The organism is Geodermatophilus aquaeductus (assembly GCF_900182545.1).
Lineage (GTDB): Bacteria > Actinomycetota > Actinomycetes > Mycobacteriales > Geodermatophilaceae > Geodermatophilus > Geodermatophilus aquaeductus.
The window spans coordinates 1-82,291 of the sequence record NZ_FXTJ01000016.1 but is presented as its reverse complement, the minus strand read 5'-3'; the positions used below and the strand labels follow the sequence as shown (position 1 = coordinate 82,291).

Below are 82,291 nucleotides of genomic sequence, written 5' to 3'. Positions count from 1 at the left end.
GTCGCGGGTCTGCAGGTGGGCGACGGCCCGTGTCCGGCCGTCGTGCTCCCCGATGTCGATGCGCACGGTCCACGTCTTCTCCGCGTCCACGTCGGCCTCCTCGTCGCAGGGATGGGCGGTACCGACGGTGCTGGTCTCCTGCGGCGGTCGACGCGGCCGGAAGGCCGGACCGCGCGGGACTTCCGGCCCGGGGTCGCACGGCCTCGCGTGCCGCGGCAGGCGCGCGGTTCGCGGGTGGCGGCCGGCGGTCAGACCCAGGTGGTCCCCCCGCGGCCGTCGGAGACGGGACGAGCGGGCGGCCGCGGCCGGCCGGCCGGCCCCTGCCCCTCCCGCTCGACGGGAGCGGCGCTGTTCTCGACGACCGTGGCCCGGGGGCGGCGCGGTGTCGGCGAGGTGGCGGGCGCGCGGCCGACGCGGAGCACCGACTGCGGGTGCGCGTCCCACGTGAGGGCCGAGCGCAGCTGCGTGCGGGTGACCGGGACCTCGACGGCCTGGGTGAGCGGCCCGGCGACCCAGCCGCGGGCGGTGAGCTCCAGGAGCACCCGCTCGAGGGCCTCGCCGCACCGCAGCCACGCCAGCGGGTCGTCGGAGGCGGTCGCCAGCACGACGATGGTCTGCTCGGTGCCCGAGTCGGTGTCCGGGGGGAGCCGGCCGGCGCCGGCGGTGTCGAAGTCGCGGACCGGCAGCGCGTCGTGCTGGTGTCCGTCGACGTGGGGGACCACGGACACCGGGATGCCGTCGCCGGTGGCGGGGTCCCGGTTGGTCCAGCGGCGCAGCTCGGCCCGGTAGGCGGGGTCGGCGTTCTGGACGGCGTCGGCCTGCTGGGTGAGCCGGGCGAGGAGCCGGAGGTGCTCCTCGCCGGTGATCGGGACCAGGGTGGTGTCCTCGGCGGCGGCCGCCGCGACCAGGACCCGCAGCACGTCCTCGGGCACCCCTTCGGCCGTGTAGCGCCGCCGGTTGGTCCGGCGCCTGCGCACGGCGGGGGCGAGCGCGGCCAGTGCCGGGTCCGCCGGGCCCTCGACCGGCCGGAGCACGGCCATCAGGCCGGGGTCGGCAGCATCGGGCAGCCGGTCGACGCGGGCGGCGTGCCCGCTGGCGGCCACCGCTACCCGGGCGTTGAACAGCGCCGCGCCGACGCTGTGTGTCAGGGCCCGACCGGCGGGGTCCAGGACGGTCAGCTGCCGGGCGTGGTCCGCGGAGAGCTCCAGCCGGTCCGGGTGCAACGCGATCCGCCACGGCTGCGAGTTGTGTACCGAGGGCGCCCGTACGGCGGCGTCGGCGGCCGCCTCCAGCGGTGGGAGGTGCCGGGTCCGGATCGGCTGCGGGTCGGGTGGGGCGGTGCGGCCGGTCATGGTGCGACTCCTCGGGACGGTGCCTGCCCCGAGCCTCGTCCGCGGAGGCGTCCTCGTCCGGGGCCCGCGGTCATCGCCGGCAGTGACGAACGTCCCCGTCCTGGTCGAGGTCGGTGCGCTCGGCGAGGTGGCCGACGGGACGAAGGTCCTGGTCGATCCGTGACGTCGGGTGGCGTCGCCGTCCGCGGGACCCCTCGATCCTGGACGGGGGCCGGACGGGAACGACGGAGGCGGAGCGACTGTGACGAGCGAGCGGGCGGGCGAACGGATCGTCGTCGGGGTCGACGGGTCACCCGGTGGCCGGGCGGCGCTCGTCTGGGCGCTGGCGGCCGGCGCCCGCGCGGGGGCGGAGGTCGAGGTCGTCAGCGCCGTCCCGGTGAATCCCTGGTCGCCCCTGGACGTGATCGACACCTCCCGTGCCGAGCACGTGCGAGCCGACACCGAGGCGCGGCTGCGGGCGAGCGTCGCCGAGGCGACGAGTGACCCCGCGGTACGGGCGGTCGCGCGGGACGGGACGCACCCGGTCGTCGTCACCGTCGTGTCCGGGAGCCCCGCCGAGGCGCTGGTGGCGCGGGCCGAGGGCGCCGGGCTGCTCGTGGTGGGCAGCCGTGGCCGGGGAGCCGTGAGGAGCGCGCTGCTCGGTTCGGTGGCCCTGCACTGCGCGGCGCACGCGCCGTGCCCGGTCGTCGTCGTCCACCCCGGGGCGGAGTCGGGGACGCGGGTGGTCGTGGGGGTCGACGACTCGCCGGTGGCGCACGCTGCGCTGACGGAGGCGGTGCGGCACGCCCGCCGGCTCGGCGCTGCCGTGGAGGCGGTCCTGGTCTGCCAGCCCGTCACCTACTGGAGCGACGCCACCGTCCCGGCGCCGCCGGTCGGCGAGACGCTCGAGGCGGCCCGGGGACGCGCCGAGCGCATCGTGGCCGCCGTCCTGGGCCCCGGACCGCATCCGGACGTCGAGGCGACCGTGGAGACCGGCGCGCCGGGGGACGTCCTCGTGCGGCGGGCCGCGGGAGCCGCCCTCCTCGTCGTCGGCAGCCGCAGCCGGAGCCGGCTGACCGGGCTGGCGCTCGGATCGGTCGCCCTGCACTGCGTCGTGCACGCGTCGTGCCCGGTGCTGGTCGTCCGGCACGGCCGGGCGCACGCGGCCGCCCCCGGCCCGCGCGCCACGTCCCCGGCACGCGGCTGACCGCCGCACCGGTGTGCGGCGGCCGGCCGGCGTGCGGGAGGCGACGCGTGTCAGGCGAGGCCGAGGCCGCGGCGGCCGGTGTCGTTGAGCCGGTCAGCTGAGAACCGGTTGCCCCAGTCGCGCTCGTAGTGCTCGGCGGGGAAGTCGGTGGGGCTGGAACCGGTGAGGAACGCGTCGCGGACGGAGGCGGCGTAGGCCTCGTTGCGCGCGCACCAGGGGGCGGCGGGGACGTACATGACGTTGCCCCAGCCCTGCTGGTCCTCGACGGGGTCGACGCCGTGGATCATGTCGCAGTGCCACCAGACGGAGTCGCCGGCCTGCACGTCGGGGATGGGGGTCACGGCGCGCAGCAGCAGTGAGTGCCACTCCCGGGTGGCCGGGAAGACGCGGTTGGTGGTCACCCCGCACATGCTGTCCTCGGGTACGTCGGCCAGCAGTGGGCGCAGCATGAGGTAGGCCATCGCCTCGGGGATGGGCACGGTGTGCAGCACGCCCTGGTCGTTGGCCATGTCCGACAGCGCGGTCCAGCCCTGGAAGGTGCGGAACGCCGAGCACATGGTGGAACCGGGGTACTGCGGGCCGGCGGTGCGGTGGGCGGCGTCCCAGGGGTCGTAGGCCTCCACGGTGCCGTCGAACAGGTGCCGGAAGGCCTTCTGGTAGGCCTCGGTCATCCACAGGTCCAGGGTGCCGGGGTCCAGGTGGGTGCCCAGGCCGCCGGAGTCCGCGCCCGGCGGCCGGCGGCGGATGCGGTCGGGGTAGAGCGAGTCGCGGTCGGGGTCGAACCACTGCACGCCGTCGGACTCGGACCTCCACAGCGCGTTCAGCAGGCCCTGCACGCGGGCCATGCGGTCGCTCTGCCGGGCCTCCATCTGCGCCGGGGACCAGTAGATCGGGTAGATCTCGGGCTTGGAGCCGACGCTGCCGAAGAAGTCGTCGCCGGGGCCGCGGTAGTCCTCGAAGAACCGGTTGCTCTCGACGTAGTCGACGATGCCGGCGTCCCAGGCCAGCGCCTGCTCGCGCGGGAAGTGCCCGCGCACGACCAGGCAGCCGCGCCGACGCAGCTGGGCCAGCTGCTCGGCGGAGACGGCGCCGGCCTCGATGTCGGCGTAGTCGACGACCGGCCAGAGCTCCTCGCCGCGCGTCTTCGCGGCCTCGATCTCGGCGACCGCGGCGGCGATGCGGGCCTCGACGACGGCGAAGACCTCCTCCACGGTGCGGCCGGAGGCGGCGATGCGCGCCCGCAGCGCCGGCTTGATCTCCCGGATCGCGGCCTTCAGGTCCTCCGGGGTGGTCTCCCAGTGCGGCAGCGGCGGCAGCGTCGCCCGGGCGGTGTCGGGTGGGGAGGTGACGGTCATGGCGCTCACTCCATTCAGGAAGGACTCCTTACTTGGAGGGGAGCCTACGGTGCACCCGCTTTCTAGGCAACACTCCTGACTAGAGTCGTCCGCATGACCCCGGCCAAGCCGTCGCTCGAGTTGCTCCGGTCGCTGACCGACGAGCACGTGCTCCGCGCGCTGATCGACGAGCGACGGCTCACCCGCGCCGAGATCGCCGCCCGCACCGGCATCTCCAAGCCCACCGTCGGGGAGAGCGTGCGGCGGCTGACCGGGGCGGGTCTGCTGCGCGACACCGGCGAGCGCACCACCGGCCGCGGCCGGATCGGCACCTACTACTCCCTCGCCGACGACCTCGGGCTCGCCCTGGTCGTCGGCATCGCCCCCGACGGCGTCGTCGCCGAGGCCGTCGACGTCCACGGGGAGGTCGTCGCCCGGGAGGTCGAGGAGGTCGGGCGCCCGGCGCACCCCGACCAGGTGGCCGGGGCGCTGCGGGCGGTGGCCGAACGGAGCCTGGCCGGCGGCCCGGGGCCGGCGCGGCTCGCCGTCGTGAGCGCCGCCGACCCGGTCGACCGGGGAACGGGCCGCCTGGTCCACCTGCCCGACGCGCCGTTCCTCGTCGGTGAGCTCTCCCCGGTCGAGGTCCTCGCCCCCCTGGTCGCGGGGCCGGTGGTCGTGGACAACGACGTCAACTGGGCCGCCCGCGCCGAGCGCGCGGCGGCGGCCCCGGGTGGGCTCGACACGTTCGCCTACCTCTACCTGGGCGAGGGGCTCGGCTGTGCCGTCGTGGCCGACGGTGAGGTGCGCCGCGGGCACGGCGGCCTCGCCGGCGAGATCGCCCACGTGCTCACCCGCGGCCCCCGTGGTCGAGCCGTCGCCTTCACCGAGGTCTTCGCCGAGCTGCAGCTGCGCCGGCCCGGCTCCACCGCCATCGACGTGCCCGCGCTGCTGCACGCCGTCGACGCCGACGGGCGGCGGGCGGACGGCGTGATCGCCGCGCTGGCCGACGCGATCTGCGGTGTGCTCGGGGCCCTGGTCGCGCTGACCGATCCGCAGCTCGTCGTCGTCGGCGGCACCTGGGGCACCCATCCGGCCGTTCTCCAGGCCGTCTCCGACGGGTCCGGTCGGCTGCCGCGGCGCGCACCGGTCCGGGCCGCGAGCGTCGCGACGGAGCCGTCGCTGGCCGGTGCCCGCCACCAGGCGCTGGACGATCTCCGGGCGGTCATCCTGACCCAGGCGTCTGCTCATCCGGTTGCCGATCCGGTGCGGTGACCGTGTCGATCGCCGCTCGCACCCGTCCTCGGCACGATCCGGTCGACGCCGATCTCCTCGGCGAGCTGTTCGCGCCGGCTCCACCCGCCCTCGTGTCCGGGATGCATACCTAGGGCCGGCCGAAGAGCAGCACGAGCTGTGCGTCGAGCGCGGCGGCCGCATCCTCCGCGGCGTACTGCTGCGACAGCACCTGCAGGCCGAGACCGTCGACGAGCGCGAGCAGCCCCGCTGCCCCCTGTTCGGGGTCGACGCCGTCCACACCGGCTGCTCGCAGCTGCTCGGCGAGGAACCCGCGCATCTGCGCAGCGGCCTCGCGCAGCCCCGACGCGAGTGAGGGCTTCACCGCGGCGTACGCGAGGAACGCGAGCACGACGTGGTTCTCCAGCCGGCGCGTCTCGTCGAGCGGCAGCACCTGGAGCAGCAGCCCGCGGACGAGCTCGCGCGGCGCCGCCGGTGCCGCCACTGCCTGCGACCGCCGGCGGATCCGGTCCATGACCATCCCGAGGGCGAACACCATCATCTCGTCCTTGGTGCGGAAGTAGTGCTGCACCATCCCCGTCGAGACCCCTGCCTCGGCCGCCACGTGCCGCAGGCTCACCGCTTCCAGGCCGCGCGCGGCCGCCAGGCGCATCAGTGCGTCGGCGAGCAGTTCCCGGCGCTCACGGCGGTCCACCCTGCGGGCCATGCGACTCCTTGCATTGCACCTGTATTGCGACGGCGCCTACAGTGCAGTCGTATCAGGCAGGGGGCTTCGGCATGCACGTGCTCGAGTTGACCGCGATCGACCCGGGACGGCGGGACCTCGTGGGCGGCAAGGCCGCCGGCCTCGCCGCGCTGATCCGGTGGGGCGAGCGCGTGCCGGACGGCTTCTGCGTCACGACCGACGCCCATCGGCACGGGAAGGTGCCGCGGGCCGAGGTGCTCGCGGCATACGACCGACTCGGCGGCGGGCCGGTGGCGGTCCGGTCCAGCGCCACCGCCGAGGACCTGCCGGACGCGAGCTTCGCCGGCCAGCAGGACACGTACCTCTCGGTGACCGGCGCGGAGCCGCTGCTCGAGGCGATCGCCGCCTGCTGGGGCTCCCTGCACACCGAGCGCGCCATGGCCTACCGCGAAGCCTCCGGAGTACCGCACGACACCGTGCGCATGGCGGTCGTCGTCCAACGGATGGTCGACGCCGAGGTGGCGGGCGTGCTGTTCACGGCCAATCCGGTCACCGGCTCGCGGAGCGAGACCGTCGTCGACGCCGCGTCGGGACTGGGCTCGGCGGTCGTCGACGGTACGGCGGCGGCCGACCACTACGTGCTGGACGGCGCCACCCCGGAGACCCGCGGCTGTCTCACACCAGGACGGCTGAGGGAGCTCCGCGACGTCGGGCAGCGGCTCCAGGACCGCTTCGGCGCACCGCAGGACGTCGAGTGGGGATACGACCGTGACGGCACGCTGTGGCTGCTGCAGTCGCGGCCGATCACCACGCTGTTCCCAGCGCCCCCGGAGAGCGGGAAGCCGGGCCCGCGGCTGTACGTCGAGTTCGGCAACGTCCAGGGCATGCTCCAGCCGGTCACGCCGATGGGCATGTCGACGCTGAGGTCGATGCTGGCGGGCATGCTCGCGTCGTTCGGTCTCACGGTCGAGATCGCCGACATCGGCGGGCGGCTGTACGGGGACCTGACCGACGCGATGCGCGACCCGTCGACCCGGAAGCGACTGGTGGAGCTCATGGCGGTCGACTTCGGGCCGCGCGCGCAGGCAGTGACCGAGTACCTGCTGGACGATCCCCGGTTCGCCCCGGAACGGGGCTCCCGTCGGCGCAACACCGCCGCGCTGACGATGGGGCCACGGGCGGTGGCCGGGATCCTGGGCGCCCTGGCCCGACCCGCGGCGGCGCGGGAGCGCGTGTTCGGCGAGCTCGAGCGTCTCCGACAGCAGCCGGCGACCGATCCGGCCACGGCCGCCGAGTTGCTGGAGCTGGTACAGGAGGAGACGGCTTCGACCGCGCGCCTCGACGGCATCACCTGGCCGGTCGTCAGCGGACTCCTCGTCTCTGCGGCTCTGCCGCCGCTGCTCGCGGGCATCGCGAGCGAGGACGAGGTGCGCACCGTGCTCGGGGGCATGCCCCACAACGTCACGATCGAGATGGACCTCGCGCTCTGGCAGGTCGCCCGGCGGGCTGCGCCGTACCGCGAGGTCCTGGCGGGCACGCCACCGGCCGAGCTCGCCGCGGCCCACCTGCAGGGGAGGCTGCCGGACTTCGGCCTGAGCGCCTTCCTCGACAGGTATGGCATCCGGTGCGCCGCGGAGGTCGACGTCGGCGTGCCGCGCTGGTCCGAGGATCCGACGCCGGTTCTCGCGATGCTCGTGAACCACCTGCGCGTCGTCGATCCCGAGCAGGCCCCTGACCGTCGGTTCGAACGTGCCGCGGCCCGGGCCGAGGCGATGCTCGCCGACCTCGTTCAGCGGGCACGCCGCAGCCGGCGGGTGCGCGGTCGGCTCGCCGGCTTCTTCCTGCGCCGCGCGCGGGAGCTGGGCGGGCTGCGCGAGGCGGGGAAGTTCGCCGGGCTCTACGCCTTGCGCGACCGGCGCCGACGCCTCCTCCTCCTCGGGGCCCAGCTCCGGGCGGAGGGGCTCCTGGAGCGCGCGGACGACGTCATGTTCCTCACGCTGCCCGAGCTGCAGGCGGGCGTGCAGCGTGGCGACGACCTGCGCGAGGTGGTCGCTGGACGGCGGTCGGAGCACATGCGGGAGCTGCGGCGCCGGACCGTTCCGGTCGCCCTGCTCTCCGACGGCACCGACGTGGAGGCGCTGCTGCCGCCTCGGGCGTCCGACGACCGCACTCTCACCGGCGTCGGTGCGGCATCCGGGCGGGCCCGCGGCCGCGCCCGCGTGATCCGTGACCCGGCGAGCGCGTCGATCGAGCCGGGCGAGATCCTCGTCGCGCCGACGACCGACCCGGGCTGGACACCGCTGTTCCTCACCGCGGGCGGGCTGGTCACCGAGACCGGTGCGGTGATGGCGCACGGGCCGACCGTTGCCCGGGAGTACGGCATCCCTGCCGTGATCTGCGTCCCGGGCGCGACCGAGCGCATCAGGACCGGTCAGGTGGTCACCGTCGACGGGGCCGCAGGGACGGTCACGATGGAGCAACCGACGTGAAGGACGTCGCCTCCTCCGGTCTCGTCGCCGTCCTCTCCGGGTGACCGATCGCCCACGGGGGTGAGGCGCGATCCCCGCGTGCCGACCCTCCGCATCACCCAGGACGACGCCGCCGACGAGCTGCTCGGCCGCGACCCACTCGGCTGCCGCGGGTCGCAGGAGCAGCGACGACGAGCGCCCGTTCGTGTGCACCGGTCACCCCGGGAGCGGTCACCACCCCACCCGGACGTCCGCCAGGATCGTGACGGCGATGAGAGCAGCGGCGACGACGTCGACGCTGGCGCAGAACGGCGGCCACCAGCGGGTACCGGACACGAACCCCGTGCGGTGCTGCCAGAGGTCCTTGAGGCCGTGGCCGGCCAGCCCGGCCACCAGTACCCACGCCGGGCCGGTCACACCGACCGCCGCGACGACGGCGAACACCGCCGCGACGCAGACCTCGACGGCGATCACGGTGCGCCGCCCGTCGGCGACGGCGAAGCCGATGTAGATCGCGGCGATCAGCGTCAGCCCCAGTGCGTAGACGGTGGCCGCGTCGAGCCAGGGGAGCGCCAGCGGTGACGCGGCCTGGAGAACGCCCCAGACCGCGCCCCAGAGCACCGGGGTGCGCAGTCCGCCGACGTGTCGGGCGTCGGCGGGGGCGCGGCCGGGGGCGATCACGGCTGTCAGGCGCTCGTGCGGCACCGGGCCGCTATCCGCCCGGCGAGGAACTCGGCGTCGTTCCCCACCCAGCCCAGCAGCGCCGAGCCCCGGGTGTGCTGCCAGATCCGGCCGAGCGTGTACAGCCCCGGCGACGGCGTGACCCCGCGCGACTGCCGTAGCCGCCCGTGCTCGTCGACGGCGTCGGGGACGTCGACCCACGAGTCGTCGGTGGTGAACCCGGTCGCCCAGACCACGACGTCGTACTCAGCGTCCGTGCCGTCCGCGAACGTGACGCGGCGCCCGGCCGCAGCCTGGACCCGCGGCCGGACGGTGACGCCGTGCCGGCGGGCGAGCCGCCTCGGACCGGTGCCGACGTTCTGGTCCCGGCCGGCCAGCCGCCGGCCCAGTCGCGAGTCGGCGGTCACGCGGTCCAGCCGCAGCCCGGACGCCCACCACCACACGTCCCGGCCCAGCGGCCGCTGAGGCACGGTGGGGACGCGGGCGCCCACCGCCAGGTCGACCGTCCGGGTCGCGGACAGCTCGAGGGCGATCTGGCAGCCGGAGTTCGCCGCCCCGACGACGAGCACCCGGCCCGGCGGCAGCTGCCCGGGGCGCCGGTAGTCCGCGCTGTGCACCTGGTGCACCTCGGCCGCGAGGTCCGCGGCGACCGGCGGGGTGGACGGCTGCTGGAACCCGCCGGTGGCCACGACCACCTGAGGGGTCTCGAGCGCGTCGGCGCCGGCCTTGACCAGGTAGCCGCCGTCGCCGGTGCGCGTCAGTGACGTGACCGTCGTGTCGAGGCGGACCGGCAGCTCGAACTCCTCCGCGTAGGCCCGCAGGTACTCCGCGACCTCGTCCTTGCCCGGGTAGACGTCCGCGGCCGCGGGGAACGGCAACCCGGGCAGGCTGTCGTAGCGGCCGGAGGTGAACAGCCGCAGCGAGTCCCAGCGGGACCGCCACGTGTGCCCGACCTCCGGGCCGGAGTCCAGGATCTCGAAGCGCAGTCCCCGCTGCGTCAGGGAGTGGCCCATCGCCAGGCCGGCCTGCCCGCCCCCGATGACCAGCACGTCCCGGTCGGCGGTCACCGGACCGGCTCCGGGCGGCGCGCCACGGTGAAGCTGAACATCATGCCGCTCTCCGTGTGCTCGGCGATGTGGCAGTGCGCCATCCACAGCCCGGGGTTGCTGACGTCGAGCAGGACGTCGACCGTCTGCCCGGCGCGCAGCAGCACGGTGTCCTTCCACACCAGGTTCGGCTCCGGTGTGCCGTCGCGGGACATCACCAGGAAGCGCCCCGCCCCGTGGACGTGGAACGGATGGTGCATCGGGTGGTCCTGGTCCATGTCGTTGACCAGCCGGATCTTCACCCGGTCGCCGACGGTGAACGACCAGTCGATGGCGCCGTTCACGGCACCGGTCTCCCCGTCGACGAGCTGCCAGACCATGTTCGTGGGATCCGACGCGCGGTTCATCTCCGGCATCGTGTCCTCCCACTCCAGTCCGTCGCCGTGACCGTGGGGACCCCCGTGGTCGTGTGCGCCCCCGTCGCCCATGTCCATGTCCATGTCCATGTCCATGGTCATCTTCGAGACGAAGGCCAGGACCTTGTCCGGCGGCCGGTCCAGCTCGGCGTCGAGCAGGCGGTGCTCGGCGGTGAGGTCCGGGTCCACGCGCAGCTCGGCGTACGACCCGGCCGCAGGGCTCCCGCCGCGGTCGTCGGGCGCGACGGTGAACCCCCCGAGCTCGTAGACCCGCTCGGGGGTGCGGTGCTCCAGCCGCACCTGCCCGGGCGCGTCGAAGAGCACGTCGACGACGGCCCGCTCCGACGGGGCGAGCAGCACGTCGTCGACGAACGTCTCCCGCTCGTAGCGGCCGCTGTCGCCGCCGACGAGCTTCATCGGCGCCCCGCGCAGGGCGACGTCGAACAGCCGGGTGTTGGCCGTGTTGACCAGGTACAGGCGCACGACCTCGCCGACCGTCGCCGTCCCGGCGAAGGACGTCTCGCCGTTGACCAGCAGGACGTTGCCGAAGCGGCCCATCGCGGTGGAGTCCGGCCCGGACCGGTGGAAGGCGGCGATGTGCCCGTCCTCGACCAGCAGGTCGTCGAGGGTGAGCGTGAGCTCCCGGTCGACCGGCGGCCAGTAACCGGGGTCCGCGGGGTCGACGACGATCGTGCCGTACAGGCCCATCTCCTGCGCGAAGTCCTCGCGGATGTGGGGGTGGTACCAGTAGAAGCCGGCGTCGGGGAACTGCACCCGACAGCGGTAGCCGCCGCCGACCGGGATGGGCGCCTGGGTCTCGTGCGGGACGCCGTCGAAGCGGTTCTCCAGCCGCAGGCCGTGCCAGTGCACCGTGGTCTCCACGTCCCCGTCGTTGCGCACGTCCACGGTGACCTCCGCACCCTGCGGCACGCGCAGCGTGGGGCCGGGGATCGAGCCGTTGTAGGCCAGCATCCGCAGCCGGGCCGCGGAACCGCCTGCGCCCGGGTCGTCCTCGCGCAGGTCCTTGCGGACCGGGGCGATCGAGAGGGACAGGTGGTCCCCGTCGGCGAGCCGGACCTCCTGCGGCCGGGACACCGGCTCCAGCCCCTCGGTCCCGGTCGGGAACAGGTCGTGGTCGGTCGACATGGTGCTGTCCTTACGTGGTCGAGCGGAGGAGAGCGAGGGCGGGCAGCCGGCCGGTGGCCGCCGGGCACCTCACGTGGACGCGAGGCACGCTCACCGCGGCCGGGCGGTCGCGGTGACGTCACCTCCGGGACCCGTCGCCCGAGCGGTCGACGCCTCGGGCGACGGGAGTTCCCCGCGACGGTCAGCGCGCGGGGGCCGGCGAGGTCGGCGGCGGCGCGACCGGCATCCCCGTGGGGGGTGGTCCGACGGGCGCGGCGCGGACCGAGCCGGGGTCGGTACCGCCCTGGTCGAGCCGGAACGGCGGATAGGGGTCGACCATCAGGGCCGTGTAGGCAGCCACCCGCAGGGCCCACCGGTCCATGCCGAGCACGAAGTCGTACAGGGGCACGGGGTAGCGGCCGGTGAACAGCAGCACGATCGCGGCGATCAGGACGAGCAGGCCGACGAGGCCGCCGACGGCGCCCCAGATGTCCCCCCAGCCGTCCGTCCCGTCCGTCGCGGCGTCGGTACCCAGCCACAGCCCGCCACCGACGAAGACCGCCAGGACGAGGTAGTGCGGGATCGCCAGGAGCCACTTCACGAAGATCAGGCCCCGGGACAGCCGTTCCGGATAGGCGACGTCGAGGTGCGCCGGGTAGTCCGGTACCTCGGCGAGGGTGAACGGCGGATAGCGGTCGGTGCCGTTGGCCCCGTAGCCGTAGTAGTGCACCCGCCAGGACCAGCGCATCACGCCGACGTTGAAGTCGAACAGTCCCCGCGGATAGCGCCCGGTGAACAGGATCGCGAAGAACGCGATCACACCCACCACCCAGAAGGCCAGCCACAGGAAGACCAACACGACGAGGTGCGGGATCAGCAGCAGCCACTTGACCAGCCACAGCCCCCGGGAGGGTGCGTCCAGCGACGCGTCCACGCGGACCGGGTACGGCGTTCGGTTCTCCGTCACGTCTTCTCCTCACAGGGGCAGGCAGGTGCTCTTCCCGTGACGTGCGCAGTCCGCCCGAGCCGGATCCGCTCGGTCGCGCATGGTCAGACCGCCGGACGAGGCCCCCGGCACCCAGTCCCGGCGGAGCCGGCACCCGCCGCGGTCGGCGACCGGAGTGGCCGGTGCGCTGGCGACACCACGCACCTCCCGGCGGTCGCGAGACGGCCTCTGGACGAGGCGGCTGCGATGACGGCAACGTAGCCCCGTCCCGCACCGTTGCACAACCAGCAGTTGCGTAAATAGGTCTATGGACCTGCCGGGTAGGCTGTGACCTGGATCTTCCTGGCCGGGTATTCCGACACGAGAGGTCGTCGATCATGACGCACGGCAGGGGGACAGCGGCGTCGACCCGTGGCCGGCCCCGGGACCGCACCCTCGACGCCCGCATCCTCGACCAGGTCCTCGCCCTGCTCGCCTCGCACGGCTATGCCGGCCTGACCCTCGACGAGCTCGCCTCGCGCAGTGGCGTGGCCAAGACCACGATCCTGCGCCGATGGCCGTCGAAGGCGGCGGTCGCCGCCGCCGGGGTCGAGCGGCTGGCCCTGCAGAGCGTCGACGTGCCCGACTCCGGGACCCTGCGAGGTGACCTGCACGCGCTGCTGCACGCCGCGGTGGACACCTTCGCGCGCGGTCACGGGCAGTTCGTGCCCCGGCTGCTGCGCGAGGCCGGTCACCACCCCGAGATCACCGACCTGCTGTTCACCGTCATCCACACCCGCCGGCAGGCCTACCGACGCGTCCTGGCGCTGGCGATCGCCCGCGGCGAACTCGCCCCGACGGGGGACCAGGAACTCCTCATCGACCTGCTCATCGGCCCGATCTGGACGCGGCTGCTGATCACCCGCGATCCCATCACGAGTGGGTACGTCGACTCCGTCGTCGAGACCGTGCTGGTCGCCTTCGGTGTCGAGCCGGCGACCGCGGCCTGACCGGTGAGCTGGTCATGGCCGGCCCGCTGATCGAGACCAAGCTCCACGTCCCGCGACGGCGACGTGCCCTGGTCCCGCGTCCACGGCTGGAGGAGCGCCTGGGCCGGGTGACCGAGTCGGCACTGACGCTGGTGTCGGCGCCGGCCGGGTTCGGGAAGACCACGGTGCTCACGCAGTGGCTGTCCGCCCCCGCGGAGGGCAGGTCGGTGGCGTGGCTGTCGCTCGACGAGCGGGACGACGACCCGATGGTGTTCTGGACCTACGTCGTCGCTGCTGTCCGGACCGCGGTGCCGGAGGCGGCCGCGGGCGCGCTGGCGCTCCTGCAGTCGGCGCAGCCGTCCCCGGACGCGGTCCTCGCGACGCTGGCCAACGACCTCTCCGCCACCGCGGGTCACCTCGTGCTGGTCCTCGACGACTTCCACGTCATCGAGTCCCCCGAGGTGCTCGACGGCCTGGCGTTCCTCCTGGAGCACCTCCCGCCGCAGGTCCACCCGGTGATCGCCGGCCGCGCCGACCCGGCGCTGCACCTGGCGCGGTGGCGTGCCGGCGGGGACCTCCTCGAGATCCGCGCCGCGGACCTGCGCTTCACGGCCGGGGAGGCCGCGACCTACCTCAACGGCGCGATGGGGCTGGCACTGACCGCGGACGACGTCGCGGCGCTGGAGGGCCGCACCGAGGGCTGGATCGCCGCGCTCCAGCTGGCGGCGCTGTCGATGCAGGGCCGCGACGACGTCGCGGGGTTCATCGGCGGGTTCGCCGGGGACGACCGCTACGTCGTCGACTACCTGGTCGAGGAGGTCCTGCAACGCCAACCCGGGGACGTGCGCGGCTTCCTGCTGCAGACCTCCGTCCTGGGCCGCCTGACCGGTCCGCTGTGCGACGCGGTGACGGGTGGGGACGGCGGCCAGGCGACGCTGGAGGCTCTCGACCGGGGCAACCTGTTCCTCGTCCCGCTCGACGACCGGCGCCGGTGGTACCGCTACCACCACCTGTTCGCCGACGTCCTGCAGGTGCACCTGCGGGCCGAGCGACCCGACGTCGTGCCCGATCTGCACCGGCGGGCGAGCGCCTGGTTCGAGCGGAGTGGGGACCACGTCGAGGCGGTCGAGCACGCACTGGCCGGCGGGGACCCCGCGCGCGCGGCGGACCTGGTGGAGCCGGCGCTGCCGGCCCTGCTCCGAGCCCGGCAGGAGGCCACCGTCCGGCGCTGGCTGGAAGCGCTGCCGGACGAGGTGATCCGGGTCCGACCCGTGCTCGGCGTCGCGTACGCCGGGGCGCTGATGGTGCGGGGCGAGGTCGAGGGCGTCGAGGCGCGCCTGCAGGACGCCGAGCGATGGCTGGAGACCACCACGGCGAGCCCTCCCGGCACCGCACCCGGCGCGGAGATGGTGGTCGTCGACGACGCCGGGTTCCGCCGACTGCCCAGCGCGATCGCCATGTACCGCGCGGGGCAGGCTCTGCTCCGCGGGGACGTGGCCGGCACCGTGGCACACGCCCGGACGGCGCTCGACCTCGCCACTGACGACGACCACCTCGGCCGCGGCGGGCCGGCCGGTCTGCTCGGTCTGGCGTACTGGACCAGCGGGGACCTCGAGGCCGGGCACCGGTGGTACGCCGAGGCCGCGGCCGCGCTGGAACGGGGCGGGTACCTGTCCGACGTGACCGGCTGCGCGATCGCGCTGGCCGACATCCGGACCACCCAGGGCCGGCTCGGAGACGCGCTGCGCACCTACGAGCAGGCGCTGCAGCTGGTGACCCCCGGGACCGGAGCGGTGCTCCGCGGAGCGGCGGACATGCACGTGGGCATCGCCGCGGTGCTGCTGGAACGCGGAGACCTCGAGGGCGCGCGCCGGCACCTGGCCACCAGCAGCGACCTGGGGGAACACGCCGACATGCCGCAGAACCCCTACCGCTCGCGGGTCGTGACGGCCCGCCTCCGGGAGGCCGAGGGCGACCTCCACGGGGCGCTCGCGCTCCTCGACGAGGCACAGCGGCGCTACGTCGGCGACTACTTCCCCGAGGTGCGGCCCGTCGCCGCGCTGAGGGCGCGCACCCTGGCCCGGCACGGCCGGTGGGTCGACGCCGTCTCCTGGGCGGAGGAGCGAGGGCTGTCGGTCGACGACGACCTGGACCACCTGCGTGAGTTCGAGTACGTCACCCTGGCCCGGGCGCTCGTCGCCCGGTACGCCGCCGAGGGGGCAGACCACATGGTCTCCGGGGCCCTGGCACTGCTGCAGCGCCTGGTGCTCGCCGCGGAGCAGGGCGGGAGGACCGGCAGCGTCCTCGACGTGCTCGTCGTGCAGGCGCTCGCGCACGGGGCGCGAGGCGACCGCCCGGCCGCGCTCGCCGCGCTGCGCCGGGCGCTGACGCTGGCCGAGCGGCAGGGCCACGTCCGGCTGCTGGTGGACGAGGGCGTCCTGCTGGCCGACCCGCTACGGGCCGTCGCGGTGGAGGGACCCGCCTCCGGTTCCGCCCGTCACCTCCTCGCTGCGATGGGGACGGGCGAGGGCGCCCGACCGCCCCGTCCCCACTTGGTCGACCCGCTGAGTCCGCGCGAGCTCGAGGTCCTGCGGATGCTCGGCACGGACCTGGACGGCCCGGACATCGCCCGCCGGTTGTTCGTGTCGGTCAACACCGTGCGGACCCACACGAAGCACGTCTACGCGAAGCTCGGTGTGACCAACCGCCGCGCGGCCGTCCGCCGGGGGGCGGAGCTCGGCCTGCTCTCCCCGGCCCGCGAGGGCGCCGCGGCCGCCGTCGTCGCCGACCGGTAGGCGCGGGCCGCCGCCACTGCGCGCGTCCCGCTCTGCCGGTCCCGTCCGGCCCCGGGATCACCACCGGGATCACCAGACGTGGTGATCCGCTCTCCCCACCGCCCTCCCTACGTTCCTGCCGTACCGAGGAACACCGGACCGCCGCCCGGGGACACCCCGGGCGGCCACCGGACAGGGGGACCCGATGACGGAGCAGCCCCGCATCGGCCCCTCCGACCCGAGCCGCTACGAGATCCGCCTCGGCGGCCGGCTGGACCCCCGATGGGCCACCTGGTTCGACGGGATGACCCTCGACCAGGCCGAGGACGGCAGCACCGTCCTCACCGGTGCGGCGCTCGACCAGGCCGCACTGCACGGCGTGCTGCGCAAGGTCCGCGACCTGGGCCTGCCGCTGATCGCGGTCACGCCGCTCGACCCGGACCGGCCGCACACCCCCGGTGACGGACCCCGCCGACCCTCGAAGGACGTGCCATGACCACCACCGCGCACACCCCCGCAGTGACCCGACCGGCGCCCGATCCGATGCGCCGGACCTCCCTGGCCGCCGGCATCCTCTACCTGATCACGTTCGTCTCGGTCCCCACGCTCATGGTGTTCCAGCCGGTCCAGGACGGTGCCGACTTCGTCCTGGGCGCCGGCGACGACACCGGCGTGCTCTGGGGGGCCCTCTCCGAGGTGGTCGTCGCCCTGGCCGGCATCGGCACGGCCGTGGTGCTGTTCCGGGTGGCGAGGCGGCAGAGCGAGACGGCCGCCCTCGGGTTCGTCACCGCCCGCGTCCTGGAGGCCGCCCTCATCCTCGTCGGCGTCGTCAGCATCCTCACGCTCCTGACCCTGCGGAACGACGTCGCCGGGACCGCCGGCGCGGACCCGGCCTCGCTGGTCACGACGGGCCACACCCTGGTCGCGACCTACAACTGGGCGTTCCTGCTCAGCCAGAGCCTCATGCCCGTCTTCAACGCGCTGTGCCTGGGCTACGTGATGTACCGGTCGGGCCTGGTGCCGCGCATCCTGCCCACTCTCGGGCTCATCGGCGCCCCGCTGCTGCTCGCCTCCGACGTCGCCGTCTTCTTCGGCGCCTACGACCGGATGGCCCCGATCGCCGCGCTCGCGGCGCTCCCGATCGCCGCCTGGGAGCTCTCGCTCGGCGTCTACCTGACCGTCAGGGGCTTCCGGCCCGCGGCCGTCGCCGCGCTCACGCCGCCCCGCCGGGACCCGGAGCCGTCAGCGGCCTGAGTGCCCGTCCCGGACCCGGCCACCCCGCTCGTGCGGGACGGCCGGGTCCGCTCCGCGTCGTGCGAGCCGCGCCGGGGCGGCCGCCACCGCGACCGCGTGCCGGCCGAGCCCGACGTCGGACCCAGCTCGCGGGCGGCGCGGGTCCTGCTGCTCCTGGATGTCCCGGACCTCGGCACACGCTCGAGTGCCCGGCGCCGCTCTACGGTGCTGATGTGCCGGGGAGTGACGGGCCCGAGGTGGCGGCCGCGCGGGACACGGAGGCCGCTGCGGCGACCCCGGCCCGGCCCGGCAGCGGGGACCGGAGCCCCGGCCGCCGGGATGGAGAGCCACCCTGGCTGCGTCGTGTCGTCCTGCTCGTGGTCCTCGCCGTCGCGGCCTACCAGGTGGCCGGATGGGCCTTCACCCACCTCCGGAGCTTCCTCGGCCTGGTGTTCCTGGCCTGGATGTTCTCGATCAGCATCGAGCCGGCCGTGCACGCCCTCACCCGCCGGGGGTTGCGCCGCGGAGCCGCCACCGGCCTGGTCATGCTGGGCGTGGTGCTCCTGGGGATCGGCCTGGTGGCCGCGTTCGGCACCCTGCTGGTCGATCAGCTCGCGGGGCTGGTGACCTCGCTGCCCGACGTCGTCACCGACGTGGTGGACGCGGTCAACCGGACGTTCGACACCCGGCTGCAGGCCGGCGAGGTCGTGGACTCCCTCCAACTCACACCGTCCCGGGTCCAGCAGATCGTGCAGGACCTCACGCCGGGCGTCGTCGGGTTCGTGACCTCGGTGATCGGCGTGGTCTTCCAGGTGCTGACGTTCCTGTTGTTCGCCTTCTACATGTCCGCTCAGGCGCCCGCCCTGCGGGACACCGTGTCCCGGCGCTTCCCGCCCCGCCAGCAGCGGGTCATCTCCCTCGTCTGGGACATCACGGTGGAGAAGACCGGCGGTTACGTGTTCTCCCGGTTGTTGCTCGCCCTGCTCAGCTCGTTCGTCACGGCCGTGTTCCTGCTGGTCCTGGGGGTGCCGTTCTGGTTACCGCTCGCGCTCTGGACCGGGCTGGTGTCCCAGTTCATCCCGACCGTGGGCACCTACCTCGCGATCGGCCTGCCCGCGGTGGTGGCACTCGCCGGCCAGCCGGCGGACGCACTGTGGGTGGTGGTCTTCGGCGTCGCGTACCAGCAGGTGGAGAACTACCTGATCGGACCGAGGATCACCGCGCGCACCGTGCACATCCACCCGGCGGTCGCCCTCGGCTCGGTCATCGTCGGGGTGAGCCTCTTCGGGCCGATGGGCGCCTTCGTCGCCATCCCGGTCGTCGCCGCGATCGAGGCGGTGGTGGAGAACTACGGGAGACGCTACGAGCTGGTCGCGGACGAGCCCCCGGCAGCCCGGGTCCGCGGGCGGTGGCGGGCGTCGCTCCGGCACCCGCGCTGACCCGCGCGGCCGTGCCCGAGGGTGCGGACGCCGGGGCCGCCACCCGCCGATGAGCCTCCGCGACGCCGCGGCCGGTGATCGCCGCCTGCCGATCCCGTCGATCTGCGTGCGGCAACGGGTCTCCTCGGCCGGCTCGGTCCGTCCGGGGAGGCCCGGCTGCCACCGCGACCCGCGCGCTCCCACGGCTTGGCACACTGCGCAGGTGCCCCCCGTTCGCATCACCCAGGACGACGCCGCCGACGAGCTGCTCGGCCGCGACCCGCTCGCCCTCGTGCTCGGGATGCTGTTCGACCAGCAGTTCCCGATGGAGCGGGCCTTCGCCGGCCCCCGGCTGCTCGCCGACCGCCTGGGGGTGGACACGCTGACGGCCGCGGGGATCGCCGACGCCGACCCCGACCGGCTGCTCACCTGCTTCCAGGGGCCGCCGGCCGTGCACCGGTACCCGGGCTCGATGGCCGCCCGGGCGCAGGCGCTGTGCCGGCTGCTCGTGGAGCGCTACGACGGCCGCGCCGACGGGCTGTGGTCCGACGCCCCGGACGGCGCCACGCTGCTGCGGCGCATCGGCGAGCTGCCCGGGTTCGGTGCGCAGAAGGCGAAGATCCTCGTCGCGCTGCTCGGCAAGCAGTACGGCGTCACCCCGCCCGGGTGGCGGGAGGCGGCCGGTTCCTACGGCGAGGAGGGGTCCCGGCGCTCGGTCGCCGACATCACCGGACCCGAGTCGCTGGCCGAGGTCAGAGCCGCCAAGCAGGCGGCGAAGAAGGCCGCGAAGGACGCCGCGGGGACCCGCCCGTAGCGGGCCGCGATCGTCCGCGGAGGCACCTGCACGGCCCCTCCCGCAGTGGCACCATGGGAACCGGACCGGGGGGATACCCGGGGCCCGGCCAGCAGAGACCGGGTCCTGGCCACCACAGGCGACACCGTGCCGTCGGTGCTCCGGGCCAGCGGAGGGATGTGTCCGTGGCCTCGAGCCAGCAGCCCGCACGACCCCGCCGGTCGGAGCCGGTGCTCATCACCCAGGCCGAGCCGAGCCTGGCCGAGCAGCACGCCGCCCGGAAGAAGCGGTACGTCATCACCATGGGCGTCCGCGCCGTCAGCCTCGTGCTGGCCGCGGCGTTCTACCAGATCCTCTGGCTCGCGATCATCTTCGCGGTCCTCGGCACGGTGCTGCCCTGGATCGCCGTCGTCATGGCCAACGACCGGCCGCCGAAGAAGAAGCTCGACGCGCACCGCTACGTCGCGCCGCGGCCCGACCACATCCTCGACGACCCGGCCCGTCAGCGGCGGGCGATCGAGGGCGGCGGCACCGTCATCGACGGCTGAGCGCCCGGCGGGTCCTCAGCGCGCGCCCGGGCGGCCGACGACGTCGGCGGCCCGGGCCAGTCCCGCGTCCAGCGCGGCCGCCGGGTCGCCCTGCGGGTCGGCCAGCCACACCGCGAGCAGCCCGGCGGTGAATGCGTCCCCGGCCCCGGTCGTGTCGACGACGCGCGCCGGGTGCGCCGGGCGGTGCACCAGCGCGGTGCCCGCCGCCCACAGCGCGCCCTCGGCCCCGAGGGTGACGGCCACCGCCGTGTGCCGGCCGGCCAGCGCGCGTGCCGCGTCGCCGACGTCGGCGCAGCCCGACAGCAGCCGTGCCTCGTCGGCGTTCGGCAGCAGCAGGTCCACACCGGCGGTGTCGGCGAGCCACCGGTCCACCCCGTAGGCGGTCAGCGGACCGGTCGACGCCGGGTCCAGCGAGGTCGTGCACCCCGCCGCGCGAGCCGCGGCCAGCGCAGTCAGGCCCGCCGCGCGCGGGCGCGCGTCGAGCAGCGTGTAGCCCGACAGGTGCAGGTGCCCGCCGGGGGCCGGGGGAGGGACGTCGGCGGGGCGCAGGTCGAGGTTGGCGCCGCGGTCGGCCAGCATGCTCCGCCGCCCGCCGGGTTCCACGAGGCTGACGATCGTGCCGCTGGCCGCTCCCGCCACCGTCCGCACCGCCAGGTCCACCCCGGCGGCGGCGAGCTCGGCGAGCAGCCCCGCGCCGGCCGTGTCGTCGCCGGCGCACCCGGCCAGCGTGACCGGTACCCCGAGCGCGGCCAGGTGCGCGGCGACGTTGGCGCCCGCGCCGCCGCCGCGGCTGCGGATGGTGGCCGGCCGGTCGGAGTCCGGCGCCGGCTCCCCGGAGAGGACGGCGACGACGTCGGTGGCCAGGTCGCCGACGACGACGACCGGGCGGGTGCTCAGCGGGCCGCCGCGGCCAGCGCGGCCGCGATCCGCCCGGCCAGCTCGGCGTTGCGGAGGACGAGCCGCACGTTGACGGCCAGCGTCGCGCCCTCGCTGGCGCGGTGCAGGTGGTCGAGGACGAAGGGCGTGACGGCCTTGCCGCGCACGCCGGCGGTCTCGGCGGCGGCCAGCGCGTCGGCGATGACCCGGTCGTGCAGCGCCGGGTCGAGCTGCTCGTCGGCCGGCAGCGGGTTGGCGACGACGACCGCGCCGGGCGCGAGCTCGCGCCGCGCGGCGAGCACCGCGGCCGCCTGCTCCGGCGACTCGACCGACCAGTCCAGCTGCGCGCCGCCGTCGGCGACGTAGAAACCGGGGAAGGTCCGGGTCCGGTAGCCGACGACGGTGACCGACAGGCTCTCCAGCCGCTCCAGCGTCGCCGGGACGTCGAGGATGGACTTCACGCCCGCGCACACGACGGCCAGCGAGGTGCGCGACAGCGCGGTGAGGTCGGCGGACTCGTCGAACGTCTCGGCCGACTGCCGGTGCACGCCGCCCAGGCCGCCGGTGGCGAACAGGGCGATGCCCGCGGCCTCGGCGAGCAGCGCGGTGCTCGAGACCGTCGTGGCGCCGGACAGGCCGAGGGCGGCGGCCACCGGCAGGTCGCGGACGCCGAGCTTGGCCAGGTCGGGGTCGGCGCAGACCCGGTCGACCTGCTCGGCGGTCAGGCCCACGTGCGGCACGCCGTCGAGCACGGCGATGGTCGCGGGCACGGCGCCGCCGGCCCGGACGGCCGCCTCGACGTCGTCGGCGGCGGCGCGGTTGTCCGGCCGCGGCAGGCCGTGGGCGAGCAGCGTGCTCTCCAGGGCGACGACGGGCGCGCCGGCGTCGAGTGCCTCGGCGATCTCGGGGGAGAGGGTCAGCGGCGGGGCGGCGGCGTGACGGGGCTCGGTGCGGGGAGCTTCGGGAGGCACCCTGCCATCATGGTGGGCGGGGCGGTCGCGCCCGGCGCCCACCTCCGGCAGGAGGCGCGCCGGGCCGCCCGCCGGGATCCGTCGCCCACCCTGGGAGAGACCGTGAGCAACTCCGACCTCCTCGAGAAGCCCGACGTCCGCGACTCGGACACCGGCAACGCCAACGAGGTCTTCCACTACGTCCGCAAGAACAAGATCGCCGAGAGCGCCGTCATGGGCACGCTCGTCGAGGCGCTGTGCGGCGAGGTGTTCCCGGTGACCAAGTCACCGAAGCCCGGCAGCCCGGTCTGCCCGGCCTGCAAGGAGGTCTACGAGCAGCTCCGCAAGGAGTGAGTCACTGGAGGCCGAGGCGCTTGGCCTCGGCCTCCAGCTCGGCGGCGCGGCGGCGCTGGGCCCGGCGGGTGTGCCGGCGCGGGGGCGCCGGCCAGCGCTCCTGGATGGTCGCGTTGAGCTCTGCGCCCAGCAGCAGGGCCATGCCGAAGAAGAACAGGAACAGCAGGGCCGCGATCGGGGTGGCCAGCGCGCCGTAGGGCAGCGCGGCGACCAGGATGTCGGACACGTAGAGCCGCAGCACCGTGGCCGCCACCAGGAAGAAGGCGACCGCCAGGAGCGTGCCCGGCAGGTGCCGTCGCCACGGCAGCCGCCGCGGCAGGATCACGTGGTAGAAGCTCGTCAGCGCCAGCAGCAGGCCCACCAGCACGACCGGCCAGTACACCGCGTTGATCAGCGTGGTCGCCGTCCCCTGCCAGTGCTGGGGCAGCAGCGCGACGAGCACCCCGCGCCCGAGCACCAGCAGCGGCAGCATGAGCACCGCGAGCACCAGGCCCACGACGAACAGCCACAGCGCCATCAGCCGGGTGGCGATCGGGCCGCGCACGTCGCGCTGGTCGTAGGCGATGACGATCGTGTTCATGAACGTCGCCGTCGCCGACGACCCGGCCCACAGCGTGATCAGGAAGCCCAGGCTGACGACGTCGAGCCGCCCCGACGTCAGGATGTCGCTGAGCGTCGGCCGGACCAGCGAGTCGACGACGTCGGCGGTGAGGACCTCGCTGGAGGCGTTGACCAGCGTGTCCTCGATCGTCTGCACCGACGCGGCGCCGATCCAGCTGCCCAGGTAGCCCAGCGACCCGAGCAGCGCGATCAGCAGCGGCGGCACCGAGAGGATCTGCCAGAACGCCGCCTCGCCGGACAGCCCGAGGATGCGGTCCTTCCAGGCCTTGCCCACCGTGCGGCCGACGACCTGCGCCGGCACCCGCACGACGGCGGGCCAGTGGTCGAGCCGGCCGGGAGCGGGGAGGTCGGCGCGGGTGGCACCGTCGCCGGGCGCCGCGGGGGCGGGCGCCGGGACGGGTGGATCCTCGGCGGTCCCGGTGCGGGACCGCCCGCCGGCCCGCACGGTGCTCACCTGGCCAGTGTGCACGCCCGGCGCCCGCCTCCGCCCACGACGCGGGCGGTGCGGGCGCCGGGACCCCTCGATCGGGGAGCCGCTCAGGCCGTCGGCTCGGCCGGCGGGGTGCCGCCGTCCGGAGCCGGCGGGGCCGGCTCCTCGGCCGGCGGGGCGATGCAGCGGATGACCGCCTCGGCCGCGTACGTGGTCTCGAAGGTCTCCCGACGGATCTCCGCGCCGCTCTGCAGGTCGCGGAACACCCGGGTCACGGTGACGTCGAAGCCCTGCACGCCGGACTGCGGGATGCAGTCGCCGTCGTCGACCCGCTCCTGCACCGCCGGGGCACGGTAGTTCGTCCGCGGGCCCTCGATGGCCTCGACCTCGTAGCGCTTGGTCCCGTAGAAGGTGACCGTGATCGACCCGCCGGAGGCGCCGGGCGTCCACTGCGTGTCCACGTAGATGCCGGTGTCGGTGTCGTTGCGCCACTGCAGGTCGATCTGGCCCTCGTACACGGTGGCCTCGCGGCCGGCCGGGTAGCGGCTGATGTAGAAGCTGTGCGGCTTGTGGTAGACGTCCTCGAGGCCGCCGAAGAAGACCGCGTTGAACATCGTGGTGGCGAACTGGCTGATCCCGCCGCCGACCGCGGTGGACAGCTCGCCGCCGCTGATGACGTTGGCCGGCACGTAGCCCTGCGCGGTGCCGCGCGGGCCGGTGTAGGTGTTCAGGCTGAACGTCTCGCCGGGCAGCACCAGCGCGCCGTCGACCTCCTGGGCCACCACGCGGATGTTCGTGCCGCTGGCGTTGTTGGTGGTCGTCGTCGTGAAGGAGCTGACCTCCTCGCGGATGCCGAGCGCCTCGGCCTCCTCGGTGGTCAGCTCGGCCGGGACCGGGCCGAGCTCGGCGGTGACCGAGCGCGGCGCGGGGTCGGGCAGCACCTCGAGCAGCTGGCCGGCCAGCGCCGCGGGGTCGACGCCGGTGCCGTCGACCGACGGGACGACCTGCACGGCGCCGCCGGCGACCTCGAAGCGTGCGTCCTGCGCTGGGGTGCCGAAGGCGGTGAACTCCTCGGCCATCGCCGTCTGCAGCGCGGCCGGGTCGACGGCGACGGCGAGCTCGCCGCTGTCCTGTGGGGTGAAGGTCAGCGACGCGGCGATCGCCTCGACCGGGATCTCGACCGAGGTGGCGCCGTCCTGGCTGGTCACCGTGACCGGCGCGGCGAGCGCGGGGGTGACGGTCTCGTCGAGGACGCGCTGTGCCTCCTCGGTGTCCACCCGCACCGGCTCGACGTCGACGGGGAGCTCGATCGGCGTCGCGGGGTCGCCACCGGTGGCCAGGGCCTCGGTGATCGCCGTCGCGGCACCCTCGCGGTCCAGCGTCCGCCCGTCGACGGGCTCGACCAGGCTCGGCGTGGTGCCCTCGAGGGTGATGCCGGCCTCGACCGGCGCCCGGTCCACCTGGGTGGCGATCGTGTCGACCTGCGCGGCCAGCGAGGTCTCCTCGCCGGTCATGACCGGGGCGACCTCGCGGTCGCTGAACAGCGAGACCAGGCGGGTCCACGGGTTGAGCGGCTGGTCGTCGGCGGCGTCGACGGTCGCGTCGACGTCGAGGGTGATGCCGGCGGCGGCGGGGGAGAGGGTGGCCTCCACGTCGTCGGCGACGACGACGTGGTCGGCCGCGACCCGCGGGGCGAGGTCCTGCTCGAGGGCGTCGGCGGCGGCCGCGGGCGACAGGCCGCCGATGTCGACGCCGGCGACGACGGTGTGCCGCGGGACGTCGCCACCGGCCACGAGCAGGTCGACGCCGTAGGCCGCGCCGAGCACCGCGAGCAGGCCGACGGGGGCGAGGACGGCGGGACGGCGCCAGAACGACCGGCGCGGACCCGGGACCTGCCCGCCCGGTCCGCCGGACCCGTCGCCGGCGGGACCCGTCGGCGGGACGGGAGGCGCGGGCGGCTGGGCGGCTGGAGGCTGGGTCGCGGGCGGCTGGGCGGCGGGAGGCGCGTCCGCGGGCACCGCGGCGCCGTCCAGGATGACGGTGTCCGAGGCGTCGGCGGCCGGGGGCGTCTCAGGGGCCCCGGGTGTCTCGGGGGCCGGGGGTGCCTCGGGAGCCGGGGCCGTCTCGACCGGCTGGGTGGTCTGCGTGCCGGCCGGGCCGCCGGTCAACGCCACGGTGTCGTGGACCGGGTCGGGCGCCGGCGTGTCGTCCGTGGCGGCGGGGGCCTCGGACGGGGCCTGGACCGGCGACTCGGCCGGGGCGGCGGCAGCGGTGGCCGGTGGCGGAGGCGCGTCGGGACCGATGGGGCCGCGGTCGCGGGGGACCGGCCGGGTGTCGTCGGAGAAGCCGCCGGCTCCGGGATCCTCGGACGTGGCGGCGGTCGTGGGTGCAGGCTGCTGCGGCATCGGGGTTTCCTCGGGTCGCCGTCGACCGGGGGTCCCCGGGACAGACGGAGCCGCCGGGTCCCCGGCCGCGTCAGGCGGACCGGGGACGCCGGCGGCGGCGTCGGGTGAGGGCTTCATCGCGGAACGCGACGATACTGCCCTCTCTCGGAGTGGGGAGGGTTACTCGCCGTCCGTCGCGATGATGTCGACGGCGATGTCTCGGAGCTTGGTGTCGTACTCGCGAGCGTGGTGCCCGCAGAACACGAGGTCGCTGCCACTGGCGAGCACGACACGCACCTTGGCCAGTGCGCCGCACCGGTCGCAGTGGAAGGGCACGACCAGGTCGTCGGCGGCGGGGGTCGTCGTCAGCGTCTGGGTCATCTGGGTCATCACTCGCTCTCTACCGCACGGACCCGCGGCTGCGGATCGGCCTCCTGCACAGCGCCAGGATGGACCCCTGTGTTCCCGTGCCTCCCGTCACTGCGATCGACTCGCCGGGTCTTGGTGAGCCGGTGACCGCTGGGACTGGTGGTGGTGGGTTCAGCAGGGACGTCACTGGGTGGTGCCGGTTGTCTGGTGGGACTGGTTCTCTTCCGGGCGCCGGCTGGATTCCGGCTGTGGGTCCGCTGCTGTCTCGACGTCGCCCACGCTACGCCGTCTACCCGGCCGGTGCTGCGGTACACCGCCCGGTCCGCCCCGCCGGGTGAGATCGTGACCATCCCGCAACGCGGCCGACACACGGCACCGACGTCGACGGCCCCCGACCCGCAGGGGGTCGGGGGCCGTCGCGGACGAGCGGGGACCTAGTCGAGGTAGTCGCGCAGCACCTGCGAGCGGCTGGGGTGGCGCAGCTTCGACATCGTCTTGGACTCGATCTGCCGGATCCGCTCACGGGTGACCCCGTAGACCTGGCCGATCTCGTCGAGGGTGCGCGGCTGGCCGTCGGTCAGGCCGAAGCGCAGCCGGACCACGCCGGCCTCCCGCTCCGACAGCGTCTGCAGCACGCTGGTCAGCTGGTCCTGCATGAGGGTGAAGCTGACCGCGTCGACGGCGACGACCGCCTCGGAGTCCTCGATGAAGTCACCGAGCTGGCTGTCGCCCTCGTCGCCGATGGTCTGGTCGAGGCTGATGGGTTCCCGGGCGTACTGCTGGATCTCCAGCACCTTGTCCGGGGTGATGTCCATCTCCTTGGCCAGCTCCTCCGGGGTGGGCTCGCGCCCGAGGTCCTGGAGCAGCTCGCGCTGGATGCGGCCGAGCTTGTTGATGACCTCGACCATGTGCACCGGGATGCGGATGGTGCGGGCCTGGTCGGCCATGGCGCGGGTGATGGCCTGCCGGATCCACCAGGTGGCGTACGTGGAGAACTTGTAGCCCTTGGTGTAGTCGAACTTCTCGACCGCGCGGATCAGGCCGAGGTTGCCCTCCTGGATGAGGTCCAGGAACGCCATGCCGCGGCCGGTGTAGCGCTTGGCGAGGGAGACCACGAGGCGGAGGTTGGCCTCCAGCAGGTGGTTCTTGGCGCGCTCGCCGTCGCGGACGATCCAGTTGAGGTCGCGGCGCATCTGCGGGGAGAGCTTCTGGCCCTCCTCCTCGACCTGGCGCAGCCGCTCGGCGGCGTAGAGGCCGGCCTCGATGCGCTTGGCCAGGTCCACCTCCTCCTCGGCGTTGAGGAGGGCGACCTTGCCGATCTGCTTGAGGTAGGCGCGGACGGAGTCGGCCGAGGCGGTGAGCTCGGCGTCCTTGCGGGCCTGCCGCAGCGCCTCGGACTCCTCCTCGTCGTCCCACTCGAAGTCGCCGCCCTCGGTGGTGGCCCCCTCGGCGGCGGGGGCCTCGGCCTCCGCGCCGTCGGGACCGGCGACGACGGTCTCGTCGATGGTGAGGCCCTCGGCGCCGGCGTCGACCACGGCGACGGCGGAGTCCTCGGTGGCCACGGCGGTCAGCACGGCGCCCTCACCGGTACCGGGGGAGGGGGTGATGCTCGGCTTGCGGGCGCCCTTGGCGGCCACGGTCTTCGGGGTGGCCTTGGCGGGGGCCTTCTTCCGCGCGGTCTTCGCGGTGGGCGCCTCGTCCGCGACCCCGACGGGGGCGCTGGTCCGGGAGGCCCGGGTGCCGGCTGCGACCGTCTTCGAGCGGAGGGTGCTCGATGCGGCGGCGTCCGGCGCTGGCTTGTCGGCGGGCACTCAGGTTCCTTCCCGTGCTGGGTGCGTTCCCCGGGAGTGGATCGGCTCCCGGGCAGCGGCCCCGGTCGTCGGCCACGGAGCGGGGGAGGCCCCAGGGTCCGGACGCGGTGTTTCACCGCGAGGAGGACGGGGGATGACTCCCGGCTGGGTGGTGACGGGCTGGGGCTCCTCCATTGTAGCGACGAGATCCGGTGTGACCACCGCCTCGAACGGTCCGGGATCGCCCGGAAGGGCTGCTCCGGGCCGCAGGTCAGGGTTCGAAGCGCTCCGCGGCGGCCAGCGCGGCCCCGACGATGCCCGCGTCGTTCTGGAGCTGGGCGGGCACCACGGGCGTCCGCGTGGTCAGCAGCGGCACCCACTTGTGCGCCTTCTTGCTCACCCCACCGCCCACGATGATCAGGTCGGGCCACAGCCCGGCCTCGAGGACGTCGAGGTAGCGGTCCACCCGCGCCGCCCACTCGGGGTAGGACAGCTCCTCGCGCTCGCGGGCCGCTGCCGATGCGCGCCGCTCGCCGTCCTCGCCGTCGACCTGGATGTGGCCGAACTCGGTGTTGGGCACCAGCCGGCCGTCGTAGAACAGCGCGCTGCCGATCCCGGTGCCGAAGGTCAGCATGAGGACGACGCCGTCCTGGTCGCGGCCGGCGCCGTAGCGCATCTCGGCCATCCCCGCGGCGTCGGCGTCGTTGAGCGTCTCGACCGTCCCGGGCACCAGCGCGGTCATGCCGGCGTCGACGTCGGTGCCGATCCAGCCCTTGTCCATGTTCGCCGCGGTGTGGGCGACGCCCCGCTTCATGACCCCGGGATAGGTGACGCCGATCCGGCCGGTCCAGCCGAAGGACGTCACGATCCCGGCGACCACCTCGTAGACGGCCTCCGGGGTGGAGGGCTGCGGCGTCTCCACCCGCACCCGCTCACCGATCAGCACACCGGCCTCGAGGTCGACCGGGCACCCCTTGATGCCGCTGCCGCCGATGTCCACACCGAACCCCTGCACGCGATCACCCTAGTGACCGGCGCCGCACTCGCATGCGCGGCTCGGGCAGGATCCCCCGGGTGAGTGCCCCGCCGTCCCCCGCCGAACTGCTCGACCTCGCCGTCGCGACCGCCCGGGAGGCGGCCTCCCTCGTCGCCCGGGAGCGCGGCTCGGCCGCGGCCGCCGTCGACGTGAAGAGCAGCCCCACCGACGTCGTCACCGCCGTCGACACCGCCACGGAGCGGCTGATCACCGGCCGGCTGCTCGACGCGCGCCCCGACGACGGCCTGCTCGGCGAGGAGGGCGCGGCCCGCGAGGGGACCAGCGGCGTGCGCTGGGTGGTCGACCCCATCGACGGCACCGTCAACTTCCTCTACGGACTGCGCGGCTACGCCGTCTCGATCGCCGCGGAGGTCGACGGCGTCACCGTGGCCGGCGCGGTCCTCGACGTGCCCACCGGCGAGCTGTTCACCGCGACGGCCGGCGGCGGGGCGTTCCTGAGCACGCCGGCCGACCCGGAGCCGGTGCGGCTGACCGCCAACCGGCCGGTGTCGCTGGAGCAGACGCTCGTGGCCACCGGGTTCGGCTACCGGGTCGAGCAGCGGCGGGCGCAGGGCGCCGTCGTCGCGCGGCTCCTGACCGAGGTCCGCGACATCCGCCGCCAGGGCTGCGCGTCCCTCGACCTGTGCTCGGCGGCCGCCGGGCGCGTGGACGCCTACTACGAGCTCGACCTCAAGCCCTGGGACCACGCCGCGGGCGCGCTGGTGGCCGCCGAGGCCGGCCTGGTGCTCAGCGGCCTGCCCGGCCGGCCGTTCGCCGAGCCGATGGCGGTCGCGGTGCCGGAGACGGTCGCCGAGCCCCTCCTGGCGCTCCTCGACCGGCTGCACCGGGACTAGCAGGCGGCCTCGGCGCTCGCGATCGGCTCGAGGGTGGCCGCGACGTCGTCGGGGGAGGCCAGCCCGGGGAAGTCCGGGCCGATCACCAGGTCGATGCGGGCGTCGGCGCGGGTGTCCTGGAAGGAGCCCGCGCCCGGGAGGAACAGCGCCAGGTAGCGCGCGGCGTCGGTGCCGCGCGCGCCGTGCCGGATCTCGCCGGGCCCGGGCACCTCGCGGTCGGTGGGGTCGTTGGCGATCTCGTCGACGACGAAGCCGCGCTGCGTCAGCTGGTCGGCGACCTCCTGGGCCTTGCCCGCGAGGTCGGAGGCGTTGTAGACGCGCACGGTCACGGTGCCGGGGTCCAGCGACGGCGGTGCCGCCGCGGCGGTCTCGCAGGCGGCCTGGGCGGCGTCCTCGCGGGCGCCGGCGTCGTCGAGGACCTTCCACCAGACGCCGAGCGCGGCGAGGGCCAGCACCAGCAGGAAGACCAGCGGCGGCACCGGCCGGCGGTCCCGCCGGGGGCGGGCCGGGGGACTGTCGGTGCTGGTGCTCACGGTCGTCCTCCTCGACGGCGCCCCGGGCGGGTGCGGCAGGTCGCGCGGAGTCTAGGTCGGGCCGACGGCCTCAGAGGGCACCGTCCTCCAGCGCGGCGCGTCCGAGCTCCACGCACGGGTCGATGCGGTCGGCGTAGCCGGAGGTGTCCTTGCCGGCCATCGCGCCGGCTGCCGAGCGGGCGACGATCCCGGCGACGATCGCGGCGAACTTGAAGAAGGCGAAGCCGACGTACCAGTTGAGATCGGAGAGGTCCACGCCGCTGCGGGCGGCGTAGTGCTCGGCGATCTCCCGGCGGGTGGGGAAGCCGGGCAGCGTCGTCACCGGGCTGAGGACCGGCCGGGTCTCGCCGGCCTCGGGCCAGTAGACGAACAGCATGCCGATGTCGGTGAGCGGGTCACCCAGCGTCGACATCTCCCAGTCGAGGACGGCGCGGATGCCGCCGGGGTGCTCGGGGTCGAGCAGGCAGTTGTCCAGCCGGTAGTCGCCGTGGACGACGCCGGTCCGCTGGCTGGCCGGCACGGTCTCGGCCAGCCGGGCGGCGAGGGCGTCCATCTGCGGGCGGTCGCGGTCGCGGGTGGCGTCCCACTGCTTGGTCCACCGGCGCACCTGCCGTGCCAGGAAGCCCTCCGGCCGGCCGAAGTCGCCCAGGCCCACCGCCTCGGGGTCGACGGCGTGCAGGTCGGACAGGACGTCGATGAGCCCGTCGCCGATCTGCCGCCGCTGCTCGGGGGTGTCGGCGTAGCCGGCCGGGATCTCGTTGACCACGTGCAGGCCGACGACGCGCTCCATCACGTAGAAGGGCGCGCCGAGCACCGCGGTGTCGGTGCACAGGTGCAGCGTGCGCGGCACGGGGACCGGCGTCGGCCCGAGCGCACTGATGACCCGGTGCTCGCGGGCCATGTCGTGCGCGGTGGCCAGCACGGCGCCCGTGGGCGGTCTGCGCAGGATCACCGCGTCGTCGGCGCTGCCGCCGGCGGGCGTCACGACGTAGGTGAGGTTGGACATGCCCGCCGCGATGAGCTCGACGGTCACCTCCCGCCAGCGCTCGTCGCCGAGGACGGAGGCGAGATACGGACCGACGACGGCGGGGTCAGCTCCCACGGGACTCGACACGGGCGGCAGGGTAACCTCCGGCACTCCGCTCCCCGACCGCCCCGCCCGGGCCCGTCCCGGGTGCCCTGCAGGGGCCGAGAAACGGCCTCCTGTGTCCCGCCCGCGAAGGCGGGCACAAACCGGGGCCACACGGCGTTGGGGGGCTGCCGGTCCCGAACCGGGCCGACCACCGGGTCGGCCGCAGACGGGTCCGGCCGTGACCAGCGGCCGCCCCTCGGGCGGCCGGCCAGGACGACGGCGGCCCCCGCTGCCGTCGGACGACGGCGGGCGCGCGTGACGCGCCCGCGAGAACCCCGGAGGAGGGGCACACCCCATGGCCACCGACTACGACGCCCCGCGCCGCAACGAGGCCGACGAGCTCGGCGAGGACTCCCTCGAGGAGCTCAAGGCCCGCCGCGCGGAGGCCCAGTCGGCCTCGGTCGACGTCGACGAGACCGACTTCAACGAGAGCCTCGAGCTGCCCGGCGCGGACCTGTCCAACGAGGAGCTGACCGTCCGCGTGCTGCCGAAGCAGGAGGACGAGTTCACCTGCTCGCGGTGCTTCCTCGTGCAGCACCGCAGCCGGCTCGCCGCCACCCGCGGCGACCAGCTGTACTGCCGCGACTGCGCGGCCTGACGCAGGACCACCCAGCGAGCAGGACCCGAGGGGAGCAGCCGATGACCGAGCCCACCCAGCGCATCGGGGCGCCCCGCGACGTCCCCCCGCCGCGGCCCGTGCCGCCGGCCGCACCGGAGCCGGACCGGTCGGGGGACGGTCCGGCCTGGCTCGCTGAGGACGGCGGCCTGGGCCGCGCCGCCCGGGCCGTCGCCGACGCGGTGTCCGGGCTGCTCGGCGGCAGCGCCGACGAGGCGTCCCCTCGCGAGCGGCCCGACTCCGGACGGTCGGGCGGCGGTGTGCTGCGTGACGTCGTGGGCGCCGTGGCCTCGGCCGTGGCGTCCGCGGCGGCCGGCGGTCGCGGCGAGGACCGGGCCCCGGACACGGCCGGCGACGAGGGGCTGCTCCGCAACCCGGTCGGCGTGCTCGGCGACCTGCTGGCCGCCGCCGCGCCCCGCCTGCCGATCCGCGACGCCGCCCGGCTGCGCGCCGCGTACCCGGGCAGCTCGGACGAGGAGATCGCCGATGCCTTGGTGGCGCGTGCCTCCCGGCTGACCGCCGCGGTCGGGGCGGCCACCGGCGGGCTGTTCGCCGCGCAGTGGTTCGCGCCGCCGTCCCTGGTGGCACTGCCGCTGGAGATGGGCGCCGAGACGCTGCTCACCGCCGGCGTCGAGGTGGTGCTGCTCGGCGAGCTGCACGAGCTCTACGGCCGGCCGGCTCCCGGGAGCGCCGCCGACCGGGCCGCCGCCTACCTGTCCAGCTGGACCCAGCAGCGCGCCGTCTCCGGTGGCGAGCGGCAGGGGCTGGCGACCGTCCTGGGCACCGCCGGGTTCCGGGCACTGCGCCGGCGGCTGTCCCGCAGCCTCGCCCGCAGCGTCGGCTCGGCGGCGCCGCTGCTGATCGGCGCGGCGCTCGGCGGCCGGGTCAACCTCAAGGCCACCGAGACCCTCGCCCGGCGGGTGCGGTCGGACCTCCAGCGCGGGCGCTCCTGAGCCCGGCGGCCGGTCCGCCGACCGGTCCGCGGCGCGGTTAGGGTCGCCGTCGTGTCCGACCCCCTCGAGGTCCCCGTCCGGCTGACCGCGGCGGGGGCCGTACCCCCGCGCTACGCCCTCCCCGGCGACGCGGGAGCCGACCTCACCCTCTCCGAGGACGTGCAGCTGGCGCCGTTCGAGCGGGCGCTCGTGGGCACCGGGGTGGCCGTGGCCATCCCCGAGGGTTACGCCGGGTTCGTGCACCCGCGGTCGGGCCTGGCCGCCCGGCACGGGCTGAGCCTGGTCAACGCCCCCGGCACCATCGACGCCGGCTACCGCGGGGAGATCAAGGTGAACCTGGTCAACCTCGACCCGACCACCCCGCTGACGCTGCGCCGCGGCGACCGGGTCGCGCAGCTGGTGGTGCAGCCGGTCGTGCAGGCGCGGTTCGTGCCCGTCGACGAGCTGCCCGCCAGCGCCCGCGGCGAGGGCGGACACGGGTCCACCGGCGCGGGACAGGAGGCCTGAGATGCCCTTCGGACGACGGCGCAACCGGATCGACCGCACCCTGCGCGAGCGCGGCGTCCCGCCCGAGCCGCAGCACCGCGAGCGCGACGTCGAGGAGACCACCGGTCCCTACGACGAGTCCGACGTCCCCGACGACGACGGCACCCCCCGCGTCGACCTCGGTGCCCTGCGGCTGCCGGCGCTGGCCGGGACCGAGCTGCGGGTGGACCTCAACCAGCAGCAGAAGGTCATCGGCGCGACGCTGCGCTACGGCGACTCGATGCTGCAGCTGTCGGCCTTCGCCGCCCCCCGCGCGGCCGGCATCTGGGACGACGTCCGCGCCGAGCTGGCGCGCAGCGCGTCGGGGCAGGGCGGCCGGCTGCAGGAGGTCGACGGCCCCTTCGGCCCGGAGCTCTCCGGCACGGTCGTGGTGACGCCCCCGGCCCAGCCCGGTGGCCCGCCTCCCCAGCCGGTGCGGCGGGCCGCGCGGTTCCTCGGCGTCGACGGACCGCGCTGGTTCCTGCGCGGGATGATCAGCGGCCCGGCCGCCGAGTCGCCCGAGGCGGCCGCGGTGCTCGAGGACGTCTTCCGGCGGGTGGTCGTCGTCCGGGGCACCCAGCCGATGCCGGTGCGCGAGCAGCTCCCGCTCACCCTGCCGCCGCAGGCCGCCGAGCAACTCGCCCGCCAGCAGCAGGCCGGTCAGCAGCAGGCCGGTCAGCAGGGCCGTCCGGCGACGCCGCCGGGGCCGCCGGGGCCGACCGCGTGAGCCCTGCGGTCCTCGCCTACGGCCCGCACCCCGACCAGTTCCTCGAGCTGACCCTGCCGGAGGGCTCCGATCCGGCGCGGGTGGTCGTCGTCCTGCACGGCGGGTTCTGGCGCGCGGCGTACGGCATCGAGCTGGCCCGCCCGCTGGCCGCCGACCTCGCCGCCGCCGGGTACGCCGCGGTCGCCGTCGAGTACCGGCGCGTGGGCACCGGCGGGGGATGGCCGGCCACCCTCGAGGACGTCGCCGCCGCCCTCGACGCGCTGCCCGGCCTGCCCGACTCCGCCCGGCTCGACCTCGGCGACGTCACGGTCGTCGGCCACTCCGCCGGCGGGCACCTCGCGGCGTGGGCCGCCGGTCGCGGGCGGCTGCCGGCCGGTGCCCCCGGCGCCGCGCCGCGGGTGCGGGTCACCGCGGCGGTGCTGCAGGCCGGCGTCGTCGACCTGCGGCGCGCCGCGCAGCAGCGGCTGGGGTCGGGCGCTGTCCAGGAGTTCCTCGGCGGGGAGCCCGGGGAGGTGCCCGGCCGCTACGCCGTCGCCGACCCGGTCGGCCTGCTGCCCACCGGCGCCGACGTCCTGTGCGTGCACGGCACCGACGACGACGTCGTCCCGCTCGAGCAGTCACAGCGCTACGCCGCGGCGGCGGCGGACGCCGGTGACCGGGTGGAGGTGCGCACCGTCCCGGGCGGCCACCGGGTGCCGATCGACGTGGCGGGGGAGGCGTGGGCCGTCGTCCGGGAGTGGCTGGGGGAACCCGCCGCCGCCCGCCGCACCGGCACTACGCTGGAACCGTGACACAGACCCGTCCCGGCGGCGGCTGGCTCGCGCGCACGCTGCAGCGGCTCACCGCCGACGACTCCGCCATCGACGCGCTGGAGCTGCGCGAAGAGGCCGACCGCGCCGGTTGCGAGCCGGTCAGCGCCTGCCGCAAGGGCGCCGTGGTCACCGTGACCGGCCGGCTGAAGTCGGTGGTCTACACCCCGCGCGAGACGGTCCCGACCCTCGAGGCGGAGCTGTTCGACGGGTCCGGCTCGGTCACCCTCGTCTGGCTCGGCCGCCGGCGGATCCCGGGCATCGAGCCCGGCCGGACGCTCACGGCCCGCGGCCGGTTCGCCCAGTTCGACGGCCGCAAGGTCATCTACAACCCCTGGTACGAGCTGAGCGCGGGGTGATCCCGGCGGCCGACGACGACGGCCGGCGTGATCCGGGGGGAGCAGCACCGCAGCAGGAGTCACCGCAGCAGGAGCACGGCACCACCTCCGACGACGCCGGGCCCGGCGGGCGCGGGCTGACGCTCGACCGGCACCTGGTCCTCGAGCAGCTCGGCGGCTGGCGCGGCATGGTCGACGCGACGCTGCCCACGGTGGCCTTCATCGTGGCCAACTCCATCGGCGGCCTGCGCACCGGCATCTGGGCGGCGATCGGCGCCGCCGTCCTCGTCCTGCTGTTCCGGCTGGCCCGCCGGGAGAGCCCGCAGCAGGCGTTCAGCGGCCTGTTCGGCGTCGCGGTCGCGGTGGCCATCGCGGCCGCCTCGGGCCAGGCACGCAACTACTACGTGCCCGGCATCATCCGCAACGCCGTGATCGGCGTCGTGCTGCTGGGGTCGGTGCCGCTGCGCTGGCCGCTGGTCGGCGTCGTCGCGGAGTTCCTCGCCCCCAGCCACCTCGGGTCGATGGCCGCCCACACGGTGCCGGGCCTGCGCCGCCGGGTCGACAGCGCCCGCGCGCGGCTGCACCACCAGCCGCCTCCCGAGCCCGAGCAGCCCGCGGGCGGCGAGCGCCCGGCCGACCCCGAGCCCGAGCGGCACTGGCGCGACGACCCGCGGGTGGTGCGCGCCTACGGCTGGCTCACGGTCGTGTGGGCGCTGACGTTCCTGCTGCGCGTGGCCGTGCAGACGCCGCTCTACCTCGCCGACGAGGACGACCTGCTCGGCGTCGCCTCGCTCGTGCTCGGCCTCCCGGTGACCGCGGCGGCGCTGGCGCTGACGCTGTGGGTGGTCTCGCGGCTGCACCGCCACCGCGTGGCGACGGAGCCGGACGAGTGAGGACCCCGTCCTCCCCACCACTCGCGAGCTCGCGGCGGACCCCTGGACGGGGCCGGGTCAGCGGATGGATTCGGGGGAGAGGACCTGCTGCAGCTGCTCCTCGACGTCGGCGTGCGTGATGAACAGCAGCTCGTCGCCGATCTCGAGCGGCTCGTCGGGGGTCGGCGTGATGACCCGGTCGCCGCGCAGCAGCGCCGTCAGGACCGTCTCGCGCGGCAGCGGCACCTCGCGCAGCGGCCGGCCGGCCCACGGGGTGTCCTCGGCGAGGGTGATCTCGACCAGGTTGGCCGCGCCCTTGCGGAAGCTCATCAGCCGGACGACGTCGCCGACGGTCACCGCCTCCTCGACCAGCGCGGCCAGCACCCGCGGGGTGGAGACGGCGACGTCGACCCCCCACGCCTCGGTGTAGAGCCACTCGTTGCGCGGGTCCTTGACCCGGGCGACGACGCGGGCGACGGCGAACTCGGTCTTGGCCAGCAGCGAGACGACCAGGTTGGCCTTGTCGTCGCCGGTGGCCGCCACGACGACGTCGCAGGTGGCCAGCTGGGCCTCCTCCAGCGAGGAGACCTCGCACGCGTCGGCCTGCACCCACTCCGCGCCCGGCACCGAGCGGGTGCGGACCTTGCGGCCGTCCTTCTCGATGAGCATCACGGTGTGCCCGTTGCTGAGCAGCTCCCCGGCGATGGAGCGGCCGACCGCCCCGGCGCCCACGATGGCGACGCGCATCAGGCCCTGCCTCCCTCGGGGTGCTCGACCGTGTGGTGCACCCGGTCGGAGATCTCGTCGGTGGCCGCGACGACGAGCTGGTCGCCGTCCTGCAGCACGGTGGAGGAGGTGGGCAGCTGCGCCTCGCCGAAGCGGACCAGCCACGCCGCTCGCGCCCCGGAGGCGGCCTCGAGCTCGGCGAGCTTGCGGCCCACCCACCCGTCGGTGACGGTCACGCGCATCAGCAGCACCCGGCCGGTGGGCTCGCGCCAGATCTCGCTGACCTTGACCGACAGCAGCTCGCGCAGCAGCCGGTTCACCGTCCACGGGACGGTGGCCACGCTGGGGATGCCCATGCGCTCGAACACCTCGGCGCGCTTGGAGTCGTAGATCCGGGCGACGACGTGCTGGACGCCGAAGGTCTCCCGGGCCACCCGGGCGCTGATGATGTTGGAGTTGTCGCCGCTGCTGACCGCGGCGAACGCCCCCGCGGAGTCGATGCCGGCGTCGAGCAGCGTCTGCCGGTCGAAGCCCAGGCCGGTGACCTGCCGGCCGCCGAAGTCGGGACCCAGCCGGCGGAAGGCCTCGGGGTCCTGGTCGATCACCGCGACGCTGTGGCCGATCTGCTCCAGCCGCCGCGCGATGGCCGAGCCGACGCGGCCGCAGCCCATGACGACCACGTGCACGTGTCGCTCCCGGATGCCTCGCACGGGCGCCGTCCGCCCGCGGTCCAGGGCGCGAAGCTACACCCGGGTACCGGGTGGCCGGGGACGCATCCCGGATCACACGACCCCTGCTGGGGAGGAGGTCGCCGCAGGCGGCACCGGGTGCCCCCGCGTCCGTACCATCGCCGCCGTGCCCAAGCTGTCCGACCTCGGACAACTCCCCAAACGGCTCGTGCTGGGCCGTCCGGTCCGCAGCGACCGCGTGGGGGAGTCCCTGCTCCCGAAGTCCCTGGCCCTGCCGATCTTCGCCAGCGACCCGCTCTCCTCCGTGGCCTACGCCACCCAGGAGATCCTGATCGTCCTGACGCTGGCCGGCACCGCCTTCCTCTTCCTCGCGCCGTGGCTGGCCGTCGTCGTGGTCCTGCTGCTGGCGACCGTCGTCCTCTCCTACCGGCAGGTCGTGCACGCCTATCCCTCGGGAGGCGGTGACTACGAGGTCGCGATGAAGAACCACGGGCAGTTCGCCGGCCTGACCGTCGCGAGCGCCCTGCTGGTCGACTACGTGCTCACCGTCGCCGTCTCGGTCTCGGCCGGCACCGACAACATCATCTCGGCGTTCCCGGAGCTCAACGAGCAGCGCGTGCTCATCGCCGTCGGCCTGGTGGCCCTGCTGGCCGCGGCCAACCTGCGCGGGGTGCGGGAGTCGGGCAAGACCTTCGCCGTCCCGACGTACCTGTTCGTCGCCGGGATCATGGTCATGATCGTCACCGGGCTGATCCGGGACTTCGTCACCGACTCCCCGGTGGTCGCCGAGAGCGCCGGCTGGTCGATCACCGCCGAGCCGGGGTACGACAACCTGGGTGGCGTCGCGCTGGTGTTCTTCGCGCTGCGCGCCTTCGCGTCGGGCTGCACCGCGCTGACCGGCGTCGAGGCGATCGCCAACGGGGTCCCGGCGTTCCGGCCGCCGAAGTCGCGCAACGCCGCGACGACGCTGGCGCTCATGGGTGGCATCGCGGCGACCATGTTCGCCGGCGTCACCGCCATGGCCCTGATCGGCGGCGTCAAGTACGCCGAGAACACCTGCGACCTCGTCGGGTTCCCCGGCGACTGCGAGACCGACCCCCAGCGAACGGTGATCGCCCAGCTGGCCGCGGCCACCTTCGGCGGGGACACCTCCGTCGGCTTCTTCTACATCCAGGCGGCCACCGCGCTGGTCCTCATCCTCGCCGCCAACACCGCGTTCAACGGCTTCCCGCTGCTGGGCTCGGTGCTCGCGCAGGACCGCTTCCTGCCCCGGCAGCTGCACACCCGCGGCGACAAGCTGGTCTACAGCAACGGGATCCTGCTGCTGGCCGGGTTCGCGGCGCTGCTGATCGTGGCCTTCCAGGCCGACGCCAACAGGCTGATCCAGATGTACATCGTCGGCGTCTTCACCAGCTTCTCGATCGGCCAGTGGGGCATGGTCCGGCACTGGAACCGCGAGATCCGCCTGACCGACGACGCGGCCGCCAAGCGGGCGATGCGCCGCTCGCAGGTCATCAACACCATCGGCGGCAGCATCACCACGACCGTCCTGGTGATCATCGTGATCACGAAGTTCACCCGGGGTGCCTACCTGGTCATCCTGGTGATGCCGGTCCTGTTCCTGCTCATGAAGGCCATCAACAAGCACTACTCGCACGTGGCCGAGCAGCTCGTCCCCGACCAGGACGCCCGGCTGCTGCCGAGCAAGGTGCACGCGATCGTCCTGGTCTCGAAGGTGCACAAGCCGACGCTGCGGGCGCTGGCCTTCGCCCGCGCCACCCGTCCCGACGTCCTCACCGCGCTGACGGTCAACGTCGACGAGAGCGACACCCGCGGGCTGCAGGCCGACTGGGAGCGCTACGACATCCCCGTGCCGCTCACCGTGCTGGAGTCGCCGTACCGGGAGATCACCCGCCCGGTCGTCGACTACGTCAAGGCGATCCGCCGGCACAGCCCGCGTGAGCTGGTCATCGTCTTCGTGCCGCAGTACGTCGTCGGGCACTGGTGGGAGAACGTGCTGCACAACCAGAGCGCGCTGCGGCTGCGTGCCCGGCTGCAGTTCCAGCCCGGGGTCATGATCACCACGGTGCCGTGGCAGCTGGAGAGCTCGGTCGGCCGCGGCGAGGACGACCGGCGCGACGGCCCGATGCCCGGCGACCTGCGCCGCGGCCTCACCGAGGACCAGGTCGAGGCCACCCCGTATGGCTGACCGCCGACGCCCGGGTACCCGACCGGTTCGGCAGGCCCGGCCCGACCGCGGCGGCGGGTGGACCGGCCGGGAGTTCGAGGTCACGGTCGGTCCCGTCGCGCACGGCGGGCACTGCGTGGCCCGGCACGAGGGGCGCGTGGTCTTCGTCCGTCACGCGCTGCCCGGCGAGCGGGTCGTCGTCCGGGTCACCGAGGACCGTCAGCCCGGCTACTGCCGCGCCGACGCCGTCGAGGTGCTCGAGGCCTCGCCCGACCGGGTCGAGCGGCCCTGCCCGTACAGCGGGCCCGGGCGCTGCGGGGGCTGCGACTGGCAGCACGTGTCCTGGGAGGGGCAGCGGCGCCTCAAGGCCGACGTCGTCCGCGAGCAGCTCACCCGGCTCGGCGGGCTGGACGACGGCGACCCGCTGCTGACCGGTCTCGACGTCGAGCCGCTGCCCGGCGGGCCGCTGCGCTGGCGCTCGCGGGCCCGCTTCGCCGTCGACCGGACCGGCGCGCCCGGGCTGCGGCGGCACCGCTCGCACGACGTCGTCCTGCTCGACGACTGCCCGATCACGGTCGAGCCCGCCGCGCAGGCGGTGCTGGCGCGCCGCTGGCCGGGCGCCGGAGCGGTCGACGTCGCCGTCGACTCGGCCGGCACGGTGACCACCACCCGCCTGGACCGCCGCGGCGTGCCGACGTCGACCCGGGTGCTGCGGGCCGGCGAGGACGTGCCCGGCGAGGCCGACGGGCGGGCCGGGCGCCGCGCGGCCGGGCGGGACTGGGAGGTCGAGGGCACCGGCTTCTGGCAGGTGCACGACTCGGCCGCCGACGCCCTGGTCGCCGCCGTGGCCGGGGCCGCCGCCGTGCGGCCGGGGGAGTCGGTGCTCGACCTCTACGCCGGCGCCGGCCTGTTCGGCGGCGCGCTGGCACCGGCGGTGGGGGAGTCCGGCCGGGTGGTCTGCGTGGAGTCCGACGCCGAGGCGTGTGCCGCGGCCGAGGCCAACCTCGCCGGGCTGCCGCAGGCCGAGGTCTGGCAGGGCGAGGTGGACGCCGAGGGGCTCACCGGCCTGCTCGAGGAGCTCGGCGGCACCCCCGACGTCGTGGTGCTCGACCCGCCGCGGGCCGGCGCGGGTCCGGCGGTCAGCCGGGTGCTGGCCGGCACCGGTGCGCGCGCCGTCGTCTACGTGGCCTGCGACCCCGCGTCCCTGGGCCGCGACGTCGCCGCGTTCGCCGCGGCCGGGTACCGCCTGGCCGCACTGCGCGCCTTCGACGCCTTCCCGATGACCGCGCACGTCGAGTGCGTGGCGCTGCTGGTACCGGGGGACGCGGGACGGTGAGGCGGGTCCTGGCGTGCCTCACCGCGCTGGCCCTGGCCGGCTGCGGGGACGCCGGGACGACGGCTACACCTCCTCCCGCTGCGAGCGCGAGCACCCCGGCGTCGGACCGGGAGGCCGCCGACGCCGTCTTCACCGACTTCGTCACCGCCCAGGGCCTGACCTCCCACGGCAGCCCCGAGGACCTCATCGCCCTGGCGCTGGCGGTCTGCGACGCCTACGACCGGGGCGTGCCCCTCGCCGACGTCGTCGCCTCACTCGAGGCCAGCGGCTTCGACGCCTACGAGGCCGGCCAGGTCAACGGGGCGGCCACCGCCACCTACTGCCCCGAGCACGAGGGCGCGGCGTCCGGGACCTGACGCGGCCTACCCTGCGCACGTGGCCGGACCCGACACCTGCCCCGTCTGCGGGGAGCTGACGCGCCGCCGCGACAGCGGAGCGGCCGACGACCGGCACGACGAGGTGGGCGACCCGCTGGTGTTCGTCGACCACACGTGGGCGCCGGAGATCTGGGGCAGCGGGACGCGGGCCGAGCCGGCGCTGTGCCCCGGGTCGGGCCAGAACCGCTCCGGCCACCGGCGCCCCTAGTCCCGGGCCGGCCGCGACCGGCCCGATACGGTCTGTCCGTGACCTCCTGGGAGTACGCCTCGGTCATCACGGCCAACGACGCCGAGTCACAGCGGGCGGGGGTGAGCGTCAAGCTCCCCAACGGCAAGCTGGAACGGCAGCAGGGGGACACCAGCTCGGTGCTCAACCGGCTCGGTGCCGAGGGCTGGGAGCTGGTCAGCTACCACTCCAGCGGTGCCGGCACGTGGGGTTTCGAGCAGTTCTGGCTCAAGCGCCAGATCTCCTAGCGCCCGGCACCCGCCGCGGCCGCCCCGGGTGGTCACGACCCGGGAACGACGGCGCGCGCCGGGTCGAACACGCGTTCGACCTGCGGCAGGATGCCCCCGTGGCAGCGAGCGTCCCCCCGGGCTGGCCGGAGCAGGTGCGGCCGATGGGCGCTCCGGACTGGGAGCACACCGCGGTCGCCTGGCTGTTCGACCTCGTCCCGCCCGACTACCGCGCCCACGAGGTGCTGCGGCGCTATCCGGTGCTGCTGGCCCGCCTCGCCGGCGACCACGTCGCCGCCGGCCTCGAGGCGGCTCGCGCAGGGTGGCGCACGGTGCGCGTCGACCTGGCCGACCACCTGCCGCCGGACGCCATCGAGGCCGCCGTCGCCGCCTACGAGCGCGAGGGGGCGCGTCTGGCCGCGGCCGCGCGGGGCGTGGAGGTCGTGGCCGGGGCGCTGCGCGGCGAGGTCTGGGTGCCGCGGCTCTAGGGAGCGGCTGTAGCGGAGGGGCTGTAGGGGAGGGCTGCAGGGCGGCGCCCGGGGGCCCGGCCCGGCGTCCACGGGCCCCCGGGGCCCTAGCCGGTCAGCCGGTCGGCTTCCCGGAGCGCGACCGCCAGCGCGCCGAGCACCTCCGCGCGGGCCCCGAGCGAGCCGGGGACCACGGCGAGCTGCTCGGCCGCGGCGGGGATGGCGGACTGCCCGAGCGCGCGCCGGAGCGGGTCGACCAGCAGGTCGCCGGCGGTCCCGAGCTCGCCGCCGACGACGATGCGGTCGGGGTTGAGCACGTTGACCAGCCCGCCGAGCACCTGGCCCACCGACGTGCCGGCGTCGGCGATCAGCCGCCGGCAGGCCTGGTCGCCCTCCTGCGCGCCGGCCACCAGCGCGCGCAGGTCGGCCAGATGGGGTGCGGCGGTGCGGATGGCCTGCAGGAGCGCGGTGCCGCCGGCGGTCAGCTCCAGGCAGCCGCGGTTGCCGCAGCGGCACAGCGCGCCGGCCGGGTCCAGGCTGACGTGCCCCATCTCCCCGGCGGTGCCGGAGACGCCGCGCAGCAGGTCGCCGTCCAGGACGATCGCGCCGCCGACGCCGGTGGCCATCTTCAGGTAGATCGTGCTGCGCGAGCCGCGGCCGGCGCCCCAGCGGACCTCCGCGACGGCACCGAGGTTGGCGTCGTTCTCCACGATGACCGGGACGCCGAGCCGCTCCTGCAGCGCGGGCGCGGGCGTCCGTCCCGACCACGTGGGGAGGATGTTCGACCGCGCGACGGTGCCGCGGGCGCTGGCGGCCCGGCCGACGACCGGGGTGGGCAGCCCCACGACGGCGCCGACGACGTCCTCGGTGCAGGCCCCGGCGCGCCGCAGCTCCGCGCGCACCTGGGTGGCCACCGTGTCCAGGACCGCGTCGGAGTCGAGGTCGGCGACCTGCAGCGTGGTGGTCTCCTCGCCGACGATCTCGTGCGAGAGGTCGGCGACGGCGACCCGGACGTGGGTGCGCCCGATGTCGACCCCGACGACGACGCCGGCGCGGCGGGTGAGGTGCACCAGCCGCGCGGGACGGCCCCCGGTCTCCACCGCGCCGGTCTCCTCCGACGGCGCGACCAGGCCGCGGTCGACGAGGTCGGACACGTACCCGGAGACCGTCGCGCGGGACAGGCCGGTGCGCTCGACCAGCTGGGCGCGGGTCGAGGGGCCGCTGACCCGCAGCTCCTGGACCAGCCGCCGCGAGGGGCCCGTGAGGTCGGGCAGCCACGGCCGACGGGGGTCCATGGCGGGCATCGTGAGAGCCCGTCCGCGTTCTGTCAATCACCGACGGAAGTGGAGGACCTCGTCCCGGTGAACGGCCGTCGTGACGTCCAGCCGTGACGGAACGTCCCCTCGCGGGTGCACCTCGTTCGACCGGAGGTCCCCGCCGTTCCGCGACTACAGTTGACCGGCGGCCCCGAGGGCCGTGCCCCGCCGCCGACAGAGAGGACACCGCCGCGTCGTGTCGCTCCTGCGCTCGCTCCGCGACCCCGCCGACCTGAGGGCGCTGCCCCCTGAGCAGCTGCCCGTCCTGGCCGCGGAGATCCGCGACGCGCTGGTCACCAGCGTGGCCCGCACCGGCGGCCACCTCGGCCCCAACCTCGGCACGGTCGAGCTCACCATCGCGCTGCACCGGGTGTTCGAGTCCCCGCGCGAGCCGATCGTGTTCGACACCGGCCACCAGGCCTACGTGCACAAGATGCTCACCGGCCGCGTCGAGGGCTTCGAGCGGCTCCGCCAGCGCGGCGGGCTGTCGGGCTATCCGAGCCGCACCGAGAGCGAGCACGACTGGGTCGAGAACAGCCACGCCTCGACGTCGCTGTCCTACGCCGACGGGCTGGCCAAGGCCTTCGCCGTCCGCGGCGAGCACCGGCCCGTGGTGGCCGTGATCGGCGACGGCGCGCTCACCGGCGGCATGGCCTGGGAGGCGCTGAACAACATCGCCGCCGCGCAGGACCGCCCCGTCGTCATCGTCGTCAACGACAACGGCCGCTCCTACTCGCCGACCATCGGCGGCGTCGCCGACGCGCTGGCCGGCCTGCGGCTGCGGCCGGGCTACGAGCAGGCGCTGCTGGCCATCCGCCAGGCCCTGCACCGCGCGCCGGTCGTGGGCTCGGCGCTCTACGACGCGCTGCACGGCCTGAAGAAGGGCGTCAAGGACGTCCTCGCGCCGCAGGGCATGTTCGAGGACCTCGGCCTCAAGTACGTCGGCCCCGTCGACGGGCACGACGTCGAGGTCATGGAGTCGGCGCTGCGGCGCGCGCGCTCCTTCGGCCGCCCGGTGATCGTGCACGCCGTCACCACCAAGGGCTTCGGCTACGCGCCGGCCGAGACCGACCAGATCGACGCCTGGCACGCCACCGGCGTCTTCGACCCCGACAGCGGCGTCGGTCCCGCCGTCGCCCGCGACTGGACGACGGCCTTCTCCGACGAGCTCGTGCGCATCGGCACCGAGCGCAGCGACGTCGTCGCGGTCACCGCGGCGATGCTGCACCCCACCGGGCTGGCCGCCTTCGCCGAGCGCTTCCCCGAGCGGACCTACGACGTCGGCATCGCCGAGCAGCACGCGCTCACCAGCGCGGCCGGCATGGCGATGGCCGGGCTGCACCCGGTGGTCGCCGTCTACTCGACCTTCCTCAACCGGGCCTTCGACCAGCTGCTCATGGACGTCGCGCTGCACCGCCAGCCGGTCACCGTCGTCCTCGACCGGGCCGGCGTCACCGGCACCGACGGCGCCTCGCACAACGGCATGTGGGACATGTCGATCTGCTCGGTGGTGCCGGGGCTGCAGCTGGCCGCGCCGCGCGACGAGCCGACGCTGCGCGAGGTGCTGCGCGAGGCGGTCGCGGTGACCGACGGGCCGACCGTCGTCCGCTTCCCCAAGGGCCCGCCGCCGGTCGACATCCCGGCGCTGGAGCGCCGCGGCCGGGTCGACGTGCTGCGCCGCGGGGACCGCGAGGAGGTGCTGCTGGTCGCCGTCGGCTCGATGGTGCCGATGTGCCTCGCCGCCGCCGAGCGGGCCGCCGACCACGGCATCGACGTCACCGTCGTCGACCCGCGGTGGGTGCTGCCGGTCGCCGACGAGCTGGTGGAGATGGCCGCCGCGCACCGGCTGGTCGTCACCGTCGAGGACGGCGGGCGGGCCGGCGGCGTCGGGATGCACCTCGCGCAGGCGCTGCAGGACGGCCAGCACGACGTCCCGGTGCGGTCCCTGGGCCTGCCGCAGGCCTTCCTCGAGCACGGCAGCCGCGGCCAGGTGCTCGCCGACTGCGGTCTCACCGAGCAGGACGTCGCCCGGCGGATCGCCGAGTGGACCGCGGTGCTCACCGAGCGTACGGAGCGTCCGGTCCACGCCGAACGGGTCGACGGCGCCCAGCGGTGAACTGGGTCATCGCCGAGATCCAGGTGGCGCCCTCGCCGGCCGGGACGCCCGACGACCCGCACGCCTTCGTCGAGGCCGCCGTCCGGGTCATCCAGGCCTCGGGGCTGCACTCGGAGGTGGGCGCGCTCGGGACGACGCTCGAGGGCGACGCCGACGCCGTGTGGGCCACCCTGCGGGCCGCGCACGAGGCGATGCTGGCCGCGGGTGCCACGAGCGGTCTGTCGCACGTCAAGGTCGCCTCGGTCGACCGCACGATGGACAGCCTCACGCACAAGTTCCGGTAGGACGACGAACGGCCCGGGCCCCACGCGGGGACCCGGGCCGTTCGCCGTCCGTGCACTTCCGCGGATGTGCGCCGTGCACATCCGCGGAAGTGCACGGGATCACGCGGGCAGCGAGGCCACGCCGCGCGGCAGGAACCGCGAGCCAGTGACCGCCTCGGAGACCCCGGCGCGGTCGAGGTACGCGGAGATGCCGCCCAGCCAGAACGGCCAGCCGGCGCCCAGCACCATGCACAGGTCGATGTCCTGCACGGCCTGCACGACGCCCTCGTCGAGCATCAGCCCGATCTCCTGGGCCAGCGCCCGGACCGCGCGGTCGCGGACCTCGTCCTCGGTCAGCGGGGAGTCGCCGGCGTCGATGCCCTCGAGCTCGGGGTCGACGACGCCCGGCTCGGAGTAGACGCTGGTCTTGCCCAGCTCGACCATCTTCCTCAGGCCCTCGCCGACGGCGAACCGGTCGGGGAAGGCCTCGTGCATCCGCTCGGCCACGTGCAGGGCGACCGGCGGGCCGACCAGCGTGAGCAGCTCGAACGGCGACATCGGCAGGCCCAGCGGGTCCAGCGCCCGGTCGGCGACGGCCACGGGCGTGCCCTGCTCGACGGCCGAGGTGACCTCGCCGAGGAAGCGGGTGAGCAGCCGGTTGACGACGAACGCCGGGGCGTCGGCCACGAGCACGCAGGACTTCTTCAGCGCCTTGCCGACGGCGAAGGCGGTGGCCAGCGCGGCGTCGTCGGTCTGCTCGGCGCGCACGACCTCCAGCAGCGGCAGGACCGCCACCGGGTTGAAGAAGTGCAGGCCGACGACCCGCTCGGGGTGCTCGAGCTTGGAGGCCATCTCGGTGACCGACAGCGCCGAGGTGTTGGTGGCCAGCACGCACTCGGGGGAGACGACGGCCTCCACCTCGGCGAACACCTGCTGCTTGACCGACATCTCCTCGAAGACGGCCTCGATGACGAGGTCGGCGTCGGCGAAGACGGCCTTGTCCAGCGCGCCGGTGACCAGCCCCTTGAGCCGGTTCAGCCTGTCGGCCGACAGCCGCCCGCGGGCGGCCAGCTTGTCCAGCTCCCCGTGCACGTAGCCGACGCCCTTGTCCACGCGGGCCTGGTCGACGTCGGTCAGGACGACCGGCACCTCCAGCCGCCGCACGAACAGCAGCGCCAGCTGCGAGGCCATGAGCCCGGCGCCGACGACGCCGACCTTGGTGACCTTGCGGGCGAGGCCCTTGTCCGGGGCGCCGGCCGGGCGCTTGGCGCGCTTGTTGACCAGGTCGAACGCGTACAGGCCGGCCCGCAGCTCGTCGCTCATGAGCAGGTCGGTGAGCGCCTGGTCCTCCGCGGCGGTGCCGGCGGTGAACGCCTCGCCGTCGACGCCGTTCCGGGCGAGGTCGAGCAGCTCGACGGCGCGCAGCGCGCCGGGGGAGGCGTTGCGCGTGCGGGCCGCGACGATGCCGCGCGCCCGCTCGATCGCGGCGTCCCAGCCCGAGCGGTCGACCTCGGGGCGCGCGACGGTGAGGTCGCCGGTGAGGACCGCGGCGGCCCACTCCAGCGACCGCTCGAGGAAGTCGGCCGGCTCGAACAGCGCGTCGGCGATCCCCAGCTTCGCGGCCCTGGGGCCGGAGGTGACCTTGTTCTGCGCCAGGGCGTTCTCGACGACCACGGTGACCGCCGGGTCGATCCCGATGAGGTTCGGCAGCAGCTGCGTGCCGCCCCAGCCGGGCACCAGGCCGAGGAACACCTCGGGGAAGGCGACGGCGGCGGTGCTCGCGATCGTGCGGTACGAGCAGTGCAGCGCCAGCTCCAGGCCGCCGCCGAGGGCCGCGCCGTTGACGAACGCAAACGTCGGCACGGAGGCGTCCTTGAGCCGCCGGAACACCCGGTGGCCGGTCTCGGCGATCTCCCGCGCGGTCGCGGCGTCGGTCACCGAGGGAACACCGGAGAGGTCGGCGCCCACGGCGAAGATGAACGGCTTGCCGGTCACCGCGATGGCCGCGGGGGCGGGGGTGTGCGCGGCGATCTCGTCGAGCGCGGCGTCCAGCGACGCCAGCCCGCCGGGGCCGAAGGTGGACGGGCGCGTGTGGTCGTGCCCGTTGTCCAGCGTGACCAGGGCGATCTCGCCGGCCAGTCCGGGCACCCGGAGGTACCGCACCCTGGCGGCGGTCACGACCTCGTTCTCGAAGACGGCGGTGGTCACGTGGCCGAGCCCTCCCAGTTGGTGTTCTCCCAGATGACCGTGGCGCCCATGCCGAGGCCCACGCACATGGCGGTCAGGCCGTAGCGGACGTCGGGCCGCTCGGCGAACTGCCGCGACAGCTGGGTCATGAGGCGGACGCCGGAGGAGGCCAGCGGGTGGCCGACGGCGATGGCGCCGCCCCAGGGGTTGACCCGCTCGTCGTCGTCGGCGATGCCGAAGTGGTCGAGGAAGGCCAGCACCTGGACGGCGAAGGCCTCGTTGAGCTCGAACAGGCCGATGTCGGAGATGGACAGGCCGGTGCGGGCGAGCGCCCGCTCGGTGGAGGGCACCGGGCCCACGCCCATGACCTCGGGCTCCACGCCGGCGAAGCCGTAGCCGACCAGCCGCATGCCGGCGGTCAGGCCGAGCTCCTCGGCGGTCTCCTCGGCGGCGAGGATGCAGCCGGTGGCGCCGTCGTTGAGGCCCGCGGCGTTGCCGGCCGTCACGTTCCCGTGCGGGCGGAACGGCGTCTTGAGCGTGGCCAGGCCCTCCAGCGTGGTGCCCGGCCGCGGCGGCTCGTCGGCGGTGGCCAGGCCCCAGCCCTGCTCGGCGCTGCGGGTGGAGACGGTCACCAGCTCCGGGCCGATCTGCCCGTTGGCGACGGCCTTGGCGTACTTCTGCTGGCTGGCCAGCGCGAACGCATCGGCGCGCTCCTTGGTCAGGTGCGGGAAGCGGTCGTGCAGGTTCTCGGCGGTGGAGCCCATGACCAGCGCCGAGCCGTCGACGATCTTCTCGCTGAAGAACCGCGGGTTGGGGTCGGCGCCCTCGCCCATGGGGTGGCGGCCCATGTGCTCGACACCGCCGGCGATGGCGACGTCGTAGGCGCCGAAGGCGATGCCGGAGGCGGTGGTGGTGACGGCGGTCATCGCGCCGGCGCACATGCGGTCGATGGCGTAGCCGGGGACCGACTTCGGCAGGCCGGCCAGCAGCGCCGCCGTGCGGCCGATGGTCAGCCCCTGGTCGCCGATCTGGGTGGTCGCGGCGATCGCGACCTCGTCGACCCGCTCGGCCGGCAGCGCCGGGTTGCGGCGCAGCAGTTCGCGGATCACCCGCACGACCAGGTCGTCGGCGCGCGTCTCGGCGTACAGGCCCTTCGGGCCGGCCTTGCCGAAGGGGGTGCGCACGCCGTCGACGAAGACGACCTCGCGCAGCGCACGCGGCCGCCGCTCTTCAGATGACACTCGGACCTCCGCAGGAGTGGGAGCGGTCCCTGGGCACGGGGACGGCAGGGGAGAAGTTACCCGTCGGTAACACCTGGACCAAGCGCGACCCGACCCCGCGGGGGCAGGCGCGGGACCCGCCGCTCACCCCGGAAGGGTCACGGTCCGGCAACGCCACCGACCCGGGCTTGCAACGCGTGTGATGGGGAGCGCATATTGGCCGCCGCACTTCTGCAGATTCCCGACGGAATGGTGGACCCATCCATGGCGCGACGGCGCACCACGATGACGGCCCTGGCGGCCGCCCTGGTCTTCAGCCTTGCTGCCTGTGGCAGCGACAGTGGCAGCGACACCGAGAGCGGTGGCGGCGGCGGTGGCGGCGGCGAGTCCGCCGGCAAGGTCGGCGTGATCCTCCCCGACACCGAGTCCTCGGTGCGGTGGGAGAACTTCGACCGCCCCTACCTCGAGGCGGCCTTCGAGGAGGCCGGTGTCGAGTACGACATCCAGAACGCCGAGGGCGACGCCCAGCGGCAGGCGACCATCGCCGAGCAGATGATCACCGAGGGCGCCACCGTCCTCGCGATCGTCAACCTCGACTCGGCCTCGGGTGCGCAGATCCAGGAGCAGGCGGCCCAGGAGGGCGTCTCGACGATCGACTACGACCGGCTCACGCTGGGCGGCTCCGCCGAGTACTACGTCTCCTTCGACAACACCGAGGTCGGCCGGCTCCAGGGTGCGGGCCTGCAGCAGTGCCTGGAGGCCAACGGCGTCACGCAGGGCAACATCGCGTTCCTCAACGGCTCGCCGGACGACAACAACGCGACGCTGTTCTCCTCGGGCGCCCACGAGGTGCTCGACCCGCTGACGCAGTACCCGCAGGTCGCCGAGCAGGCCGTCCCCGAGTGGGACAACCAGGAGGCCGCGACGATCTTCGAGCAGATGTACACCCAGAACAACGGCAACATCCAGGGTGTGCTGGCGGCCAACGACGGGCTGGCCAACTCGGTGATCCAGATCCTCGGGCGCAACAACGCCGCGGGCGCGAACAACGTGACCGGTCAGGACGCCAGCGTCGAGGGCCTGCAGAACATCCTCGCCGGCGACCAGTGCATGACCGTCTACAAGTCGGTCCGTGACGAGGCCAACGCGCTGGCCGAGCTGGCCGTCGCGCTGCTCAACGGCGAGGAGGGCGAGACCACCGGCACCGTCACCGACACCGAGGCCGGCCGCGAGGTCCCGTCGGTCCTGCTCACCCCGGTCTCGATCTTCCGGGACAACGTCAAGGACGTCGTCGACGACGAGTTCGTGACCGCCGAGGAGCTGTGCACCGGCGACTTCGCCGCCGCGTGCGAGGAGCTCGGGATCTCGTAGTTCACAGCTGCCGCCGGGGCGCCCATCATGGACGCCCCGGCGGCTGCTGTCCCAGCCCCACCAGCTCGACCGAGAGGCCCGGTGTGTCCACACCCACCGACCGTCCCCAGGACGGCACCCCCACCCTGGAACTCCGCGGCGTCAACAAGAGCTTCGGTGCCATCCAGGTCCTGCACGACGTGCACCTGAAGGTGTACCCCGGCCAGGTCACCGCGCTGGTCGGCGACAACGGCGCGGGCAAGAGCACGCTCATCAAGTCCATCGCCGGCATCCACCCGATCGACTCCGGCGAGGTCCTCTTCGAGGGCCGGCCGGTCACCGTCGGCGGCCCGCGAGAGGCCGCGGCGCTCGGCATCGAGGTCGTCTACCAGGACCTCGCCCTGGCCGACAACCTCGACGTCGTCCAGAACATGTTCCTCGGCCGCGAGCGCAAGACCGGCATCCTCCTCGACGAGACGTCCATGGAGCAGGCCGCCCGGGACACGCTCGCCAAGCTCTCCGTCCGGACCCTGAAGTCCGTGCGCCAGCTGGTCTCCAGCCTCTCCGGTGGTCAGCGCCAGACGGTCGCCATCGCCAAGGCCGTCCTGTGGGAGTCGAAGGTCGTCATCCTCGACGAGCCGACCGCCGCCCTCGGCGTCGCCCAGACCCGGCAGGTCCTCGACCTCGTGCGCCGGCTCGCCGACACCGGCCACGCCGTCCTGTTCATCACCCACAACATGGTCGACGTCTTCGAGGTGGCCGACCGGATCGCGGCCCTCTACCTGGGCCGGATGGCGGCCGACATCCCCATCTCCCAGGTCGACCGCCCCCAGGTCATCGAGCTCATCACCGCGGGCCGGTCGGGCGACCTCGGCATCGCGCCCGCTGCTGCCGCGGCTGTGGAGGTCTGAGGCATGTCCAGCACCATCTCCCCGCCCACCAGCGCGCAGGAGCCCGGCGGTGCGCCGTCGGGCTTCGAGGCCGACCGCTCCGCCGAGTCCCTCGGCGGGGCCGCTCGGGCCTACGTCGACCGCGTCCGGGGCGGTGACCTGGGCGCGCTGCCGGCCATCCTCGGCATCGTCGCCCTCGGCCTGCTGTTCTTCGCGCTCCGGCCCGAGACGTTCCTGACCCCGCGCAACATGGCCAACCTGGCCGACCAGGCGGCGCCGATCATCATCCTGGCGATGGGGCTGGTGTTCGTCCTGCTGCTGGGCGAGATCGACCTGTCCGCGGGTGTGGTCAGCGGCGTCTGTGCCGCGGTGATGGCCAAGCTGCTCGCCGACGCCGGCTCGCCGTGGTACGTCGCGGTGGCGGCGGCCATCCTCACCGGCGTGGCCATCGGCCTGTTCACCGGCAGCCTCGTCGGTCTGGTCGGCATCCCGTCGTTCGTCGTCACACTCGCGCTCTTCCTGGGCTGGCAGGGCTTCACCCTGCGGCTCATCGGCGAGGGCGGCACGGTGCCGGTGCGCGACCCGGTCATCTCGGCGATCAGCGACGAGAACCTGCCGGTCGTCCTCGGCTGGGTCCTCGCCGTGCTGACCATCGCCGTGTACGCCGCGCTGCAGCTCAACCGGTACCGCGTCCAGAAGGCCAAGGGCCTCGCGCACGCCCCGTTCGCCGTGGTCCTCGTGCGGATCGGCGTGATCGCCGCCGTCGTCGTCCTGGTCACGGCGGTGCTGAGCGTCGACCGGGCCCCGGCCCCCGGTGTGGTGCTCGCGGGCATCCCGTACGCCATCCCGCTGGTCGTCATCCTGCTGCTGGTCCTGACGTTCCTCCTCGGCCGCACGGGCTTCGGCCGGCACGTCTACGCGGTCGGCGGCAACGCCGAGGCGTCCCGGCGGGCCGGCATCAACGTCACGAAGATCCGGGTGTCGGTGTTCGTCATCGGCTCGACCCTGGCGGCGATCAGCGGCATCGTCGCGGCCGCGCGGCTCGGCTCGGTCGCGCCGGGGTCCGGCGGCGGCAACACGCTGCTCTACGCCGTCGGTGCCGCGGTCATCGGTGGCACGAGCCTCTTCGGTGGCCGGGGCCGGGTGCGTGACGCCGTCCTCGGTGGCCTGGTCGTGGCGATCATCGCCAACGGGCTGGGCCTGCTGGGCACCGAGGCGTACCTCAACTACATCATCACCGGCGCAGTGCTGCTGCTGGCCGCCAGCGTCGACGCGCTGGCCCGGCGGCGGGCGGCCGCGACCGGCCATTAGAAGGACCCCTCTGCACCCCACCGCTCGCACGCTCGCGGCGGGACCCTGCAGAGGGGCCACCCGGTCACTCACCAACGAGGGGGCGGTCCCGGCTCAGGCCGGGGCCGCCCCCTCGTGCGTCGGGGAGGTGCTCAGGCGCGGGTGAGCGCCTCGGCGAGCAGGTCGCGGGTCAGCTCGACCTGCCACTCGCGCGCGCCACCGGCCCGCAGGACACCGGCGACGGTCTCGGCGTCGCGCGGCTCGGGCGGGGTCCACATCAGCCGGCGGACCAGGTCGGGAGAGAGCAGGTTCTCCACCGGGACGTCGTGCTGCTCCGACAGCGCGGCCAGCCCCTTGCGGGCGGCCTGCAGGCGGGCGGCCGCGGCGGGGTCGCGGTCGGACCAGCGGTTGACCGGCGGCGGCCCGTCGCCCGGGCGGCTGTGCGGCGGCAGCTCCGACTCCGGCAGCGCCCGGCCGCGGGCCAGTGCGCCGAACCAGGTGCCCACCAGCCGCCGGTTGGCACGGCCGCGGAACACCGGCAGCTCCAGCAGCGCGGCCTCGGTCTGCGGATCGGCCTGGACGGCGGCCACCATCGCCGCGTCGGGCAGCACCCGGCCGGGGGCGATGTCGCGCCGGCGGGCGAGGTCGTCGCGCGCCTCCCACAGCGAGCGCAGCATCCCGAGCTGGCGCCGGTTGCGCAGCCCGTGCACGCCGGAGGTGCGCCGCCACGGGTCCTGCCGGGGCGGCGGCGTGCCGGCGGCGAGGACCGCGGCGAACTCCTGGCGCGCCCACTCGGTCTTGCCCTGCTCGTCGAGGAGGGCAGAGAGCGCGTCCCGCAGGTCGACGAGCACCTCGACGTCGAGGGCGGCGTAGACCAGCCACTCCTCGGGCAGCGGCCGGGTGCTCCAGTCGGCGGCCGAGTGGCCCTTGACCAGCGAGTACCCGAGCAGCGACTCGACGACGGCGGCCAGGCCCACCCGCGGCAGCCCGGCCAGGCGCGCGGCCAGCTCGGTGTCGAAGATCCGCGCGGGCACCATGCCGATCTCGGCGAGGCAGGGCAGGTCCTGGCTGGCCGCGTGCAGCACCCACTCGGCGTCGGCGATCGCGGACTGCACGACGGACAGGTCGCCCAGCGGGATGGGGTCGACCAGCCCCGTGCCCGCGCCGGCGCGGCGCAGCTGCACGAGGTAGGCACGCTGGCCGTAGCGGTAGCCGGAGGCGCGCTCGGCGTCGACGGCGACCGGACCGGTCCCCGCGCGCAGGGCGTCGGCGTAGCCGGCGAGGGCCTCGGGGGTGTCGACGACCGGCGGCAGGCCGTCGCGCGGGGCCAGCAGGGGAACCGCTGCGGGGGCGTCCGGCTCGCGGTCGTCGTCCTGGGCGTCGGCGGGCAGGGGCTCGGTGCTCAGTTGCCGTCCACCTTCTCGCCCGTCCCGTCCGCGCGTGCGCCGCCCGGCTGTCCTCCCGATCGTAGAGACCGCGGCGCGTGCGCCCGGCGAGGGGGAGGAGTCAGGACGGCTCGGGTGCGGTGCCGGCCGGGCCGAGGAGGGCGACCCCGGGCGGCGGCAGACCGGCGGCGTTGGCGAGGACCTCGAGCCAGGCGTCGAGGTGGCGGCCGAGCGCGGTGTCCTCGGCGGTCCACGACGCGCGGAGCTCGACGTCGACGGAGTGCTCGGGACCGGCGAGGTCGCCGAAGCGGGTGGAGGCGGTGCGGGTGACGGTGCCGCCGAGCGCGTGCCAGGCGGCGCCGCACTCGCCGAGGGCGTCGGTCAGCCAGCTCCACGCGACCTCGGAGAACATCGCGTCGTCGACCATGTGCTCGTCGGTGCTGGCCGACAGGTACCCCACGCAGCGGGTGGTGCCGTCCCAGGCCTCGTGGCCGGCGGGGTCGTGCAGGACGATGAACCGGGCGACGGCGAGCTCGACCTCGTCGTCGCCCTCGCCCTCGGTCACGTGCGCGGCGAGCGCGTGCGCGAACGGCGCCAGGCGTTGCGGTGCGGGGATCTCCTCGAGGACGATCTCGGGGCGGGCCCGGACCGCGGCGAGGGACGCCAGGGCCGCGACGAAGTCGGCCGGCCGGTCGTCACCGGGGCCGCCGGAGCCCGCGCGCGCACCGGCCCCGTCCCGGGGTCCGGCCAGGCTGCGTGGCTCCACGCTCGCAGGGTAGGTGCCCCGGGCCCGGTCTGTCTCGGACGCGCCGCTGCTCAGGGGTCTGGGAGGATCGGCCGTCGTGAGCACCGCACCTGCCGTTCCGCCGTCCCCCGCCGACTCGGACCTCGTGCGGGCAGCGCGGGGCCTGCCGGTGACGCGGACGCCGGTGTGGTTCATGCGGCAGGCCGGGCGGTCGCTGCCCGAGTACCGGGCGCTGCGCGCCGGGACCGCGATGCTCGAGGCATGCCAGGACCCCGACCTGGTCACCGAGATCACCCTGCAGCCGGTCCGCCGCCACGGCGTGGACGCCGCGATCCTCTTCTCCGACATCGTCCTGCCGCTGGTCGTGGCCGGGGTCGACATCGAGATCAAGCCGGGGGTCGGCCCGGTGGTCGCCGACCCCGTGCGCACGGTCGCCGACGTCGACGCGCTGCCCGACCTCGAGCCCGACCGGCTGGACTTCCTCGCGACGGCGGTGCGCCGGCTGGTCGCCGAGCTCGGGCCGACGCCGCTCATCGGCTTCGCCGGGGCGCCGTTCACCCTCGCCACCTACCTGATCGAGGGCGGCCCGTCGAAGGAGCACGCCCGAACCAAGGCCTTCATGTACGCCGAGCCGGAGGCCTGGACCCGCCTGCTGACCCGCCTGGCGGTCTCGGCGGCCACCTTCCTGCGCGTGCAGATCGACAACGGCGCCTCGGCGGTGCAGCTGTTCGACTCCTGGGCCGGCGTGCTGTCGGCCGTCGACTACGGCACCCGGGTGCTGCCGCACTCGCGCGCGGTCTTCGACGGGCTCGGCGACCGCGACGTGCCGCGCGTGCACTTCGGCGTCGGCACCGGCGAGCTGCTCGCGCTGATCGGCGACGCCGGGGCCGACGTCGTGGGCGTCGACTGGCGGGTGCCGCTGGACGAGGCCGCCCGGCGGGTGGGGCCGCAGCGGTCGCTGCAGGGCAATCTCGACCCCGCCGTCCTGCTGGCCGACCGGGACACCGTCGACCGCGAGGTCCGCCGCGTCGTCGAGCAGGGCCGCGCCGCCCGGGGGCACGTGTTCAACCTGGGGCACGGCGTGCTGCCCGAGACCGACCCGGGTGTGCTCACGCACGTCGTGGAGCTGGTGCACGAGCTGTCGGCGCGATGAGCCGCCTGGTCGTCGTCGGCGCGGGGATCGCCGGGCTGACCGCCGCCTTCGCGTGGTCCCGGGAGCGGCCGGGCGACGAGGTCGTCGTCGTGGAGGCCGGCGGGCGGATCGGCGGCAAGATCGACCGGGTCGACCTCGCCGGCACCTGGTACGACACCGGCCCCGAGGCGGTCCTGGCCCGCGTGCCCGAGGCGGTGGAGCTGGTCGAGGAGCTCGGCCTGGGCGACCGGCTGGTGGCGCCGCGGACGACGCAGGCGGCGATCGTGCTGCCCGACGGCCGCCACCCGCTGCCGCCGGGGACGGTCCAGGGCGTGCCGACGTCGGCCGACGGGCTGGCCGGCGTGCTCACCTCCGACGGCGTCGCGCGGGTGCGGGCCGAGGCCGACCTGCCGCCGCTGCGCCTCGACGGCGACGTCTCGGTGGGCGCACTGCTGCGGGCGCGGCTCGGCGACGAGGTGGTCGACCGGCTGGTGGAGCCGCTGCTCGGCGGCGTCTACGCCGGCCGCCCCGACGACCTCTCGCTGGCCGCGACCATGCCGGCGCTGGCCGCCCAGCTCGCCCGCGCCGACTCGGTGCTCGCCGCCGCGCTCGCCGCCCGGGACGCCGGGGCGCGCAGCCGCGGCGACGTCGACGGACCGGTGTTCGTGACCGTCGACGGCGGCCTGGGTTCGCTGCCGGAGGCGCTGGTCGCGGCGTCCGGCGCGCAGGTGCGGCTGCGCACGCCGGCGCACGCGATCCGCCGGGCGGGCGGGCGGCTCGAGGTCGCGGTGGGGCCCACGGCCGCGCCCGAGGTGCTGGCGGCCGATGCCGTCGTCGTCACCGCGCCGGCCGGGAAGTCCGCGCGGCTGCTGGCGGGGGTGGCGCCGGACGCCGTCGAGCCGCTGCGCGGCATCCCGTACGCCTCGATGGCCGTCGTCGCGATGGCCTTCCCCGCCCAGCCGGTCGACGCCGGATCGGGGCTGCTGGTCCCGCCGGTGACCGGGCGGCTGGTCAAGGGCGTGACGGTGTCGTCGTCGAAGTGGCCGCACCTGTCCGGCGACGGCCTCCTGCGGGTGCGCGCGTCGGTGGGGCGCTACGGCGACGAGTCACAGCTGCAGCGCGACGACGACGACCTGACCGCCGCGGTGGTCGCCGACGTCGCCGACCTCCTCGGCCTCGAGCGCCCGGAACCGCGGGAGGCCCACCTGGTGCGCTGGGGCGGCGGCCTGCCGCAGTACCTGGTCGGCCACCCGCAGCGGGTGGTCGCGATCCGCGACGCCGTCGCCGCGGTGCCGGGGCTGGCTGTGGCCGGGGCGGCCTACGACGGCGTCGGCGTGCCGGCCTGCATCCGCGGCGCCCGGCGTGCGGTCGAGGCGCTGACCTGACCGCGCTGACCTGACCTGCGGTTGCCGCACCCGCCGGTGTCCCCGCAGGGTGAGGCCGTGATCGGGACCCTCGCCCGCGGACTGGTGGCCGGCGCCGCCGGCACGACCGCGCTGAACGCCGTGACCCACCTCGACGTGCTGTGGCGCGGCCGCGCGCCGAGCGAGACCCCCGGGCGGGTGGTCGACGCGCTGGCGGCGGCAGCCGGGACGCGGGTGCCGGGTCGCGGCGCGGTGCGGGAGCACCGGCGGACGGCGCTCGGGGCGCTCAGCGGGATCGGCACCGGGCTGGGGATCGGCGTGCTCGCCAGCGCGGCGCGGGCGGCCGGGGTCCGGTTCCCCGCGCCGGTGGGCGCCGTCGTCACAGGTGCCGCGGCGATGGCCGGCACCGACCTGCCGGTGGCCGGGCTGGGCGTCAGCGACCCGCGCACGTGGAGTGCCGCGGACTGGGCGGCCGACGCCGTCCCGCACCTCGCCTACGGCGCCGCGGTGCAGGGCGTGCTGTCGGCGGTGCCGGTGGCGCGGGAGCAGCGGGACCTGCGCACTCCCGCCGCGCCGGGGCTCGTGCTGCGCTCGGCCGTGCTGGGCCTGGCCACCGGCGGCCGCAGCTCCCTGGCCGTCGCCGGGCCGGTGCTCGCCGACCCCCGGTCCCGCGGCGCCTCCCGGCTGGGCGCGCTGGCCGCCGTCGCGGGGGAGCTGGTGGCCGACAAGCAGCCGGGGGTCCCGGCGCGCACGAGTGCCGAGTCGCTGCCCGTCCGGCTGCTCGGTGGGGCGGGCGCCGCCGGCCGGCTCGCGGCCCGGCAGGGGGCCAACGGCGCCGCGCCGGTCACCGCGGGGCTGCTCGGCGCGCTCGGCGGGTCCTTCGGCGGCCTGGCGTGGCGGCGCTGGGCCGGGGCGCGGGTGCCCGACTGGCAGGCCGCGCTCGCCGAGGACGCCGTCGCGATCGCCCTGGCCGCCGCTGCCTGCCTGCCCGGCCGCCGGACCCGGCGGGTGCCGCTGTCGGTCGTCCGCTCCTGAGACCGGGATCCCACCGCACCCCGCCGGGAGAGCGCGGGACAATGGGCGCATGAGCGAGCAGAACACCGAACAGCGCAGCGTCGGCAAGCGGGCGAACGAGCTCAACTCCCTCATCCGCTACACGATGTGGTCGGTGTTCCGGCTCGCCCGGCCGCTGGCCGACGACCAGCGCACCGCGGCCGCCGACGAGGTCACGGGCCTGTTCGAGGAGCTCGCCGGCAAGGGCGTCGTCGTCCGCGGGACCTACGACGTCGCGGCGCTGCGGGCCGACGCCGACGTGATGGTCTGGTGGCACGCCGAGACCCCCGAGGCGCTGCAGGAGGCCTACACCCGGCTGCGCCGCACCCAGCTCGGCCGCTCGCTGGACCCGGTCTGGTCGCAGATGGCGCTGCACCGCCCGGCGGAGTTCAACCGCAGCCACGTCCCGGCGTTCCTCGCCGAGGAGGAGCCGCGGCGCTACGTCTGCGTCTACCCGTTCGTGCGGTCCTACGAGTGGTACCTGCTGCCCGACGAGGAGCGGCGGGACATGCTCAAGGAGCACGGCATGCAGGCCCGGCCCTACCCCGACGTGCGGGCCAACACGGTGGCCTCGTTCGGCCTCGGCGACTACGAGTGGATGCTCGCCTTCGAGGCCGACGAGCTGCACCGCATCGTCGACCTCATGCGCGACCTGCGGGCCAGCCGCGCCCGCCGGCACGTGCGCGAGGAGGTGCCGTTCTACACCGGCGTCCGCAAGCCGGTCGCCGAGCTGGTGCGCGACCTCGCCTGAGACAGGGCCTGAGGTTCAGCTCGGCACGAAGCGGACGGCGGCGGAGTTGATGCTGTAGCGGTCGCCCGTGGGCGTCTGCGGCGCGTCGCCGTAGACGTGCCCGAGGTGCCCGTGGCAGGCCGAGCAGCGCACCGCGATGCGCGGGAACCGGCCGGACGCGTCCGGGCGCAGCTGCACGTGGGCGGCGCTGCTCGGCGCGTAGAACGACGCCCAGCCCGTCGCCGACTCGAACTTGGTGCGGGCGCGGAACACCTCCTGGCCGCAGCCGCGGCAGAGGTAGGCGCCCGCCGCCTTGGTGTCGACGTAGCGGCCCGACCACGGCCGCTCGGTGCCGCCGCGCCGCAGCACGGCGAATTCGCGTGCGGACAGCTGGGCGCGCCACTCGTCGTCGGTCCGGACGACCGCCGGCTCGTCGTCCTCGTCGGGCTGCACGGCGGTCACCGTAGAACGGCCTCCCCGGGGAACCGGGGAGGCCGTCCGGGGCGAGCCGGGCCGGGTCAGCCCTCGGCGGGCTGCAGCCGGATGCTCACCGAGTTGATGCAGTAGCGGTCGCCGGTCGGGGTCTGCGGGGCGTCCTCGAAGACGTGGCCGAGGTGGCTGTGGCAGGTGCCGCAGAGGACCTCGACGCGCAGCATGCCGAGGCTGCGGTCCTCGCGGAGCACCACGTTGTCCTCCGCGGACGGCTCGTAGAAGGACGGCCAGCCGCAGTGCGAGTCGAACTTGGTCTCCGAGCGGAACAGCTCGGCGCCGCAGGCCCGGCAGGTGTAGACGCCGACGGTCTTCGTGTCGACGTACTCACCGGTCCACGGCCGCTCGGTGCCGGCCTGGCGCAGCACCGCGTACTCCTGCGGGGACAGCTGGGCGCGCCACTCCGCGTCGCTCTTGGTCACCTTCGGCTGGGAAGCGGACGTCGTCATGCCAGGGGGAACGAGCCGGGCGGCGGCCGGATTCCCCGTCTCAGCGGCCCAGACCGGCCTCCCGCGCCCGCACGATCGCCTGCGCGCGGTCGGTGACCTGCAGCTTGGTCAGCACGTTGGACACCACGTTGCGCACCGTCTTCGGCGACAGGTACAGCACCGCGGCGATCTGCGCGTTGGACCGCCCGGCCGCCACCAGGTCGAGCACCTCCCGCTCGCGGGCGGTCAGCTGCGGGAACGCCGTCTCCGGGCCGGCGGGGCCCACGGTGAAGAACTCCGCGATCCGCCGGGCCAGCGCGGCACCGAACACCCCCCGCCCGAGGCCACCGTGGTGATCGCCCGGACCACCTCCTCCTGGTCGGCGCCCTTGAGCAGGTAGCCGCGGGCGCCGGCGCGGACGGCGGCGAACACGGTGCCGTCGTCCTCGCTCATGGTCAGCACGACCACCCCCACCGACGGCGCCTCGGCGGCGATCCGCCGGGTCGCCTCGATGCCGTCGAGCACCGGCATCTGCACGTCCATGACGACGACGTCGGGCAGGTGCTCGCGGACCACCTCGACCGCCGCGGCGCCGTCGGCCGCGGTGCCGACCACCTCCAGGCCCGGCACCGAGCCGAGCAGCAGCGCCAGCCCGTCCCGGTACACCGGGTGGTCGTCGGCGACGACGATCCGCAGCGGCTCCTCGTCCTCGGTCACGCCGGTCCTCCTCCCTCGACGGGCAGCACCGCCCGCACCTGCGTCCCACCGCCGGCGGGACAGCTGACCGTGCACCGTCCGCCGAGCTCGGCGGCCCGCTCGCGCAGCGACACCAGCCCCACGCCGGCGGCCCGGTCGGGCGCGATGCCCACACCGTCGTCGGTCACCGTCGCCTCCAGCGCGCCGCCGGCGTCGCGGGCCAGCCGCACCCGCACCCGCGTGGCGGCCGCGTGCCGCGCCGCGTTGGCCAGCGCCTCCGACGCGATCCGGTAGGCCGCCACCTCCACGGCCGCGGGCAGGTCGGCGAGCCCCTCGGCCTCGACGGTCACCGGCACCGCCGGCGCGAGCGGCCGCTCGGCCTGCTGGCGGACCGCACCGGCCAGCCCGAGGTCGTCGAGCGCGGGCGGGCGCAGGTCGTGCACCAGCCGGCGGACGTCGGCCAGCGCGGCGGCGACGTCGTCGCGGGCCTGGCGCAGCAGCGCGTCGGCGTCGTCGGGGCGGCTCGCGGCCAGGTTGCGGGCGGTGTCGATGCGCAGCACCACCGCGCCGAGCGAGGGGCCGAGGCCGTCGTGCAGGTCGCGGCGCAGCCGGCGGCGCTCCTCCTCGCGGGCGGTGACGAGCTGCTCGCGGCTGGCCTGCAGCTGGGCGGCGAGCGACCCGGCGCGGGCGGCCGCGGCGGCCTGCCGGACGACGTCGGCGAGCAGCCGCTCGTCGCGGGTGACCAGGTGCGCGCGGACGCCGGAGCGGGGGAGCAGCAGCCGGCCGACTCCCTCGCCGCGGTAGGCGATCGGCAGGGACTGCACGGTGCCGGGGCGGGTGCCGTGCCCGGCGACCAGCCGGCCGCCGTCGGCGGAGTCGACCTCGACGCCGACGTAGGGGACGCGGAACGCCTCGGCGATGCCGGCCGCGACCGCCATGAGCTGCTCCTCGGCGCCGTCGGAGCGCTCGAGCCGCTCGGCGAGTCCCGACACGACGCGGTAGGGGTCCTCGCGCTCGCCGAGCACCCACCGGCGGACCAGCCGCCACAGCGCCGCGCGCAACGGGACGTAGACGACCGCGACGAGCAGGACGCTGACCAGGGTGGCGTCGCGCTCGCCGACGGCGGTCCCGAGCAGGGCACCGAGAGCGGCGAGGACGGCGAGGTCGAGCAGCACCACGCCGACGGCGAGGCCGCCGTACACCAGCGTGCCGCCGAGCAGCCGGTCGATGTCCACCGCCCGCGGCCGCAACAGGCCGAGGGTCACGGCCAGCCCGGTCAGCCCGACCGCCACGCTCAGGTCCAGGCTCAGGGTGGTGCTGGGGAAGAGCACCGCGCCCAGCACGACCAGGGCGTCCACGACGCCGGCCCACAGCAGCCAGCGCATCCGTCGCCGGTCCTCGCCGGCGGCGGCGCGCAGTCGGTGGGTGACGACGGCCAGCGGCAGCAGCACGCCGACCACGCCCTCGCCTACAAGGCCAGCTCGCTGCTCTTCCGCCCCCGGCCTGTCCGAGAACGCCTTCTTCCTGGCGCTGGACCTGTTCTGGCCGCTGTCGATGCTCGGCATGGCGGCGATCGGCGTGCGGATCGCCGTCGCCGGGCGGTGGCGGGGGCCGGCGCGTGCCTGGCCGGCGGTCGCGGAGACGTGGGCGCTGGTCGTGTTCCCGGTCTCGGCCCTGGCCGACGCGCAGACCGCCTCGTTCGCCGGGGCGGGACACCTGCTGGCCGGTTACACGGTCCTCGGGATCGTCCTGGCCGCCCGCCCGCACCTGACCGGCGCCCGCTGACCCCGCGCCGGCCGGCAGCGCCCCGCCACCCCGTGACCCCGGGTGGCGGGGCGCCGCCGCGTGCGGCGGGGAGACTGGACGGCGTGACACCGCCCGACGCACCCCTGGCCGACACCTGGTTCTCCCGCGACCTGCCCGTGCTGCGGGCGGTCGCCCGGCTGGTGGACGAGCCCAAGCACGGCGGCGCGCCGTATCTCCTCGGCTCCGTCGTCCCGGGCAGTGGCCTGCCCAAGGAGCAGGTGATCGCCGCGGCGAAGGCCCTCGCGGCGGCGGGCTACATCGAGCCGCTGACCAACCACGCCGGCGACATCGTGCGGATCACCGGCATCTCCGCCGAGGCGCGGCGGCTGGCGGGGCTGTGGCCGACCCCGCAGGGGGAGTGGGAGCGGCTGCTGGAGCAGGCGCAGACCCGGGCCGAGCGGGCGCCGACCGACGTCGAGCGCGAGCGCTGGCGGGCCTTCGCCGACGCCGCGCGGGCGGTGGGCCCGGACGCGGGGGCGCTGCTCATGCAGGCACTGGTCGGCGGGTACGTGCCCCGGGCGCACTGACCGCCCCGCGAACGACAGCGCCCCCGCCCGGAGGACCGGGCGGGGGCGCTGTGCTGATCAGGAGATCAGAGCGGGGTGACGTTGGCCGCCTGCGGGCCCTTCTGGCCCTGCTCGACGTCGAACGAGATCCGCTGGCCTTCGTCGAGCGAGCGGTACCCGCTGGTCTGGATGGCCGAGTAGTGGACGAACACGTCAGGTCCGCCACCGTCGGGGGTGGCGAAGCCGAACCCCTTCTCCGCGTTGAACCACTTGACAGTTCCTTCGGGCATTGCTCGCTCCTAGCTGCGATGGTGCATCGGGGTCCTGCCAGAGCGCAGGGCCTTCCCGACGCGAGGAACCCTAGCCGTCCGGAGCGGTCTTGCCGACCCCCGGGCCCCCGCGTGGCGGGTTCCGACCTGCGTTCCTCACGCTGAGCGACCCCGCCCACCACCCTTCCGCCGTCCGGGCGCCGGTGCTCACCCGGCCGGGCAGGCGCCCGGTGACGGCCGCAGCCCTCGGCGCGGGACCCCGTTGGGCACGGCACCGGCACGAGGCCGGCACCTGTCCCGGGAGAGTCCATGACCCGCACCGTCCGCCGCCCCGGCCGCCGCGCCACCCTCGCCGCCGCCGTCCTCGCCCCCGTGCTGGGGCTCGCCGCCTCCGTCGGCCTGGTCTGGCAGTCCTCGTCGTCGGCGTTCTCGGCGACGACGGACAACGGCCCGGACTCCTGGGCCGCGGGCACGGTGACCCTCACCGACAACGACGCCGGCACCGCGCTGTTCACCGTGACCCGCATGGCGCCCGGCGCCACGGGGACCCGCTGCATCGCGGTGACCTCGACCGGCACCGTGCCCTCGAGCGTGAAGCTGTACGGCACCGGCCTGACCACGACGAATGCCCTGTCGTCGTACCTGACGCTGACCGTCACGCAGGGGACGGGCGCCGCCGCCGACTGCAGCGACTTCACCACGCTGCCCACGGGCGCGGCGGTCTACAGCGGCACCCTCGCCGGGTTCACCGCCGCGACCTACGCCGCCGGCTACGGCACCTGGAACCCGACCGGCGCGGCGTCGGAGACCCGCGCCTACCGGTTCACCTACGCCTTCAGCGCCTCCGCGCCCAACAGCACCCAGGGCGGCAGCGCGCAGGTCGGCTTCACGTGGGAGGCGCAGAGCGTCTGACCCGCGCCGAGAGCCGCTCCCGTGTCCGCCCGCGGCACCTGGACCGCGCTGCTGGTGTCGACCCTGGCCCGCGGCCTGCTGGCCACCCTCGGCGGCCTGGTGCTGTGGTCGGTCGTGCCGGTCGCGGCCGGCTGGGAGGCCACGGTCGTCGGGTCGGGGTCGATGGCGCCGGCTCTGGCCGTCGGCGACGTCGTCCTCGCCCGGCCGGCCGGCGACGACCTCGTGCCGGGTCAGGTGCTGCTCGTCGACGACCCCGACCACCCGGGCGCGCTGCGGCTGCACCGGCTGGTGCAGGTCGGCGACGACGGGCGCCTGGTGCTGCGCGGCGACGCGAACCCGGAGGTCGACCGGACGCCGGTCGACCGGGGCGCCGTGCACGGGGTCGGCGCGCTGCGGGTGCCCGTCGTCGGGCACGCCGCCGTCTGGGTGGCCGGGCACCGGGCCGCGCCCCTGGCCGGCGCCGGGGCCGGGCTCGCCGTCGTGGTCGCGGCGGCGCTGCTGTACCGCGGGCCCGCCGCGGAGCCCGGGCCCCGGGCGCGGTGGCGCCGGCCGCTGATCGCCGTCGCGGCGGCCGGGACGGCGGCGCTGGTGGTCGCGCTGGTCGCCGTCCCCGGCCGGGCGGCCTTCGCGGGCACGACGGGCGGGGACTCCGGCGGGCTGACCTCGGCCACCTACTTCACCTGCGGCAACGCCGCGCGCGACGTCGGGGCCGGCGGGGTCACCGGCACCGCTGTGGCCGGCCGGTACTACGCGCTGCAGGAGACCGGGGGCACCGCCGCGGCCGACACCTCCGGCACGGCGACCAACGGCACCTACCGCAACGGGGTCACCCTCGGCGTCGCCGGGCCGTGCCCGCGCGACGGCGGCCGTGCGGTCTCCCTCGACGGCGTCGACGACCACGTGACGACGTCGACCGGCGGCACGGCGCCGACGGTGTTCAGCTACGAGGTCTGGTTCCGCACGACGACGACCCGCGGCGGCGTGCTGGTCGCCGTCGCCACGTCCGAGACCGGCGCCTCCGCCGACGTCGACCGGGTCCTCTACATGGCCAACGACGGGCGGCTGCTCTTCGGCCTGCAGCCCACCGCCGGCACCTTCCGCACGATCGCCTCGACGTCCGCCTACAACGACGGCACGTGGCATGTCGCCGTCGTCACCATGACGAACGCGGCGGCGGCGCCCGGCTCGCGGCTCTACGTCGACGGCGTTCTGGTGGCCTCCGACGCGACGATGACCGCGGGGCGCGCGTACAGCGGCTTCTGGCGGATCGGCTGGGACGCGATGAGCAACGACGCCTGGCCGGTGCGCCCGGCGAGCAACTGGTTCGCCGGGTCGCTGGCGTCGGTGTCGACCTACAGCGCCCTGGTGCTGACGCCGGCGCAGGTGGCCGACCACGCGCGGGCGGGGCGCTGAGCACGGTCTTGCGGGAATCGTGCGGTTGCCCGCAGCCGGCGCTGCGGAGCGCCGGTCAGTGTCGTCGTCGCCGGGACGGATCCCGGCCCGCCGACCCCGAGGAGCCCGTCATGGAGACCACCGCGCGCCCGCTCGTGCTCGTCGAGCTGGACGACCTCGACACCGCCGACCTCGACGCCGCACTGCGCGCCGAGCTCGACGAGCCGGCCGCCGGGCTCCCGCTCGACGCCGCCGCTGCCGACGAGCTGGCCGCCCTGCTGGCCGACGTCCTGCGCTCCACCGGTACCGCCGCGGCCCTGGCCCACCGCCTCGGCGCGCACGCCGCCCTGCTCGCCGACTGAGCCCGGCTCCGGCCCGCCGGTCCTGGCCCCCGCACCACGGGGGCGCGGGGTCCAGGACTCGGCGGTGGGGACACGGCGGTGGGGACCCGGCGGTCAGGACTCGCAGCCGACCCCGTCGCCGTCGCGGTCGAACTTGTCCTGCCAGCCCGGGTCGCCCCGGTAGATGGGGGCGGCCCCGGCTGCCTTGACCTCGGTGCAGTTCGCGTACGTCGCGACCGGGGCGGGCGCGGGGGCGGGCACCGGTGCCGGGGCGGGCGCCGGCGCGGGTGCGGGAGCCGGTGCGGGTGCCGGGACGGGCACGGGGGCCGGTGCCGGGCGCTGCGCCGTCGTCGGCGCGGGAGCCGGCGTGCTCGGCCGGGGGGTCGTCGGCGCGGCGGTGGTCGGCGCGGCCGTCTGCGGGACCGCGGCCACCACGCCACCGGGCAGCGGCTCACCGGGGCAGGTGCTCAGCACCGTGGCGATCGCGGTGCGCTCGGCCTGCGTCATCCACAGCCCGTAGCTGACCTTCACCGCGACCTGCCGGGCCACGTAGGCGCAGCGGTAGCCCCGGGCCGGCGGCAGCCACGTCGCGGCGTCGCCGTCGCCCTTCTGCATGTTGAGCGGGCCGTCGACGGCGAGCAGGTTGAGCGGATCGTTGGCGAACTGCGTCCGGCGGGCGGTGTCCCACTGCTGGGCGCCCTTCTGCCAGGCGTCCGACAGCGCGACGACGTGGTCGATCTGGACGTCGTCGCTGGTGGTCTGGCCGCGCTGGAAGCCGATCGTGCGGCCGGAGTAGGGGTCGGCGAGCGTGCCGGTCTGGACGACGCAGTCGCGCGTGCCCGGCTTGAACGTCTCACCGGTGAGGTCGCGGGCGAGCACGTCGTTGCGGGTGTCGCAGCCGTTGCGGTCGGTGTCGACCCAGCCGGCGCCGAACAGGTCGCGGTCGTAGCCGGTGCGTGGCGCCCGGCCCTGCACCGGGACGGCGGCCAGCGCCGCCAGCGCGGTGGTGGGCGCGGCGGTCCCCACGGCGGCGTCGGCGGCGGTGTCGGAGAGCAGCCCGGTGGCGGGGTCGACCGGGACGACGGCGGACTCGCTGGTCTCCGCCCGCTGCAGGGCGGCCTCGGCGGCGGCGACCTCCGCCTCCGCGGCGGCGCTCCGCTCGGCGGCCGAGGACGTGCCCGGAGCGGCCGACGACGTGCTCGCCGGCGCGGAGGCGGCGGTGGGCTCGGTCCGGGGCGCGGTGACGCCGCCGACGACGACGGCCACGAGGCCCGCGGCGAGGACGGCACCGCCCACCCGGCGCGAGGCGATGAACGCCCAGCGCGCCCGGCCGGCGACGACCGCGCCGAGGCCGACGAGCAGGGCGGCGAGCCCGGCCATCGCCAGCCCGCCGCCGACCCCGCTGGTGACCACACCGGCGACCACGAACAGCAGGACGACCGCCGCGACGACCCCGAGCACGAGACGCTGACGTCCCTGGCCCACCGGCACCGGGGTGGGCGGCAGGGGCGCGGGTGGCAGGGGAGCGGGAGCCGGCCACGGAGCGGGCCAGCCGGTGGTGTCCGGCGCGGGGACGGGCGCAGGCGCGGGGACGGGCGCGGTCCGCACGGCGCCGTGGCGCGCGTCGTCGGTGAAGGCGACGAGCACCTCGACCGGATCGGTCCCGGCGAACGGGAACTGCACGTCGACGGTCGTCTCGACCGCGCCGGGCAGCGCGGCGGCGAAGGCGCGGTCGCCCTTCGCGTTCGACGTCAGCGTGGCGCCGTCGACGTAGAGGGTGACCTTGCGGCCCGACGGCGTCGTCGACACCAGGCGCAGGTAGGTGGCGCTGCTGCCCTCGCGGGGCGGGACGACGTCGAAGCCGAGGGCGGCGGCCTTCGAAACCACCGCGCGCATCGGCGTCTCCGGCGAGCGCTGCTTGTGGTGCCGCAGGACGGCCTGGACGGCAGGGTCGGACAACGACGACATGGGCGATCTCCCCCGTGGACACCGGTGCACCGCTGCACCGGTCCGCCATGGTGCGGCACGGGAACGTCGCCGTACAGGAACGCCAGTGGCGCGTGGGTCGGCCGTATCAGGAGTGGCGCCGGCCGGCCGGGATCCGCTCAGGCGGGTGTGGTGAGCGCGCGCGACGGGCCGGCCAGCGTCGGGTCCTCGGCCAGCATCCGGGCGTGCAGCGTCCGCAGCCCGCATCCGGGCTCGAGCCCGAGCTCGTCCCGCAGCACCGCGCGCACCTGGCGGTAGCTGCGCAGCGCCTCCTCGGTCCGGCCCAGGCGGTGCTGCGCGAGCATGCGCAGGCTCCACAGCCGCTCGCGCAGCGGCGTCTCCGCGACGGCTGCCGCCACCTCCAGGAGGGCGCGCTCCGGGTCGCCGGCGGCGAGCAGCGCCTCGACCAGCAGCTCGCGCACCTGGTCGCGCTGCTCCTCCAGCCGGGCCACGGCGGCGACGGCCCACGGCTCGTCGGCCACCGTGGGGTAGGGCCGCCCCCGCCACAGCGCCAGCGCCCGCTCGGCGGCCCGGCCGGCCTCGTCCGGGCGACCGGCGGCGAGCCCCGCCCGCGCCTCGCCGGCGAGCAGGGCGAAGCGCCCCGAGTCGATGCTCCCGGGAGCGGCGGCCAGCCGGTAGCCGCCCGGCTCGCGCACCAGCACCGCCGAGGGAGCGCCCGGGAGCCGGTCGGGCTCGAGCGCCTTGCGCAGCCGCCAGACGTGCGAGTCCAGCGTCGACGGCGAGCGGGCCGGGGACCGCTCGCCCCACACGGCCTCGGTGAGCGCGTCGACGCTGACCTGCCGTCCCGCGCCGAGCAGCAGCAGCGACAGGGCCGCGGTGAGGCGGCCGCCGCCGAGGGCGACCGGCGCCCCGCCGCGGTGGACCTCGAGCGGGCCGAGGTCCCGGAAGGACAGCGCGTGGGCTGGGACGTCGCCGTGCACGATGGGACCCCCTCGCGTGCCACCCCCGTGCCGCGACGACGGGGCACGGCTCCGGGCGGGAGCCGCCGCACCCGGTGCGCGACCACCGCCGGTGACGCCCCAGCGTCGGACCACTGCGTACCGCATCCGGCGCCGCCCCGGTAGGGGTCGGGAGCGCGGCCGGCCGCCGGTGTTGGAGCGGGTTTGGAGCGGCCGGACGCAGGGTGGCGCGACCGCCGCCCCGCCGAGGGGCCGAGTCCAGGGGGAGCCCGTGACGAGCGTGCGCGAGACCAGCGAGGACCGCAGCGGACGGAGGGCGCGACGCGGGCTGTCCCGGCGCGGGTTCCTCGTCGGATCGGGGACGGCGGCCGCCGGCGTCGCGATGGGGGCGGTCGTCCCGGCGCCGGCGGCGGCGCACCCGCCGGGGTCTCCGGGCGGCGGCCCGGTCCCCGTGGCGGTGGTCGGCCGCACCGACCCGCGGTACCCGGCGCTCGTGACGGGGTTCAACCAGCGGTTCACCGGCACGCCCGCGGCGGTGGTCGTGGTGACCACCCAGGACCAGTGCCTGGCGGCGGTCCGCGACGCGGTCGCCGCGGGCCGGCGGATCACCGTGCGCGCCGGCGGCCACTGCTACGAGGGGTTCGTGACGGACAACCCCGACGGCGTGGTCCTCGACGTCTCGGGCATGCGCGCGGTCACCCAGGACGCCGACGGCGGCATCCGGATGGAGAGCGGGTGCACGAACTGGGACGTCTACGAACTCCTGTACAAGAGCCACGGCGTCACGCTGCCCGCCGGGTCCTGCTACTCGGTCGGCCTGGGCGGCCACGTCGTCGGCGGGGGCTACGGGCTGATGTCCCGCGAGCACGGTCTGACCGTCGACCACCTCGCCGCCGTCGACGTGGTCGTCGTCGACGCCGACCGGTCGGTGCGCCTCGTGACCGCCCGCCCGGGCGACCCGGACACCGGTGACCTCTTCTGGGCGCACACCGGCGGCGGGGGCGGCACCTTCGGCGTCATCACGGCCTACACGTTCCGCGACCTGCCGGCACCTCCGCCGGCCGTGCAGCTGGCCACCACCACGTGGCAGTGGGCGACCCTCGACGCGGCGTCCTTCGCCACCCTGCTGCGCAACTACGGCGGCTGGCTGGCCGCCAACAGCGCTCCCGACAGCCCCGGCTGCCGGCTGTTCGGCCTGCTCAAGCTCTCCCACGTCTCCGCCGGCACGGTCACGCTGCTCACCCAGGCCTCCGGCGAGGACCCCGAGCTGCTCGACGCCTTCCTCGGGGCGCTCGACGACGGCATGCCCGCCGCGGCGCTGCCCACCACCACGCGGCGCACGATGCCGTGGCTGCAGGCGACCCAGACGCTCAACGGCTCGGGTCCCAACCAGCGGGGCAAGTACAAGTCGGCGTACATGCGCCGGCCCTTCCCCGACCGGCACGTCGCCGCCCTCCACGCCGCGCTGACCGACGCCTCCTACAGCAATCCGCAGGCGCTGGTGCAGGTGGACACCTACGGCGGGCGGATCAACGCCGTCGCGCCCGGCGACACGGCGGTGTCGCAGCGCTCGTCGATCATGAAGCTGCAGTACCAGACCTACTGGACCGACCCGGCCGACGACGAGGTGAACCTGGACTGGATCCGCCGGTCCTACGCCTCGGTCTACGCCGACACCGGCGGGGAGCCGGCGCGCGACGACGTCACCGACGGCTGCTACGTCAACTACCCCGACGTCGACCTGCGGAACTGGCCCACCCTGTACTTCGGCCCGAACTACCGCCGCCTGCAGGAGGTCAAGGGGCGGTGGGACCCCACCGACCAGTTCCACCACGCCCAGTCGGTCCGCCCGCCCGGCCGCTGACCGGGGGCGCCGTCACGGGGCCGCGGCGGCCGGCACGCGGGGCGGGACGACGGCGAACAGGTCGACCAGCGCGTCCCAGCCGTTGCGCCGACCCGGCGGGAAGCGCCGCAACGAGCGGGCCGCGCGGGAGCCGCCGGCGGCATACCGGCGCCGGGCCCAGGGCGAGTGCGGCCGGGCCAGCCGCAGGGCGCCGACGACCGCCACCAGCGGGACGAACACGCCGACGACGCCGAGGACCACCCGGCCCTTGAGGATCGCGACGAGGGCGACGGCCAGGTTGACCAGCACGGTCAGCGCCACCACGCCCTCGCCGTCCGCCCGGTCGGCGTCGAAGGGGTTGGCGCCGACGAGCAGCAGCAGGCCGACCACCAGCGCCACGAGCACCGCGTCCACCGAGCTGCGGCCCTCGCGCGACCAGTACACGTCCTCCAGGTGCAGCCACAGCGCGAACTCGTCGAGGGTCAGCGCCGCGCCCGTCCCGAACAGCACGGCCAGCAGCGCCCCGGCCGCGCCGGCCGGGCGGTAGGCGAACTCGGCGGTGCCGGCGCCCAGCAGCAGGAAGATCCCGTACACCTCGTGGTGCAGGTGCACCCCGCCGACGCTGGCGTCCCGGAAGGGGCCCCGGCCGCTGCGGATGGCGTGCGTGACGAAGCGGGTCACGAGGAAGGCGACGAGGAAGCCGAGGACCAGCCACGCGACCAGCTCGCGCCGGCCGCTGAGCACCGGCAGCAGCTCCGGGTCGAGGTCCACGGGGTCGAGGTCCACGCCGTCGAGGTCCACGCCGTCGAGGTCCACGCCGTCGAGGTCCACGCCACCTCCCTGTCGTGACCGGGGAACGCGGGCATGGTCCCCCGGTGGCCGCGCGCGTGGGCAGCGCGCACGCGCGCCTTCCGCCCCGCTCCGCCGCCCGGGACGATCGGTCCCCGCCGCCGCGGCGGCACGCGCCCCGAGGGGAGGCCGGGTGGACGACGTCGTGTCGATCGACACCCTGGCCGCCGTCGCTGCCGTCTCGCTCGTCGCGGCGGTCGTCGTCGGGCTGTTCCCGCGCCTGCCGGTGCCCCAGGTGGTGCTGCTGCTCGCCGGCGGCATGCTGCTGGGCCCGCACGTGCTCGACGTCGGGGCGGCGCAGGACGTGCGGGTGCTCGCCGACGTCGGCCTCGGCTTCGTCTTCCTGCTGGCCGGCTACGAGCTCGACCTCCGCCTCTTCCGCGAGGACGCCGGCCGCCGCGCCGTCCTCGCCTGGTTCGTCTCGCTCGGCCTGGCCCTGGGCGTGGTGGGAGTGCTGGCCGGTACGGGCCTGGTGCGCGCCTTCCTGCCGGTGGCGCTCGGGCTGACCACCACCGCCCTGGGGACGCTGCTGCCGGTCCTGCGCGAGAAGGGCCTCCTGGGCGGCCGCCTCGGGCGGTACCTGCTGGCCACCGGCGGCGTCGGGGAGCTGTTCCCCGTCCTCGCCATCGCCGTGTTCCTGGGCACCGAGGGCCGGCTCACCGCCCTGCTGTCGCTGGCCGCGGTGGGCCTGCTGGCCCTCGTCCTCGACCTGCTGCGCCGCGGCGTCCGGGAGGGTGGCCGGCTCGCCAGGGTGGTCGCCGCGGGGCAGGACGAGACGGCGCAGATCACCCTGCGCGCCACGGTGCTGCTCCTGGTCGCGCTGATCGCGGTCACCGACCGGGTCCACCTCGACGCGGTGCTCGGCGCCTTCCTGGCCGGCGTCGTCCTGCGGCGGTGGGTCGGCGCGGCGGCGCCCCGGCTGGAGGCGAAGCTCGACGCGGTCGGCTACGGCTTCTTCGTCCCGGTCTTCTTCGTCGCCTCGGGCATGGCGCTGGACCTGGCCTCGATCGCCGAGGCGCCGCTGCGGCTGCTGCTGTTCTTCGGGCTGATGCTCGCCGTCCGCGGGGGGCCGGCCCTGCTGCTCTACCGCCGCGTGCTCCCGCCGCGGCAGCGCGTGCAGACCGCCCTGGTGAGCGCGACGGCGCTGCCCGTGCTGGTGGCGCTCGCGGAGATCGGCCTGCGCAGCGGCACGATGCTGCCGGAGAACGCCGCGGCGCTGGTCGGGGCGGGCGTGCTCACGGTGCTGCTCTTCCCCGCGCTGGTCGTCACCCTGGACCGGAGGCCGGCCGCGCCGGCTCCGGTCCCGACCGTCGAGGGCGGCTGAGCGGGCTACCGCGCGCCGGTCCCCACCCGGGCGGAGCGGCGGGAGCGGGCCAGGGCGGTCGCGCCGAGGACCGTGCCGGCCAGCCCGAGCACGACGGCGACGACGGCGCCGGCGAGGCCGTTGCCCGTGCCGAGGCCGCCCGCGGCGTTGAGGGCGTGCACCCCGCCGACGAGCGTGGCGGCCGGCCCGGCCACCACGGCGAGGAGGCCCGCCGTCCGGCCGGCGCGGGCGAGGGCCAGCCCGCCGGCGACCACGGCGACCAGCCCGACGACGGCGGCCGCGCTGGGGACGGCCCGCCCGGTGCCGAGCTCGTAGCCGGCGGCGAGGGACGAGGGGACGGCGAGCAGGTGCAGGACGGACACGGGGGCCTCCTGATGGGGTGGGACGGACACCGACGAGCGTCGCGTCGCGGGCACGCGGTCGTCGTCGGCCGGCGATCGGCCGTGCCTCCGCCCGCCGGCGCACTCCGGTCCGGCCGGACCGCGCCCGCTGACGTAGTCCCTCGCGCCGCCGAGCGGAGTCGGGACCGGCTCCGGGGCCCCTAGGCTCGCGGCCATGCAGGGCCGGGCCGCGCCGCTCCGCCTGCCCGCCTGGGCGCAGGACGTCCTGCTGGCGGCGTTCGTGACGGTCATGCAGGTCCAGGGCACGGTCTCCCGCGTCGACGCCGATCCTGCGCGGGTGCTGCGCCCGCTCGACGACCTCGGCTACCTCGGGTACGTCCTGCTGGTCGTCGGAGGCGCCGTCGTCGTGGTCCGCCGCCGCTGGCCGGTCCCGGTGTTCGCCGCCACCGCGCTCGCGAGCCTGCTCTACTACGCGCTCGACTTCCCCGACGGGCCCGGCTGGCTCGGGCTCTTCGTGGCGCTGTACACGGTCACCGCCCTCGGCGACGGGCGCCGGTCGCTGCTGGTCGCCGGCGGGGGGACGGCCGTGCTGGCCGCCGGCTGGCTCGTGTCCGGCGCCGACGTCGAGCCGCCGGCCGCGATCGGCTGGGTGTTCTTCCGCATCGGCGCCTCGGTGATGAGCGCCGCCCTGGGCGAGAGCGTCCGCTCCCGGCGGGAGATCGCCGCCGAGGCGCTGGCCCGGGCCGAGCTCGCCGAGCGGACGCGGGAGCAGGAGGCCCGCGCCCGGGTCGACGAGGAGCGGCTGCGGATCGCGCGCGAGGTCCACGACACCGTCGCGCACGCCCTCGCCGTCATCAGCGTGCAGTCCGGCGTCACCGCGCACGTGCTCGACCGCCGGCCCGACCGCGCGCGCGAGGCCCTGGAGGCGATCGCGCGGACGAGCTCGGAGGCACTGCAGGACATGCGGGCCGTGCTCGGGGTCCTGCGGGGTCCCGACGACGGTCGCGCCCCGCACCCCGGCCTCGGGCGGATCGGCGAGCTGACCGCGCGGGCGCGGGAGGCGGGGCTCGACGTCGACCTCGCGGCCGCCTCGCCGCCTCCGCCGGTGCCCGGCGCCGTCGGCGGGGCCGCCTACCGGATCCTGCAGGAGTCGCTGACCAACGTGATCCGGCACGTCGGGCCGACCCGGGTCACGGTCGCGCTGGAGGTCGCCGCCGGCATCCTGTGCGTCCGCGTCCGCGACGAGGGCCCGCGGGAGGGACGGCGCGCCGCCGCGGCCGGGACGGGCCAGGGGATCGCCGGGATGCGCGAGCGCTGCCGGCTCCTCGGTGGTGACCTCGACGCCGGCCCGCTGCCGGGCGGTGGGTTCGCCGTCACCGCGCGGCTGCCGTTGGTGCCGGCCGGGACGGGGAGCGCGTGACCGCGCCGGAGGACGGGAGCCCGATCCGGGTGCTGCTCGCCGACGACGAGCAGCTGGTGCGCTCGGGCCTCCGGCTGCTGCTCGAGACCGAGGACGGCATCGCCGTCGTGGGGGAGGCCGCCACCGGCGCGGAGGCCGTCGCCCGGGCCCGGGAGCTCCGCCCCGACGTCGTCCTCATGGACATCCGCATGCCCGGGACCGACGGCATCGAGGCCACCCGCCGGATCGCCGGCGACGACGGGCTGCGCGGGGTGCGGGTCCTCGTCCTGACCACCTACGACACCGACGCGCACGTGTTCGAGGGCCTGCAGGCCGGGGCCAGCGGGTTCCTGCTCAAGGACGCCGGCCCGGCCGAGCTGCTGCACGCCATCCGGGTGGTCGCCGCCGGCGAGGCGCTGCTCGCGCCGCGGATCACGCGTCGCCTCATCGCGCAGTTCACCGCCCGCCGGACGGCCGACGCGGCCGCCGCGCACCGGCTGGCCGTCCTCACCGAGCGGGAGCGGGAGGTCCTCGCGCTCGTCGGCCGGGGCATGACCAACGACGAGATCGGCGCCGCGCTGTTCCTCAGCCCGGCCACCGCCCGGACGCACGTCAGCCACGCCATGACCAAGCTGGGTGCCCGGGACCGCGCGCAGCTCGTCGTCGTCGCCTACCGGACGGGACTCGTCGCCCCGTAGGCGGCGGCCGCCCCGGCGATGACACCCCGCGGGTCAGGGCCCGGGCCAGGGTGTTCCCGGATGTGCCCACCCCGGCCCGGCCGGGAGCCTGGGCGCATGGCAGCGACGGTCCTGGACGCCGGACCCGCCCCGGCGACGGGCTCCGCGCCGCTGCCGCCGGTCCGGGGGGCCGGCCGGCTGGGCGGGGACTCCGCCCCGGCGCAGTTCGCCCGGTTCGTCCTCGTCGGCGGTTCGGCGAACCTGGTCTACGCCGGCGTCTTCCTCGTGCTGGCCGGACTCGGGACGCAGGCGGCCAACCTCGTCGGCGTGGTGGTGTCCACCGGCGTGGCCAACGAGCTGCACCGTCGCCTGACCTTCCGCGCAGGCGACCGGGTCGGCTGGCTGACCGCGCAGTGGGCCGGTGGCGGCCTGGCCGTCGTCGGGCTGGCCGTCTCGGGTCTCACGCTGGCCGTGCTGGAAGCGCAGACCGCCTCGGCGGGGCCGCTGGTCCCGGTGCTCGCGGTGTGGACGGTCAGCGGCGCCGTCGGGCTGGCCCGGTTCGTCGGCCTCCGGTGGGTCCTCGTCGTCCGCCCCGGGGCGGGACCGGCTCCCCGGACCCGAGGCCGGGCTCACCCGGCGGCGGCGCCGAACCACCGGGACAGCGACCCGAGCAGGTCCTGCTGGTCCTCCCCGACCCACGCCACGTGGCCGTCCGGCCGCAGCAGCGCCGCGGGCACGGCCGGCTCCTCGCCGACGTCGACGACGTGGTCGACCCGGTCGGCCCAGCCGGCCACCGACAGCCGCCCGGTCCGGTCCAGCAGGAGCCCGCGCCCCCGGTGCATCCGCGCGTAGAGGCGCCCGCGGCCCAGCGCCACGTCGCGCAGGCGCCGGCCGACGAGCGGGTGCCCGCCGCCGAGGTCGTAGCGGATCCCGATGCCGGTCGTCCGCTCGACCAGGAACCGGTGCACGTCGTCGAGGTCCATCAGGTCCGCGAGCAGCCGGCGCACCGCCCGGGGGCCCGGCTCGGTGGACAGGAGCTCGGCCTGCGCCCGGGTGGTGTCCAGCACCTCGGCGGCCACCGGGTGCCGTTCGGCGTGGTAGCTGTCCAGCAGTTCCTCCGGAGCCCAGCCGGCGACCTCGGCGGCCAGCTTCCAGCCCAGGTTGAACGCGTCCTGCACGCCCAGGTTCAGCCCCTGGCCGCCGACCGGCGGGTGGACGTGCGCGGCGTCGCCGGCCAGGAACACGCGACCGGTCCGGTACCGCTCGGCCAGCCGGGTGGCGTCCCCGAAGCGGGACAGCCAGCGAGGGGAGTGGACGCCGAGGTCGGTGCCCGCGACCACCCGGAGGCGGTGCGCGACCTCCTCGAGGGTCGGCGGGGTCGAGCGGTCCTCGGCCACCCCCTCGGCGGGCACGACGACGCGGTACAGGCCGCCGCCGGACGGGCCGACGCCGAATCCGCGCTGGGTCCGGCGGACCTCGGTCACCACGGCGGTCACCTCCTCCGGCGGTGCGGTGACCTCCACCTCGCCCGAGAGCCACTCGCGGGTGGCCGGCTCACCGGGGAAGCCGACCCCGAGGAGCCGGCGCACCGTGCTGCGGCCCCCGTCGCAGCCGACGACGTGGCGCGCGCGCACCCGCGTGCCGCCGGCGAGGTCGACGGTCACCCCGGAGTCGTCCTGGGCCAGCCCGACGACCGCGCGGCCGCGGCGGATCTCGACGCCGAGGCCGACCGCGTGCCCGGTCAGCAGGCGCTCGGTGGTGGGCTGCGGGATGCCGAGGACGTACGGGTGGGCGGTGTCCAGCCGGTCCGGCGCGGGCCTGCTGATGCCGGCGAAGCCCCCGATCGGGTGCTGCGTGCCCTCGGCGAGGAACCGGTCCAGCAGGCCCCGCTGGTCCAGGACCTCGATGCTGCGGGCGTGCAGCCCGAGGGCCCGGACGACCCGGGTCGGCTCGGCGTCCTGCTCCAGCACGAGCACGCGCACGCCGTGGAGGCGCACCTCGGCGGCCAGCATCACGCCGGTGGGACCAGCGCCCACGACGACCACGTCGGCGTCCACGGCCCCGTCCTCCCCGGTCAGCACCCCGGAGGAGCACTCTGCCGCACGTCCGGAGCCCGCCCGCCGAGGACGTGCCGCGCGCGCCTCAGAACGCGGCGACCGCCTCGGCCTTCACGGTGCCCGAGTCGTCGACCGTGACGTGCCAGACCCTGACGTCCTTGCCGCCGAGGCGGTCCTTCTCGTAGAAGACGACCTTGTCGTCCAGCCCGCGCCCGTGGCCGCGCACCAGGTGGTGCTCGTCCTTCAGGGCGATGGTGAACTCCGCGTCGTCGAGGAACGCGTCCAGCGTCGCCGGCGTGCCGTCGGCGACGGACGTGACGACGTAGGGGACGCCGGAGATCACGGTCTGCCTGATGTCACCGGTCATGGAGAGCCCTCGTCTCGGGTCGACTGTCCGACCGTGGTCGGGGGCGCCCAGACTGTCCCTGATCGCCTCCGCTGTCCACGGGCGCCTGGACAGCCGGGCCAGGATCATCGCCGGCGGGGTCGTCCCCCTGGGATCCGCGGAGGAGCCGCCATGACCACCGTCGAGTACGACCAGCGGGACGGCGTCGCGCGGATCACGCTGGCCGACGCGGAGCGGGGCAACCCCCTCACCCCGGCGATGGTCCAGGACCTGGGCCGCGCCGTACGGCGGGCCCGCGCCGACGACGTGCACGTCGTCGTCCTCTCCGCCGCGGGCCGCGCCTTCAGCGTCGGCGGGGACGTGTCCGCCTTCGCCGCCGCCGACGACGTGGAGCAGATGGTCGACGACATGGCCGAGTCGCTGCACCGCGTCGTCAGCGACCTGCACCGGATGGACGCGGTGGTGGTGTCCGTCGTGCGCGGCACCGCAGCCGGCGCCGGGGTGCCGCTGGCCGCGGCGGCCGACCTCGTGCTCGCGGCGGCGTCCGCGCGGTTCACCCTCGCCTACACCCGGATCGGCTTCTCGCCCGACGGCGGCAGCACGCTCCTGACGGCGTCGATCGGACTGCACCGGGCGCTGCACCTGGCGCTGCTCAACCCCGTCCTGTCAGCGGAGGAGGCGCGGGCCGCGGGGCTGGTCGCCCAGGTCCACCCGGACGACGAGCTCGACGCGGCGGTGGAGGACGTGGTCGCGGTGCTGCGGTCGGGTTCGCGGGCGGCGCAGGTGGCCGCCAAGCGCCTGCTGCGCGAGACCGCCACCCCTGCCGCGGAGACGGCGCTGCGTCGCGAGACCCTGTCGATCCGGGCCCGGGCCGCCGCTCCCGACGGCCGGGAGGGCGTGTCGGCGTTCCTCGGCAAGCGCCCGCCGAGGTTCCCCAGCAGCGCTCCCTGACGACGGCTCGGCGGGCACGGAGCCGTGCCTATCCCGCCGCGGCCGGTCGTGCGTCCGCCGGGGATCCGGGGGGAGCGGGCGGGCGCCACCGGTCGGTGAGCAGGTCCTCCAGCGGCCGGCGCGCCTCGGCCTCGATGCGGGCGGCGCTGTCCGCCGCGCCCAGCCGGTCGGCGAGTGCGGACCGGGTGCGCGCCCAGGCCGCCTGGTCGGTGGGGAAGACGGTCGCACCGACCGACCGGCGGATCCCCTCGGCCGCGCCGGCGAGGCGGGCTGCCCGCTCCGGTTGTCCTGCCGCCACGGCGACGGCGGCCAGCCCGTCCAGTGCGCGGGCGCTGGTCTCGCGGCTGTCGAGGGCCCGGCCCTGCTCCAGCGCGTCCCCGAGCACGCGGCCCGCCTCGTCCAGGTCCCCCTGCGCGGCGTGCGCGAGACCGAGGTTCACCAGCGCGTTGCCGAGGACGATCTCGGTCGGGACCGTCCGGGCGACCGCGACGCTCTCCTGGAGCACCGGCACCGCCTTCCCGGGCTCGTCCCGGAGGAGCAGCGCCGCGCCCAGGAACAGCAGCGCGAAGGCGAGGCCCCACCGGTCGTCGAGCCGACGCAGGTCCGCGACGGCGGCCTCGAGCATCGCCTGTCCTCCGGCGGGGTCGGAGGCCGCCACGAGCTGCCCGAGCGGGACCGCGGCCAGGGCGGCCGAGCGGCGGTCGCCGAGGGCGCGGTGCAGCTCGACCGCCGTCCGCAGGGCCGGGAGCGCCCGGTCGTGGTCGCCCTGCCCGAAGCTGAGCATCCCGAGCACCAGCGACGCGTGGGCGCGCTCGGCCTCCGTGATGCCCGTGCCGCGCGCCAGCACCTCCTCCATCCACCCGATCCCGGGGCGGAAGAGCCCGTGGACCCACCAGAACCGCCACAGCGCGAGCCCGAGATCGGTCGCCCCGTCCTCGGCACCGCGGTCGAGGAACGTCCGCATCGCCGCGTCGAGGTTCCTCGACTCGACGACGTACCGGTCCAGCGCGGAGGGGTCCGACCCGCCCGGCGTCGGCTGGATCGTGAGCGCGAACGCGCGGTAGAAGGCGGCGTGGGCCGCACGGACCCGATCGGCCTGGCCGCCGGCCTCCAACCGCTCCAGGGCGAACTCCCGGACGGTGTCCAGCAGGCTGAAGCGCGGGTCCCCGGAGTCCGGAGCCCCCACCCGCACCAGGCTCTCGTCCACCAGCGAGGCCACCGCGCCCAGCACGTCGGGCACCCGCTCGTCGCGGCACACCGCCTCCGCGGCGGGCAGGGTGAAGCCGCCGACGAAGACGGCCAGCCGGGCGAAGGCGACCCGGTCCCCGGCGTCGAGCAGGTCGTAGCTCCACTCCACCGTCCGGCGCAGGGTGCGCTGCCGTTCCGGCAGGTCGCGCGGTCCCTCGGCCAGCACGGTGAACCGGGAGTCCAGCCGGCGCAGCAGCTCGACCGGGTCGAGCAGCCGGACCCGGGCGGCCGCCAGCTCGATCGCCAGCGGGAGCCCGTCGAGCCGACGGCAGATCTCGGCGACCGCCCGCAGCTGCGGCACGTCCAGGGGGACGTCGGCCCGGACCGCCCGGGCGCGGTCGAGGAACAGCTGCACCGCCTCGGCCCGGGCCTGCACCTCGACCGGCTCCCCGGCTCCGCCCGTGCGCAGCGGGGGAACGGTGACCACGTGCTCGCCGGTCAGGTGGAGGACCTCCCGGCTGGTGGCGAGCACGGTGAGGTCCGCGGCGGCACCGAGCAGCTGCGTGACCAGCGGCGTCGCGCCGACGACCTGCTCCAGGTTGTCGAGGACCAGCAGCATCCGCCGCGGTGCCAGGAACGCGGCGAGGGCGTCCTGCGGCGACCGGCCACCCCCGCCCGGGAGGCCGAGAGCGGTCGCCACGGCGGACGGCACGAGGTCCGGCGAGCGCACCGTCTCCAGCGGTACGGCCGCGACGCCGTCCGGGAACGCCTCCTGCAGCCCGGCGGCGACCTGCAGCGCCAGGCGGGTCTTGCCGATGCCGCCGGGCCCGACGAGGGTCACCAGGCGCGTGGCGGGATCGGTCAGCAGCTCCCGCAGCTCCGCCACCTCACGCTGCCGGCCGACGAAGGAGCTCGTCGGGGCCGGCAGCCTCCACCGCGGAGCGGGCACACCGCCCGCCGTCGCCCCCGGGGTCGCGAACCGCTCGCTCACCAGCAGGGCGAGGTCGTCGGCGACCAGGGTGGCGAGCTCCTCGGCGGTCCCGAAGCTGCGGTAGGACAGCCCGTCGGACCCGATGCGGTCGATCATCGCCGCCAGCCTCGGCTCCCGGTCGGGTGCCGGCTCCTTCAGGTACACGAGCTTCGGCATGTCCTCCGCGGCGACGTACTCGTCCTCCAGCCCCGACAGCTCCTGCCCGGGAGCCACCCAGCCGTAGGACTGCCAGTAGACGCCCACGAACACGTCGCTCTGCCGCAGGTACGCGAGGTACAGCTCGCGCGGCGGGTGGGGCCGGGCGCCCAGCTCGAAGAGTACCGGCGTGAACCGCAGCCGCTCGACGGCGGCCTTCACCGCGCCGCGCTCGTCGGCCAGCTCCTGCATGGTGGAGCTGAGGAAGACCCGGAGCCGCTGGTCCGGGGTCCGGATGGGCACGGCGGGCCTCCCTCGGCGGGTCAGGCGCTCGGGGTCGCCGCCAGGGCCGCGACCCGTTCGACCGCACGTCGGCGCCCTCACCCTCGTCCGGGCGCGCGGAGATCGTGTGCCGGATGATGCTCCGGCCCGCCCGGGCGCGGCACCCCCGGGCTTCTCCCGCGGGAAGTGACCGACCGGAGGGCAGCGGCGTCCGGGGTGCGGCGTGCTTCCGTCCAGCGGGACCGCCGGCTTGGGGCGGGTCGCCGGGCGGCCGTAGCTTCGCGGGTATGACCGGGACCACTCCCGCGCCGGCCGTGCCGGGTCTGCACCTGCCGCGCTATCTGCGGGAGGAGGCCGCCGCCCGCACCCCGGTGGGGTTCGCCGAGTACCGCAGCACCGCGTTGCGGGCGCCGCTGCGCACGCCGGTGGACCTGCCGCACCGGCTGACGGAGGTGACCGGGCCGGTGCTGGGGGAGGACCGGGTGCTGCCCAC

General features: G+C 75.7%; 80 protein-coding genes and 2 pseudogenes. 46 read left to right on the top strand and 36 right to left on the bottom strand.

Annotated features, from left to right (window positions below; genetic code table 11):
* Positions 1–248 precede the first annotated feature (248 nt).
* Complete coding sequence (locus FN207_RS24375) at positions 249–1,352, bottom strand: Acg family FMN-binding oxidoreductase (protein ID WP_142461027.1); 1,104 nt, start codon at positions 1,350–1,352, stop codon at positions 249–251.
* Positions 1,353–1,593: 241 nt separating this feature from the next.
* Between FN207_RS24375 and FN207_RS24370 the strand changes: the two genes are divergently transcribed.
* Entirely contained in the window at positions 1,594–2,538 is a 945-nt protein-coding gene (locus FN207_RS24370) for a universal stress protein (RefSeq protein ID WP_185938556.1), read from the top strand.
* Positions 2,539–2,588: 50 nt separating this feature from the next.
* Here FN207_RS24370 and FN207_RS24365 read toward each other — a convergent pair whose 3' ends face one another.
* Positions 2,589–3,893 carry a DUF1479 domain-containing protein gene (locus FN207_RS24365; protein WP_142461025.1) on the bottom strand — a complete coding sequence of 435 codons (1,305 nt, stop codon included), beginning with the start codon at positions 3,891–3,893 and terminating at the stop codon, positions 2,589–2,591.
* A gap of 93 nt (positions 3,894–3,986) precedes the next feature.
* Between FN207_RS24365 and FN207_RS24360 the strand changes: the two genes are divergently transcribed.
* Complete coding sequence (locus tag FN207_RS24360; protein WP_142461024.1) at positions 3,987–5,144, top strand: ROK family transcriptional regulator; 1,158 nt, start codon at positions 3,987–3,989, stop codon at positions 5,142–5,144.
* A 109-nt stretch (positions 5,145–5,253) separates the two neighbouring features.
* Here FN207_RS24360 and FN207_RS24355 read toward each other — a convergent pair whose 3' ends face one another.
* Complete coding sequence (locus FN207_RS24355; RefSeq protein ID WP_142461023.1) at positions 5,254–5,829, bottom strand: TetR/AcrR family transcriptional regulator; 576 nt, start codon at positions 5,827–5,829, stop codon at positions 5,254–5,256.
* Between the two features lie 71 nt (positions 5,830–5,900).
* Between FN207_RS24355 and FN207_RS24350 the strand changes: the two genes are divergently transcribed.
* Positions 5,901–8,297: a PEP/pyruvate-binding domain-containing protein gene (locus tag FN207_RS24350; protein ID WP_142461022.1), complete on the top strand. Its 2,397-nt coding sequence runs from the start codon at positions 5,901–5,903 to the stop codon at positions 8,295–8,297.
* Positions 8,298–8,507: 210 nt separating this feature from the next.
* On the opposite strand, the gene FN207_RS24345 is transcribed toward FN207_RS24350, so the two are convergent.
* From FN207_RS24345 to FN207_RS24330, 4 genes are all read right to left on the bottom strand, one after another.
* Positions 8,508–8,957, bottom strand: a complete 450-nt coding sequence (locus tag FN207_RS24345) for a hypothetical protein (protein WP_142461021.1) — start codon at positions 8,955–8,957, stop codon at positions 8,508–8,510.
* A gap of 5 nt (positions 8,958–8,962) precedes the next feature.
* Positions 8,963–10,024: a flavin-containing monooxygenase gene (locus FN207_RS24340; protein WP_142461020.1), complete on the bottom strand. Its 1,062-nt coding sequence runs from the start codon at positions 10,022–10,024 to the stop codon at positions 8,963–8,965.
* Positions 10,021–11,565: a multicopper oxidase family protein gene (locus tag FN207_RS24335; protein WP_142461019.1), complete on the bottom strand. Its 1,545-nt coding sequence runs from the start codon at positions 11,563–11,565 to the stop codon at positions 10,021–10,023. The genes FN207_RS24340 and FN207_RS24335 overlap by 4 nt, the downstream gene beginning before the upstream one ends.
* Before the next feature lie 181 nt (positions 11,566–11,746).
* Positions 11,747–12,511, bottom strand: coding sequence for a DUF4389 domain-containing protein (locus tag FN207_RS24330; protein ID WP_142461018.1), 765 nt, complete (start codon positions 12,509–12,511; stop codon positions 11,747–11,749).
* A 356-nt stretch (positions 12,512–12,867) separates the two neighbouring features.
* On the opposite strand from FN207_RS24330, the gene FN207_RS24325 reads away from it, so the two are divergent.
* The 7 genes from FN207_RS24325 (at position 12,868) to FN207_RS24295 (ending at position 20,224) form a co-directional block, all read left to right on the top strand.
* Positions 12,868–13,479, top strand: a complete 612-nt coding sequence (locus FN207_RS24325) for a TetR/AcrR family transcriptional regulator (protein ID WP_142461017.1) — start codon at positions 12,868–12,870, stop codon at positions 13,477–13,479.
* Between the two features lie 14 nt (positions 13,480–13,493).
* Positions 13,494–16,253 carry a winged helix-turn-helix domain-containing protein gene (locus FN207_RS24320; protein WP_142461016.1) on the top strand — a complete coding sequence of 920 codons (2,760 nt, stop codon included), beginning with the start codon at positions 13,494–13,496 and terminating at the stop codon, positions 16,251–16,253.
* 184 nt (positions 16,254–16,437) lie between these two features.
* The gene (locus tag FN207_RS24315; protein WP_142461015.1) at positions 16,438–16,728 is read left to right on the top strand and encodes a hypothetical protein; all 291 of its coding nucleotides are present in this window, start codon (positions 16,438–16,440) and stop codon (positions 16,726–16,728) included.
* A complete protein-coding gene (locus FN207_RS24310; RefSeq protein WP_142461014.1) occupies positions 16,725–17,486 on the top strand; it encodes a DUF4386 domain-containing protein in 762 nt (253 codons plus the stop codon). The genes FN207_RS24315 and FN207_RS24310 overlap by 4 nt, the downstream gene beginning before the upstream one ends.
* Before the next feature lie 356 nt (positions 17,487–17,842).
* Positions 17,843–18,904, top strand: a complete 1,062-nt coding sequence (locus FN207_RS24305) for an AI-2E family transporter (RefSeq protein WP_246066337.1) — start codon at positions 17,843–17,845, stop codon at positions 18,902–18,904.
* A gap of 202 nt (positions 18,905–19,106) precedes the next feature.
* Positions 19,107–19,697: an HhH-GPD-type base excision DNA repair protein gene (locus FN207_RS24300; RefSeq protein WP_221888384.1), complete on the top strand. Its 591-nt coding sequence runs from the start codon at positions 19,107–19,109 to the stop codon at positions 19,695–19,697.
* Between the two features lie 164 nt (positions 19,698–19,861).
* Positions 19,862–20,224, top strand: coding sequence for a DUF3099 domain-containing protein (locus FN207_RS24295; RefSeq protein WP_142461012.1), 363 nt, complete (start codon positions 19,862–19,864; stop codon positions 20,222–20,224).
* Positions 20,225–20,239: 15 nt separating this feature from the next.
* Here the strand turns inward: FN207_RS24295 and FN207_RS24290 are convergent, their stop codons facing one another.
* Both FN207_RS24290 and FN207_RS24285 read right to left on the bottom strand, forming a co-directional pair.
* Complete coding sequence (locus tag FN207_RS24290; RefSeq protein WP_142461041.1) at positions 20,240–21,121, bottom strand: carbohydrate kinase family protein; 882 nt, start codon at positions 21,119–21,121, stop codon at positions 20,240–20,242.
* The gene (locus FN207_RS24285) at positions 21,118–22,071 is read right to left on the bottom strand and encodes a pseudouridine-5'-phosphate glycosidase (RefSeq protein WP_221888383.1); all 954 of its coding nucleotides are present in this window, start codon (positions 22,069–22,071) and stop codon (positions 21,118–21,120) included. The genes FN207_RS24290 and FN207_RS24285 overlap by 4 nt, the downstream gene beginning before the upstream one ends.
* Before the next feature lie 102 nt (positions 22,072–22,173).
* Here FN207_RS24285 and FN207_RS24280 point away from each other — a divergent pair, with 102 nt between their 5' ends.
* Positions 22,174–22,404, top strand: a complete 231-nt coding sequence (locus tag FN207_RS24280; RefSeq protein ID WP_110007708.1) for a DUF3039 domain-containing protein — start codon at positions 22,174–22,176, stop codon at positions 22,402–22,404.
* A gap of 1 nt (position 22,405) precedes the next feature.
* Here the strand turns inward: FN207_RS24280 and FN207_RS24275 are convergent, their stop codons facing one another.
* The 5 genes from FN207_RS24275 to ppgK form a co-directional block, all read right to left on the bottom strand.
* Positions 22,406–23,479 (bottom strand): YihY/virulence factor BrkB family protein, encoded by a 1,074-nt coding sequence (locus FN207_RS24275; protein ID WP_246066336.1) that lies wholly within the window; start codon positions 23,477–23,479, stop codon positions 22,406–22,408.
* Between the two features lie 83 nt (positions 23,480–23,562).
* The gene (locus FN207_RS24270; protein ID WP_142461011.1) at positions 23,563–25,860 is read right to left on the bottom strand and encodes a VanW family protein; all 2,298 of its coding nucleotides are present in this window, start codon (positions 25,858–25,860) and stop codon (positions 23,563–23,565) included.
* Positions 25,861–26,019: 159 nt separating this feature from the next.
* Entirely contained in the window at positions 26,020–26,229 is a 210-nt protein-coding gene (locus FN207_RS24265; RefSeq protein ID WP_199505451.1) for a DUF7455 domain-containing protein, read from the bottom strand.
* Between the two features lie 413 nt (positions 26,230–26,642).
* Positions 26,643–28,019, bottom strand: coding sequence for an RNA polymerase sigma factor (locus FN207_RS24260; protein ID WP_142461010.1), 1,377 nt, complete (start codon positions 28,017–28,019; stop codon positions 26,643–26,645).
* A 250-nt stretch (positions 28,020–28,269) separates the two neighbouring features.
* Complete coding sequence (gene ppgK / locus FN207_RS24255) at positions 28,270–29,013, bottom strand: polyphosphate--glucose phosphotransferase (RefSeq protein ID WP_142461009.1); 744 nt, start codon at positions 29,011–29,013, stop codon at positions 28,270–28,272.
* A 59-nt stretch (positions 29,014–29,072) separates the two neighbouring features.
* Here ppgK and FN207_RS24250 point away from each other — a divergent pair, with 59 nt between their 5' ends.
* Positions 29,073–29,888, top strand: a complete 816-nt coding sequence (locus tag FN207_RS24250; protein ID WP_246066335.1) for an inositol monophosphatase family protein — start codon at positions 29,073–29,075, stop codon at positions 29,886–29,888.
* Here FN207_RS24250 and FN207_RS24245 read toward each other — a convergent pair.
* Both FN207_RS24245 and FN207_RS24240 read right to left on the bottom strand, forming a co-directional pair.
* Complete coding sequence (locus FN207_RS24245) at positions 29,885–30,421, bottom strand: LytR C-terminal domain-containing protein (protein WP_142461007.1); 537 nt, start codon at positions 30,419–30,421, stop codon at positions 29,885–29,887. The genes FN207_RS24250 and FN207_RS24245 overlap by 4 nt on opposite strands.
* 70 nt (positions 30,422–30,491) lie before the next feature.
* Positions 30,492–31,535, bottom strand: coding sequence for a phosphotransferase family protein (locus tag FN207_RS24240; RefSeq protein WP_142461006.1), 1,044 nt, complete (start codon positions 31,533–31,535; stop codon positions 30,492–30,494).
* 313 nt (positions 31,536–31,848) lie between these two features.
* On the opposite strand from FN207_RS24240, the gene FN207_RS24235 reads away from it, so the two are divergent.
* Genes FN207_RS24235 through FN207_RS24205 form a run of 7 tightly spaced genes read left to right on the top strand, consistent with a single transcriptional unit; the run spans position 31,849 to position 36,414 of the window.
* Positions 31,849–32,151, top strand: a complete 303-nt coding sequence (locus FN207_RS24235; RefSeq protein ID WP_110005988.1) for a DUF4193 domain-containing protein — start codon at positions 31,849–31,851, stop codon at positions 32,149–32,151.
* Positions 32,152–32,192: 41 nt separating this feature from the next.
* The gene (locus FN207_RS26575; protein WP_185938555.1) at positions 32,193–33,122 is read left to right on the top strand and encodes a hypothetical protein; all 930 of its coding nucleotides are present in this window, start codon (positions 32,193–32,195) and stop codon (positions 33,120–33,122) included.
* Positions 33,123–33,173: 51 nt separating this feature from the next.
* Positions 33,174–33,629: a dUTP diphosphatase gene (gene dut, locus FN207_RS24225; RefSeq protein ID WP_142461005.1), complete on the top strand. Its 456-nt coding sequence runs from the start codon at positions 33,174–33,176 to the stop codon at positions 33,627–33,629.
* Position 33,630: 1 nt separating this feature from the next.
* A complete protein-coding gene (locus FN207_RS24220) occupies positions 33,631–34,374 on the top strand; it encodes a DUF3710 domain-containing protein (protein ID WP_142461004.1) in 744 nt (247 codons plus the stop codon).
* Positions 34,371–35,165 carry an alpha/beta hydrolase family protein gene (locus tag FN207_RS24215; protein WP_142461003.1) on the top strand — a complete coding sequence of 265 codons (795 nt, stop codon included), beginning with the start codon at positions 34,371–34,373 and terminating at the stop codon, positions 35,163–35,165. Before FN207_RS24220 ends, FN207_RS24215 begins: the two co-directional genes overlap by 4 nt.
* Positions 35,162–35,542, top strand: a complete 381-nt coding sequence (locus FN207_RS24210) for an OB-fold nucleic acid binding domain-containing protein (protein ID WP_142461002.1) — start codon at positions 35,162–35,164, stop codon at positions 35,540–35,542. Before FN207_RS24215 ends, FN207_RS24210 begins: the two co-directional genes overlap by 4 nt.
* Positions 35,539–36,414 carry a DUF3159 domain-containing protein gene (locus FN207_RS24205; protein WP_246066334.1) on the top strand — a complete coding sequence of 292 codons (876 nt, stop codon included), beginning with the start codon at positions 35,539–35,541 and terminating at the stop codon, positions 36,412–36,414. The genes FN207_RS24210 and FN207_RS24205 overlap by 4 nt, the downstream gene beginning before the upstream one ends.
* Positions 36,415–36,471: 57 nt before the next feature.
* Here FN207_RS24205 and FN207_RS24200 read toward each other — a convergent pair whose 3' ends face one another.
* Positions 36,472–37,140, bottom strand: a complete 669-nt coding sequence (locus tag FN207_RS24200; RefSeq protein ID WP_142461001.1) for a potassium channel family protein — start codon at positions 37,138–37,140, stop codon at positions 36,472–36,474.
* Positions 37,140–37,805: a potassium channel family protein gene (locus FN207_RS24195; RefSeq protein ID WP_110909930.1), complete on the bottom strand. Its 666-nt coding sequence runs from the start codon at positions 37,803–37,805 to the stop codon at positions 37,140–37,142. The genes FN207_RS24200 and FN207_RS24195 overlap by 1 nt, the downstream gene beginning before the upstream one ends.
* A 169-nt stretch (positions 37,806–37,974) precedes the next feature.
* Between FN207_RS24195 and FN207_RS24190 the strand changes: the two genes are divergently transcribed.
* The 6 genes from FN207_RS24190 to FN207_RS24165 all read left to right on the top strand — a co-directional run bounded on the left by FN207_RS24190 (position 37,975) and on the right by FN207_RS24165 (position 42,650).
* Complete coding sequence (locus FN207_RS24190) at positions 37,975–40,017, top strand: APC family permease (protein ID WP_142461000.1); 2,043 nt, start codon at positions 37,975–37,977, stop codon at positions 40,015–40,017.
* A complete protein-coding gene (locus FN207_RS24185; RefSeq protein WP_142460999.1) occupies positions 40,010–41,332 on the top strand; it encodes a class I SAM-dependent RNA methyltransferase in 1,323 nt (440 codons plus the stop codon). Before FN207_RS24190 ends, FN207_RS24185 begins: the two co-directional genes overlap by 8 nt.
* Complete coding sequence (locus FN207_RS24180) at positions 41,329–41,688, top strand: DUF732 domain-containing protein (RefSeq protein ID WP_185938554.1); 360 nt, start codon at positions 41,329–41,331, stop codon at positions 41,686–41,688. Before FN207_RS24185 ends, FN207_RS24180 begins: the two co-directional genes overlap by 4 nt.
* A 19-nt stretch (positions 41,689–41,707) precedes the next feature.
* Positions 41,708–41,917: a hypothetical protein gene (locus tag FN207_RS24175; RefSeq protein ID WP_142460997.1), complete on the top strand. Its 210-nt coding sequence runs from the start codon at positions 41,708–41,710 to the stop codon at positions 41,915–41,917.
* 38 nt (positions 41,918–41,955) lie between these two features.
* A complete protein-coding gene (locus FN207_RS24170; RefSeq protein ID WP_110909935.1) occupies positions 41,956–42,183 on the top strand; it encodes a DUF4177 domain-containing protein in 228 nt (75 codons plus the stop codon).
* Positions 42,184–42,281: 98 nt separating this feature from the next.
* Positions 42,282–42,650, top strand: a complete 369-nt coding sequence (locus FN207_RS24165; protein WP_185938553.1) for a hypothetical protein — start codon at positions 42,282–42,284, stop codon at positions 42,648–42,650.
* 86 nt (positions 42,651–42,736) lie between these two features.
* On the opposite strand, the gene FN207_RS24160 is transcribed toward FN207_RS24165, so the two are convergent.
* The gene (locus FN207_RS24160) at positions 42,737–43,924 is read right to left on the bottom strand and encodes an ROK family transcriptional regulator (RefSeq protein WP_185938552.1); all 1,188 of its coding nucleotides are present in this window, start codon (positions 43,922–43,924) and stop codon (positions 42,737–42,739) included.
* A gap of 217 nt (positions 43,925–44,141) precedes the next feature.
* Between FN207_RS24160 and dxs the strand changes: the two genes are divergently transcribed.
* Both dxs and FN207_RS24150 read left to right on the top strand, forming a co-directional pair.
* On the top strand, positions 44,142–46,061 hold the full coding sequence (gene dxs / locus FN207_RS24155; RefSeq protein WP_142460995.1) for a 1-deoxy-D-xylulose-5-phosphate synthase: 1,920 nt from the start codon (positions 44,142–44,144) through the stop codon (positions 46,059–46,061).
* Positions 46,058–46,345, top strand: a complete 288-nt coding sequence (locus FN207_RS24150; RefSeq protein WP_142460994.1) for a thiamine-binding protein — start codon at positions 46,058–46,060, stop codon at positions 46,343–46,345. The genes dxs and FN207_RS24150 overlap by 4 nt, the downstream gene beginning before the upstream one ends.
* 99 nt (positions 46,346–46,444) lie before the next feature.
* On the opposite strand, the gene FN207_RS24145 is transcribed toward FN207_RS24150, so the two are convergent.
* On the bottom strand, positions 46,445–48,532 hold the full coding sequence (locus FN207_RS24145) for a 3-hydroxyacyl-CoA dehydrogenase NAD-binding domain-containing protein (protein ID WP_221888382.1): 2,088 nt from the start codon (positions 48,530–48,532) through the stop codon (positions 46,445–46,447).
* Positions 48,529–49,752, bottom strand: coding sequence for a thiolase family protein (locus FN207_RS24140; protein WP_142460993.1), 1,224 nt, complete (start codon positions 49,750–49,752; stop codon positions 48,529–48,531). The genes FN207_RS24145 and FN207_RS24140 overlap by 4 nt, the downstream gene beginning before the upstream one ends.
* Positions 49,753–49,995: 243 nt before the next feature.
* On the opposite strand from FN207_RS24140, the gene FN207_RS24135 reads away from it, so the two are divergent.
* The 3 genes from FN207_RS24135 to FN207_RS24125 all read left to right on the top strand — a co-directional run bounded on the left by FN207_RS24135 (position 49,996) and on the right by FN207_RS24125 (position 53,282).
* On the top strand, positions 49,996–51,102 hold the full coding sequence (locus tag FN207_RS24135) for a sugar ABC transporter substrate-binding protein (RefSeq protein WP_142460992.1): 1,107 nt from the start codon (positions 49,996–49,998) through the stop codon (positions 51,100–51,102).
* 83 nt (positions 51,103–51,185) lie between these two features.
* A complete protein-coding gene (locus FN207_RS24130; protein ID WP_142460991.1) occupies positions 51,186–51,992 on the top strand; it encodes an ATP-binding cassette domain-containing protein in 807 nt (268 codons plus the stop codon).
* A gap of 3 nt (positions 51,993–51,995) precedes the next feature.
* Positions 51,996–53,282 carry a sugar ABC transporter permease gene (locus tag FN207_RS24125; protein ID WP_142460990.1) on the top strand — a complete coding sequence of 429 codons (1,287 nt, stop codon included), beginning with the start codon at positions 51,996–51,998 and terminating at the stop codon, positions 53,280–53,282.
* 131 nt (positions 53,283–53,413) lie between these two features.
* Here the strand turns inward: FN207_RS24125 and FN207_RS24120 are convergent, their stop codons facing one another.
* Together FN207_RS24120 and FN207_RS24115 are read right to left on the bottom strand one after the other, a co-directional pair.
* Positions 53,414–54,652, bottom strand: coding sequence for an HRDC domain-containing protein (locus tag FN207_RS24120; protein ID WP_246066339.1), 1,239 nt, complete (start codon positions 54,650–54,652; stop codon positions 53,414–53,416).
* A gap of 115 nt (positions 54,653–54,767) precedes the next feature.
* Positions 54,768–55,412: a DUF3000 domain-containing protein gene (locus tag FN207_RS24115; RefSeq protein WP_246066333.1), complete on the bottom strand. Its 645-nt coding sequence runs from the start codon at positions 55,410–55,412 to the stop codon at positions 54,768–54,770.
* Positions 55,413–55,488: 76 nt separating this feature from the next.
* On the opposite strand from FN207_RS24115, the gene hemE reads away from it, so the two are divergent.
* Genes hemE through hemQ form a run of 4 tightly spaced genes read left to right on the top strand, consistent with a single transcriptional unit; the run spans position 55,489 to position 59,691 of the window.
* A complete protein-coding gene (gene hemE, locus FN207_RS24110; RefSeq protein ID WP_185938551.1) occupies positions 55,489–56,544 on the top strand; it encodes a uroporphyrinogen decarboxylase in 1,056 nt (351 codons plus the stop codon).
* Positions 56,541–57,908, top strand: a complete 1,368-nt coding sequence (hemG, locus tag FN207_RS24105; protein WP_142460988.1) for a protoporphyrinogen oxidase — start codon at positions 56,541–56,543, stop codon at positions 57,906–57,908. The genes hemE and hemG overlap by 4 nt, the downstream gene beginning before the upstream one ends.
* A 57-nt stretch (positions 57,909–57,965) precedes the next feature.
* A complete protein-coding gene (locus FN207_RS24100; RefSeq protein ID WP_142460987.1) occupies positions 57,966–58,922 on the top strand; it encodes a hypothetical protein in 957 nt (318 codons plus the stop codon).
* A gap of 49 nt (positions 58,923–58,971) precedes the next feature.
* Complete coding sequence (gene hemQ / locus FN207_RS24095) at positions 58,972–59,691, top strand: hydrogen peroxide-dependent heme synthase (RefSeq protein ID WP_142460986.1); 720 nt, start codon at positions 58,972–58,974, stop codon at positions 59,689–59,691.
* Positions 59,692–59,706: 15 nt separating this feature from the next.
* Here the strand turns inward: hemQ and msrB (FN207_RS24090) are convergent, their stop codons facing one another.
* From msrB (FN207_RS24090) to FN207_RS24075, 5 genes are all read right to left on the bottom strand, one after another.
* Complete coding sequence (msrB, locus tag FN207_RS24090) at positions 59,707–60,123, bottom strand: peptide-methionine (R)-S-oxide reductase MsrB (protein WP_142461033.1); 417 nt, start codon at positions 60,121–60,123, stop codon at positions 59,707–59,709.
* A gap of 65 nt (positions 60,124–60,188) precedes the next feature.
* Entirely contained in the window at positions 60,189–60,581 is a 393-nt protein-coding gene (gene msrB / locus FN207_RS24085; protein ID WP_246066331.1) for a peptide-methionine (R)-S-oxide reductase MsrB, read from the bottom strand.
* A gap of 67 nt (positions 60,582–60,648) precedes the next feature.
* On the bottom strand, positions 60,649–60,873 hold the full coding sequence (locus FN207_RS27190; protein ID WP_246066329.1) for a helix-turn-helix domain-containing protein: 225 nt from the start codon (positions 60,871–60,873) through the stop codon (positions 60,649–60,651).
* Positions 60,834–61,304 (bottom strand): response regulator, encoded by a 471-nt coding sequence (locus tag FN207_RS27185; protein WP_246066328.1) that lies wholly within the window; start codon positions 61,302–61,304, stop codon positions 60,834–60,836. Before FN207_RS27185 ends, FN207_RS27190 begins: the two co-directional genes overlap by 40 nt.
* Positions 61,301–62,743, bottom strand: coding sequence for a histidine kinase (locus FN207_RS24075; RefSeq protein WP_142460984.1), 1,443 nt, complete (start codon positions 62,741–62,743; stop codon positions 61,301–61,303). Before FN207_RS24075 ends, FN207_RS27185 begins: the two co-directional genes overlap by 4 nt.
* Between FN207_RS24075 and FN207_RS24070 the strand changes: the two genes are divergently transcribed.
* Both FN207_RS24070 and FN207_RS24065 read left to right on the top strand, forming a co-directional pair.
* Positions 62,709–63,068: a hypothetical protein gene (locus FN207_RS24070; RefSeq protein ID WP_142460983.1), complete on the top strand. Its 360-nt coding sequence runs from the start codon at positions 62,709–62,711 to the stop codon at positions 63,066–63,068. The genes FN207_RS24075 and FN207_RS24070 overlap by 35 nt on opposite strands.
* Before the next feature lie 83 nt (positions 63,069–63,151).
* The gene (locus FN207_RS24065) at positions 63,152–63,616 is read left to right on the top strand and encodes a hypothetical protein (RefSeq protein WP_142460982.1); all 465 of its coding nucleotides are present in this window, start codon (positions 63,152–63,154) and stop codon (positions 63,614–63,616) included.
* A gap of 65 nt (positions 63,617–63,681) precedes the next feature.
* Here FN207_RS24065 and FN207_RS24060 read toward each other — a convergent pair whose 3' ends face one another.
* A complete protein-coding gene (locus FN207_RS24060; RefSeq protein ID WP_073420333.1) occupies positions 63,682–63,885 on the bottom strand; it encodes a cold-shock protein in 204 nt (67 codons plus the stop codon).
* Between the two features lie 288 nt (positions 63,886–64,173).
* On the opposite strand from FN207_RS24060, the gene FN207_RS24055 reads away from it, so the two are divergent.
* The 3 genes from FN207_RS24055 (at position 64,174) to FN207_RS24045 (ending at position 66,530) form a co-directional block, all read left to right on the top strand.
* Positions 64,174–64,776 (top strand): hypothetical protein, encoded by a 603-nt coding sequence (locus tag FN207_RS24055; RefSeq protein ID WP_221888380.1) that lies wholly within the window; start codon positions 64,174–64,176, stop codon positions 64,774–64,776.
* A 21-nt stretch (positions 64,777–64,797) separates the two neighbouring features.
* Positions 64,798–66,189: a LamG-like jellyroll fold domain-containing protein gene (locus tag FN207_RS24050; RefSeq protein ID WP_142460981.1), complete on the top strand. Its 1,392-nt coding sequence runs from the start codon at positions 64,798–64,800 to the stop codon at positions 66,187–66,189.
* Between the two features lie 110 nt (positions 66,190–66,299).
* Positions 66,300–66,530, top strand: coding sequence for a hypothetical protein (locus tag FN207_RS24045; protein ID WP_142460980.1), 231 nt, complete (start codon positions 66,300–66,302; stop codon positions 66,528–66,530).
* 93 nt (positions 66,531–66,623) lie between these two features.
* Here the strand turns inward: FN207_RS24045 and FN207_RS27425 are convergent, their stop codons facing one another.
* Positions 66,624–68,477, bottom strand: a complete 1,854-nt coding sequence (locus FN207_RS27425) for a GmrSD restriction endonuclease domain-containing protein (protein ID WP_281282170.1) — start codon at positions 68,475–68,477, stop codon at positions 66,624–66,626.
* 137 nt (positions 68,478–68,614) lie between these two features.
* Positions 68,615–69,436 (bottom strand): AfsR/SARP family transcriptional regulator, encoded by an 822-nt coding sequence (locus tag FN207_RS24030; RefSeq protein WP_185938550.1) that lies wholly within the window; start codon positions 69,434–69,436, stop codon positions 68,615–68,617.
* 250 nt (positions 69,437–69,686) lie between these two features.
* Here FN207_RS24030 and FN207_RS24025 point away from each other — a divergent pair, with 250 nt between their 5' ends.
* Positions 69,687–71,279 (top strand): FAD-binding oxidoreductase, encoded by a 1,593-nt coding sequence (locus FN207_RS24025; RefSeq protein ID WP_221888379.1) that lies wholly within the window; start codon positions 69,687–69,689, stop codon positions 71,277–71,279.
* A 12-nt stretch (positions 71,280–71,291) separates the two neighbouring features.
* Here the strand turns inward: FN207_RS24025 and FN207_RS24020 are convergent, their stop codons facing one another.
* Positions 71,292–72,089: a hypothetical protein gene (locus FN207_RS24020; RefSeq protein ID WP_246066326.1), complete on the bottom strand. Its 798-nt coding sequence runs from the start codon at positions 72,087–72,089 to the stop codon at positions 71,292–71,294.
* 151 nt (positions 72,090–72,240) lie between these two features.
* On the opposite strand from FN207_RS24020, the gene FN207_RS24015 reads away from it, so the two are divergent.
* Positions 72,241–73,431 carry a cation:proton antiporter gene (locus FN207_RS24015; RefSeq protein ID WP_142460978.1) on the top strand — a complete coding sequence of 397 codons (1,191 nt, stop codon included), beginning with the start codon at positions 72,241–72,243 and terminating at the stop codon, positions 73,429–73,431.
* A 5-nt stretch (positions 73,432–73,436) separates the two neighbouring features.
* Here FN207_RS24015 and FN207_RS24010 read toward each other — a convergent pair whose 3' ends face one another.
* Positions 73,437–73,793, bottom strand: coding sequence for a DUF6223 family protein (locus FN207_RS24010; RefSeq protein WP_142460977.1), 357 nt, complete (start codon positions 73,791–73,793; stop codon positions 73,437–73,439).
* Between the two features lie 193 nt (positions 73,794–73,986).
* On the opposite strand from FN207_RS24010, the gene FN207_RS24005 reads away from it, so the two are divergent.
* The 3 genes and pseudogenes from FN207_RS24005 to FN207_RS23995 form a co-directional block, all read left to right on the top strand.
* The gene (locus FN207_RS24005) at positions 73,987–75,192 is read left to right on the top strand and encodes a sensor histidine kinase (RefSeq protein ID WP_142460976.1); all 1,206 of its coding nucleotides are present in this window, start codon (positions 73,987–73,989) and stop codon (positions 75,190–75,192) included.
* Positions 75,189–75,869 carry a response regulator transcription factor gene (locus tag FN207_RS24000; protein WP_142460975.1) on the top strand — a complete coding sequence of 227 codons (681 nt, stop codon included), beginning with the start codon at positions 75,189–75,191 and terminating at the stop codon, positions 75,867–75,869. Before FN207_RS24005 ends, FN207_RS24000 begins: the two co-directional genes overlap by 4 nt.
* A gap of 18 nt (positions 75,870–75,887) precedes the next feature.
* Positions 75,888–76,412 (top strand): annotated as a pseudogene (locus FN207_RS23995) (GtrA family protein); the annotation flags it as partial.
* Between the two features lie 65 nt (positions 76,413–76,477).
* Here the strand turns inward: FN207_RS23995 and rox are convergent.
* Entirely contained in the window at positions 76,478–77,905 is a 1,428-nt protein-coding gene (gene rox, locus FN207_RS23990) for a rifampin monooxygenase (RefSeq protein WP_246066325.1), read from the bottom strand.
* Between the two features lie 85 nt (positions 77,906–77,990).
* Positions 77,991–78,272, bottom strand: coding sequence for a hypothetical protein (locus FN207_RS23985; protein WP_142460974.1), 282 nt, complete (start codon positions 78,270–78,272; stop codon positions 77,991–77,993).
* Between the two features lie 150 nt (positions 78,273–78,422).
* Here FN207_RS23985 and FN207_RS23980 point away from each other — a divergent pair, with 150 nt between their 5' ends.
* A complete protein-coding gene (locus FN207_RS23980) occupies positions 78,423–79,202 on the top strand; it encodes an enoyl-CoA hydratase-related protein (protein ID WP_142460973.1) in 780 nt (259 codons plus the stop codon).
* A gap of 28 nt (positions 79,203–79,230) precedes the next feature.
* Here the strand turns inward: FN207_RS23980 and FN207_RS23975 are convergent, their stop codons facing one another.
* Positions 79,231–81,819 (bottom strand): DUF4062 domain-containing protein, encoded by a 2,589-nt coding sequence (locus FN207_RS23975; protein WP_142460972.1) that lies wholly within the window; start codon positions 81,817–81,819, stop codon positions 79,231–79,233.
* Between the two features lie 266 nt (positions 81,820–82,085).
* Here FN207_RS23975 and FN207_RS23970 point away from each other — a divergent pair.
* Positions 82,086–82,291, top strand: a pseudogene (locus tag FN207_RS23970) (protocatechuate 3,4-dioxygenase subunit beta); the annotation flags it as partial.

Bases quoted from the DNA above. Each gene is read 5' to 3' on its own strand.
- FN207_RS24375 (WP_142461027.1), bottom strand. From the start codon at position 1,352: ATGACCGGCCGCACCGCCCCACCCGACCCGCAGCCGATCCGGACCCGG.
- FN207_RS24365 (WP_142461025.1), bottom strand. From the start codon at position 3,893: ATGACCGTCACCTCCCCACCCGACACCGCCCGGGCGACGCTGCCGCCG.
- FN207_RS24360 (WP_142461024.1), top strand. From the start codon at position 3,987: ATGACCCCGGCCAAGCCGTCGCTCGAGTTGCTCCGGTCGCTGACCGAC.
- FN207_RS24355 (WP_142461023.1), bottom strand. From the start codon at position 5,829: ATGGCCCGCAGGGTGGACCGCCGTGAGCGCCGGGAACTGCTCGCCGAC.
- FN207_RS24350 (WP_142461022.1), top strand. From the start codon at position 5,901: ATGCACGTGCTCGAGTTGACCGCGATCGACCCGGGACGGCGGGACCTC.
- FN207_RS24335 (WP_142461019.1), bottom strand. From the start codon at position 11,565: ATGTCGACCGACCACGACCTGTTCCCGACCGGGACCGAGGGGCTGGAG.
- FN207_RS24325 (WP_142461017.1), top strand. From the start codon at position 12,868: ATGACGCACGGCAGGGGGACAGCGGCGTCGACCCGTGGCCGGCCCCGG.
- FN207_RS24320 (WP_142461016.1), top strand. From the start codon at position 13,494: ATGGCCGGCCCGCTGATCGAGACCAAGCTCCACGTCCCGCGACGGCGA.
- FN207_RS24315 (WP_142461015.1), top strand. From the start codon at position 16,438: ATGACGGAGCAGCCCCGCATCGGCCCCTCCGACCCGAGCCGCTACGAG.
- FN207_RS24310 (WP_142461014.1), top strand. From the start codon at position 16,725: ATGACCACCACCGCGCACACCCCCGCAGTGACCCGACCGGCGCCCGAT.
- FN207_RS24270 (WP_142461011.1), bottom strand. From the start codon at position 25,860: ATGCCGCAGCAGCCTGCACCCACGACCGCCGCCACGTCCGAGGATCCC.
- FN207_RS24265 (WP_199505451.1), bottom strand. From the start codon at position 26,229: ATGACCCAGATGACCCAGACGCTGACGACGACCCCCGCCGCCGACGAC.
- FN207_RS24235 (WP_110005988.1), top strand. From the start codon at position 31,849: ATGGCCACCGACTACGACGCCCCGCGCCGCAACGAGGCCGACGAGCTC.
- FN207_RS26575 (WP_185938555.1), top strand. From the start codon at position 32,193: ATGACCGAGCCCACCCAGCGCATCGGGGCGCCCCGCGACGTCCCCCCG.
- FN207_RS24220 (WP_142461004.1), top strand. From the start codon at position 33,631: ATGCCCTTCGGACGACGGCGCAACCGGATCGACCGCACCCTGCGCGAG.
- FN207_RS24200 (WP_142461001.1), bottom strand. From the start codon at position 37,140: ATGCGCGTCGCCATCGTGGGCGCCGGGGCGGTCGGCCGCTCCATCGCC.
- FN207_RS24185 (WP_142460999.1), top strand. From the start codon at position 40,010: ATGGCTGACCGCCGACGCCCGGGTACCCGACCGGTTCGGCAGGCCCGG.
- FN207_RS24160 (WP_185938552.1), bottom strand. From the start codon at position 43,924: ATGGACCCCCGTCGGCCGTGGCTGCCCGACCTCACGGGCCCCTCGCGG.
- FN207_RS24135 (WP_142460992.1), top strand. From the start codon at position 49,996: ATGGCGCGACGGCGCACCACGATGACGGCCCTGGCGGCCGCCCTGGTC.
- FN207_RS24125 (WP_142460990.1), top strand. From the start codon at position 51,996: ATGTCCAGCACCATCTCCCCGCCCACCAGCGCGCAGGAGCCCGGCGGT.
- hemG (WP_142460988.1), top strand. From the start codon at position 56,541: ATGAGCCGCCTGGTCGTCGTCGGCGCGGGGATCGCCGGGCTGACCGCC.
- hemQ (WP_142460986.1), top strand. From the start codon at position 58,972: ATGAGCGAGCAGAACACCGAACAGCGCAGCGTCGGCAAGCGGGCGAAC.
- FN207_RS24060 (WP_073420333.1), bottom strand. From the start codon at position 63,885: ATGCCCGAAGGAACTGTCAAGTGGTTCAACGCGGAGAAGGGGTTCGGC.
- FN207_RS24055 (WP_221888380.1), top strand. From the start codon at position 64,174: ATGACCCGCACCGTCCGCCGCCCCGGCCGCCGCGCCACCCTCGCCGCC.
- FN207_RS24045 (WP_142460980.1), top strand. From the start codon at position 66,300: ATGGAGACCACCGCGCGCCCGCTCGTGCTCGTCGAGCTGGACGACCTC.
- FN207_RS27425 (WP_281282170.1), bottom strand. From the start codon at position 68,477: ATGTCGTCGTTGTCCGACCCTGCCGTCCAGGCCGTCCTGCGGCACCAC.
- FN207_RS24005 (WP_142460976.1), top strand. From the start codon at position 73,987: ATGCAGGGCCGGGCCGCGCCGCTCCGCCTGCCCGCCTGGGCGCAGGAC.
- FN207_RS23985 (WP_142460974.1), bottom strand. From the start codon at position 78,272: ATGACCGGTGACATCAGGCAGACCGTGATCTCCGGCGTCCCCTACGTC.
- FN207_RS23980 (WP_142460973.1), top strand. From the start codon at position 78,423: ATGACCACCGTCGAGTACGACCAGCGGGACGGCGTCGCGCGGATCACG.